This window comes from Bacillus sp. GS3m_15504, from assembly GCF_055825275.1.
In genome coordinates this window covers 57,672-171,824 of record NZ_JBVVNL010000001.1, presented here as the reverse complement: position 1 = coordinate 171,824, position 114,153 = coordinate 57,672, and the positions used below count along the sequence as shown (strand labels likewise).

Here is a 114,153-nt window from a genome sequence, read left to right as displayed (position 1 = left end):
TTCAAATGGACTAATTTTATCGCCATCTTTTAAAGAGTTAATTTCAAGTTCCTCAGGATTTTTAGCGAATGTTTGTAGCAATGCAATGACTTCATCTGTTCCGCAAAGAACTGCATTTTCCTTTTGGAAAAATTGCATCGTTACAACACTTTTCGGGCGAAATTCTTCGATGATTTCTCTAGTCTTTAAAAAGTAAACGGCAGAGAACCAACCTTCTCCAACGCGTTCGTCAAATTTAAATGTTTTATTTGTTAGTCTATTTATTTCACCTTTTAATTTTAATTCAATTTCTTTCATGTCGCTTTACTCCCTACTTTACTATCCAACATTTTCTCTTAGTATACAGCAAAACCGTTTACTATACATTTGTTTCCTGCATAGCGGCAAATTCATCCTCGGAAATAAGGACATCTCTCGGTTTCGTTCCTCTACCTTCAGAAATAATTCCTTGCGATTCCATCTCTTCAATGAGACGTGCCGCGCGATTATAACCGATGCGGAATTTTCGCTGTACAGAAGATGTGGACGCTCCCCCTTGTTCTACAACAAATTGACATGCATCAAGGAACAATTCGTCTTCCGACTCGGCTTGTTCTGTTTTCGCTAATAAATCCTCTTGCTTAAATAAGTAATTTGGCTTCATTTGCTTTTTCACATGATCAACTGTCTTTTCAATCTCATCATCCGATACATATACACCTTGTACACGAACTGGCTTAGATGTACCGTTCCCTAAGAATAACATATCACCACGGCCAAGTAATTTCTCTGCGCCCCCAATATCAATAATCGTACGCGAATCAACTTGAGATGATACAGTAAACGCAATACGCGTTGGAATGTTTGACTTAATTAAACCTGTAATAACATCTACAGATGGACGCTGCGTCGCTACTAATAAATGAATACCACAAGCACGTGCTTTTTGCGCAATACGACAAATTGCTTCCTCAACATCACCAGGTGCTACCATCATTAAGTCGGCTAACTCGTCAATGACAATAACGATATAAGGTAATGTCTCTCCCGGAATTTCTCGCCCACTTACAATCGTATTGTAGCGAGTTAAATCACGAGCACCTGCGTGCGCAAACAATTCATAACGGCGCTCCATTTCTTCAACTGCCCATTTTAATGCAGCTGTCGCTGCTTTTACATCCGTAATAACAGGTGCTACAAGATGCGGAACAGAATTGTATGGTGCAAGCTCAACCATCTTCGGATCAATTAACATTAACTTCACTTCATGTGGTTTCGCTTTATATAAAATGCTTGTTAAAATGGCGTTAATACACACACTTTTACCAGAACCCGTTGCACCCGCAATAAGTCCGTGTGGCATTTTTCGAATATCCGTTACAATTGGATCGCCTGAAATATCAAGTCCAAGTGCAACTGTAAGCGGTGATTCACTCTTTGTAAACACAGGACTTCTTAAAATTTCACGAAGAAATACTGGCTTACTTTCTTTATTTGGAACTTCAATTCCAATCGCACTCTTTCCTGGAATCGGCGCTTCAATACGAATATCTTTCGCAGCTAAACTTAGCTTAATATCATCACTTAAGTTTGTAATTTTATTTACTTTTACACCTGGGTCTGGCTGTACTTCAAAACGAGTTACTGCTGGACCTTGCGATACATTAATAACATGTGCGCCAACGTGGAAATTATTAAACGTTGTATCTAATAATTCTTTCTGTTCTTCCAACCATTCCGTATTATCTAACGCTGCTTGCTGCGGAATCGATAGTAATGTTAATGATGGAATCGTATACGTCGGTGGCGTTTGCAATACATTGCGCACATCATTCTCTCTTTGATTTACAACATATGCTTTCTCTTCTACTTCCGTACTTGAAATTGGCTTTTGTACTTGCTCTGCCACTACTTGTTGTACTGGCTGCACTTCTTCCACTTGTGGCTCTACTACTTGCTGCACTGGTTTTTCTTCCACTTGCGGTTCTACCACTACTTGCTGCATTGGTTTTTCTTCCACTTGCGGTTCTACCACTACTTGCTGCATTGGTTTTTCTTCCACTTGTGGCTCCACTACTACTTGTTGCATTGGTTTTTCTTCCACTTGTGGTTCCACTACTACTTGTTGCATTGGTTTTTCTTCCACTTGTGGCTCCACTACTTGCTGCATTTGTTTCTCTTCCACTTGTGGCTCCACTACTACTTGTTGCATTGGCTTTTCTTCCACTTGTGGTTGTTCTTCTACTTGATGTACAGGCTTATTCTCTACTCTTTCACTCATAGAAGATTGCATTCCATTCGTTCTAGACGCATGTCTTTCCATTAATCGCGCTCTATCTTGTTTCAACATAACAACATTAAATGGTACGTGACGCTTTTTCTCACGTTTTGGTTCTTCTTTTTGTACAACTGGTTGTTCTTCTACCACTGGTGCTTCCTCTGCAACTGGTTGTTCTTCTACGACCGATGTTTCCTCTGCAACTGGTTGTTCTTCTGCAATCGGTGCTTCTTCTACAACTGATTGTCCTTCTACGATCGGTGCTTCTTCTACAATCGGTGCTTCCTCTACAACTGATTGTTCTTCTACGACCGGTGCTTCTTCTGCAACTGGTTGTTCTTCTACAATCGGTGCTTCTTCTACAACTGATTGTCCTTCTACGACCGGTGCTTCTTCTGCAACTGGTTGTTCTTCTACAATCGGTGTTTCTTCTACAACTGATTGTTCCTCCGCAATTAAAACATCCGCAAAGCTTTGAACATCTTTTTTCGTTTGTTCATCAGCCACAGCAACATGTATGAATTCATTCTTTTGTTCAATTGCTTCATTTAACACCATTTCTTGTTGCATTTCCTCAAGTGCTACAGGTTCCACTTCTTCTGGTGCTTCTGTTTCTGCAATTACTTCCACTTCTTCTAACTCTTCTGTTTCTGCAACTACTTCCACTTCTTCTAATTCTTCTGTTTCTGCAGTTACTTCCACTTCTTCTAACTCTTCTGTTTCTGCAACTACTTCCACTTCTTCTAACTCTTCTGTTTCCGCAATTACTTCTACTTCTTCTGACTCTTCTGTTTCCGCAATTACTTCTACTTCTTCTGGTTCTTCCGCTTCTGCAATTACTTCCACTTCTTCTGGTATTTCTACAACAATTGTTTCTTCAAGTTTTTCTTCTGCTTTGACAATCACTGATTCTTCTGGTGCTTGTTTTTCTACTTCAATAGTAGGTTGTTCTATTTCTGTACTACGTTTAATTTCTTCTGATAATATTGTATCCTCGTGCTCTACTTTAGAATCTACTAATTCCTCTTGTAGAATGTTTTTGTCCACTACATCACTTTCTTGCTTCGCACCTTCCATGCGCTCAGCAATTGTTTCATGAAGTAATTCAGCCGCTGGAACTTCCTGCGGTGCACTCATTTCTTGAACCACTTCTTTTTCTTCTACTATAGGCTCTTGGCGTTCGATTTCATAACCGTTTTTCTCTAGCCATTGATCGACAACTGACTTTTCTTCCTTTTTACTCTCTTCATATTGTCGCTCTCCTTGCTCGTTAGCAGCTCTATGACTAGAAGAAGTCGGTGCTTGTCCTTCTGAGAAATCAGATAATGTATATCCTTTTTTCTCTAACCATGCATCAACGACTGATTTGCCCTCTACAGATATTTCAAGGTCTTCTCTTTCCTTTACTTCCTCCTGCTTTTCTTCCTTTTTCTCTACTGAAGGACGATTATATCCGTAAATTGGCGAAATCATTTCTGTTGGACGAAATGGTCTACGGTTACTTTCTTGCGCTGGTGTAGATGCTTTCTTTACGACAGGTTCTCGCTCCGGTTCATATTGCATTTCCGGTTCTTCATATGTAGAAACTACCTTCTCCACATACTGTCGTCTGCTTCTTTCCACTTTGATTCCTCTTTGAATAGGCTCATTTTCATATGTTACAGCTTGAACAGGTTGTTCTTCAAAACGCCCTGTTTCTATAACATCCTCTTCATCGAACCCATTATCCGGTACTAATGGAAAACGGCATTTACCTGCATTCCTACTTGCCATTTGTGCTTCTCTTGCTTCAGTGTAGTGGTTTACACGAGGAATTTTCGGCTGACTTTCAACTTGCTTTGGTACTTCTTTATTCATCGCTGTTTGTTCTTCCTCTTTGTTAAACAGCTTTTTCATCCAATCTAACATGCTTACCACTCTTTCTACTAAATAGTAACATCCTTTATTGTATCAGCATTCGGCAAAAAGTGCAGGTAAAATTAAGCATGTCATATTTATCCATATTATTCTAATTTACGAGTGTTTTCATATAGAAAAACGCAGCCTTACACGTAAGACTGCGTTTAAGCTTTACTCTTCCAATATTCATCTACACTATCCGTTACACTTTGCACCGGTCTCAAAGTTTTTTATAATTGTTTTATAATCTCATCTATATTTCCAATATGAACGGGTTGCCACACTTCTGTACCACGCTCTGCCGTATACACTGGATACGCATCATCATCGATATTCACGAAAACTGGGTCTCCCATATCTGTTTCATATCCAATAACAATCCATTCATCTTTCCATTTTCCGTTTTCTTCACTTATTAATGAATTTTGATGTTTATCATATCGATAACCGATTTGTCCTTTTTCTAATTCATTTTGACTAAACAAATATATCTCATAAGTACCTAACTCGATATCTTGCTGTTTTGAAGTTTCAATTCGTTTCAGAAGTTCTGCGATTTTTAGTCGTTGTTTCATACGTCTATCCCCTTCTATTTTTCTAAATTTTAACTAGATTGCTTATAAAATACAATATAGATTTTGTGAAAAAAGGTGACATCCTTATAATATGAATGATTTTTTGAATATATCTGTCACAACTCGCAATATATCAACGATTTTTCAAATATATCTATCGTAACTCGCAATATATCAACGATTCGACAATGAATATCGACTTACCGACAAAAGATGACAAAATAAAAAGAGAGGCTGCCCAAAAGGACACCCTCTCTTTTCTTATATCAATTAAAATTTAAACTCTTGTCCAACTTCAAAGCTATCTTCTAATACAAGAATACCTTTTTCTTGTGGAGCATCTGGAAGCTCTAATTCACGTGCTGAACAAATCATTCCAGCAGAAGGAACTCCGCGAAGCTCAGCTGGCTTGATTAACATACCGCTTGGCATTACAGCGCCGATTTTTGCAACGACAACTTTTTGTCCTGCATCAACGTTTGGTGCGCCACATACGATTTGTAATGTTTCTGTACCGATTTCTACTTTACAGATGTTTAGCTTATCAGCATTTGGATGTTTTTCTTTTTCAGCTACATAGCCTACAACAAATTTTGGAGAAAGATCTGCTTCTACTGTTTCTTCAAAGCCGTTCTTCGCTAAAATTTCGTTAATTTTTTCTACAAGTTCTTTCGTTAACGTAAGGTTACCTGTTTCTTTTACTTCTAAGTAAGAAGATGCATTAAAGATGTTGAATCCTGCTGTTTCGTTGCTTTCACGATCGTATACGCGAGCAACATCTCCTTTGCGATCAAAAGTACGGTTCTCTAAAGTAATATCTTGTAAGGCAACAATTAGAGTGTCACCAATTCCTTCAAGGTTGTAAAAAACGTTCACTTCGTTCATCCTTTCTCTTTTCCATCTGTCTTCTTCCGATTCTTCGCTAAAATAAAGATTGGTTCAAAGTCCCCATCTTCATATACGAATGAAAGTGATGTAATCGGAACATGCCCTTCGGCAAAAAATTTCATTGTCATTTGTGCAATAATATCATAACCGATTTCGTTGACGATATCAGCAATAATTAATACATCTTGGTGAGGAACAGCAACAACCATGTCACCAGAAATCTTTTCACGCATCGATTGTAGTAACGATTCGTTTAAAATACGAGTCGCATCATATCCATCATTTGTGTTTAAAAAGTAGAATGTATTACCTGCCACTGTGTCTTGTTTAAATTCATAACCTAATGAGCGAGCGTTGAATAATGCCATTTCACGCACTTGTTGCTCTGTAAGCCCTAATTTTTGTAATAAACGCTCATCAATAAGACGATATGTTTTATTCGAATCTAGCGCATAGTAAATACGTGTTTCCGCCGTATGATCCGTCATAATGAACGGATTTCCTTCTTCTGCTTGTTTCGGGAAAGAAGTAGAGCGAATAACAGGTAAAATTTTTGCCGCGCTATTTTCTTCCTTATGCATCGCAATTAACGCTTCTTGTACGTAATAGGCAACCTCTTCGATTGCTTTTTCTTTATTCACTTCCCATTTTGCCACAACTCCTGGAAGCGATACGTTAATACCTTTTTTCGAGTCTTTCTGTTCTATACGTAGAACCTCTTTCTCGCTATCATAGTGAAAGTCCCATTCCGGACGAGATAATTTCTTCATTAACTCATCTTTCATCTTTTTACTTGTCATCTTCATCTCTTTTTCCTCCCTTCCAAAAAAATAACCTCCCCCGCGAAGGTAGAGGTTGTTTTACAATTCAATTGGCAAATTGCCTTATTTTAAACCTTCAATGAACTCTTCGATTTGTTCTTGTGTTTTACGATCTTTGTTTACATAGCGACCTGTTTCTTCACCTTTATTGTACGCTACAAAGCTCGGAATGCCAAATACGTCTAATTTTACGCATAGATCAATAAACTCGTCACGATCTACATAGTAAAATGAGAAATCACTATATTTCTCTTCTACTTCCGGCATAAATGGATCTACAAAGCGGCAGTCTGGACACCATTCTGCTGAGAACATAAAGACTACATTCTCTTCATTTTTTAATTGTTGGAATTGCTCCATGCTTTCTAATGATTTCATCTATATTTCCTCCTCTAACGAGTGCATTTTTTCATGTTATAATCTTTCTTTTATACTACCATACATCGCGCACGGTGCAAGGTTTATGCTTGCTTTTCGTCATACTTATATTGCCCAACAAGTAACTTAACAACGTGTACAAATAATTCCGTGCGATCGACATAATCATCTGTAAAAATACCGATTGCACCTTCGTGGCTACGAATATCTTTTCTCTGTACAAACTCTTCCATCACTTCACTTAACTCCTTGCCCTCTTCAAGAGGTGCTAAAAAATCATCCGGTAACGTAATACGTGCCCCGCCGGCAACAAATATTTTACCATCACTTGTTGCTAGCGCGCCCCAATTACACATAAATAAACCGTACTCCGTTTTCATCACGCCGCCTTCTAGTCCAATACCAATTTGAGCTTCTCCTTTCTCTAGCGCTCGCTTCGCTCTATTGATCGCTCCTTGCATCGTCTCTTCATCTGAAAACGGTTGTGCTGCTACTCCTGAAGGAACAGAAAGAGATGTAATTTCGGCATCACTCCAAACCTTCTCCACAGCTCCAACCTTCGTTTTATTCTTTGATCCAACTACTACTTTCATTTCGTTCACCTCTATAAAATTCATCATCTTACTTTAATCAAGTTATTCTTTATACATGGGAGCACCGCCACCATGACCAATTACTCGATTACCTCTTCACTCTAAAAAGAAGAGGTGATCGAGTAACATTGCGGACCTCTACACCAAAACAGCCTACCTCTCTCTTCATACTCGGGATCTTAATACATCGTTCGAGCATCTATTCAACCTAAAAAAAGAAGGGTTTTTCGCCCTTCCTCCTTACGCGTTATTCTTAATTGTCTCTAACGTCGTTTTATCTGTTGCTCTTACAAGCTTCGTAATTAGCTCTTTCGCTGCTGCATAATCATCAACATGTAAAATAGAAGCATGTGTATGAATGTAACGTGCGCAAACACCAATTACTGCTGATGGGACACCTGAGTTACTTGTATGTACACGTCCCGCATCTGTACCGCCTTGTGAAATAAAGTATTGGTACGGAATGTTGTGTGTTTCTGCTGTATCTAAAATGAATTCACGCATTCCTCTATGTGTTACCATCGTACGATCGTAAATACGAAGAAGAGCACCTTTTCCTAATTGACCGAACTGTGTTTTGTCACCAGATGCATCGTTTGCTGGACTTGCATCAAGCGCATAGAAAATATCTGGTTGAATCATATTTGCAGCAGTTTGTGCACCGCGAAGACCAACTTCTTCTTGTACAGTCGCACCAGAGTATAATGTGTTTGGTAATGTTTCGTCTTTTAATTCTTTTAGTAATTCGATTGCAAGACCACATCCGTAACGGTTGTCCCAAGCTTTCGCCATAATTTTCTTTTCGTTTGCCATCGGCGTAAACGGGCAGATTGGTACGATTTGTTGTCCTGGTTTTACACCAATTTCAATCGCATCTTCATAGCTATCTGCACCTATATCAATTAACATGTTTTTTATATCCATCGGTTTTGCACGTTGCGCGTCACTTAATAAATGAGGAGGGATAGAACCAACAACCCCAATAACAGGACCATTCTTCGTCATCACTTGTACGCGTTGCGCTAATAGTACTTGGCTCCACCAGCCGCCTAACGGTTGAAAACGAAGCATTCCGTTTTTCGTAATTTGCGTAATCATGAAACCTACTTCATCCATATGACCTGCTACAAGAACACGCGGGCCAGTTTCGTCCCCTTTTTTCAGACCAAATACGCTACCTAAACCGTCTTGTACAATTTCATCTGCATATTTGCTTAATTCTTGCTTCATAAAACGGCGCACATCATGTTCAAAACCTGATGCACCTTGTAATTCTGTTAACGTACGAAATAATTGTAATGTCTCTTTATTCACGAAGTCCCCTTCTTTCAAACCTTAGTAGAATACCTCTTTTATTGTAACGAAATTTTCGAAATGTTTCTAGTTTCTTCTTTTTTAGCTGTATTTGCTTTATAATTATTATCGGTACACTATTTTTATTTTATAGAATTGAGGTGAATGTATGAGCTGGAAAGGTTTAGTAGCAGGTCTTGGCGTTGGGTTCGCAGCTGGTTATTTCGTTGCAAACAAAGTACAAGAACAATCCCATATTTCTTCAGAAAAAGCATTGAAAATGGTGAAACAAGCATTAAGTCATAAAGGTGAAATTACTGGCTCTTGGGTACATATGGTTCCAGAGACATTTGAAAAATATGATGTCGCATATGAAGTTTATCGCGGCGGTCTTACAACGATGTTAAATGATATACAAGAACGATTTGAATTTTTAGTTGATGCTAAAACAGGTACTGTTTTAGAGGTTATAGCAGCATAAACAGGAGGGTTCCCATTAGGTGAACCTCTTATTTTTTAATTGTGGGTAGGGATTGAAATTATATCGGCGATTTTTCGAATATATCGGCGTATCTCGATTTATATCAGCGATTCCTCATTTATATCGGCGCAACTCCGTTTATATCGGCGATTTCCCAATTATATCGACTTACCGACAAAAGCCGACAATAAAAAAGAGGTCGCTCCAGCAAATATTCTGGAACAACCTGCTCTTTTTATGCTTCTATACTCGTTTTTCTCTCTATCTTTTCTACAATATGCCCTTCCTCATTCCACTTTACTGCACGGTAATATGCGTCATGATAAAATGTAAACCAAGCATCCTTTTCAGCTCCATACTTCATCCACTTTTGCTTATTTTCAATCGATGTCATCGGATAATCATCATAAGCCATGACCCATAATACATTTTGATGGGCGTGCGTCGGCAATAGGTCTGCTAAATGCAGCATCGTTTCCCCTTTGCTTTCTAAAGCGATCACTGCGTGTCCGTCACTATGGCCGCCTGTATGCGCCATTTTTATTTCATCCGTAATTTCTATTTCTTGCTGAAACGTAACAACTTGATCTACAATCGGCTCCCAATTTTCCTTCCAATATGTATTACGTGATCTAATATTTGGGTTCCTCATTTCATTCCACTCTGTTTCGCTTACATAAATTTTTGCATTTGGAAAAGCTGGCACAAGGTAATCACTTTCCCATTTTGTTAAACCAGATGCATGATCAAAATGAAGATGCGTCATTAAAACGTAGTGAATATCTTCAGGCTTTAATCCTAGTTTTTCTAATGATTCATAAACCGATGATTCTTCTGTTACACCTTGATTTCGCTTCATCTTCTCATTCAATTTACCGTTTCCTATTCCAGAATCAATGAGCATATTACCGTCTTTCGTTTGCAAAAGTAACGGATCTGTTCGTAAATAAATATGATTTGTATCATTATGTTTATATTTACGTGACCAAAGTACTTTCGGCACAACCCCAAACATTGCTCCTCCATCTAAATGTGTATTCCCACCTTTTAGCCACGTCACTTTTATATCTCCAATTTGTAACTGTTCCATTTTTCATCCCCCTTTCCTTACAATACTAACATAAAATTCTGATTATTTTAGACACAAAAAACCTATGCATTACTGCATAGGCTCTGTACGATATTTTGCTTCTACTCGGTAAATGCGATGACCTTTACTAGAGAATTTCTCTTCGTACTCAGTCATAATGTTACCTTCAAAGTCGCTGTTATGAAGATCTAAGCTTAAGTAAGTTAGTAACATACCATACTCAGCCATACTCATAAGAGAATATTCAAATAAACCTTGGTTATCTGTTTTGAAATGAATTTCTCCGCCTTCTACTAACACTTCTTCATAATTGCGTAAAAACGTTTTATACGTTAAACGACGCTTCGTATGACGTTTCTTTGGCCATGGATCTGAGAAGTTTAAATACACGCGATCAATCTCACCTTTTGCAAAGAACACTGTTAAATCTTCAGCATCTTTATTAATTAATTTCAAGTTCGGTAATTCTTCTTCAATTAATTTATCAAGTGCATCTACAACAACACTTGTGAATTTTTCAATTCCAATATAATTAATATGAGGATTTGCTTTTGCCATATCATACATAAAACGGCCACGACCTGTACCTACTTCAATGTGAATTGGCTGTTCATTTCCAAATACTTCTTTCCAGTTACCAGCGCGCTCCTCTGGGTTTCCGATTACGATATGTGAATACTCATTAATTCGATCCATTGCATATGGTTTATGTCTTAAACGCATAGATGTTTCCCTCTCTTTACATAGCTATTTTAAAGGAATAATTCCTTCTTTCTGTTTTAATCAATCTACCAAACAAAAAACCAAGTACGTACGAGCACTCGGTCCGTTTCTTTCAAGTATAAGATGTACCATTTTGATAAAAACTACATACAGCATTAAACATTCCATGACGAAACAGCTTTTTCTCTTACTTTTCTAAGAAGAGAAAAACAATCGAAAGGATGATCCGTTCATGCCAATTAATCAACAACATCAATTAGAAGTGCTGAAAGATATTTTAGTCAATCACCAAAGTGATTGTTGCGGGACAGTTTCTGAATGCGAGCAATTAGAGCGTCTCATTCAATCGTTACTCGCAAACGATAATATAAGTAGTGACGCTAAAGCAATGCTAAACGATGTATATTCTTATAGTCAATCGGGTAAATCTTCCTCTAATTTGGACAACCACATTTCCAATAATCAAGAACAACTTACTCAGTGGATTGCTGGAATGGACAATTTTTCTTAAGTATTACTCTGAAGCAAGTAGTTGCTGTAAATATTGATGCCAATATTCAGCTTCTGCTTGCTGCTTTTTTGTTGTATGCCATTGAATAGATAAAATCGTTTGCGCTATCACATACCATCTCATACGTTTAAGCAGTGATTCATCCATTTCAATATCATAATAACCGAGCCACTCACTCCATTCTTGGCGCGGAATGTACCAATATAATAACATACCGAGGTCTAAAGCTGGGTCAGCAATTACAGCTCCATCCCAATCAATTAAAAACAACTCATCTTCATCCGACAATAGCCAATTGTTATGGTTTACATCACAATGGCATACAACGAATTCGTTGTATTCAATATCTTTTAATGAATCCATTAAATATTGAAGACCTTGCTGAATTGTTTCCTCATCCCTTATATCTCCTCTTAAAACAAGTTGCAGTTGTTGTAATAACTCTTGTGCGTGAAGCGGCTGCTTCCCAAGTCTCTGAATCATCTGCACAAGTGCTTTAGAGGAGTGTATTTTCTTCAAAAGTTTCGCAACACGTTCTAGTTTCATATCCTCTGGCTCTAACTTCTGTCCCGGAAGCCATTTTTGAGCAGAAATTACATCACCGTTCGTTACCCTTCTTGTCCAAAGTAATTTTGGAACAATTCCTTCTGCTGACAATACCGCTAAAAAGGGCGATGTATTCCGCTTTAAAAATAACTTCTGTTGTCCGTTTTGCGCAATATATGCATCGCCCGTTACTCCACCAGCCGGTACAAGACTCCACTCTTTTCCTAATAATTGTTCCAACCATTCCATATTCATTACCCGTTAACAAATCCTTATCTTTTATAGTTATGAAAAGAAAAACCGCAACATTTCTACACATGTTGTGGATTCATATATATTTTACTGTAAATGAAAAGAAAATTTGGCATAAGCCAAAAACTCTCTATTTTATTTTACAAAACCAGCCATAGAATGACAACTTATCAAAATCGTCACCTTTGTCAATTCTACATTTATTACATTCTCACCGTCAAGTAGCGATTTGTCACATTATCGTCAATATATACGTGCTAATTGGAGAGAGCCTAAGTTCCTTTCCTCTAAATGAAGAAATTGGCTCTATTTTCGCTTGCTTTTCGTTTACTAACACATGCCACGTTTCTTCTTTCGGAAGTTGCACCGTTTTCGCTTCTAAACTGCTATTAAATAAAACGACAATCTCTTTCCACGGTCCAAACAATTCTACGTACTCTAAGTGGTATGCAAGTACTTCTGGAGATGTTTGCAAAAAAGTCATGTGCTTTTTTATTAAGTCTGCGTTTTGTAATCGGAATGCTCCGTGCTCTTTACGAATCGCAATTAAACCTTTTATATAGTTAACGGTCTCTATTTCTTTCTCTTTTCGATCCCAATCTAATTGATTAATTTCATCATTTGCATTATAACTATTTTCATTCCCTTGCTTCGTACGATAAAACTCTTGCCCAGCATGTAAGAAAGGGATGCCTTGCGACAGAATCACCATTGCAGTTGCTAGCACGTGACGTTTTTTCAAAATCTCTTCCGACTCTTCATTACTGCGCATTAGTTTATCCCACATCGTCATATTGTCATGACATTCTACATAGTTAATGCTTTGCACAGGCTCTAGAAACAAACCTGTTTCTTTCATACTCAAAAGGCTTCCTGATGCTATATACCGCAAATGATTACGGTCTACATGCCCACCAAATGCAAAACCACGTTTATTTATATGAAAGGTACTCCCTTTTATCCCATCACGAAATTGATCATTAAATTGCGCAATATGCGTCATTTTGTTTGCATTATTTAACGTTGCTTTTTCCTCTAGAGGAAGTGGTGTTTGCAGATCCCACCCTTCTCCTAATAGCAATGCATCTCGCTTTATGTTTCGCACTTCTTTTTCTATTATATTGATTGTATCGACATCTAAAATCCCCATTAAGTCGAACCGGAATCCATCAACATTGTATTCCGTAAGCCAATATAAAATAGACTCTACAATGAATTTCCTCATCATTTTCCGTTCAGATGCTATATCATTTCCGACTCCCGTCCCATTAGAAGGCATACCATTTTCACCATGACGAAAATAATATCCTGGGACAAGCTTTTCAAATGATGATAGCTCTCTTTCATACACATGATTATATACAACATCTATAATCACCCTAATGCCGTGTTCATGAAATGTTTCAATCAGTTGCTTACACTCTAAGATCCTGTTATACGGGTCAGATGGGTTTGTAGCATAAAACCCCGTTGGCGCGTTGTAATATAATGGATTGTAACCCCAATTATATGCAGAAGAAGGATTCGCCTCATCTACACCACCGAAACAATATAAAGGCAATAATTCAACATGTGTAACACCTAAATCTTTTATATGAGACAAACCTGTTAACGTCCCATTTCGCCCTGTTGTTCCTTCTTCCATTAGCCCTTTATACGTTCCTTTTTTACTCACTCCACTGCCCTCATGAATAGTAGCATCACGAATATGCAGTTCATACAATATAGCATCTGTCATTGCTTGTAATGGTGGTAATTGCTCTTGCTTTGTTACATTTGTTTTTTCCAAATCGATAACAACGCCGTACTTCCCATTTACAGTCACTGATTTTGCATAAGGATCCACAGCTTCATTCCATATTAAATTAATACAAACAAGAAATGTATACTTTTCCCCGGCTAAATCGCCTTGTAATGTATGAGCCCATACCCCATTTTCTTCTCTGTGCATTTCGTGATCGGTATATTCTTTATCACTTTTATAAATTCTTACTTTCGCAAGCCTCGCAGTTGGAGCCCATACTTTAAATGTAGTTGCTTCTTTTTGATATACAGCCCCTAAATCTGTACCTTCGTAATAATACTTTTCATCGAAAATCTCTGTTCTTATGACAGCACCTATTTGTAAATCTGTTTCTTCATTCCGTTCATCTCGTACTGTATAATACTTCCCCACATCTAGCGGCTCTTCTATAAAGCACTCATACTTCGTTGCATCCGGAAGCGCAATTGTATGAGCAATCGGTAAATCTTTCACGTTACTTCCTTCTTGCAAACGAAATGTCCGACTTGTTCCATACGCATGTGGGAGCAAAATTGTAATTTTATTCATTTCATCTAAATAGGCATCAAATGGACGTTTTACTTTCAACATAAAAAATCACCATCATTCTTAAAGTTAAAATGAAACGAGCTGCAAATGATAAGGCTTTTCTTATCAGCGAAGCCCTATACAGTAACACATTGTTCTTTATAGTATATTCACCTGTATAAAAAACGTTTTCATACATTCTATTTTTGTAATTTTATTTCAGCAATCGCTTTATACTTCGGCGCTTCTTTCACGTGAGATTCGTATAAAGTAATCGTATCCGCTTGAAATGATATTTCAGGCACTTCCTTTATATGTTCTAAAACAAACCTTTTTTCTCCTACCCATTTACGAGCAACAGTAATATGCGGATGATACGGGCGCGTTTCTAAAGAAAATCCATTCCCTTCACAAATAGCGTGTACTTGCTTTTGTAATGGAAACAAATCTTGATTCTCGCTTACCTTTGCCCAAAAAATACGCGGTCTGTCTTCCATACCAAACGTTGAAAACCCTTGTAATGTGAACGATAGTTCTTTCGTTTCTATAAGTGTTTGTAATCCATTCTGTATTCCTTCTAATTGTTCCTCTGTCGCACTACCTAAAAATGAAAGGGTAATATGATAGTCTTCTTTATGTACCCACGAACGAAATGGTAATTCCTCCTGCATTTCCTCTCTATAGTTAGACAGCACTTCTTTTATATGATTTGGTAACGTAATCGCGACAAAATAATGTGGCTCCATGTACATCTTCTCCTTCTTTCTATTGTTGCTTTTCTTTCTTATCTCATTCAGGTAAAAAGAAGCCGCCCTCCAAAATAGAGAGCGGTCATTATTTATATATCCATTATTTCGCTAATTCATGAATTGCTTGCGCATAAATTGCTGTTGCTTTTAATAAGTCCTCAATTTCAATATACTCGTCTTTTTGATGTGCAAGTTCTTCTTTTCCAGGGAACAATGGGCCAAATGCAACACCAGCTTTTAATGAACGAGCGTAAGTACCGCCGCCGATTGCTAATAGTTCTGCTTTTTCACCTGTTTGCTCTTCGTATACACTCTGCAACGTACGAATTAATACGTGATCTTTATCAACGTGATGCGGGCGAGAGTTCGAATAATCCGCTACTGCAAATCCATGAGTACCTACATATTCTTTTAACTTTGCAATCATTTCTTCAAAGTTAGTCGTAACTGGATAACGTACGTTTAATCCTAAATTACCACCATTCTCTTTCGTATAAGAAAGGCGACCAACATTCACTGTCAATGGACCGCTAACTTCATCTTTATAAGCAATCGTAGCCTTTTCTCCAAAAATATCACCAGTAAATGTTTCTGTTGCAAACGTTGCAAATGCATTTGCTTTCCCATCAAGAGCAACTGTCGTTAAGAAGTTTGCCAGTAATAAACCTGCATTTTCTCCTTTTTCAGGAGTAGATCCGTGAGCTGAAATCCCTTTAATTTGCAATGTCACCGTATTACCTTCTACAATTGCTTCACCTATTTTTTTAGCAGTTTGTAAATACTCTTCATATGCTACTGTAAGTGCATTTACATCTTCTCCTGTAACAACCGCTTCTGCAAAATCAGGAACCATATTTAAACGGCGACCTGACTCAAATGAAACAAGTTCATATGCACCTTTCTTCTCTTCACTACCATTTTGCACAACTTGTATATCAGAAATTCCTTTTTCTGCATTAATAATTGGGAAGTCCGCGTCTGGTGCAAAACCGATTGTTGGCATTTCTTCATTTTTAAAGTAGTGATCTACACATTTCCAATTGCTTTCCTCATCTGTTCCTAAAATCATACGAACGCGTTTTGAAAGAGGTAAACCTAATTCTTTCACAATTTTCATCGCATAATAAGCTGCCATCGTTGGGCCTTTATCGTCAATTGCACCACGTGCAAAAATCTTTCCATCGCGAATATCTGCACTATATGCAGGAGTCGTCCAACCATCTCCTTCTGGTACAACGTCAACGTGACAAAGAATACCTACTAATTCTTCTCCTTGTCCCATTTCAAGATGACCTGCATACCCTTCTAAATTTTTAGAAGTAAAACCTTCCGTTTCTCCTTTATGTAACATGAAAGATAGAGCTTTTTCTACACCTTCACCGAACGGTGCGCCCTCTTTTGCCGACTCTTCTTCCCATACACTTTTAATTTGTAAAAATTGTTGTGTATCACGAATTAAATCATCTTTTCGTTTTGCAACTTCTTCTGTCCAATTAATTGCTGACATCACGCATCCATCCTTTACTATATTGTTTCTTTCATCATAACAAACCGAAATCTCTTATGCCATACACGAAAACCAAATACCGAACAATTGTAATATTTCAGATATTTCTCATTAGTTTTTCTTTTATTTTTTCAAAAAAATTTGCAGGAATTTGGCGTTTTACGTAGAATTTTATGTGTTAGTTGACTGACCATATATAAAATGTCAACTACCAATATTTTTCTATATGAATATTTGTTAAATTTCTGTAAAATTTAAGTAGATTAAAGCATGAATTTTATCATGTAGAGTACAATGGTAGTAACGACCTTCTTTCCTGAATGGGGTCAAAAAAACTAGTAGAGGAGTGGTTTTCTCTTGAAACCTACAACTACTCGTATGCTAACACGCATTAAATCAATTTATATGTACATCAATGAAAACGGAACGGTAACGACGAAAGACCTTGTAGATGAGTTCGGGATCACACCGCGAACGATACAACGTGATCTAAATGTGTTGCAGTTTAATGAACTCGTGTATAGCCCTTGCCGCGGTAAGTGGACAACAACAGGAAAGAAAGTGAGAATGACCTCATAACGAAAAATAATTGTATGTAAATAAATACATACCCCTTTCTAACTCATTAGAAAGGGGTCTTTTCTGCGCCTAAAAATAGCACTATTTCTCATTGTCTACTTGATATGTTTTTAACATCTCTACTTCTTCATCTGTTAACTCTCGGTATTGTCCAAGTTCAAGCTCTTCATCTAACACTAACGGTCCCATCTCTGTTCTCTTTAAGTAGACTACTTTTTTCCCTACCGCTTCAAACATACGCTTCACTTGATGGAACTTACCTTCTGTAATGACAAGCTCGATTTCAGAAATATCATCGCTTTTTAATATTGTAAGAGCACCTGGCTTTGTCTCATAGCCATCATCTAAAATAACACCTTTAGCAAACTCTTTTACATCCTCTTCCGTTACTACTCCTGCAACGTGTGCATAATATTTTTTCGGCACATGCTTTTTCGGAGATAACAATTGATGTGATAACTTCCCGTCATTTGTTATTAATAAGAAACCTTCTGTATCAATATCAAGTCTTCCAACTGGGAACGGATTAAAAATTGCATCCTCTAACTCTAATAAATCTATTACCGTTTCATGATTATCATCTTCTGTCGCTGAAATAACGCCTTGTGGTTTATGCATCATTAAGTAAACAAACTCTTTATATTCCACAACTTCACCGTGAATCATAACTTCTTGTTCTTCTACATTTACATGAACCTTTGCATCTTTCACCGATATTCCATCAATTTTCACAACGCCGTCTTTCAATAATTTCTTTACTTCTTTTCTACTACCATATCCCATATTTGCTAATAATTTATCTAATCTCACGTTTTTCACCTTCTTTATTTATCATAGAAAAGGGGACGTAATTACGCCCCTTTTGATTTCAACTTTATTTTGAATCTATTGCCAAGTTTACGTTGGATCTTCTCTAACGCTTCCCCGCCAAATACTCTTTCAAGTACTCCTGTGCGAATCGCTAACAATCCGTAAACAAGGCCGCCAAGACCTGCACAAATCGCAACTGTAATAAGAGCACCAATTCGGCTATCAGGCGAAATCATGAAGGACAGAATCCATTGTGATAATTTCACCGTAACGACCATTACAAGTGTTAATACTGCAATTTGGAATGTTCTCTTATATACAACACCGAATGAATAGTGTGCGTATTTTTTAATTTGTTGATTTGTGTACCAAACAGAAGCTAAGAAACCAACAGCTGTCGCTAGAATTGCCCCTACTGTACCGAAGTAACGAATAAAGACTACGTTACATACAAATTTCAAAATAACACCCATTATAAGTGCGATAATCGCATGCTTTTGTTGGTTAATACCTTGCAAGATTGCCGCTGTTACTGTAAATAAAGCAAATAACAACGCAACCGGTGCATACCACATTAATACTTGTCCACCTAATGGATCTGAATCGTAAAACGCAGTATAAATCGGATATGCAAGTGATGAAATACCGACAACTGCTGGCAATGTTAAGAACATATTTGCCTGGAATGTTTGTGTAATTTGTAACTTTAAATAACGGTATTGCTTTTCAGTAAATGATTTTGTAATCGCTGGTACGAGCGTCAAACTAAACGCTGTCGCAAGTGATACAGGAATCATAATTAATTTATGCGTCCACATTGTGAAAATACCGAGCGCTCGCTCTGCAATATCACCTTGGCCAATCGCTTGCATAATTGAGTTAAATGTCAATGTATCAATTTGTTGATATAAAGGAATTGTTAACCCAATTACAACGTAAGGAATCGCATATGCAAATAATTCTTTAAATAATTGAACAGTACTCACTGTCGATTCTGGTACAGTTTGTTCAATTAAATATTGATCCAAATGTTTTTTACGTTTTAGCCAGTACCAAATGAGTACACCGAGCGCTCCAACTGCTGAAACGAATGCAGCAAATGTCGCTACCCCAACTGCCGTTGCAACTGTACCGCCAAGTACTTTAATAACGATAAAACTACCCGCTAATAAAAAGACGATACGAATGATTTGTTCAATAATTTGCGAAACAGTAGTTGGTCCCATCGATTGGTGACCTTGGAAATAACCACGAATTAAACTTGCTGCCGGCACAACAATAAGTGCAAAACTCACAAGACGAATAATCGTCGTAACTTCTCCTATATTACTGTGTACACTTTGTTTACCAAGCATTGCTTCTGCAAACAACGGCGCCGTCATGTACAGTACTAGGAATGAAAGAACTCCTGTTACTATCATCATAACCATTCCCGAGCGGAACATTCTCCGGCTCGTTTTATAATCGCCAAGCGCATTATATTTGGAAACGAATTTTGAAACAGCAAGCGGCACCCCTGCCGTTGCAATACTTAAAAAGATCGTATATGGAATGTATCCATATGTATAGAGCGTTCCGCCTTCTGTCCCTACTAATGCATGAAACGGAAAGACGTAAATCATGCCTAAGAACTTCACTAAAAATGTCCCTAACGTAACGATGAGCGTTCCGCGCAGAAATTTCGAATCGGACATACAAAAATCCTCCTACATCTACATAAAGTGAAACTATAATTAATTTACTATTCGAGCATTCGAGAACTATTAGACTTCCCTTAAATCTTAAGGTTTTAGTCCTATGGTCCACAAATAGCAGGATAGTGCTGAACTCTAACTTTTGTATTGTACCACAATTCTCTCCTTAAGCAGTACTTCACTCTATTTTTCTTTTAAGGGAAAACATGCTATTCTTTTAGGCAGGAAATGTAGAAAATGAGGTCGATATATTATGCATTATGATGTTATTGTCATCGGCGGCGGGCCTTCTGGGCTAATGGCTACAATCGGTGCTGCAGAAGAAGGCGCAAGCGTCTTACTTCTTGATAAAGGAAATAAACTAGGGCGTAAACTTGCGATTTCAGGTGGTGGCCGTTGTAACGTAACGAACCGTCTACCACTTGATGAAATCGTTAAACATATACCAGGAAATGGCCGCTTCTTATACAGCGCTTTTTCTATTTTTAATAATGAAGATATTATTACATTCTTCGAAAATCTTGGTGTAAAACTGAAAGAAGAGGATCATGGCCGCATGTTCCCTGTTTCAAATAAAGCGCAATCGGTAGTAGACGCACTTTTAACACGATTAAAAGATTTAGGTGTAAAGATCCGCACGAATACACCTGTTGAAACGATTGAATATGAAAATGGTCAAACGAAAGCAGTCGTACTAAAGACTGGCGAAGTGCTAGAAACAAATCACGTCGTTATCGCTGTTGGCGGAAAATCTGTTCCTCAAACTGGTTCTACTGGCGACGGATATGCTTGGGCTAAAAAAGCTGGACATACAATTACAGAATTATTCCCAACAGAAGTACCAATCCTTTCAAACGAACCATTTATTCAAGATCGTTCATTACAAGGACTTGCTTTGCGAGACGTAAACTTAAGTGTATTAAACCCGAAAGGAAAGGCAATCATTTCTCACAAAATGGACATGCTCTTCACTCACTTCGGTTTATCTGGTCCTGCTGCCCTTCGCTGTAGTCAATTCGTTGTAAAAGCACTGAAGAAGTTCAAAACGAATACAGTGAAAATGAGCATCGATGCATTGCCAGAAGAAAATAGTGAACAACTATTCCAGCGCATGCTGAAACAAATGAAAGAAGATCCGAAAAAAGGAATTAAAAACGTGTTAAAAGGTTATGTACCTGAACGTTACTTCCTATTCTTATTAGAAAAAAATGAAATTGACGGTAGCGAACAAGCTGGACAAGTTTCTCACGAAAAAATTCGTGCACTTGTGAAAGACTTTAAAGAATTTACTGTAAACGTAAATGGTACGCAGTCAATTGAAAAAGCATTCGTTACTGGCGGCGGTGTATCTGTTAAAGAGATTAACCCAAAAGAAATGTCTTCTAAATTCACGAACGGCTTATATTTCTGCGGGGAAGTTCTTGATATTCACGGTTATACTGGTGGCTATAACATTACATCTGCTCTCGTTACTGGTAGAATCGCCGGAACAACAGCTGGAGAAAATGCAAAAATGCAATATTAAACTGAGAAACAGGGATTCCTGTTTCTTTTTTTATAGGTACATGAAATTATTATCGACGATTACGCAGATATATCAGCGATTCTGTAATTTTATCGGCGATTTTCCAAATTTATCAGCGATTCTACAACTTATATCGGCGATTTCTCAAATATATCGACTTACCGACAAGAAGCAACAAATATCCGCTCCATGTAACTTCCCATTGCTTTTTTGTTGCTTTATATACCTTAGTACCTTTATATTTTATATTGTTGAATATTTGAAAAAGGGTAAGGGGAAAACATATGAGAAAAAAAGTCATGATGTCTTTAATGCTAATGACGTTTCTTTCTGCAGTAGAAGGAACGATTGTTAGTACAGCAATCCCTCGTATAACGAGTGATTTGTCAGGCGTTGAACTTGTTAGCTGGGTTTACGCAATTTACATGCTTGCCACAGCGGTTTCAACTCCAATATACGGAAAGCTAGCTGATTTATTTGGCCGTAAAAAAGTTTTACTTATTGGAGCTACAATCTTTTTAGTCGGTTCTGCACTTTGCGGTGTCGTTACATCAATGGAACAATTAATCTTCTTCCGCGCACTTCAGGGTATCGGTGCTGGTGCTGTTATGCCGATCACAATGACGATTATTGGAGACTTATATAGCGAAGCGAAAGACCGCGCGAAAGCACAAGGCTGGATGAGTGCTGTTTGGGGCGTCTCAGGTGTTATCGGACCATTAGTCGGCGGATTTTTAGTTGATTCTCTTTCTTGGCGTTATATTTTCTTCTTAAACGTTCCATTTGGAATTATCGCTTGCTTAATGATTGCAATTTATTACAAAGAATCTATTAAGCCTGCTAAGCACCATATCGACTATCTTGGTGCAACAGTATTCTCACTAAGTACGATTGCTCTACTATACGCATTATTAACAGGTAGCAGTAAGCAAAACTGGGGAGATGTAACAATTATCGGCCTATTAATCTTCGCCGTCGTTTCATTCATTATTTTCTTATTCATCGAGAAAAAATCTCCGGAACCATTAATTCCGCTAGCACTTTTCTCTAACCGTACATTATCTACGATAAATATATTAACGCTTATCGCTGGCGCAATGATTATTAGTATTACAATGTACCTTCCAATTTGGAGCCAAGGTGTATTAGGAAAAAATGCGACAGAAGCCGGACTTATTTTAATGCCAATCCCTGTTATGTGGACATTTGGCGCTATTTTCTCCGGTAACTTAGTCGGCAAATTAAAAACGAAACAAATCATTTTACTTGGAGCTAGCATTTTATCAGTCGCTACGTTCTTATTATTTACATTATCAACAAATTCACCATCGTTCCTTATTTATGTAGCAGTCGGATTATTTGGCTTAGGAATGGGGCTTGTAACACCTATTTACATGGTAACAATTCAAGCAGCCGTACCAGCTCATACACGCGGAACAGCCGTTGGTTTAAACACATTTATTAATACATTTAGCCAAACATTAGGTGCGGCAGTATTCGGTACAATCTTTAATACGATGATTCACGCACGTGGCATTAAAAACCTTGATCTTGTATCTGGCGGACACGGCGGAGCTACAGCAAACGTAGTAACTGAATCACAATCTGCATTAGCATCAAGTGTACACGTTATTTATATGAGCACTTTCGTATTAGCAGTATGTACATTAATTATCGCTTGGCTTTTATTAAAGCCCGCTACACAAACAAGTGAGCAATAAGAAAGAGGATGACCATTTCGGTCATCCTCTTTTACTCTTCATTCTCCACAATATGTTTCAGCATGGACAATTTATTATCCCAAAAACGTTCATAATATGAGAGCCACTGTTGTAATTCCTCTAATGGTTCTGGATGCAAGCGATATATCTTCTCTCTTCCGCTCTTTCTTCCGCTTACTAAATTCGCTTCCGAAAGAATATGAAGGTGCTTTACAACCGCGGTACGACTCATCGGAAAATGATCCGTTATTTTGGAAATCGGTAACTCTTTATCACTTAATAACCGTATTACTTCTCGGCGGGTTGGATCAGCAATTGCTTGAAATACATCATATTTCGCTGCTGATGAGGACACTTAGCCTTCGACAACCTTTTTCAGTTTTTCATTTACAATTGCTACCCAGCCTCCGCTCATTCTGTCGCGAATAATAGAGCTCTTCGCATTCGCTTTCGGAAGAATTTCATCAGGATGTTTCCAGCCGCCGTGAATTAACGTAAATTCTGTTTCATTATCCCCTAAGTCCTTCAAATGAAATGAAACAATCCAGCCATCTGTATCCCATGAGAAAGATAGATAGTTTGGCTCATCGATTTCTAACACTTTACATGGTGATGGTCCAAACGGTGATTGCACATGAAATTCATGTCCTACCTCTAATACAAAATCATTTGGCATAAACCATGAGGCAATCCCTTCTGCAGTGGATACTACATTCCACACCTTTTGAATAGACGCGTTAAAAACGATCGTTTGTTTAATATCAGTTAATGTATGTTGTTGTTCCATTTTCATTCTCCTTTATTCGGCCTCAAATATAACACCTTTTGGTTTCATTTAGATAATATAACACCTTTTAGTTTCATGTCAACGCTAACTCTTTTTTACTGTTGAGAAATTCTCAACATTTTTTCAACAGGACAAACACCCTCTGCACATTTCCTCATAATATACTCACAAAGGCAACAAAAAATAAAAACTTCTCTCAACATGAAACTCCATCATTCATCTTGAAAGAAGCGCCTTACGTATATCATGCGTATTTCGTCTCTCCTCCTTCCCTCAGGGACACTACGCGAGATATAAAAAATCAGAAGGAATATGCCCACCATTTGAGTCGGTAGTTATTTCTCTTCTCCTCAACATTTCCTTAGGAGCGAAATGACTGCCGACTCACTTTTTTCAAACAAAAATAAAAAGGGGATGAAAGCTATGTTCTATTGCATTAACTGCTCTGATATTCACCATGAAAAACATCCGAATGATAAAGTATTTAAAAACGGTTTTTATATTGATCCATTTTTAGGTGATCGTTATCACCTTGGTATGTGTAAAGATGCCCAAAATCATGAGACAGGGGAGCCTCTTTTAACGACAAAGAAATTAGGCGCAACCCAATCTATTATGAACGTATTACCGACACATGTTGTCCCAACATAAAGCATAAAAAAGAGCTGGCTCATCCAGCTCTTTTTTATGCTTTATAAACGATCATTGCTGAAAAACAATAAATTTGATTTTCGTCATCGTTAATAGAAACACCGACTTGGTACTTAATGTCTACAAAGTTACTATCATCAATCTTTTTCAAAAAAACATTTACAGCGTCTTCTAAGTCTTTTTCGTGACTTTCATCAAATACTTTTACACGAATCATGTTAACACCATCCTAGATCGCAGCCCTCCGCCGCTTGATTATTGCCACGGTGCGTATCTATGATGCGATAAAACTTTCCGTCTTCATATATATATCCGTCTTCTAACACATATTGTTTACCTTCAGTATAGACATAAAACTTACCTATCATAAATTTACTCGTATACAATTCCAAATAATCTGGTCTAAATTTAGCTACCACTTTATTTGTAATATCAATTTTTATTGTGCGCCCCACCTTCTCTCCCTCCTTTGCAAAGAACGGATTTAGGTATATTGTATTAGCGATTTTACATTTTATGCTTAAAAATAAGTGGATATGCCTCCTTTCTCCACCTGTACTATTTTTCTAAAAAAATCATCCATAAATAAAAGCAAAAAAATATATATATAAAAAGAGCTTTTACTTATTGACTCAAATATAATTATTATGGTATTATATAAAATTTGACATTTTAATTAACTTATGCTATCATTAAAGATGGTTACCACATATGGAGGTGGATGATTTGTTTCAAATTGGTGATAAAATCGTTTATCCAATGAACGGCGCAGGAGTCATCGAAGCCATTGAAGAGAAAGAAATATTAGGAACAATACGTCAATATTGTGTAATACGTATCATTAGTAAAGATATGCAAGTAATGCTTCCGATGGATCAATTACAAAAATCAGGTATTCGTTATATCGTAGATAAAGGTACGTTAGATGATATACTTCTTGAATTTCAAAACGGGGAATCAGATACATCACTTTCCTGGAAACAAAGATATACAATGAATATGGAAAAAATGAAAAACGGCAATCTGCAAGATAGTGCAGAAGTTGTTCGAGATTTACTTCGCCGCAATAAAGAGAGAGCTTTAAATGCGAGCGAAAAACAAATGCTAGATAACGCCCGAAAAATGATGATTAGTGAAGTTGCACTCGTACAAAATGTTTCTGAACATCAAGCAACAGAATATCTTCAAGATACAATGAATCACTAAATTTAAAATAGCTGGCCGCTATTTTTTTTTGTAAAAAAAGGACGAAGAGTTTTATCTCTTCGTCCTTTTCTATTACCCACGTCCAGCTTGAAACGATGGATATAACGTCATTCCGCCATCTGCAAATAGCGTAATTCCAGTTACATAACTCGCCTCTGACGAAGCGAGCCAAGTTGCTACTGCTGCAATTTCTTCTGGTTTTCCAATGTAGCCCATCGGTATCATACTTTCTACGTCAGCACGTTTTTTAGGATCAGCAAACTTTTCTGCATTGATCGGCGTATTAATTGCACCTGGTCCAATATTATTTACTCGAATACCTTTTGGTGCATATTCCATCGCTAACGTTTCTGTCATTAATTTAATACCGCCCTTACTGGCTGCATAATGCACGAATAGCGGCCACGGAATTTTCTCATGAACACTCGACATGTTAATGATAGATCCTTTAATATCGTGTTCTACAAAATATTTAATCGCTTCACGGCTTCCTAAAAAAGCGCCTGTTAAATTTGTATTAATTACTTTATTCCAATCTTCAAGCGGCATTTCATGCGACGGTACCGCATTTTCTATCCCTGCATTATTAATCATAACGTCAAGCGTACCAAACTCTTTCACAGCAGATTGAATGAGGTTCACAACATCAGATTCAACCGTCACATCACCTTTTACAGCAATCGCCTCTCCGCCTACTTTTTTAATTTCTTCTAATACATCATGCGCTTCTGACTCCCGTGAGCGATAGTTAATAACCACTTTCGCTTTCTCCTTGGCAAACCTTATTCCCATCGCTCTCCCAAGACCAGTTGCTGATCCTGTAATAACGACAACCTTTCCTGCTAAATCGCTATACATTTCCATACCTCCTTTAACTTTTTGCTATACCTAACATAATTCCGGCGGCAATAATAAAAACGATACCGACAACGATACCCGTTAATTGGCGTTTCGTTTTTCTTTCACCTAATATAAGAATCCCGCCAAGTGTCGAAATAATAATTCCCATTTGCGATAGCGAGAAACTTGTTGCCACTCCAACACGCGGCTGTGAAATGAATAAAAACATATTTCCAGCTGCCCAAATTAATCCTGGAATAATATTTCGTATTGCATATTTATTAAATGGATGATGTTTAAAAGTAAGCAAAATCCCTCCTAACACCATACCAACTGCTTGTGGTAACAAAGCTGACCAACCATCTACGTTAAATAGTCTAATCACTACTACATAAACTAAATAACCGACTGTTGAAATTAATAAAATGATAATGCCCCTTTTAAAATTCCCCGCTTGCTCTGCATTCTTTTCTTCTTCACTTTGAAGCGATGTTAAAATAACACCGATAATAATACACACAAGCGCCAATACACCAAGGACGACTGATATTGTTGTGGACCACTCATGAAATACGATGACTCCAAATAAAGTCGTCGAAACTAATTGAAGTCCCGTTGAAATCGGCATCGTTCTCGAAACGCCCATTAAATCAATACTTTTTAATTGATTCGCCTGACCAAGCGCCCAAAATAAGCCTGACACAATTCCAACTCCGATAACAGTTGGGGTCAACACTGGTTTCATAAAAATATAAACAACAATCGAGAAAATAAGTGCGCCAAACGTTGTACCGAGCGTTTGACTATAAGGCCCCCCGCCCAGTTTTACGTTAAATAGCACAATACTTCCCCAAAATATAGCTGGTAAAATCGCTAAAAATATATCCATCGCTCATTACCTTTCTTTACTAAATGTCATAGGTTATCACTCTGAATCAGTAGAGTGAGCTTTTATTTTTTCTTTTTCCCTTTCACAAATCTTTTCTGCAATAGCACCAGAAACATTCTTTTCTCGCTCCACTTTCTTTATCCTTACGTGATCTAAATAATCTTCCAAAGTAAGCGTAACTTTATCATTCGGTGGATTATGCGCTCCTTGAAATGTAAGAAATTGTAGCGTCACTTCATATCTAGGAACGAACTCACCATTCTTGCCGAGACGCTTTATATTGATAACTGAAGCACATTCATATTGGTCTTCCGTCACTTGTCTTATCACAGAATAATATCGATTTAATAGCGCACTTTCTAAAAGTTGTTCATTCGATTCTTTTGCCAAAGAATAACTTGGAAAAAAGGAAAAGATAGAGCATATCATTGTTAGCATTACACATAATTTTTTCATAACGCCCTCCTTGTTCTATACGTTAGTGTTCTCAAAAACGCCATAAAAAAACGACTTTCCCTACTTAGGAAAGTCGTTTTAATGAATCCAATATTAACCACCGCTCACTGGCGGGATTAGTGCAACAACATCACCAGATTGAATCGTATCTTCTTCATTTGCATATTCTTCATTAATCGCAACCATAATTGGTTCTGTGACTGGTACATTATATTCTTTTGCAACAACATCTTTTAACTCTGCAACCGTAATACTTTCTTTCTCTATTTGTAATTCACTTCTTCCTGCTTCTTCTTGTAAGTTAGCAAATAACAATACTCGAATCATACTTATAGCTCCTTCCCAGGCTCTCCCGCCGGATATGGCGTTTTTTCTAATTGATCGCCAATCCAAGAGTCTCCATCTTCCCAAAACTCCTTTTTCCAAATCGGAACAATTTGTTTTATGCGTTCCATAATATATTCATTTGCTTCATAGGCCGCTTTACGATGCGGCGTTGAAACAGCTACAACAACCGCGACATCAGAAATTTGCAGTGTACCGATGCGATGTGTAATCGCAACGTGTGTACCTGGCCATTTTCCCTTCACTTCTGATCCGATTTTCTCTAGCATCTTTTCTGCCATCGTTTTATAAGCGACATATTCTAAGTATAATGTACGGCGCCCTTTCGTAAACTCTCTAACCGTTCCAATAAATGTTGTAACAGCACCGCATTCGCGGCGAATTACTCTCTTTGCTACCTCTTCAATTGAGATTTCTGTATCAATTACTTCATAATACGTATTTGTCATTTCGCACTCCTTACCGTTTGTAAAAACCAGTCTATGTACAATTCGTCTTCTGTTATATGAAATACTTTATATTCTTCTCGTAAGTTTGTAGGAGCATCATACCACGTAATAACTGCTACTATATTCTCTACTTTATGTAAAAGCTCAACGTCTTCCGCAGAACGAAGTAACACTACTTTCGGATAGCTCTCTTGTTTATAACCCTCAATTAAAATTGTATCTACTTCAAAAAACTCATATAAGCGAATAATTTCTTGCAAAGACCATTCCTCTCTTAATGAAGAAAGGGAAAGTAATCCAGCACCTTCTACACTACTTACGATAGCACCGGCCTTTCGGTGCCTTTCACTATCTTTTTGCGCTACTTCTGGAAAACCTCCGTGTCCGTGATGTTTAATGGTAGCAACTTTCATTTCGCTTTCAGTTAATACATGTACAATTTTCTCAACAAGTGTTGTTTTCCCGCTATTTTGATACCCTACTATTTGTAAGATTGAAGGGGCTTTGCCCACGGCCAATCACATCCCTCAGCGTGCTCTAACAATAATACAGACACTTTCATCCCTGCCTCAAAACCTCTCGTTCCTCCAGGCAACACAATAAAAGCATTCGCATCTGCAAGTGAAGATACCGCACTCGATTTATCTAAACCGACCGGCATCGCGTGTAATGCCCCGTCCACGATTGTCACCTTCGCTCTTACAAAACGAGTAAACGGATTTGGTTTTGGAAAATCTTTTTGTAAAATAGCATCTGCTCTATATACGTGTGGTTCCTTCGCATACAAATAAGTTTTTATAACCGGATGCACAAATAACTCAAATCCCACATAACAAGCTGACGGATTCCCTGATAAACCGAAAAGTAACTTTCCATCCACTTCAGCTACTGTCGTTACACTGCCCGGTCTCATCGCTATTTTATTAAAGAGTACATTCGCCTGTAACCTTTCATAAATAGCCGGTAAGTAGTCATAATCTCCTACCGACACACCGCCTGTCGTAATTAAAATATCCACCTCTTCTATCGCCGATTGAACGGCTGTAAAACATGCATCTAACTCGTCGGCAAGTTGACCATAATAACGGACTTTACCCCCAGCTTTCATAATTTGGGCGGCAATCATATAAGAGTTACTATTTCTAATTTTCCCCGGCTGTAATGACTCATGTACTTCTAACAATTCACTTCCTGTCGTCACAATACCAACAACTGGCTGTTTTACAACCTTCACATTACTGTATCCAAACGTCGCTAATAAGGCCGCAACACCTGGATTGATTACAGCACCTTTCTTAACGAGAACTTGATTTTGTTTTATATCTTCTCCTTTAAATGACACATTGTCGCCACTATGAAAAGGACGCTTTAACTTCATATATGTTTTTCCGTTCTTCTCAAAACCTTCCGTCAATTCTAGCATTACGACTGCATTACAATCTGCTGGAATAGCTGCTCCTGTCATAATACGAACCGCCTGAAAAGATCCTACTTCTTCTGTAAAAACAGATCCAGCCCCGATTTCCCCTATTACTTCAAACTCAATTGCATTCTCTTGATTTGCTTCTTTCGTATCTTCTGCTCGAATTGCGAAACCATCGTAAGGAGAACGATCAAAATGAGGAACGTCATGATCAGAGACAACATCCTCCCCAAGAATTCTCCCGTAACTTTCCGTAATAGAAACCTCTTCTACTTCACCAATTTTCGCATATTCCATTACTCTCTCTACTGCCTCAGCAACTTGAATCGGAATTCGTTTTTCTACCATCGTTTCTCACCCCATATTTGCAATTTTTTTTATCTCGATTAAACTTTATATATTGAATAGAAATTACTTCAAGGAGGAATTCCATGTCTTCATTCACACACTTTAATGACCAAGGACGCGCGAAGATGGTTGATATAAGCGACAAAAAAGCAACCGTTCGAACAGCAATTGCGTGCTCTAGCATTGTCGTTACGAAAGAAATTTACGATAAAATCTCTCATAATGAAATCGGGAAAGGTGACGTATTAGCAGTTGCACAAATCGCTGGTATTATGGCTGCGAAACGCACTTCTGATATTATCCCAATGTGTCATCCTTTATTATTAAAAGGTGTTGACGTTTCTTTCGATTGGAAACAATCCGATGAACAATATCGATTACTTATTGAAGTAAAAGTTAAAACAGAAGGTAGCACCGGTGTTGAAATGGAAGCTTTAACAGCTGCTTCCGCTACTGCCCTTACTGTGTATGATATGTGTAAAGCTGTTGATAAAGGTATGATTATTGGCGAAACGTACTTACTTGAAAAAACAGGTGGAAAAAGTGGAGATTATACGAGAAAGTCTTGATCCTCTCTCTGTTGAACCTAAAGGGTTTCTCTTTAGGTTCAACCTATGTATCTTGTATATAAACGTTTTGCTACATTTATATCATTCGTCCCATGAATAAACGCCCTACCATCTGTAAATAAAACAAAACGAAATTCCTCTACCAGAAACGATACTAAATATGGAGTAGCTTTTACATCCACACTTCTTTGTAAGCGCTTTTTAATTTCTTCTAAATTAAATTCATTTCGCACACCTGGACGGATTTGTACTGTATTCCGGCCACATAACACTTCTGTTTTTGTTTGTGCTTCAAAAGTTAAACTCGGATATGTACGTAACCTTCCGCAAGATAAACACGTGTCTTTTTTCTGTCTATTCACTTTAAATGCCATCTGTTGATTATTCCAAAGATCAAACGATAACATCGTTTCACGAAGTGCCTCAAAGTCTTCTACTAATATTTTCAACGCTTCTGTTATTTGATGCGCAACTACTAATTGCACCGCCGGCTGTATAATACCAGCTGTATCACATGTTGCTCCGCTTGCTGGATGCTCCATTAAACAGCGGAAACACGGTGTTTTCCCTGGTACAATTGTATACGTTACTCCGTAGCTTCCGACACAACCACCATATATCCACGGAATATTATACTTTTGTGAAATATCATTAATAAGAAGACGCGTTTCAAAATTATCTGTCGCATCTAATATTAAATCTACATCCTTCACTAACTCTTCCATTTCCTGCACTGTTACATCAGTCACAACCGGATTTATTTCCACCTCAGAATTAATCGCTTTTAAATGCTCTGCCGCTGCTACCGCCTTCGGTTTATACTGCTTTGCGTCTTCTTCTGTATATAATTGTTGCCTTTGTAAATTACTCCACTCTACATAATCACGATCCGCAATTGTTATTTTTCCAACACCTGCTCTAACAATCACTTCTGCATTTGCTGCACCAAGAGCTCCAGCACCAATAATAAGCACATGCTTCTCTCTAATTTTTCTCTGTCCTTCTTCTCCAACACCAGAAAATAATATTTGCCTTGAATATCGCTCCTGCATACGATAGCCTCCCTTCTTATCCTCCTATATAAGACATTTCAATTTTCGGACGATTTTTCGCACTTTCTTCTGTCCGTTCATCCGAATACCTATCTTTTCTATTCATCCATACATCTTGTATAACGCTTAATAGCTCATCATCTGAAAGCTTTGCTCTAAGAAGTTCCCTTATGTCGACACCTTCTGTCGCAAACAAACAAGTATAAAACTTTCCATCTGCCGAAATTCTCGCTCTCGTACAAGAAGAACAAAAGGACTCAGAAACAGAAGTAATAAAACCGACTTCAATATTTGTTCCAACGTAACGATATCGCTTCGCAACTTCACCAAAATAATGCGCTTCAGCTGGCTCAAGCGGATACACGCGATGAATCATCTCAATTAACTCTCGCTTCGTAACGACCTGATCAAAGTTCCATCCATTTGTACTACCAACATCCATAAACTCAATGAACCTAAGCGGGATTCCTTGCTCTTTAAAATACGTAGCCATCGGAAGTACTTGATGATCGTTCATCCCTTTTTTCACAACCATGTTTACCTTTACATCAAGTCCTGCTTCTTTTGCAGCCATAATCCCCTTTATAACAGGTTTCGTATTAATATTCCGGCCATTAATAGCCTTAAATACATCATCATCTATTGCATCCAAGCTAACATTTACTCTATGTAATCCAGCTTCTTTTAATACTTTCGCTTGCTTTGTTAAATGAATTGCATTGGTCGTTAACCCTATATCTAATAGCCCGTCAATTTTCACGAGACGTGCAATAAGTTTTGCTAAATCTTTACGAAGTAGTGGCTCGCCACCAGTAAGTCTAATTTTTCGTACACCGATGCTAACAAATAGTTTTGCTACACGCTCAATTTCATCAAACGTCAGTAAAAACTCATCTTTCAAAAAAGCATAATCTGGCCCAAACACTTCCGCTGGCATACAATATGTACATCTAAAATTGCAACGATCAATGACAGATATGCGTAAATCTTGAAGTGGGCGTTCAAAAAAATCTGTAACCATCTCCTGCATCGCCACCCTCCCTTTCTGCCAAATTTCTCTCTTTTCATTCTATTATAATATATTTTTGAACTGCGATGTTTTTACTCATGTGAATAAAGTAAAACTTTCCTAATCAATGAGACTACATGCAAATAAGGAGATAAAAAACCTTGAAGCATAAAAGCCCCAAGGTTTTCTTCTTATTAACTCAATCTAATAATCGTTAAAGTAGCTCCTGGCGTTGCCGTAGATAATGTAGCCAACGCAACTACTCCAAATAGTTGTAAGCTAACGGCAGCTCCAGCAGGCAAGCTAGCAATTATTGTTGCACTAAATGAACCAGTAGCCACTGTCGGGGAGTTTATCGTTCCCGCAAGCGGACTGCCATTTACAGTTATACGAGAACTTACAAGTAAACCTGCTGTTAAATTAATTGTATAGGCTATATAATAATTCCCTGCATTCGCAACTGTAAATACAGTATTCCCACCACTAACAGTTATTCCCGGTCCAATATTTTGATTGTTTGGTAACGGAATATTCGTGCCACCTAACAAAACAGAAATAACACTTCCTGATGTATTATTCGCAAACGCGTACGTTGCAGTTGTGCTAACCCCGGTCGCTCCTGTTGGACCGGTATCTCCTGTTACTCCCGTATTTCCTGTTGTTCCGGTGCTTCCGGTCGGACCTGTACTTCCCGTTACTCCCGTTGCTCCGGTGCTTCCTGTTGGACCTGTGCTTCCTGTTGCTCCCGTTGCTCCGATGCTTCCTGTTGCCCCTGTACTTCCTGTCACTCCCGTACTTCCCGTTGGACCGGTGCTTCCTGTTGCTCCTGTTGCTCCCGTGTTTCCTGTTACCCCGGTGCTTCCGGTTGCTCCCGTATTTCCTGTTACTCCCGTACTTCCCGTTGGACCTGTTTCTCCGGTTGGACCCGTGTTTCCCGTTGCTCCGGTGCTTCCGGTCGGACCTGTGCTTCCCGTCGCTCCCGTATTTCCTGTTGCTCCCGTACTTCCTGTTGCTCCTGTATTTCCCGTTGCTCCCGTACTTCCTGTTACCCCAGTACTTCCTGTTGCTCCCGTACTTCCTGTTACCCCAGTACTTCCTGTTGCTCCCGTTTCTCCTGTTGGACCCGTGTTTCCCGTTGCTCCGGTGCTTCCTGTTGGACCCGTATTTCCTGTTACCCCGGTGCTTCCTGTTACTCCCGTTTCTCCTGTTGGACCCGTATTTCCTGTCGCTCCCGTTTCTCCTGTTGGACCCGTATTTCCCGTCGCTCCCGTATTTCCTGTTGGACCCGTACTTCCTGTTGCTCCTGTATTTCCCGTTGCTCCCGTACTTCCTGTTACCCCAGTACTTCCTGTTGCTCCCGTACTTCCTGTTACCCCAGTACTTCCTGTTGCTCCCGTTTCTCCTGTTGGACCCGTGTTTCCCGTTGCTCCGGTGCTTCCTGTTGGACCCGTATTTCCTGTTACCCCGGTGCTTCCTGTTACTCCCGTTTCTCCTGTTGGACCCGTATTTCCTGTCACTCCCGTTTCTCCCGTTGGACCCGTACTTCCCGTTGGACCTGTTTCTCCGGTTGCTCCCGTATTTCCGGTTACCCCGGTGCTTCCTGTTGGACCCGTACTTCCTGTCACTCCCGTTTCTCCGGTTGCTCCCGTACTTCCCGTTGGACCTGTTTCTCCGGTTGCTCCCGTATTTCCGGTTACCCCGGTGCTTCCTGTTGGACCCGTGTTTCCCGTTGCTCCCGTTTCTCCTGTCGGACCCGTACTTCCTGTTGCTCCCGTGTTTCCGGTTGGACCCGTACTTCCTGTCACTCCCGTTTCTCCTGTTGGACCCGTGTTTCCGGTTGAACCCGTACTTCCTGTCACTCCCGTTTCTCCCGTTGAACCCGTACTTCCTGTCACTCCCGTTTCTCCTATCGGACCGGTATTTCCCGTCGCTCCCGTATTTCCTGTTGGACCCGTACTTCCTGTCACTCCCGTTTCTCCTGTTGGACCGGTATTTCCCGTCGCCCCCGTACTTCCCGTTGGACCTGTTGCTCCGGTTGGACCCGTGTTTCCTGTTACCCCGGTGCTTCCTGTTACTCCTGTTGCTCCCGTGTTTCCTGTCGGACCGGTATTTCCCGTCGCTCCCGTATTTCCTGTTGGACCCGTACTTCCTGTTGCTCCTGTATTTCCCGTTGCTCCCGTGTTTCCTGTCGCTCCCGTTTCTCCCGTTGGACCCGTACTTCCCGTTTCTCCTGTTGGACCCGTACTTCCCGTTGGACCTATTGCTCCGGTTGCTCCCGTATTTCCGGTTACCCCGGTGCTTCCTGTTGGACCCGTGTTTCCCGTTGGACCTGTTGCTCCGGTTGAACCCGTGTTTCCTGTTACCCCAGTACTTCCTGTTGCTCCCGTTTCTCCCGTTGGACCCGTACTTCCTGTCACTCCCGTTTCTCCTGTTGGACCTGTGTTTCCGATTGCTCCCGTACTTCCCGTTGGACCTGTTTCTCCTGTTGGACCCGTGTTTCCTGTTACCCCAGTACTTCCTGTTGCTCCCGTTTCTCCTGTCGGACCGGTATTTCCCGTCGCTCCCGTATTTCCTGTTGGACCCGTACTTCCGGTTGCTCCCGTTTCTCCTGTTGGACCCGTGTTTCCTGTTACCCCAGTACTTCCTGTTGCTCCCGTTTCTCCCGTTGGACCCGTGTTTCCGGTCGATCCCGTTTCTCCGGTTGCTCCCGTACTTCCCGTTGGACCTGTTTCTCCGGTTGCTCCTATTGGACCTGTACTTCCTGTTGCTCCCGTTTCTCCTGTCGGACCCGTACTTCCTGTTCCTCCCGTTTCTCCTGTCGGACCCGTACTTCCTGTTACCCCAGTACTTCCTGTTGCTCCCGCTTCTCCCGTTGGACCTGTGCTTCCTGTTGCTCCCGTTGGACCCGTGTTTCCGGTCGATCCCGTTGTTCCCGTGTTTCCGGTCGATCCCGTTGTTCCCGTGTTTCCGGTTACTCCCGTACTTCCTGTTGGACCGGTGCTTCCTGTCACTCCCGTTTCTCCTGTCGGACCGGTATTTCCCGTCGCTCCCGTATTTCCTGTTGGACCCGTACTTCCTGTCACTCCCGTTTCTCCTGTTGGACCCGTACTTCCCGTTGGACCTATTGCTCCGGTTGCTCCCGTATTTCCGGTTACCCCGGTGCTTCCTGTTGGACCCGTGTTTCCCGTTGCTCCCGTTGCTCCCGTACTTCCCGTTGGACCTGTTGCTCCGGTTGAACCCGTGTTTCCTGTTACCCCAGTACTTCCTGTTGCTCCCGTGTTTCCGGTTGGACCCGTACTTCCTGTCACTCCCGTTTCTCCCGTGCTTCCTGTTGGACCTGTGTTTCCGATTGCTCCCGTACTTCCGGTTGCTCCCGTTTCTCCTGTTGGACCCGTGTTTCCTGTTACCCCAGTACTTCCTGTTGCTCCCGTTTCTCCCGTTGGACCCGTGTTTCCGGTCGATCCCGTTTCTCCTGTTGCTCCCGTTGGACCCGTGTTTCCCATTGCTCCGATGCTTCCCGTTGGCCCCGTTGCTCCCGTTTCTCCTATTGGACCTGTACTTCCTGTTGCTCCCGTTTCTCCTGTCGGACCCGTACTTCCGGTTGCTCCCGTTTCTCCTGTTGGACCCGTACTTCCTGTTACCCCAGTACTTCCTGTTGCTCCCGTACTTCCCGTTGGACCTGTTTCTCCGGTTGCTCCCGTGGTTCCCATTGCTCCGATGCTTCCCGTTGGCCCCGTCGCTCCCGTTTCTCCGGTTGCTCCCGTGTTTCCCGTTGCTCCCGTACTTCCTGTCGATCCCGTTTCTCCTGTCGGACCCGTACTTCCTGTTGGACCTGTGCTTCCTGTTGCTCCCGTGGTTCCCATTGCTCCCGTACTTCCCGTTGGACCTGTTTCTCCGGTTGCTCCCGTACTTCCCGTTGGACCTGTTTCTCCGGTTGCTCCCGTGGTTCCCGTTGGACCTGTTTCTCCGGTTGCTCCCGTGGTTCCCGTTGGACCTGTTTCTCCGGTTGCTCCCGTGGTTCCCGTTGCTCCCGTACTTCCCGTTGGACCTGTTTCTCCGGTTGCTCCCGTGGTTCCCGTCGCTCCCGTACTTCCCGTTATCCCTGTCATTCCAGTTGGAACTGGAGGAAAAGTAGGGCCAACTAGGTCTGACAATATCTTGAAATTGGAATTTAATGGACTTTTTATTTTGGATTTACCACCATTTCCTTCCATTACTTTCACCACCTTGAAAGGTAAAGTACAACTATAAAATATATTTCATATAAAAACGCACCTTCTACTTAAATTGTATTTTCTAACAACGTCACCAATACTACTTTTAAAACAATTACTCCTGTTTTTATGTAACATAAGCTCTTTTTCCAAATAAAGACTCCCCTAATTTCTTAAGGGAGTCCCGCAGTTGAATCCATATTATCTGTATTCGGGACAGCTTGTGCTATACCCGATGTATTTACACTTTGCCCCATATTTGTTCCTGTTACAGTACCAGCAGGAGTGCCTCTTGTATATGTTGTCGTCACCGAATCTCCAGGCTGTAAACAAAGTTTTGTCTCCGTCCCTATTACTGTAACAACGTCGATCCAAGTGCATCCCATCGAACCACTATACGATTTCGTAGCAGTAAATGAAGTATCACTCAAATTATCACCGGTAAATATATTCCCAGTGTTATTCACAATAACAAACTCTTTTATATGAGCAGGCATAATCACACTCTACCTTTCCTCTATGAACCTAATGTACGTGTACTCGTTGCTAATGGTGGAAGAAATACTGATGTTCTAATCACCGCTTCTGGCTGTCTTTTTCCATTTAAAAAGATAGCCGCACTCGATCCCCCAGCACCTGCATATACTTTTGCTACAGCTAAAGGTGAGATATCATAACAATCGCCGACATTAACAGCCCCTATATTATTTATAATTTTTACTTTCCGCAAGTTAATCCCCATTTACCTATCCCCCTTTTGTACACTGTATGCAAAAGAAAAAAACTTGAAACAAACACGTTTCAAGTTTTTTAAACTACTTATTTAATTTCTCCTTCATATTGAAGCATACCGCCAAGCATGTTCACTGTTTTAAAGCCTTGCTCATTTAAATAATGGCATACATTTTCACTGCGCATTCCCGAGCGACAAATAAAGATATATTCATTCTCTTTATCAAAGAAATCTACTTTATTTGGGATATCGCCCATTTTAATATGTACAGCTTCTGGAATTTTCCCTGTTGCTACTTCTTCATCTTCTCTTACGTCTACTAAAAATAACGTTTCTCCGTTTTCTAAACGCTCTTGCACTTCTTCTGTAGTAATTGTTTTCACTTCTGTCATATTCCGTTCCTCCTTATATACAATAAAAACCTTTAGTTTCTTCCTTGAATAATCATTCCTCATCAATTTTAGCATGCGAAAGAAAGAACGCAAAGAACGGAGAATTTATTTCTCAATTTTCTCGCAAAACTTATTCTTTACAAACATAACTCGTGCATTGTATCCTCAATATACTTGTTTTATGAAGGGAGTCGATTAAAATGACACTTTTTCTTTTCATTATGAGCATTGTGTTCTTACTCGCTGCAATTATTGCACTTAGTATGAAAAATAATAAAAAGATAAAATCACCACAAGAAATGTCATTCTTATTTCTATTACTTAGTATTGCATTCTTCGGTATAGCAATTGCCACATATATTTTCCGTCTACAAATCATGTAAAAAAAGGTGCCTACTACATACATTGCACCTTTTTCACATCATTTATTTTCTACACAAAACTAGATACTTTCCGATTTAAAAACTCATACACTTTCTTTTCAAATAAATGAATATCAAATACTCCCGCCATATGCCCATTTATACTTTCTATCTCATATACTTCCGCATACTTCCCTTGTTTTTGCAATAGGTCTACCATTTTATAATTATAACGTGACGGCTGAAGCAAATCTTGTTTACACGGAATCATAAGTACATTTGCTTCTACATTAGACAGCGCCTCTTCTAAAGACGAAAATCCATGCGCAATGTCATGTAATAAAACTGCTTTCGCAGTGTACATCCACGAATTTGCATCTACTAACTCTATACTTCTATATATCAATTTATTTATCTCTTTCTCAAATGATGTTAATGAAGAAACCTTTTCATACGGTTCTACTTCTATACTATTACGAGGGAAGGTTGTTTCATAAAAATGCTCATCAAACGCATTCATAAACATCATTCTATTTGCTAACTGAAGCCCCTTCATTGGCTGCTCTTCTCCATATTTCCCGCTCTTCCAACTTGGATCCAGGCGGATAGCCTCAATTGCATTTTGCGCTACATTTACCGACGTAATAATTGGATTTTGTGGGTTCGTAATAACACCAATCATCCGCTCTACCATATGAGGGTAATGAACAGCCCATTGCTGTGCAATCATCCCGCCAGCTGATGGTCCCATTACAGCGTATAACCTTGGGATTCCCATATCTTTTATTAACTCATATTGCATACGAGCTACATCAAGAAATGTAAAAACCGGAAAGTCCATCGCATATTCATCTCCAGTTTTCGGATTAATCGATTTCGGTCCCGTTGTAATTACATAAGTGTTCTTCACCTGCACATTACAAAGATTATCAGCGCATATAACAAAGTATTTATTTGTATCAATTGCTTTGCCCGGTCCAATTAAACCATCCCACCAGCCAGACTCTTCATCATGCGCTGTATATTTTCCTGCCGCGTGACTAGTTGCACTAAAATAATGACAAACCAAAATCGCATTTGACCTTTCTCTATTTAAAGTACCATACGTCTCATACCCCATTTGAACAGGAATTTCCCTACCATTTTCAAATGTAAACTCTTTTAAAATAAAATTCTCCTTTTTTACAATTTGCACAGACTCGCCCTCTTCTCGTTATAGTATGAACTGCTTACTAAAGGATTTTTTCTATGCAAACCAATCTCCTCCTTCTTTTCATAAATGAATGAATAATATACAAAATTAGCCACAAAATAGCACTATATTACACAATCAAAGAGGGCATACATATGATTTGGAATTGGCTACGTAAGAAAAAAAAATCAAATACAACAGAGAAAAACGAAACAGATAATTCGGAGCAAAAACCTAACAATCAAGAGGATGACAACAAAGAACAGACTAGAAGTACGAAACATAATAAAGGTAACAATAGCGAGCAAAAAAAAGAGGAACACAAGGACTCTTCTCAAGATAAGCAGCAAAATCAATCGAATCAAAATCAGCAACAAAGTGCTAAACAAGATGAATCTTCTCAAGAGCAACAGAATCATTCTAAGCAGAACGACTCCGATCAGGGGCAACAGCAACACTCTAAGCAAGACGACTCGAATCAAGGGCAACAGAATCATTCTAAGCAAGGCGATTCGAATCAAGGGCAACAGAATCATTCTAAGCAGAACGACTCCGATCAGGGGCAACAGCAACACTCTAAACAAGACAACTCAGATCAGGATAAGCAACAAAATTCTAAAGGTAATAGTATTTATGATTTTTCGAAACCAGAAAAAGATCGTATTCATTCTTTACAAGATTTAATAGAGAAACTGAAAAAGTCTAGTGATTTTGTGAATTATCATACATCTGACGATGAAACGATGCCTTATTGGATTTCTTACTATCGTCCTTCACTTGATGGTGAGAAATTGCAAAAGTATTTAATGCCTACTCTTTTAGAACGACCTAACGCATCACTAGAAGAGCTGAAGGAGCATATTCCAATGAGCGGCATTACAATTACAAACGATTTACAAAAAATTGAGGACATGGTTTTAAAGGGACATGCGATTGTTCAAGTAAATCAACAAGATCAAAAATGTATGCTCGCAAATATTGCAATTGATAATTATCGTGCACCAACTCCACCTTTAAATGAATCGACTGTTATTGGTCCGCAAGAAGGTTTTGTAGAGGACATTGACACAAATATTAATTTAGTTCGAAAACGTCTTCCTGTTTTAGATTTACAAACAAAAGAAATGATTGTCGGTGAGTTTTCCAAAACAAAAGTTGTCATGATGTATTTAGACAATCTCGCTGAAAAAGATAATGTAGATTTTCTCGAGGAATCATTACGTGCTCTTGAATATGATCAAATTAATGATAGTGCTTATATACAAGAATTGATGGGAGAAAAGTCGATTTTTCCTCTTTATATCAATACAGAACGCACTGATAGAGTTACAAAAGCATTAATCGATGGAAAAATCGCTATTTTTGTGGACGGTTCTCCAAGTGTTTTATTAACACCTGTATCCTATTTCGATTTTTTCATTTCACCAGAAGACTACAACGTCTCTTGGCTATACGCTACATTTTCAAGGATTTTACGCCTTATCGCCGTTCTATTCTCGATATGCGCTACACCGTTATACGTTGCAGTTTTAAATTATCATTATGAACTCATTCCAAGTGATTTACTTGAAACTTTAATTTTATCAAGGGCACAAGTACCATTCCCACCTTTAATTGAAGCTCTCTTTTTAGAACTCGCAATCGACTTATTGAGAGAAGCTGGGGCGAGGTTACCGATGAAAGTTGGTCAAACGCTCGGTATTGTAGGCGGTATCGTAATCGGACAAGCATCTGTACAAGCTGGTTTAACGAGTAATATTTTATTAATTATCGTCGCCTTATCAGCACTCGCTTCCTTTATTACACCTATTTATAAAATGGGGAATGCGGTTCGATTACTACGCTTCCCGTTTCTCATATTTGCAGAAATAGGAGGACTTTTCGGGATTTCTCTTGGGTTTATCTTTTTATTTACTCATCTATTTAGACTTACTTCCTTACGTAAACCATACGCTTTGTTTTATCCAACAAGACAACAATCTGTTAAAGATTCTTGGATTCGTTTTCCTTTAACAATGATTGATACAAGAGATGTACAAGCAAGGCCACAGCATGTAAAAAAATCAGCAAAAGGAATTTCAACAAAACATAGATCGGACTTTGATGATTAAGAAATGAGGTGCATTCGATGAGTAAAGTTCAAGAAAAATATCAAATATCTCCTATCTTCGTTTTCTTCTTAATTCACGGTGCACAGTTTGGAGCTGGCGTTCTCGGCTTCGCTAGAATCATCGCAAAGGCCGCTGGATACGACGGATGGATGGGCGTTCTAATCACAGGACTCTGTATCCATCTCCTTATATGGATGATGTATTTTTTATTAAAAGAAACAAATGGAAATTTAATTGATTTACAAAGGCAAACGTTTGGAAAGTGGATAGGGAATGTCTTTAATATCATTTTTGCAGCTTATTTTTTAATCGTTAGTATTTCCGTTATTCGAACGTATGTCGAAATTATTCAAGTATGGATGTTTCCTACCGCTTCCACCTTTATGTTAACACTCTTTTTGTGCTTAGTTAGCTATTACATTATCTCTTCTGGATTTCGTGTCATTACTGGCATTTGTGTCATCTCTGTCGGTGGTACAATTGGGTATTTGTTTCTGAGCCTATTTGTTTTGAAATACTCACATTGGGACAACTTACTCCCTATATTTACACATTCTTTTTCAGACATTTTAAAATCCGCTCAACTGTCAATCTACAGTATGACCGGTTTTGAGATTTACCTCATGGTGTATCCATTTGTTAAAAAGCCTATGCAATCTCATAAATACGCTCAGCTTGGAGCACTATTTTCAAATCTTCTATATCTATTTAGCACCCTTTTAGCCTTTGCATTTTTTAGTGAAAAACAATTGTTAAAAACGATATGGGCCCAACTTTCTATGACCCAAGTCATTCAATTACCATTTATAGAAAGACTCGAATATATCGCAATTTCAGGCTATGCACTCGTTATTATTTCAAGTTTTATCCTCCCTTTATGGGCGTCAATGAGAGCAACGCATGAAATATTCCGTGTAAAACAAAGAGGTATTTTAATCGCTTTTATCATTATCACTCTCATTGTTTCGCAACTTTTAACAAACAGACAAGATATTAATAACTTTATTAGTAATGCATCGAAGGTTAGTTTTTGGCTCATTTACGTATACATCCCAATCCTATTTATTATTGTGTGGGTGAAAAGAAAATGGAAAAAATCAAAAGCAAATTAGTACTTATTTCTTGTATAGCTCTTTTTAGTTTAACTGGATGTTTACAAAAAAATATTATCGATGATGTACAACTGATTCAAGGAACCGTTTTTGATACAGCAAAGGATAATAAAGTAAAAGTAACATTCGTTTGTCCCATTCAGAAAAAAGGAAATAAAGTTCAAGTTTTTGAAGGAACTGCAAATGCGGTAAAACAAGTAAAAGCAGACACATCGTTAGAATCTTCTCAACCTTTTGCTAGTGGGCAAATGCGTGTCGCTCTATATACGATAAAACTTGCAAAAAAAGGAATGTCTACTTCATTCGATACATTACTTCGAGATGTGAATATAGGGAACGCTTTATATGCAGCTTTATTAGATGGGAATGGTACTGAACTTTTAAAAGGCAAATATTCGACTTCATACAACGTTGCAATTTATATAAAAAAATTGCTAGAACATAATATGGAGACCGGACCTTTACCAGCGGATAATCTACATATAGGAGCATTTCGCTATTATCAAGAGGGGCAAGACTACTATATTCCAATTTTAAAAAAACATGGGGATAAAATAAAAATTACCGGTATTGGTCTTTTTAAAAAGGACAAATATATCGGTAAAATTGCGGAAAAAGATATGTTCATCTTTAAAGGACTATTAGAGAAACATAAATTAGATTCACATGAATTTAAAACAGATTCTGCGTACGTAATGATTAATAATATTCGTTCTGTTCCAACTTACGATATAAAAATTAAAAACGGGAAGCCTTCCTTTTTCATTCACGTCCGTCTTGATGCACGTATTCAAGAACTATCAAAACAAATTAACTTAGAAAATAACAAGAACACAAAAAACATTGAAAAAGATGTCCAAAAACAATTAGATAAACAAGCTGCTAAGTTAATTAAGCACCTTAAATCTTTAGGCGTCGATCCTCTTGGGCTAGGAGCTAAATATAAACAACATTATCGCCCATTCAAATTAGAAGAATGGAGACAAATGTACAAAGATGTTCCAGTTACTATAAAATACACCGTAAATATTACAAATTCTGGTGTGATTGAATGAGAAATGATTGAACTCCTCTCCCCGGCATGATACAACGGAAAGAGGAGTTTTTATTTTAGATAGAGAGAGAAGATATTTATGGGGGAGCTTATGTCTAAAAAATTAGTAAAGCCTATTTTAAATGGTATTTTATTTCTCGGCGTCTTTTTATTTGCTCATACATATTTAAAAAATGTTTCCTTCACACGTTATTTACTTGTCGTTATACCAATGTTGCTCGTTGGTATGTTTGGCATCGATCTTATTTTATCTATTTTAATAAAAAAAGAAGAATAGCGAACAGGGCTGTCCCAAAAGTATTCCGGGATGGCTTTCTTTTATTAATGGATTATGTTTTGTCGTTTAGTCGATATAATATTTCCCTATCTTAACTAAAAGATGAAACTTTTAAACAGTCCCTTTTCATTTCATAATCAGCTTATGTTACAATGAGATTCGGCACTAAGCGAGAAAGGATGAAACAACATGACAAACGAAAAAGGTTTAGATAAAGGGTACGAACTTGTTGCAAAAATGCATGAAGTATTCGGACATCCTGTGACAAATACTCCAACAAAATTAACAGAAGAACGTGCAAAAATCCGTGCGAGTTTTATGCAAGAAGAGCTAGAAGAATTTCTAGAAGCAACGACTGTTGAAGATCAATACGATGCACTAATTGATCTTATTTACTTTGCATTCGGCACGTTTGCCGAAATGGGCGTACGTCCTGATAAAGGATTCGAAATTGTAAATAATGCAAACATGGCAAAACTATTCCCAGACGGGAAACCTCGATTCCGCGAAGGTGACGGGAAAATTCTAAAACCTGAAGGCTGGCAAGCACCAGAACCACAACTTCGTGCTGAAATCGAACGTCAACGCCAAGAAGCTGAAAAAAACTGCTAGGAACTCCTAGCAGTTTTTTATTATGTCTTTTTTCCTGTGGTGTATTAATGACCCACGTGTCCAGCGTGCCCTGCTGCTCCACTAATACTAGCCGCTCCTGCCGCTGCCCCCGCTGCCCCTGCTCCAATTCCACCTGCCCAAGGTGAAGATTGTTGTTGATATTGTTGATATTGTTGGTGCTGTTGGTGCTGTTGGTGCTGTTGGTGCTGTTGACTGTGTTGGCCGTGGTGACCATGTTGACCGTGGTGGCCTTGATGACCGTGGTGACCGTGATGATCATGGTGGCCTTGGTGGCCTTGGTGACCTTGATGAGTTTGATAAAGAATAGCCTGTGGATGTATATGATGATGGCCGTGGTGATGTACTTGTTGTTGATGATGCCCATGATGACCGTGGTGACCTTGGTGATGATGGTGGCCTTGATGACCGTGGTGACCTTGGTGATGATGGTGGCCTTGATGACCGTGGTGACCTTGGTGATGATGGTGGCCATGATGACCATGGTGACCTTGGTGATGATGGTGGCCTTGATGACCGTGGTGACCTTGATGATGATGGTGGCCTTGATGACCGTGGTGACCTTGATGGTGGTGATGTCCATGATGACCATGAATAACTTGCGGAAAACCACCTATTCCTCCAGCTACAACACCTACTCCTGTTACCGGAAATCCTGTCTGTACGCCAGCTACTGATGTTGGAAAGCCTCCTGTTACTGTAGGCATTCCAGCCCCTGATGTCGAAAAGCCCCCCATTGATGTAGGCATTCCTGTTTGTACGCCAGCTACTGATGTTGAAAACCCTCCAGGTGATCCACCCATCCAGCTCGGAATTCCGCCATATCCTTGTTGACCAGCTCCACCCATTAACATCATTTGTTCATAACTATCCGATCCACCTCCGAAAAAACCGTGTGGTGCATTATTGTCCATCCCTTTCATTCCTTTCACCTCTTCTACTCAATTTAGCCTACCTTTTTTATCATATTTCATATAAAAAAATAGGTGTTTGTCTGTATTGGAATTCCGCTTCTTTTCTTCAACGAATGAAAGTATGCAGAAAGTATTTAACGCGAACGGTTTTATACGTAGTGGAATAGTTGAAAATTTAGATGAAGCTGATCCAGAAATTATTTTCTACACAAAAAAGCTCAGAGCATAAATACTCTGAGCTTTTATTTAGAATGAATTAGTTTGCAACAACGTTAACAAGTTTTCCAGGAACTACAATTACTTTACGAACTGTTTTTCCTTCGATTTGGTCTTGAATTGCTTCAAGTGCAAGTTTTTCCATTTCGTCTTTTGATGCGTCTTTACTCATTGTTAGTTTTGCGCGAACTTTACCCATAACTTGAACAACGATTTCAACTTCATCTTCTACAAGTTTAGACTCATCGAATGTTGGCCAGCTTGCATATGTGATTGTTTCATTGTATCCAAGTTTGCTCCATAGCTCTTCCCCGATGTGAGGTGCAACTGGTGCAATCATTTTTACGAAACCTTCTACATATTCTTTCGGAAGTGTTTCAGCTTTGTATGCATCGTTGATGAACACCATCATTTGAGAAATCGCTGTGTTGAAGCGAAGCTCTGCATAGTCTTCTGTTACTTTCTTGACTGTTTGGTGGTAAGCTTTTTCAAGATCTTTATTTGGTGCATCAGTAATTTTCTCACTTAATTCACCGTTATCTTGAACGAATAGGCGCCATACGCGATCTAGGAAACGACGTGCTCCATCAAGACCATTTTCAGACCAAGCGATTGAAGCATCTAATGGTCCCATGAACATTTCGTATAGACGAAGTGTATCTGCACCGTGGCTTGCTACGATATCATCAGGGTTTACAACGTTACCTTTTGATTTACTCATTTTCTCGTTGTTTTCACCTAGAATCATACCTTGGTTGAATAATTGTTGGAACGGCTCTTTCGTTGGAACTACACCGATATCGTATAATACTTTATGCCAGAAACGAGCATATAGTAAGTGAAGTACAGCGTGTTCTGCACCACCGATATAAATATCAACTGGAAGCCATTGTTTTACTTTTTCAGGATCTACAAGTGCTTCGCTGTTGTTTGGATCGATGTAACGTAGGTAATACCAGCAGCTACCAGCCCATTGCGGCATTGTATTTGTTTCACGACGACCTTTTTTACCAGTCTCAGGATCAACAACATTTACCCACTCGTCAATGTTAGCAAGTGGTGATTCACCTGTACCTGAAGGACGGATGTTTTCTGTTTTCGGAAGAACTAATGGTAATTCTTCTTCTTTCACAGCTGTCATTGTGCCATCTTCCCAGTGAATTACTGGAATTGGCTCACCCCAGTAACGTTGACGGCTGAATAACCAGTCACGTAGACGGTATGTTACTTTTTGATTTCCTGCGCTCGTTACTTCAAGCCATTCAATCATTTTTGCGATTGCTTCTTCTTTATTTAAACCATCAAGGAATGCTGAGTTTACGTGAGCACCATCACCTGTGTATGCTTCTTTCGTAATATCTCCACCTTTTACAACTTCCTTCATTGGAAGATTGAACGTTGATGCAAATTCATAGTCACGCTCATCGTGAGCTGGAACCGCCATTACAGCACCTGTTCCGTAAGTTGCAAGAACGTAATCAGCGATCCAGATTGGTAATTTCTCACCATTTACTGGGTTAACTGCATAAGCACCAGTGAATACACCAGTTTTCTCTTTCGCAAGTTCTGTACGCTCTAGATCACTCTTCATTTTTACAGAATTAATGTAAGCTTCTACAGCTTCTTTTTGATCAGCAGTTGTAATGTCAGCAACAAGCGCATGTTCCGGAGCAAGTACACAGTAGCTTGCACCAAATAGTGTATCAGGGCGCGTTGTGAAAACTGTGAACTTCTCATCTGTACCGTCGATGTTGAAGTGTACTTCTGCACCTTCAGAACGACCGATCCAGTTACGTTGCATATCTTTTAAGCTTTCTGGCCAATCAAGCTCGTCTAGATCTTCTAATAGACGATCTCCGTAAGCTGTAATTTTTAACATCCACTGTCTCATCGGACGACGCTCAACTGGATGTCCACCGCGCTCACTCTTACCGTCAATGATTTCTTCGTTTGCAAGTACTGTACCAAGTGCTGGGCACCAGTTTACAGGTACTTCATCAACGTAAGCTAAGCCTTTTTCAAATAGTTTTAGGAAGATCCATTGTGTCCACTTGTAGTAGTTTGGATCTGTTGTATTTACTTCACGGTCCCAATCGTAAGAGAAACCTAATGATTTAATTTGGTTACGGAACGTATTAATATTATGCTCTGTAAATTCAGCCGGGCTGTTTCCAGTATCAAGTGCATATTGCTCTGCTGGAAGACCGAATGCATCCCATCCCATTGGATGAAGAACGTTATACCCTTGCATACGCTTCATACGAGATAAAATATCCGTTGCTGTATAACCTTCTGGATGTCCTACGTGTAGGCCTGCACCTGATGGATATGGGAACATATCTAGTGCATAAAATTTTGGTTTTTCTGTCTCATCTGGCGTACGGAATGTTTTATTCTCTTCCCAGTACCCTTGCCACTTCTTCTCAATTTCTTGATGATTAAAGCTCATGAGATACCCTCCTTAAAATTCTATTTATTTTCACCGCCCAAAATACAAAAAACCTCTCATCCCTAGAAAGGGACGAGAGGTTATAGATTCCCGCGGTACCACCCTAAATTAATGTACAAAAAATATACATTCGCTTAGATCCGTAACGTGGATTAACGGCAATTGCTACTATTAGTTTCACAACTGCAACTCAAAGGCGAGTTCATAACGAAACGTGGATTGACTTGCACCGACCGTCAACTCTCTAAACCAGCTTCTATTACTACTACTCCTTCTCACTGTTATTACAAATATGAGTTAAGTGAACTACCTCCGCCTCGTATCTCATAAGAGCTTACTTAAAGCAGGGCTTCTCGGTTAATCGTTACTCTTATTAACTAACGAATTCGTCTTAAGACACCCGAGCTATCTCCCTTGTTCCAAAGGTTGTTTTATTTAAATATATTCTAAAACATGTTAACATGTTCCGTCAAACTAAACTGCAATTTTTTCTTCAACTGTTTCTTCTACTTTTACTCGTTTATCATAAATGCTCGTTGCGATAAGCGCTACTACAAGCATTACCATGATTGCTATAAACAATACTTCCATATTATATAAATCAACAATTGCTCCGCCAACGACCGGCCCGAACATTTTTCCTACAGTCGCCGCACTATTTACAACACCTTGATAAAACCCTAACTTATCTTTTGGCGCAAGTATATTTGCAATCGTTGGAACTGCCGGCCATACAAATAATTCACCAATTGTTAATGTTACCATCGCAACGAGGAACATCGTAAATTGCTGCGCTTGACTTAATACAATGAATGACACTGCAAAAATAAGAATACCAATCATAATTTGTTGTTTTAACGAACGCTTCATCCAGCGAATTAACATACTAACTAGCGGCTGGGCACAAACAATCATCGCTCCGTTTATCGTCCATAATAAACTATAGTGACGAAGACTAATATTTAACTCTTGCATATGTGTTGCAATCGCCCCTTGCCACTGTACGTATGTAACCCAGCATAAAGCATATGCTACACATACAATAAGAAGTGCTTTGAATCCAGGTGTAAGCGACCAACCTTTTTTCGCTTCAACTTCTTTTTGCACTCCTGGCTCTTTCTTGTCTTCCATACCACGGAATCCAATAAAAGCAATTAAGAAGAATACAAAGTATAAAATAAAGTTTGCTAAGAAAATATAATCAAAACGATACGATGCAACTAATCCACCACACGCTGTTCCAATCGCAATACCAACGTTTTGTCCAACATACATCGCATTAAATGCTCGTCTTCCGCCCTCTGGCCAAACCGTACCTACCATCGCATACATCGATGGGAAGACCATTCCAGAACCAAAGCCGATTAACGCTAGCCAAACAACATATAACGGCCAACCGTGGAAGAACACAAGACCTAAAATCGATACAAGTGTAATCACAATCCCTACTAAAGTTGATTTATAACCGCCCCATTTATCAAATAAAACACCACCGAGCAAGTTTCCGATTACACCAGTAAGCGAGTTGATCATTAATACCATTCCGGCCACAGATAAAGATTTTCCTAGGTGATCATGCAAATAAATTGTATTAAAAGGCCATAAAAAAGAAGCACCCGTGACATTAATAATCATCCCAGCTACTAATAGCCATACTTTCCTTGGCATAGTCTCCCCTCCTATTCTATTTTTTCGTTCATCTATAACAGTAAAATTGTAGTCGTTTTTAAATAGGAAGGCAACTGATTAATAGTTGATGAAATTCAGATAATGGCTTTGCGGTAAATGAAATTATATTGATTGCCACTTGAAAATATATCAGCGATTTTGGAAATATATCGGCGCAACTCGAAATATATCAGCGATTATCAAATTATATCGGCGCAACTTGCAATATATCAGCGATTATTAGAATATATCGACTTACCGACAAAAAACGACAACAATAACAATATATAAAGAGGCTGCATGAACTTCATGCAGCCTCTTTATATATTACCCAACTTCTTTTTCTCGCTTTGCACGTTCTTTAGCACTCCATTTAAACAACTTATCTAGTAGAGAGTATATTCTCCCAGACTCTTTCGTTAATAACGGTCCTAACGATGCTAATATTAAAACGTACAGTGCAGAGAACGGTTTAATCGCTGCCATTAAGCCACCCGCAATCCCGATATTTGCTACAATAATGGAGAACTCTCCGCGTGATACGAGTGTTAAGCCTATATTCGTAGAAGCCTTATGGGATAACCCGGCTTTACGCCCCGCAATCATTCCAGCAGTAAAATTACCGATGAGAGTAATGAAAACTGCTCCTAATGCCAACCATACTGCGCCTCCAAGCGAAAATGGATCTATACTTAAACCGAAGCTGAAAAAGAATATGGCTCCAAAGAAATCACGGAATGGGACGACGAGCTTTTCAATTCGATCGCTATGCTCCGTTTCAGAAAAGACGAGTCCTAATAATAAAGCTCCAATCGCTTCCGCAACATGAATTGTTTCGGAAAATCCTGCTACGAAGAATAAAATAGCAAATATTACGATTATGAAAATTTCGTTAGACGAAATATCTAATACTTTATTTAAAAACGGCGTAGCTTTTCTAGCGATTACAAAAAATAGGAGCATATACCCTACTGCAATTAACACCGACGTAAGAGCACCTGCAAATGACGTTGCCCCTCCGAGTACTAATCCTGAAACGACTGATAAATATACCGCTAAAAAGATATCATCAAACATAATGATTCCTAAAATCAACTCCGTCTCTTTATTACCAGATCTTCTTAAATCAACAATGACTTTTGCAACAATTGCACTTGATGAAATTGTAATGATTCCAGCAATAATTAACGTCTCTAATAAGGGGAAGCCCATCACATATCCATAAAGCAAACCTAATAGGAAATTAAGTGATATGTGGACAGTCCCCCCAAAAGCAATTGATTTTCCTGATTTAATTAATTTTTTTATTGAGAATTCTAAACCTAAGTAGAATAGGAGGAATATGACGCCAACGCGGCCGAGGAAGGAAATAACTTCTCCGCTTTCAATAAACCTTAAATCGATAAGTCCTAAATCAGGGGCATGCGGCCCCACTAACATACCAAGAATAATGAGAAACGGAATAATCGAAAACTTTAACTTCGCAGCGAGGATAGCTGCAAAAGCTACTAATACTAACGCAGTTCCAACTTCAAAGATTAAAGTATCCATCGATTATGAATCACCTCCTGCTGAAAGCAATTCATTAATAATTCTTTTCACTTCATGTCTCGCGCCCGATAACACAAGCATATCGCCAGCTTCAATAATAGAGTCTGGTCCTGGATTAAAGAATTTCTTCATATTCTTTTTTAAAATAGCAATAATCGTTACGTTATATGTTTTTCTGACATGTAAGCTACCAATTGTTTTTTGTACGACTGGTGCATGATTTTCCACCTTAAACCATTCAATTGATAATCCTTCAAAAGCCATTTCAATCGTATCTAATGCTTGTGGTCTATATACCATTCCGCCCAATATAGCTGCAATTTGTCTCGCTTCCGAATCACGAAGAGAAATACTTGAAATACTTTCATCATGATCTGCATCAAAATGATACATTTCTCTTCGGCCATCATCGTGAATAACAATAACCAGCTTTTCATTGCCTTTTGTAATTACTTCAAATTTACATCCAATGCCCGGTAATTCACTCTCTCGAATATTCATATTCCCGCCTCCTAAAGTTTTTTAGTTACGGCTTTTACAAATCAACATCAATCTCTGTTTTAAATTCTTCATCTTTTGAGATTCCTAAATACTTGAGCGTCTCTGATGGCGTTGCGTGATGAAAATGCTTTTGCAATAGTGCAATTGCTATCCCTCTTTTGTATGCATGAAATCCAAACGTTTTTCTCATTGAGTTTGTTCCGATTTTACCAACAATCCCAACCGCTTCAGCAGCATTATGAATTACACGATACGCTTGTTGACGCGTAATTGAATTTGTCGTTTTATTAGATTGAAATACGTAGTTTTCTCTTTTCACATCAATAGATTGTACATACTCTAAAAGTGCTTCTTTTACTTTTGTATTTAAATAAATATCTTGTTTAAACTTTTCATCCTTCACAGGAAGAGAATAAAACTCTTTAACAGTTCCATCTTCATGTAATACATCTTCAAATTTCATACTAAGTAGCTCAGTAATTTTTAATCCTGTGTTAATTCCAATAACAAATAAAAGATAATCTCGCTGCGAGTGCTCTTTTAAATACTTTTTCATCGCCTCAATTTGGCTTATATCTTTTAATGCCTCTACAACTTCCATACATGTATTCTCCTCATCTTATGAACGGTAATTTTCTCATCATGTTGTCCATTTTACCTTATCACGCTATGAGATTTCCATGTATTATCCATTATTTTTACAATATACTTTTGTGGTTTCAGCAATTTTTAATGTGGAAACTTACGATTGTACAAATGCGGTGTGGTTAGAAAAAATGTGGGGATAAAGGTTCAGTCTCTTTTTACTGATCGGATTCCTCCTTTCATTTTCCAGCTGCTTCTACTTTTATATTATGTTACTTATTTATACTATATTATATATTTCAGTAACATTAAAGTGTTTTTTCTGAAAATAACAAAAACCGAGCAGTTTCGCTCGGTTTTTTATCAATCTTCTTTCGGAAGAACAATTCCTTTATATAATTGAACGGTAATGAAGTAATAAATCGTGTAAATAACTACGAAAATTACAATTGGTACCCAAATACGGAAGTACGGATCGATTAAAATAAATCCAAAAATATTCATACCAACTAATACGTGAGCAATACCTACAATTGCTGGGAATAAGAATACTAAGAATAACTCTTTATAAATGGATTTCGTTAATAATTCACGGCGCACACCGATTTTACGAAGCATTTGATAACGCGTAATATCTTTTGATGCACCAGAAAGAATTTTAAACATGAGACAGCTTGCCATCATTGCTAAGAAAGCAATTCCAAGGAAGAATCCCATAAACACTGTTCCGCTTGCAACGCCGTATAACATGTCGTAAGTTTGATATTTACTATCTAATCTTTCAGCTTTTACATTTTTATATTTATCTAGCTGCAACTCGTCAAGTTTTTTCCATTCTTTTGTATATGCTAAGAAATCATCTGCTTTTCCGATAAATGCTATACCTTCTTTACCATTTACAGTATCGTATAATTTTTGATCTACAATTTTAATTGCATGATCTTCATGTACGTAGAATGGCTGGATTGTTCTAAAAGCCTCGTTCCATTCTTCTGGCATTTCTTTAGCGTTCGCATCTTTTTCATTCATTTCTCTAGAAACTGCGCCTACTGGTAGTTCTTGTGAAACCTTCTTTGTATTCACTAAATCCTTCATCGACTTCATATTTGTCATATCTTTTACGAAAGGACGATTTTTTTCTAGATCTTCTTTTACATAATAAACGTATTTATCATCAACTTTGTAGCGATATTCATTTTTTTCTTTAAATGTAATACCGTCTAAAATTTTCTTTTCTTCAGCTGTAGGATTATGAACAACTGAATCATAGATTACTAAACCATCAGACAGTTTGATAGCGTTATTTTTAAACGCCATACCACCTGAAATTGCACCTGCTCCAAGCGCAACTAACATTGCTACCGTTGCAAGCACTTTCGTTAAACTATTAATACGGAAGTTTAATTGTGCAAATGTAAAAGCGTTAAGTCCTTTTTCACTACGCTTTTTATTACCTTTTAACTTTTTAATAATAACGGGAAGAAGTGATCCAAATAGCATGTAAGTACCAGCTGTTGTTGTAATTAATGCAATAAGGATTCCCATTTCTCTTAGTTTTGCCATGTAAATCATTGATGCATAGCCAATGCCTAATAAAATAACCGCAAGGAATGCTATTAAACCTGTCATTTTTCCTTTTACCGCAACACGTTCTGTTTGTGCGTCTGCATGTACAAGTTGCAGTACAGAAATACGTGATAATTTAATACTGTTCATAATTGCTGATAATACAAATAGTGCAAAGAAGAAGATGCACGTAACAGTCATAGATGGCAGGTAAAATGCTTTATAGCCTTTACCAGCAAATTCTAATTGTTTCATTAATAGCTGTCCGATACCTTCTGCAAGTCCTACACCAACTATAATACCGATCGCAAGAGACGCAGCGCCTAATACGATTGTTTCAATAAACATAAGTAATGTAACTTTATGTTTTTTCGCTCCTAACATCATATACATACCAAACTCTTTTTGACGAAGAGATAGTAAGAAAGAGTTCGCATATAGAATATAGAAGAACGTTATAATAGCCAGTAAAAATGAACCTGCTTGGAATACAAATCCAATTTGGCCAATCGTAGAATTTTCCTTAAGGAAGGCTTCGTTTAACGCTAACGTTTGGAACATATAAAAAATTGAAATCGACATGACAAGACCAACAAGTAAGACGATATAATCTTTCAGCTTACTTTTTAGCCCTGACATGGAAAGTTTAAATAACATGCCTTAGAACCTCCTTTCTTACGCTTTTTGTGTGCCTAAGTCTGCTAGCACATCTAAAATTTCTTTATAAAACTCTTCACGTGTACCACCTCGGTGAATTTCTTTATATAGCTCACCATCTTGAATGAATAAAATACGCTGACAGTAACTTGCACTAAACGGATCGTGAGTAACCATCATAATAGATACGCCTTGCTCTTGATTTAAGTTTGTCATCGCATCAAGTAAACTCGTCGCATTTTTAGAATCAAGCGCTCCTGTTGGCTCGTCCCCTAAAATAATAGCTGGCTCATGTACTAAAGCGCGCGCTGCTGCTGAACGTTGCTTTTGTCCACCAGATACTTCAGATGGATACTTTTGAAGAATTGCTGAAATGCCTAACATATCTGCTACTTTTTCTACTTTCGGCCCAATATTACGTGATGGAACACCTTGAAGTGAAAGTGGCAATGCGATGTTTTCGTAAATAGATAAGTTCTCTAATAAGTTAAAGTCTTGGAAGATGAATCCTAATTTTTGCGAGCGGAAATCAGAAAGCTCACCTTGTTTCATTTTCGTAATGTCCGTACCCGCAATTTCAACAACGCCGCCTGTTGCTTTATCAAGCGTTGAAATTACATTTAATAATGTCGTTTTACCAGAACCAGATGGTCCCATAATGCCAACAAACTCACCCTCTTGAATTGAGAATGATACACCTTTTAATGCGTGTGATTGGTTCTCACCTTTTTTACCGTACACTTTTTGAACGTTTTTCACGTCTACAACTGGTTTCGTCATATATATCCTCCTACGCTTGTTTTTCCATTACCTATTTTGCGCCTTTTGGAGCTGAACTGCTATTTGTTAACATTACAATTACCTTACACTTTTGTAAGATAAAAAAGGTGTGTTTGTAAGCTTGGGTTTTACTACTAGTGACATAGTAAATCGGTAAATGAAATTATATTAGCGATTTTCAAAATATATCGACTTATCGACAAAAGCTGACAATACAAATAGGCTGTTCCACAAAAGGAACAGCCCACTTCTCTCTTTATTTCTTTAAAGGTGTTACCGTCCAGTACGTAATAACACGCCAAATCCATTCTAATGGACCCATTTTAAAGATTTTCATCCAAATTACACTAAACACAATTTGAATTGCATAAATTGCAATACACACATATAACGTCTGCATGTAAGTTAAATTTCCTGCAAAGTTACATACACTGCCTGCAATTAAAATTATTGCAGTTTGTCCGATATAATTTGTTAATGCCATACGGCCATAATATTTCAGTGGTGCTAACAATGTTTGAACTAGTTTTAATTGTAGTAATAAAATTAATGCTCCAACATAGAAAGCTGAAATAATAGGTCCCACTGTAACACCAATTTTTAAAAATTGGCTTGCAGCATCCATTGTTCCGTCTTCATTCATTAGTATCATATTTACAAATGGATCAGCAGGCACGTGTCCGTATTGATACCATACAGCTACGACACTTAAAACAAACATAATACCTGTAAAAATAGCGACTTTCTTTATGTTCTGCGTGAGATTTTCAAATACACGATATTGCCCTGCAGCAAGCCCTAATAAAATTAAGCCAAGTGGTAATAGTTCTTTAGCACCCATTACGCTAAAAGCAATTGTTAAAATAAGACCAATAACTAAGTTCACTTCTTTTTTCGCTTTATAAAACGGTAAAACGATTAATCCGCAAATTGCATATAACGTTAATGCTTCTCCAGGCTGAAACATTTGATGAATCAAGCCGAAAATAAATAGTGCAACTAAACGGCGTAGAAATAGAACGTATCCATTCTTCCCTTTTGCAATTGCTCTAGAAATAAAGATATAGAATCCTACTCCAAATAAGAATGAGAAAATTGAGAAGAAACGACCCTCTACAAATAAGTATAGAAACCTTTGATAGCTGGCATCTACTGTATTAGGATCTGGAATTTTAATGTTAAGTAGTGCAAGAATATTTACTAAAATAATCCCCAGTAATGCGAAGCCACGAATGTAATCTAACTCATCAATTCGTTTATTTGTAATATTGTTCCCCATAAAGCAACTCCTTGTCTAAAATATAATCCTCCCTTACTCTACTGGAAATGTGATTTTACAACTATCGGTAAACCTTACAGCAATCTTACATTATTGTCATATAGCAAAATAAAACCAGGTCATATTGCGACCTGGTTTACTCTGATTGTTTCGATTTTTGCGGTTGTCCTTTTTTACTATTACGCTGTTTTACTTGAACAATTGGATCAAATTCATTTGAAAACTCTGCGTTATGTCCATTTTGCGTTTTTTGCTCTGGGTTATTTTGATCTGAACGTTTCGCCATTACATTCACTCCTTATTAGCGCGGTGTAATAATCATTTGATGTTGCAGTTGGCGAATTGCCATGCGTGCTCTATTTAATTGCTCACGTTGCTCATCATTCGCATGTTGTTGCATCGTTTGTAAATCGTTATACGCTTGTTCTAATTGTAACTGCGCATCCGAATACTCCATCGTATTGTAATGCTCTTGTCTCATGCCTTGGTCTAATTGTTCTTTCGCATATTCCACCGCTTGTTCCGCTTGTGTAATATACGATTCAAGTGATTGACGCTCTGCCATAATTGTCCCTCCTTGCTTCAATTCCCCTTTAGTGTGTCCCTTCCATATGAACCTTATGAGTATGTTATAATGGATTTTGTTTCATTTTGACTCGGCTTAGGAGGGAAAGTAATGAAGGTTCAAAACCCTTTTCCATATACGAACGACAATAAACGTTATCATACATGGAATTACCATTTACGAAATGAATTTGGTGAAAAAATCTTTAAAGTTTCATTAGATGCTGGCTTCGACTGCCCGAACCGTGACGGTACAGTTGCTTATGGCGGTTGTACATTTTGCAGTGCTGCTGGATCTGGTGACTTCGCTGGCGATCGCCGCGATGATGTTATAACGCAATATCATGAAATGAAAGAAAAAATGCGCTCAAAGTGGAAAGACGGAAAATGTATCGCTTATTTCCAGGCGTACACAAATACACATGCACCACTTGAAGTGTTAAAAGAAAAATTCGAACCGCTTCTAGCTGAAAAAGACGTTGTTGGTCTTTCTATCGCAACTCGCCCAGATTGTTTACCGGACGATGTCGTTGCATATTTAGCGGACTTAAATAAACGCACATACCTTTGGGTTGAACTCGGACTACAAACTGTTCATGAACGTACTGCAAACCTTATTAACCGCGCTCACGATTATCCGTCTTATATGGAAGGTGTAAATAAATTACGCAAACATGGCATTCGAGTTTGCTCTCATATTATTAACGGTCTTCCCCTTGAAAATTACGACATGATGATGGAAACAGCTCGCGAAGTAGCGAAGCTTGACATACAAGGAATTAAAATTCATTTACTTCATTTATTAAAAGGAACGCCAATGGTGAAACAATATGAAAAAGGACAACTCGAGTTCCTTTCTCTTGAGGATTACGTAAGTCTTGTTGTTGACCAACTTGAAATTATTCCAGAAGACGTAATTGTGCACCGCATCACAGGTGACGGTCCACCTGATTTAATGATTGGTCCAATGTGGAGCTTAAATAAATGGGAAGTATTAAATTCCATCGATGCAGAATTTGTGCGCCGCGGAAGCTGGCAAGGAAAATATGCAAATGAGGAGAAACAAAAATGAAATTAGAACGTGTATTACCGTTTGCTCGCTCGCTTCTGCAAACGGCTGTTAAAGAAGGCGATTACGCTGTAGATGCAACTTTAGGAAACGGTCATGACACTTGCTTCCTAGCTGAAATCGTTGGAGATAGCGGAAAAGTATTTGGATTTGATATTCAAAAAGAAGCAATTGAAAGCTCAACGACCCGTTTAAAAGAAAAAGAACTTTTCGAACGTACTGTTTTAGTTCACGATAGTCACGATACACTGCTATCCGTATTACCAGAAGATGCAAAGGGAAAAGTAACAGGCGCAATCTTCAACTTAGGTTACCTTCCAGGCGGAGACAAGCATATCGTTACAAAACCGAACTCAACAATTTCGGCAATTGAACAATTATTAGAAGTAATGGCACCTGAAGGTATCATCGTCCTTGTCATTTACCACGGACACCCAGAAGGACAAGTAGAACGCGACGCTGTTCTCAAATTTGCCGAAGAACTAGACCAAAAACAAGCACACGTACTGCGATACGGCTTCATTAACCAGCAAAATAACCCGCCATTTATTGTGGCGATTGAGAAACGATAATATATCAACGATTTCTTAATTATATCTATCGTAACTCGGGATATATCAACGATTTTTTCGATATATCGACTTATCGACAAAAGATAACAAAAAAAGACGTGCGCTCATTGCACGTCTTTTTGTTATTCTCCTATATAATGGATATATATACTATTTAAAGAAAGAAGGATAGAACTTTGCTAGTAGAACTAAGGGGAATTCAAAAGAAATATGGCAAATCACTTATACTAGACAACATTGATTTATCCATTCCAGAAGGAGAAGCGCTCGCTATTATTGGCGGGAACGGGACTGGAAAAAGTACTCTACTCAAAATAATTGCAGGCTTTATTTCACCTACGGCAGGGACAATTCAAAGAAAAGAACATATACAAATCGGTTATGTACCTGAACATTTTCCTGAAGGGATTCGTTTTACATTAGAAGATTATCTATATCATCTGGGCCACATTCACGGTTTATCAACAAAATATGTAAAAGATAAAATTCCGATGCTTCTGGAATCTTTTCATTTACATCATGCAAGACATTCTGTTGTACGAAACTTTTCAAAGGGCATGAAACAAAAAACAGGTATTATGCAAGCATTACTTACGGACGTACATTTATTAATTTTGGACGAACCCCTTTCTGGACTCGATCCTAACTCTCAGCAAGAATTAGAACATATTTTACTCTCATTAAAACAACAAGGTATATCTATACTCTTCACATGTCACGAAAAACAGCTACTAGAAAACTTCGCCGATAGAATTGTGACGTTAGCAAATTATACAATTGCAGAAAATATCTCTGCGCAAAAAGGAGCAGAACAAGTCTATATTGAGGCAATCGTTCACGACACATTTTCAGCGATAGAACTACGAAAGCAATTAGGATTTATACACGTTGCACACAATTCAAATCAAAACCTTATTCAATTGCACACCGAAAAAGAATATACCAATGACATACTTCAGTTTTTATTACATAAAAAAGCATCTATCACACTGCTACAACCTAACTTTTAAATCGAAAGAAGGTTTATTATGTTTGCTCTTATTCGTTATCACTTTCTCGACTATACAAAATCGTATAAGTACGTCCCTCCTATTGCGATGTACTTTATGAGCTTACTTTTTGTATATGCATATAAACCGACTCCTATTGTACCGACATATTTAGAAACAGCTCTCGCGCTTTATTTGTTATCTGCCTGGATTACAGTCACAATTTTTCATACGGAAGACCCTGTACAAGAGCAAATCACTATTTCACATACAAATAACATTTCCGCATTATACGTTGGTAAATATATTACGGCTCTTCTCATTTGTACTGTATTATCTTTTATATCCGTAATCTACCCAATTATTTTGCAAATGTTTAATGAGAAAATGACAGCTTCTTTATTTCTAGTCGGATTTCTCGCTCACATGTCTTTCTCTATACTAGGAATTTCAATCGCGACATTATTTACTAGAAATACGATTCAAAAAGCAGGCACTGCCTGGCTTAGCCTTACATTTATATTGCTTATAACGATTGCATCTATCCGGTTTAAAAAAGAGTTCTTATGGTTTTTACCACCTGTCGAAAGCTTTCTAATGCTTGGACAATACAAATATAATATACTGACTCACACGCTATGGCTCACAGCATGGGCTATCGTATATTCATTTTTATTATTTACCTTATTTCTTTTTATCGTTCGCAAAAAACGTTTTTAATTACATATTAAAGGAGACGAAACAATGATTGGAATACTAGCAGGAATGGGGCCAAAATCAACTGGACCATTCGTCGATACAGTTGTAGCAGAGTGCCAAACAATATACGGAGCAAAGCATGACATGGACTTTCCTCATATGATGATCTATTCGTGCCCAACACCGTTTTACATGGATCGCCCTATGATCATGAAGCGATGAAAAAAGCGATTATTGAAGGAGCACAAAAACTCGAGAGTACTGGCGCAAGCTTTATCGCTATGCCGTGCAATACAGCGCATCTTTATTTTGAAGAATTACAGCAATCTCTTTCTATTCCTATTTTGAATATAGTTGATGAAACGTTAAAAGCAATTCCTGAAACTGCCAAAAGAGTCGCTCTTCTTGCAACGGAAGCAACTGTTCAAGCTGGTATTTACCAAGATGGGATTGCAAAGCGTAATATAGAGTACATTCATTACGAACAATGGCAGGAAAGCATTAATCAAATTATTACTTATATTAAATCTGGAGAGGTTGAAGAAGCTCGCGAATTGTGGAGTGCCCTCGTTTTACAATTGAAAGATGAAGTTGATACTGCAATTATCGCATGTACTGATTTGAATGTAGTGGCGAGTGAGGATTTTGTTGATTCTGCTCAATGTCTTGCGAAAGCAGTTGTTAGGATGTATGTAGAAAATATAAGGGGGTCCCAATGAATATACCTTTTGAAATGGGATATACGTTTGATAAAAACCTTAGAGAAAAACCTTTATCCCTTGTTGAAATGAAGCAAGGGATTGTACTTTTGAAAGAGCATTTACATGAAGGACCGTTATATGGGAAAAACTGCGGATTAATCGGTGTTTATGAACGAATCACTGGCAACCTTTCTGACAGTAAGTATTACTTACAGAAGGCCATTGAATATTACACACAAACAGACAACATCCAAGGGCTCTTTATTAACAAACTTCGCCTCGCACATACATACCATTGGGAAAGAAATTTTTCTGCTGCAAATACAATCTTTGCCGAACTTCTACAAACACTGCCAGACTTACCCGCTTATGAAGATTTTTTCTACCAACATTACGGAAAAAGTAAATTAGATGAAGGTGACTTCCACACCGCCCTTACTTGTTTTCAAAAAGCGCTTCAAATCAGGCTACAAAAAGGAGATGAAGAGCTAATTCATTCAACTACACTTTGCATAGAACATTGTATGTCTCGGCAATTGAACATGGATGTATAATTATAATAAAATTGATTAAATTTAAAACTATAAATAAGCATAGTACCGTTCTTACGGATGGTATTATGCTTACTTAATTTCCAAATCCACATAAGAATTCATAACTTTTAGAAACAATAGCGTCTTTCAAAATACAATTAACTTAAAAAACATTAGACCCCTTTATTATTTCTTCTGTACTTAACAATGTAGCTTCTCGGATTGTAACATTATTATTTTTCATAAAAGACTGCACAATGTGATACCCTACAGCATAACCCGCACCGGTTGATAAGCCTACTGGTTGATAACCTTCTTTTTTGGCGAAATCATCTCCAAACATATAGCTACTTACCTCCGCAAACCCTTTCACATTAAGCCCTTCTTTTATTACGTAAATAGAGTATTCAAGGTCTTCATTGTCAATTGAAGTAACCCATGGCCCTAAAAATTCTTTACCATACAATGCGGTAGCAAAAGAATCGGCGAGTCCCTCAATAATTATATAATCAGCTACGGTTACATCTCCATGATTCCATTCAAAATAAGAGAATCGTAAATTATGATGAAATTCATGTGCAATGAGTGCCGGAAATCTTGGAACATTGTAGCTATTCGGGCGAATTATTGCTATAACATAACCAGGAATACCACCAAAACCAGTATAACTGTTTTGATTTTTTAATTTTTTTGGGTCTGCAATATACATACCAAATCTCAGTTCCTCTGCACTTACTCTTAAATCATGCTCAGAAGAGAAATCTATACATTCTTTTAAAGTTTTTTCAGCAATTTTTAATGCATTCATCTTCTTCAAATCATTTAATGCTTCTTCTGCTAATTTTGTCTCGTTTATATCTAAATACCCTAGCATTCGTGTTGCCATCATAACGTCATAACCTTTTGGATCCTTAGATTTCATCGGTACATTAATTGCATTCCACATTCCTTCAAATGGTTTCATCATTGTATGCCTAAAAAAATTCTCCCTTTCTTCAGGTGATAGTGAAAGTAATATATCATATTGACTTATAGTATCTTCTATAAAAATTTTCATAAATATCCCCGTTTCATCATGTACTTATCATTAACTACGTGAGCAAGTTTAAGAGCATTTAATATACTATCTTCATCGTTGCTATTCTCTAGATGGTTTAAAGATATAAGTACACACTCTAAATCATTGTACATTTCATCAAGCTGAAGACTTGTATCTTTAATACTCAGTTCATTTAAATTTAGACTGCCGATAAATTTAAAATTTTTTCCTACTATCTTTAGATTCAGGATTTTAATTAAGTCTAATAAATCCTTTCTTGATAAATGAATTTGTCCTATATTATTTCTTTTTGGCGTAATTAAGTTCAATTCACTATAATATCGTATTGTCCTTTCTGTTAAACCTGTAACTTTCTTTACATCCCCCGTAGTAATCAGATTAATCCACCTCCTAAGAACAACTTAATCTATGACGCTACGTTATAGTCAAGCTAGTATTTAATCATGGTATATAAAAAAACATCTTCAAAATTGAAGATGTCTACTTTTGAACTATCTTAAAACGTTTTAAAAATTTTATTGTCATAATAGATTATCGCTTTACTAACAAAATTCCCAGCCAGCTCTCCAAAACTTTTAACTTTCTTCACAATTCTTTCAAAGTAATCACACTTAATCTCGCTATATTAAATAAGTAGTTATTCATATAGGGAAGGTTAGGGGAACTGAAAGTATGAAAGTAAATCGTTCGCTTCATTACATTTTTTGGCGTTGGCATTTTTATGCTGGGCTTTTTATTACGCCGCTTCTTATTACGTTGTCACTGAGCGGAATTGGGTATTTATTTCGGGAGGAAGTTGAAGATTTCATCTATAAAGATTTATATTTTGGGAAGAGTGCTCAAACAGAATCTATTTCGATGTCTGATTCTATTTCCTTAACAGAGAAAAAATATCCACATTATAGCGTGGCGAAAATTAGTGAGTTTAATGGGGATTATAATACGAGACTTACCATTGCAAATGATTATACTGGGCAACAAAAATATGTGTATTTAGACAGCAATAATCAAATTGTTGGGGATCAAAATGCAAGTGAAACGTTTGCCAATATAATGAGGGAATTACATAGTTCTCTTTTAGTTGGTGGCACTGTCGTAAACTATACTGTAGAACTCGCGGCATGTTGGACAATCTTCTTAATTGTAACTGGGTTGTACATGAGTATACGCCAATTCAAAAACACACCGGCATCCAATAAGCGAGAAAAAGCAAAACGACGTCATTCTATTATCGGTATTATATTTACACTTCCTCTCGTTCTGCTAGTTGCATCTGGATTGCCGTGGTCAGGTTTTATGGGTAACCAAATTTATAAAATTGCATCGTCAAATGAATCGCTCGGGTATCCGAAATTGTATATGGCACCGCCTGAATCGAAGGTAAAAGAATTGCCGTGGGCAACTAGAAAAGAAGCTCCTCCTGAATCGAATTCAAATGAACCGAAAGCAATTTCAGTTGATACATTACAAAAAGGGATTGAAATAAAGAAACCGTATGTTATTTCACTACCAGCTGATCCGAAAGGTGTGTTCACTGTTTCGAAATCAAGCGGTTCCGGTATTACAGGTATGCATGTTGCACCAAATGAAGAAATAACAGCTTATTTTGATCAATATAGCGGCGAACTCATTTCCAAAACGGACTATCGTGATTATGGATTACTTGCACAATGGTTCACTTACGGTATCCCGCTTCATGAAGGTCATTTATTCGGATGGCCCAATAAAATATTATGCTTACTAACGACATTATCTTTATTGCTCCTTATTTATTACGGAGTAAAAATGTGGCTAGCAAGAAAGCCGAAAGGAAAATTAGCAGCACCTCCTAAGCAAAGAGATAAGAAAAGCATAATCGTTTTCTTTATCATGATGGTTATACTAGGCGCTGTCATGCCTTTATTTGGACTGTCTGTTTTAGTTATTTTTGCAATTGAACTTCTTATATATGTACGTTCAAAAATACGATCATAATGAAAAAGCATTTGTACTCCCATGTACAAATGCTTTTTATTTACTATTTTCTTTTTTTCTACTACTTATTAAAAAGACAATATCTACTATAATAATCAATGCTATGATAACTTGAGCTACATAATCCATTGTTGTAGGACCGCCGGCTTTATTCATCATCATATACATTCCAGTTACAAATGAAATGGTAAGTAGCACGAGTAACGTTACTTCAATATTGTCATATAACTTTTGAAACAATCTCTTCATTTTCGCCACCACCTTTACCATATTATAACAAAAAAACCACTCTACATGAGTGGTTTTCTTCATCACTGCGCCGTTTTCTTTCGGTACATCTTCCCGTTCCAATAGAAGAATCGTGAAGTGAGACCACCGTATTTTACAATGCGCCGTGCCATTTTGTGCATATTCTTTTGTGCTGATACTTTTTGGTCTGATAAATAAATACCAAGTAATCCTCGGCTTATGAGACGATGAAACTTCGCATGAGGCAAATCACCAATGCTTTTCTCTGCTTCTTCTACAAAATGTTTCATACGATCTAATATAGCTTGCTCGTTTTCATAATAACTACAGAAATTCAAATCCCCGCCGATGCGGTCTTCTTCTTGATCAATAAAATAATCAAGTAAGATATGAAGTCCTTGTACGTAAGGAAAATATCCTTGTCTAATTTTCGCAATATCTTCATCATGTAATTCATCATGAAAGGCATATGCGACAAGACAGAAGATTCCAAGAGTAGAACCGGCACATGCTGAAAATTCAAACCAACTCATCTCAGGTAAGTTTTCTTTATGTGCTTCAAACCATGTTTGTAATCGTGGTTCTCTTTCTTCTAATTTCACATGTTTATGAATTTGCAAATCACAATAATAACAAGCAAGTTCATGAAGAATAGGAGCAATTTTGTCATAGTGCTTCGTTTTCTTTAAAACATCTTGGCATGTTTCAACAAGTTCATCTAAATAACCACCATCATCTTGATCATCACGATAGCGATAATAATTACCGCCACCTTCTACTTCAGGTGATAATGCCATTAACATAGATTCATGCAGTGCGGCAAAATCATTCGGATCAAGTGATGTACTGCGATCACATAAATTATCTAAATAGTCGCTGATCGTTTGATACGCTACGATAAAACGAATACATTCCTCTCGGTGCTCATTTGCTAATAGTGCTAAAATGCCACCGCCTTCGCAATGAAACGTTTTATGCTCAATACTTGCGATTGCCTGACTATGAAGCTCATCATTCGGAATATGGTAGGCACGCTCTTTCCACATCGCTAGCTCATGGTGTACAACCGGAAACACATCACGGTATACTTTCGCCATGAGCGTTATGGGATTACTCGGTACGTTCACTTCTTCCTTCATCTCCTCTATTCAATGTACAAATAATTTACTTATTTGTTTCTATTATGTTATTGATGCGTATTTCAGTAAATGACTGAATATAATTCAAAATTTCATCACGCTCATACTCATTTAATAACTCATGATAACAATTCGGCCATTCTTTAAAAGCCTTATCACTTATTTTAACATTATTAAACCAAGTGCGGACACGTGTTTTATCTACAAGTTTATCCTCACATGCTTGCATTAGCAAGAGCGGAACATCTGGAAAATCATCTATTTTTTTATGAGCGATTTCAATAGACTTAATCAATTCACTATACCAACGTACTGATACTTTGCGCAAGAACAATGAATCGTTCTCCATCGCATCTCTCACTTCATGATTACGCGTTGACATTTCCACTGTAAGATTCGTTGCAAATTGTAACTTCGGAGCGATAATATTTAATATTTTTGAGGCAGCTTGAAGCGGTGCTGAAGGTCCAGCTAATGCGCCTAAACATGGCGAACTTAAAATAATGCCGTCTACATCTTCTCTCTTCGTTTCTTGCATCATACGAATGACGATAAGACCACCCATACTATGACCAAATAAAAAGATAGGTAATCTATACTTCCTTGCTTCTTTTACCCATAATTTAACTTCCTCTATATATTCATCAAACGAATCAATATGTCCTCTATTTCTTGAAGTCGTTCCATGTGACGGAAGGTCCCCCATCACGACGTGGTAGCCGATATGATTCCACATTTCCGCAACGGCTTCATAGCGTCCGTGATATTCCATTGCGCCGTGCACGATAACGATTACAGCCTTTGCTTCTTCAGCTTCATAATTCCACATACGGCTCTCCTCCATTTCACTCTTTTTCATAATTTGGTACACTGAAACTAGTCTCTAGGAAAGGAAGGCTTTACATGATATATCCTTACAAAGAAAAAAATCCGAAAATTGCGAGTAGTGCTTTTATCGCTGACTATGTTACCATTACAGGCGATGTCTCAATTGGCGAGGAATCAAGTATTTGGTTTAATACAGTCATCCGCGGTGATGTGTCACCAACAATTATTGGAGACCGCGTAAATGTACAAGATCAATGTACACTCCACCAAAGCCCACAGTATCCTCTTATTTTAGAAGATGACGTAACAATTGGGCATCAAGTCATTTTACATAGCTGCCATATTAAGAAAGATGCTTTAATTGGAATGGGATCTATTATATTAGATGGTGCTGAAATTGGTGAAGGAGCCTTTATCGGTGCTGGAAGCCTCGTTTCACAAGGAAAGAAAATTCCGCCGAACACATTAGCTTTCGGTCGTCCAGCGAAAGTCGTTCGTGAGTTAACAGAAGAAGACCGTAAAGACATGGAGCGAATTCGCACGCAATACGTTGAAAAAGGCCAATATTATAAATCACTACAAAAATGATCTTACTGCTGCCATAATACTGGCAGCTTTTTTTATATAAAATCTAACTTTTTCTTTACAAAACATTATTACTCCCTCAACAAAATCTTATTAAAATAAAAGCTAATATCTCCATATATATGTAGATGAGGGAGGAGAATTTTCATGAAGGTCAGTGGATTATATAAAATAGAATGTTACATTTTCAGAGGAATTAACCGCTACTTTGATCAAAAAACGTTAAATCTCTTTTTCAGCAATATTACTCATATCGGTGGCGCGACTTTCTCTATCGCACTCACACTGTTCTTTTTAATTTTCGCAAGTGGAACTTTGCATCAAGCTGCAATTGCAACTGCTATTTCGCTAGCAATTAGCCATATTCCTGTGCAAATATTAAAAAGATGGTATCCACGAAAACGTCCTTATTTAACAATTCAGGATGCAAAATATCCAGTCCATCCATTACAAGACCACTCTTTCCCGTCTGGTCATACAACAGCCGTTTTCTCTGTCTTTATTCCATTTATTTGCTATAATCCAAACTTACTTATTTTCCTATTACCGTTAGCATTATGCGTCGGTATTTCGCGCATTTATTTAGGGCTTCACTATCCGTCTGATGTATTCGTCGGTATGTGCCTAGGCACTTGCTCTGGCATCATCTCTTTTTATCAATTCATCCCACTTTTCACATAAAGGAGTGATATGATGAGAGTCGCCATTTTTACCGATACTTTTACGCCACAAGTGAACGGGGTTGCGAAAACGTTAGAGCGGTTAACACGATATTTTCAGAAAGAAAAAATCGCCTATTCTGTTTTCGCCCCTCAGCATACAGCTGAAGATAATTTCGTAGCGAATGTGAACAAGATGAGAAGTATCCCATTAACAATATTATATCCAGAATGTCGCTTTTCTTTTCCTACTCCGCGCATTAGACGAGAACTTCTCTCCTTTAAACCTGACATGATTCACATTGCTACACCTTTCAACATGGGACTTTGTGGATTGTATTATGCAAAAAAGTTAAACATCCCAGTTGTCGGTTCTTATCATACTGATTTCGATGCCTATTTACGTTATTACAAAATCGAATTCCTCTCTAATATGCTTTGGAATTATTTAAAGTGGTTTCATAGTCATATGCAAAAAAATTTTGTCCCCTCTCCTGAAACATTACATCAATTAAAAAATAAAGGCTTTCAGGCTCTCTCTATTTGGGGACGGGGTGTAGATTGCAATCTTTTTCATCCCGCTTACAATACAGAAATATTCCGGAAAAAATATAATATTACAGCGAAGTATGTCCTTTCCTATGTTGGGCGGATTGCCCCTGAAAAAGATATTGATACGCTGCAAAATCTTATCGTTAAATCAGCGCATACTCGAAACGATATTCATTGGCTTATAGCAGGGGACGGTCCTCTAGCAACAAGTCTTCGTGAAGCTGTTCCGAAAACAAATGTCACGTTTACTGGCTATTTACAAGGCGTGGATTTAGCTGAAGCATATGCTTGTTCTAACATGATGGTATTTCCATCAGCTACTGAAACATTTGGAAATGTTGTACTTGAATCGCTTGCATGCGGTACACCTGTCATCGGTGCAAATAGTGGCGGGGTTAAAAATATTATTACAGATGGAAAAACGGGAGTTCTTTGTCCGCCCAAAAATGAGGACGTATTTCTATCATCCATTTATTCTTTATTACAAAATGAAGAAAAACTGGAGCAGATGGGAATAGCAGCTTCATCTTATGCGAAATCAAAAAGCTGGGATGAGATCTTTCGTGGCTTGCTTAGCCACTATGAAGAAGTCCTTCAGCATAACGCATCAGAGTTGCTTGCTTAAATAGAAAAACTCCCTTCAAAAAACGAAGGGAGTTTATTACACATTTATAAAATTCACTTAAATAATTAATACACAAGGTTAAATATCGATTTATTCCTATATTCATTATAACAAAAATAAACATAACTAAACAGACTTGTAATAAAAACCCATAAAAATTAATATATGGTTATACAGTATTTTTACTCTGTATAGTGATTTTAAGAATTCCCCTTAAAATCAACTTACTCACATACCTTTATACAGTAATTGTTCCCCAATTTCTGTATACCAAAAAACCTTTCATTTATTTGAAAGGTCTTTTTGAGCCTGCACATATTCTTCTTTCGTATTTACATTGATAAACCAATCCGCATTTGCTTGTACATCTTCACCAGAGACATACTTCACATTACATTGTGATAAAAGCTGACCCATACTTCTTTTTTCATCCTGTAGCAAAGCATAAATCTTTTCTTTCACGCGGTTATGGTACGCTGCAAGTAACGGCTGTTTTCTTCCATTAATAATAGGTACAACTGCATCATATTCATTACTCGTTTGCCCTAATAAAATGGTGAACCACTCATGCGAAACATTTGGCGCATCACATGGTATAATAGCGTACCAATCTGCTTCTATATATTCCATACCTGATACAATTCCAGCAAGTGGCCCGTTCCCTTTATAGTGCGGAATATCTTCTATAACAGGAACTTGTACGAGTTTCTCTACTCGCTCTTTTATATCAGAATGACTAATGACTACAACTTCTTGGAGCGTACTTGTCATCACTTTCAAAATATGCTCAATAAACGTACTACCTTGCCAGCTCGCTAACGCTTTCGGCTCACCGAATCGACTCGACATACCTCCTGCCAATACAATTCCAGCATACTTACTCATTGGCGATGCAGCTCAAATGTAATATGACCTAATTCCGGTAAAATCAATTTATTCATTGCAAGACGAACTGCGCCGCTAGATCCTGGCATCGAGAAGACAACTTTGCGCCCAATTGTACCACCAATCGCTCTACTTAGCATTGCGCTGCTTCCGATATCTTCTAAATAACTAATCATGCGGAACAACTCACCAAATCCAACAATTTCTTTATGTAATAACGCTGATACTGCTTCAATTGTGACATCACGCTTCGTAATACCAGTTCCGCCATTTGTTAATACAACATCGACATCTTCCCTATGATAACCAGCTAACACTGCTTGCTGAATACTTTCTTTATCATCTTTCACAATTTCATAAGAGGTCACTGTATGGCCTGCTTCTTTTAACAATTCATGTAATAGTTGTCCACTCTTATCCGTCTCTTCTGTACGTGTATCGGAAATTGTTACGATCTTGCAGCGCACTTCTTTTGGCGCTTGTTTTTTATGTTCGGTTACGCTCATTTTTTTATCTTTCCTTTCCTAAAGGCTTTTCTTCATTTTATCATACATACCTTTACACAATTATGTATGAAGCCGATAATACGCCATGATACAATATAAGTATACTAACCCACAAAAAGGAAAATGTATTTTCTTCTACTCCTAGACTACACATCTTTAGCTACCCTTTATATTTTCTTTCTAATGGAATTCAACTTTAAAACTTGTACTAAAAATAAATCGGAGGTCTACCTATTATGGAACTATACAAAAAATTAACAACAACATTCATCCTCTTATTTGTTGCTTCCATCACTGTCGGCTTTTCTCTAAAAGGAGCAATTCCATACGCTACATTAGTAAGTATTATATTCGCAACGCTTTTTTTACTAAGCAGTGCATTTTGCGCGGGTAAAGCACGTCAAATGAAAGGATAATCATCTATGTTCCGTAAGAAACCCACCCTTTGTAAATCATGTGAAAAAGAAATACAAACGTATGAAAAGGCTTGGATTCATATGCCACTTCCGGCAAATGGCATGACGAATATAAAAAAGTATATTGAACTAGAAGGCGAAGTGTATTGCAGTTCATGCATTCAAATTGTAAGTAAAACGAAATAAAAAAAGCTTTGCGCTCACTGCGCAAAGCTTTTTTTCATATATTATAGACCAGCTTGCTCTTTTAAAGCTGCAGCTTTGTCTGTACGTTCCCATGATAGATCTACATCAGTACGTCCGAAGTGACCGTAAGCTGCTGTTTGTTTGTAAATTGGGCGACGTAAGTCTAGCATTTTAATAATACCAGCTGGGCGAAGATCGAAGTTGTTACGAACTAGTTCTACTAATACGTCTTCAGATACTTTACCAGTGCCGAATGTATCAACTGAAATTGATACTGGTTGTGCTACACCGATTGCGTATGCAAGTTGTACTTCTGCTTTTTCAGCAAGACCAGCTGCTACGATGTTTTTCGCAACATAACGAGCTGCATATGCTGCAGAACGGTCAACTTTCGTTGCATCTTTACCAGAGAATGCACCGCCACCGTGGCGAGCGTATCCACCGTAAGTATCAACGATGATTTTACGTCCTGTTAAACCAGCATCACCTTGTGGTCCACCAATTACGAAGCGGCCAGTTGGGTTAATGAAGAATTTCGTTTCTCCATCGATTAATTCTGCTGGTACTACAGCTTTAATTACGTGCTCTTTTAAGTCGCGATCGATTTCTTCCCATGTAACATCTGGGTGATGTTGTGTAGAAATTACGATAGTATCAACACGTACTGGTTTACCATTTTCATCATACTCAACTGTAACTTGCGTTTTTCCATCCGGACGTAGGTATGATAATGTATCATTTTTACGTACTTCAGTTAAACGGCGAGCTAATTTGTGAGCAAGCGAGATTGGAAGTGGCATTAACTCTTGTGTTTCATTACATGCGAAACCAAACATTAAACCTTGGTCTCCTGCACCAATTGCCTCAATCTCAGCGTCAGTCATTTGACCTTCGCGTGCTTCTAGCGCTTGGTCAACACCCATAGCGATGTCAGCAGATTGCTCATCGATAGATGTTAAAACTGCACAAGTTTCTGCATCGAATCCGTATTTTGCGCGTGTGTAACCAATGCCTTGAATTGTTTCACGAACGATTTTTGGAATATCTACGTAAGTAGAAGTCGTAATTTCCCCCGCTACCAATACTAAACCAGTTGTTACAGTTGTTTCACAAGCTACACGTGCATTTGCGTCTTTTGATAAGATCGCATCTAAAATTGAATCAGAAATTTGGTCACAAATTTTATCTGGATGTCCTTCAGTTACAGACTCAGATGTGAACAGATGACGTTTTTTTGTCATGTGGTAAACCTCCCTACAGTAATTGTATATATTGTACGGAACTCATCCTTAATTTGCCACAGATTGCGACATACATTTATTCTCCCACACAAGCATACAGAAAAACCTTTCCTACTTTATATAGAGGAAAGGTTTAATTTGCTACTTGCATACTGCTTTTTGCCCTTCGCTCTTATCGTTCGAGACCTGTAGCCTCGCACAGGTTTTAGCACCTATTCACCTGTATTTACCACTACAAGTGAGGTTGCTGGGCTTCATCGGGCCTGTCCCTCCGCCAGCTCGGGATAAGAGAGTATCCGTCCCAACCTATACTAAAGAAATGATATTCATTTGTCAATTAATATTCACATTTTCGTGAAAGTTTTTCTCAATGCGCCTAAAATGAAATATTAATAAGGAAATAATGTATTCACACAAACAAAAAGAAATAAATAGTATACATTATTTATATAATTGTGTTATACTCTTGTTGGGGATTACGAGAAATATTTCATTAAATGAAAAGGATGGTATATAAATATGAGTACTGTGAATGTCCAAATTGGTTTACACGAATTATTGAACGGAAGCAATGCACAGATTCAACTAAGTGTTCCGCAATTAGTGGAAAAAGTATTAATGCGAAATGAAGGGAAATTAACTTCGACTGGTGCCGTTTCTGCTTCAACTGGAAAATATACAGGACGTTCTCCTAAAGATAAATTTATTGTGAAAGAAGCATCGGTTGCTGACAAAATTGCTTGGGGAGCTGTGAATCAACCGATTTCTGAAGAACATTTTAATAAATTATATACTAAAGTTTTAGAATACTTAAAAGAAAAAGAAGAGTTATTCGTCTTCAAAGGATTTGCAGGCGCGGACCGCAATTACCGTCTACCAATCCAAGTTATTAATGAATATGCATGGCACAATTTATTTGTACATCAATTATTCATTCGTCCAACTGAAGAAGAATTAACGACTCATGAATCAGAATTCACAATTGTTTCTGCACCAAATTTCAAAGCTGATCCAGCTGTTGACGGTACAAACTCTGAAGCATTCATTATGGTTTCATTCGAAAAACGTATCGTACTAATTGGTGGTACAGAATACGCTGGAGAAATGAAAAAATCAATCTTCTCTATTATGAACTTCTTACTACCTGAACAAGATATTCTTTCTATGCATTGCTCTGCAAACGTAGGTGAAGAAGGCGACGTAGCACTATTCTTCGGTTTATCTGGAACAGGTAAAACAACATTATCTGCTGATCCAAACCGTAAATTAATCGGTGATGATGAGCATGGTTGGTCTGATAACGGTGTATTCAATATTGAAGGCGGTTGCTACGCAAAATGTGTAAACCTTTCTCACGAGAAAGAACCACAAATTTTCGATGCAATCACATTTGGATCTGTTTTAGAAAACGTTATCATTAATGACCAAACGCGTATCGCAGACTATAACGATACTACTTTAACAGAAAATACTCGTGCTGCATACCCTATGCATGCGATCGACAATATCGTATTGCCAAGTGTTGCTGGACACCCAAATACAATTATTTTCTTAACTGCTGATGCATCTGGCGTATTGCCTCCAATCAGCAAGTTATCAAAAGAACAAGCTATGTACCATTTCTTAAGTGGTTACACTAGTAAACTAGCAGGAACAGAGCGCGGCGTTACATCACCGCAAGCAACATTCTCAACTTGCTTCGGTTCACCATTCTTACCACTTGATGCATCTCGCTATGCTGAAATGCTTGGTGAAAAAATCGAGAAACACGATGCAAAAGTATTCTTAGTAAACACTGGCTGGACTGGTGGCGAATACGGCGTTGGTAAACGTATGAACTTAGGTTACACTCGTGCAATGATTCAAGCAGCATTAAACGGTGAACTTGCGAAAACTGAAACAGCTAAACATGACATCTTCGGTCTTGAAGTTCCACTTCACGTACCAGGTGTACCTGACGAAGTGTTAATGCCTGAACAAACTTGGGCTGATAAAGCTGCTTACAAAGCAAAAGCAATCGAACTTGCAAATGAATTCAAAGCGAACTTCAAAAAGTTCGACAGCGTTTCTGAAGATATTATTAACTTAGGCGGTCCAATCGCTTAAGTGCAAACTTTCTGTTGGAATAACCCTTTACTCATATGAATAAGTGTCGTGTAACCGTAAAGTTCCGCGTACTCACCGACAAAACCCAATGCGGCTTAACGGTTACACACACTTACATAAAAAAGAAGCTTACGTTTTTTACGTAAGCTTCTTTCTATATCTTATATAAAGTGAAACGTTAATCTCTTCATCTGTGACTTCGTTTGTTAACTTACAGAAATTTCACTTTATAGTTATTTATTTTTAGTTTCCTATGATATAATTTACATATATAGGAAGGAGTGGAACCTATGAAAAACTTTTCTCATACAGGAAAAATTTTATTCAGTTATGGAGCAATCCAAATGTTTTGGGGACTTGTAATGCTTAACGTTAGTTTATTTGAGCATACAAGTGAAACGATAAAATATATTATTCTAATTACTGGAATAGTTTTTTGTATTATATCCAACTTTTTTAAAGAACCTAAAAGTCATACTAATACGTAATTTCATGTTAACTTATTGGAAGCAAAAACCTTTATTTTATGCAACGTTTCGCTTCCTGTTGTACTATCATCCCTTACTAGGCTAAATCCATTTTCACACATACAACTTACGGATACATCCCTCTAGTTTCACAACGTATGGAGCTAAAAAAAGATTTGGCGGCTTCTATTCCTCTCTGGAGCCTCTATTCCATCTAAAAAGAGGCTTTTTAGCTCTTCGTTAATTCTTTCTCATCTTTCATACTATAGTATCCTAAATTCACAACAATTAAGAAATAACCGCCCATAATCCCTACTGCAAATGCCCACATTACCATATGGTGCTCAATTTCGTACATAATAATGGCGCCTAAAATAGCAGCCGCAAAACGATTAAACATACCGAGCGTCGGCGCTTTCGTTTTCTTTACGATACTATCTCCAAGCTTCTCAATTCGTCTCCCTAAAAGCCAAACGCAATACATACTTACGATAAGTCCGATTCCTGCACCTAAAAAATGTGCTGAAAACGGTGTTAACATCCAGCCTAGTAAAAGAATACCTAGTATATAATACGATTGAATTTTAAACGACCTTAATGACATACTAATCATGCTGTTCTCCTCTTCAGTAATTTTTATCTATCCAACAAGAAATTTTTTTCAAGTTTATACTGCTTACATTCATTTCACTCAAATTAAAAACAACATAAACGGTATGTTTATGTTGTTTAAATATTTTTAGAAAATAATATTATACAAGATTTCAAAGATCATATCCTCATAATTTGTGACGTTTTTTCAAACATTTTTCGTCCATTTATGAAAAAAATGATATCAATCTATGAACATACGGATATGATGTAATAAGCACACAAATAAAGGGGGCGTCTAATGATTTATTTTTTAATGGCTCTCATTCACCTCATTATCCCTGCACTTATTGGGCTTTCATTGTATTGGTACACGAAGAACCATAGTATTTTCTACGCTGTCCTCGGTGTCCTTCTTCCGGGTATTATTCTGATCACTCTCTTCCGTATTCCATTTTTAAACTTAATTCCACTTATTACTGCGATCTTATTTCTCGTCTTCTTACCAAAAATAAAAAAATAGGAAAGCAGATCATAGGTGATCTGTTTTCCTATTTTGATATAGGTTCTCCTGCAGTAGAATGAATGTTTACTTTCTCCGATTTCACAAACCATAGACCGAAGAAAATAATAATTCCACCGATTATTTGTTGAAACGATACATATTCATCTGCCCATACAGCTGCAAATAAAACGGCAACAAGCGGCGTTATATACATATATACCATCGTATGTGACGCCCCAATTTTTTGAACGCCTACATACCACATCACTAAACCAAATACTGTTACAAAGAAAATAGAATATAGTAAAGCAAATAGGGTCATTCCATGTGTAATGTGAAATGGCATTGTAAATACATGTGGTCCACTTAATAATAAGAGCGGAATCGCGCCAACTAATGCTGACCATGCGGTAACACGTAATGCTGAATATTTTTTAATTAATGGACCAGCTAAAACAGGATAAAGCCCCCAGCATATTGATGTAATGAGTCCAATCCCATTCCCGTAAAAAGAACTAGCCAGTGAATGCCCTGCTACTAAAACTAAAGCTACCCCACCAAAAGCAATGATAGAACCGATGAGCTTTCGAGAAGAAAACTTTTCTTGTTTTAAGAAAATCGCAAATACAGTTGTAAAAATAGGTGAAATAGAAATGAGTAAAGAGGCATTTGTAGCGGATGTATATTTGACAGTTTCCATAAATAACGTTTGATACAGTACAATACCTACAACGCTAACGATAATTAATCTAGGTATATCTTTTCTCTCCATATAAACCGACTTTTCAATAAGAAATGTAAGGAGTAACATAAGCGGTGCCGCTGATATCATCCGAAGTGCAGTAAACTCAATTGCTGTAAATTCTAAAAGTCCATATTTCGCAATCGTAAAATTAATCCCCCAAATGATAACGACTGCTAAAATTAATAACTCAATTCCCCATTTTCTCATGCGTATCCCCTCCGCAAATAAGATTATACAGAAAATTCAATCACATGTACATTTCATTATGTGAAAAAATCTTTGTATTGTATGAAACGTTTTGGGGCATGAAATTATATCAGCGATTTTCTGAATATATCAGCGCAACTCTGATTATATCGGCGATTTTCAAAATATATCGGCGCAACTCGAATTATATCAGCGATTTTTTAAATATATCGACTTATCAACAAAAAACGACAATAATAGCGACTTATACAATAAAAAAGGTGGCTCCAAAATACGTTTTGGAACCACCTTTTCTTTACTACACTCGAACGTGTAACTTCATATTTGGATTATAAAATTGGCTCGGGCTCTTCAACTGAAAAGTCCCTCCACCTTCATGCCAATCAACTGTTAATTTATCATCCATAAATACAAGCTTTGTGCGATCTGCGATAAAATTCATTGCGCTAGATTCGATATCCACATCGCGCTCATCTTTTTCTGCTACAGCTACTAAATCGATAATGCCGCTCATTACACAACCGCAACCTTCATTATCGTAAAATAACTTTATATATTTCGCCTCATTTGGAATCGTATCCATAATTTTTTTATATGCTGCTTCTGTTACAGTAACGTACATATTCTAAACTTCATCCTCTCTTCTCGTATCCTTCATATATTGTACCACCATTTTTCTTTAAAAATATATACAGAAAATTACGAACAATATACAATGTATGTAGTAAAGGAGGTTGTATCACTCATGCTCAAATTACTGCGATACCCTATCTTCTTAAGTCTACTCGGTAGCTTTTCTATTTCTAGCGGAATGCTATTACAATATATACTTCCTTATTCTCCTTCTATTGGTTGGATTTTAGGTTTTATTTGTTTCCTAACCGCTTCTTATTTTGCTATGAAAAACAACTAATAGAAAAAGAATCAGGTCAAGGAGGATAATGCAACATGCCAGCTTTAAAAGAAATAGAACAATCACTCAATCACTTGTTCCAAATTGAAAAATATGGAAAAGATAGTGCCTTTAGTCGATTTATCCCATCTGTATATGATCCTATCCACTTTCCGTGGCAACAATTTTTCGAAATCAATTTTGTAGAGCTATTTAACGGTCTTATGATACGAGGAGCTGAAACTGTAAATAAAGTATTTTTAGCCGTTTTTCCTACAAATGACGTTCTTGAAACATTCATTTCACAGTCCACACCTGGTGATTTACTTTTTATGCACCACCCACTTGTAATGGAATGCGGTGATCCGCTTGGAAAATCAGGTCGTGGTTTTATTCCAATACCTGAAAAATATTTGCAAGCGATAAAAGAAAAACAACTTTCTATATATACATGTCACGGACCAATGGATGTTCATCAAACGCATGGAACGAGCATTTCAATTGCAAAATCTTTACATGCTCATGTAATTGACGGCTTTGCATATGAAGGCCCAGAACAAGAGCCAGTTGGCCTTATTTGTGAAATAGATGAAACATCAACAGAAGCACTCCAAAAGCGTCTCAAAAATCTCTTCCATATTCCTTACACAGACTTCGAAGGTAAACAACATGATTCTATCAAAAAAATTGCAATTATTGCGGGATGTGGTGATGTCGTTTCTCTTATGAAAGAAGCAGAAGCAAAAGGTGCTGAAGCATATATTACTGGGGAAATCCATTGCCATATCGACAATAACTACGGCAAACATAAATACTCGCTCATTATGGATTACGTAAACGAAACGGATATGTCACTCATCGGTGTATCACACTCTGCCTCTGAATATTTAGTGAAAGAGACATTGATGTATGAGTGGTTTAAAGAGAATTTTGAAGTGGATGTTACTTTGGTTCCACAGGAAAAATGGTGGTTATAGTATATAAAAGATATATCCATTTCAATTCTAAAAAAATCAATAACAGACAAACTCACTATATATTACCACCATAAAAATACCCATATTTTAGATTCAAAATTATATATAATACACCAATAGTGTACACACTTCCGGATTTTTATTCACAAAAAAGGGAGATCACTCTCAACTAAATGATTTCCCTTTTTAAAATATATTTTTTATTGTATCGGCAACATAACCTTCACCGTCGTTCCAACCCCAACTTCACTTTCAAAACTCATTTTACCGTTGTGATCTTTAATAATTTTTTCTGTAACTACTAAACCTAAACCTGTTCCCGTTTCTTTCGTTGTGTAAAAGGCTTCGTTTAACTTAGGAATTTTTTCTTTTGGAATGCCGCAACCCTCATCCTTCACTTGAATAATGATTGCATCTTCTACAGTCACTTTAATTGTAATCGTTCCGCCAACTGACATTGCTTCAATCGCATTTTTAATTAAATTAAAAAATACTTGTTTTAATCGTTTTTCATCGCATGTAATCGATGGTATGTCTTTACTATAAATACCTTGTATGTGCACGCCTTGATTTAATGCAGGCTTCCCCATAACTCGAATAACATAAGCGATAATTTCTTCTATATTATGAACTTCTGATTCTATTGATTTAGATTTCTCAAATCCACTAAGTTCTGTAGCTATTATATGAATTCGTTCTACTTCTTGTTTCATAATATCACTATATATTTTGTCCTCTGGATATTTAATCGCTTGCTTATTAACAAATTTATCTAAATTAGCTAAAGGTCTTTTAATTTTGTAACCAATAACTGTAGCCATTTTCCCAACAGTTGCTAGCTTTTCTGTTTGTTGTATTTCTTTATCCATCATCTCAAGCGTGCGAACGTAAGAGTGAAATCTTAAAAACATAATCCAACATATGATAGTAAATACGCTATATAATGCCATCGGGATTAAAACGAGTGACGAGTGAATGATGATTCCTGTAAGAGCGTATTTTCCAATAAGTATGCTCGGAACTAACCAAAAATATCTTTTATTCACAAAGAGTGGGGCAAATAAAATAAAAAATCCTTCTACTATATTCCCACCATCAAACTCAGCATCACTACCATAGTAAATCATAAAATTATGGATAAAATCTAATAGATTATATCCAATTAGTATAATATATTTCACTACAAATGGATTCTTCCATTTCATAAAGTATATTCCAGTGCAAAATAGGACCACCATCAGAAAATAAAGCCATAAACCTAAACCATCTTCAAATTGTCCTACTCCTTCTTGCTCTCCTCCTATTAAAGGTACAATAAATTCGTAGGCAAGATCGTATACAAAAAATATAATGAAAAATAAACTTAAAAATATTTTTAGCGCCTTCATTTCTTCATTTTTAAATATACCGTCTTTATTCATATGGTAACTCCTAGCTTTTCTCCCACTTGGATTTCACTATTTCCACGTTGTTTCGGGAGAATGATATCTATTCTAGTTCCAATATCTCTTTCACTTGAAATATGTAATTTACCAAGATGCTGCTCCGTAACAAGCCGATTCGCTACCGTAAGTCCCAAACCAATCTTATCTTGTTTCGTTGTATAAAAGGCTTCTGTAACACGAGCCAAATTTTCTTTCTTAATACCGTAACCATTATCGATTACACTTAGCATTACATAACCTTGTCCTTTATTTTCTAACCGTAACTCTAATGTGCCACCTTGCTCCATTGCCTCCAGAGCATTTTTTATGACATATAGAAAAACTCCTCGCATTTTCCGCTCATCACATTCAACTTCTATTATGCTTTCTTCAACATTAGAAATAAGCTGGACACTACATTCATTCATTTTTTCGTGAAGAATTGCTACTGCTTGTAATACAATTTCACCTATATTATGTTTCTTATAAATAGAGGGTTTACATGTAGCAACTTCCATCAATTCACTTATCATATTATTCATATTTTCTATTTCAAAAATCATCTGTTTGTAAATAGGGTCCTCCCCATGCTTCTCTCGTTGTAATTGCGTAAACCCTTTTAATGAAGCAAGTGGATTTTTAATTTCGTGTCCCACTGTCGCTGCCATTTTTCCGATTACTGCTAATTTTTGTGATTCACTAGCAACCTTAATGCTTTCCTTTACTGCTGAAAGGTATTGTATAAATCGATTTAAAATGATGTATGCTGCTATTAATACGAGTGTATACATAATGAGGAACATAAATCCTTTTACTTCTTTTAATACAAATAAATAAATCACATATTTCACTACAATAGTTGACAGTACAAACACAAAATATTTTTTATTTAAAAATATAGGTACAAAGAAGATGAGAATAATTTCTATTATATTTCCCCCATCAAATGCCGCCTCATTATAAAGCATATACGAAAGTATATTAGCAATTTCTATTCCTAAGTATGCAAATACACATGCATATTTAACAAGATTCGCTTTCTCTTTTTTTATTAAATATACATTCACACCGAGTATTGCAGTTCCGCAAATAACTTGCCATAGTACACTATATCCCTTATCTGTTAGTGATTTATTCTCTAATACAATTGCATAGAAAATTTGGTATGAAACAACAATGACATATAGCACCCACAAAAGGATTTTTGCATTCCTTTCTTCTTCTTTATATGATAGAAAACTGTCTTTCACTTCAACACCCCTTCAAAAAAAAATCTCGAAGTAATACCATTTATTATAATAAATGATTTTCTTAGACAAACAAAGAGAAATCGAACATTTGAGGTAAATCATTCCAACGGCACAATGTTTTCAAGCTATATGCAATCATAAAAATGATAAACAATAATACGTATATTATGTGGGAGAGATTTTATATAAGCGGCAAAGAATGAAGGAAATCCTGTTGTCTTAATAGAACAAAACCCTACGCTCCGGGTGAATAAATGTATGAAAGCTATGACGAAACAAAGCTTTTTGGAAAGAGCGTATGAATAGGAGGATCATTCATGTTTGTTACCGTCGAGAAAGATGTGCATATTTTTGTGCAAGATATTAATCCCGGCCCCAGTAGTAAAACTGTGTTCTTCGTCCATGGCTGGCCTTTAAATCATCAAATGTACCAGTATCAACTTAATGTATTACCACAGCACGGTTTCCGCTGTATTGCTATGGATATACGCGGAAACGGGCAATCTGATAAACCTTGGACTGGTTACACATATGATCGTTTAGCAGACGATATAGCCATCGTTTTAGAAGCACTTCAAGTCGAAAATGCTACATTAGTTGGTTTCTCAGTAGGTGGTGCTCTTTCTATTCGGTACATGTCTCGCTATAATGGTCATCGCATTTCTAAACTTGTATTAGTCGATGCCGTTTCCCCTTCTTTCGTTAAAAATCCAGAATCTCCCTATGGTGTCCCAAAAGAACAAGCAGATACTCTCATTAATCAAATGTATGCCAATATGCCTAAATTTTTAAATGATGTATCTTTATCATTTTTTAATAGAAACTTAGGATCTGCTACGTTAGAATGGTTTTCTTATCTCGGCATGCAGTCTGCTTCCTATGCTCTCATCAAAATATTGCAAGCAGCCGCAAATGAAGATGTAACGAAAGATTTAAGTAAAATTAACGTACCAACAAAAATATTCCACGGTATTCACGATCAACTTATCCCATACAAAAGCGCTGAACTTACGCAAAAACGAATTAAAAATTCTCAGTTACATCCTCTTACAAATAGTGGTCACGGCTCCCCAATCGATCAAGCGGATGAATTAAACGAAGAACTTATAAAGTTTTTGCATTCATAAAAGACGTACTACAAGTTTTTACAAAGATAAAATTCACATATTTCTCACAAATCAATTAATAAAACGATTACATTTTCATTTATACTAAATGTACAGGTAATACTCCCTAAACCCAGCTTGTCTGGTTACCCCGTTAAATACTATAAAAAAGAACTTGTATCGTTATACAAGTTCTTTTTGTTTTTCTATTTAAAAAGTATCTCTTTACTATACTGCTTTCCAGCAAGTAAATCATATTGAAGCATTTTATATTGCTCTAACATTTCTTTTTGTTCTTTCGTTAAATCTGTTATCTCTTCCCCATCTTTATTAACCTTTAACTCATCTCTAAGAACGGGTATTTCTTTATGCATTTTTGATAAAAATTGATAAAATGGTGATTGGTTTAATCCTGCATAATCAAAAACAAGACTAGAGAAATAAATTGGGCTTACTAAACCTAAATTGTCATTTGGCAAATCGAAATTCGCATACATTAGCAATGGTGTTTCTGACATAATTAATCTTTCTCTTACCGTCTCTTCATTTTCTATATATCCTGCTTCTTTATAAATAGATTTATTAGTTCCTAACATAGGTAAATGATCTCCAAAGAAGACTAATAAAGTAGGCCTGTCTAACTCATCAAGCTGCTCTACTAAATATTGGAGAGCTTCATCAGACAACCTTACACCTTCTGTATATGCTTCTAATTCTGCCTTCGATTCCTCTTCTGTTAATCCACTAATTTCTATTTTGTTTTCCCCAAACATATTTGGTTTATATGGAAAATGATTTTGCATCGTCACCGCATGAATAAATGTAGGTTGTTTTCTCTTTTTTAATTCATCTATTATTTCTTTACTCATAGATAAATCACCGATATTATCTCCAACTACTTCTTTGTTTTTCATCGTATCTTCTGCATTAAAATTATCGAATCCTAATGTTTTATATACATCTTCCCGTTTATAAAACGATCGGTTAAAAGCATGGATTGCACTTGCATAATATCCTTGTTTCTTTAATTCACTTGCAACTGATGGGATTTCTTTCTGACTTGGAATAGCTTGCTGATACGGTATAGAACCTGGCATTAAAAGACTCATTGAGTAACTCGTTAATGCTTCAAATTCTGTGTTTGCTGTATTCCCTCCAAATGTAGGAGCTATCGTTTGTCCCCCTGGGAAATTCTCTGTATAACGATGTAAATTCGGCACTGGATCTTCGCTAAATGAAAGATTCGTTAGTTTTGTCGGATCCCAAAAAGCTTCACTCATAATAAATATAATATTTGGCTTCTCTACTTTTGTTTGTGCCTTTACTTTACCGCTATATTGTTTTTCTATATCCTTTGCAATTTGCTGCATATTTTCTTTTGAATATCCCTCTGGCTCTTTAATAACTGTCGTATCTAAGTTACTTAAAAATCCAATAATAAAACCATTCGCTTTATAATTTGCAGCTTGATTCCATGCACGAATATCTACTCCACCTTTTATAAATAAATCATTCATAAAGGTAGTAGGATAGTTACTATATCCATACAACATAAACCCAGATCCACATATTAAAATAATCCTCATAATAATATGTGATTTTATAACTGGAATATACTTTCGTATATACGTAACTACAAGCACAATCAAAACAATGCCAACGATTGTCAGGAACATATTCCAAAAACTGAAATAATCCATAACCATCGGTATAACGGAATCCATATGACCAACCTGTGTGAAATCAGACGGATAGAATGGTTCTCCTCTAAAAATAAGCTTAAAATGGTTCACCATCATAAAAATAATTAAAACTAAGCTAGTTATCGTTGTACTTAAGAAAACTCTTCCAAACAAATTATATGCAAAAACGTATACCATATAAATAAATAACAGACTTAATATATACTGCCCATATTGTAAATACACCCATGTATTTACTACTATAAGATTCATATCCTCCTGCACGATGATATACATCCAATTCATTGTATGAGCGATTAAAAATAATACGACATACACTCGAATAGCCGGCCTAAGCTTATGGCTGATACCTTTATTCAAATGAATGATGTATAGTAGTGCACTCCACAAAACAATAATGAGTATACTTAGCGGTATTTTCTCATTAAAAAAATCTTTCGTTTTCTCAAATTCGAAAGACCTTAATATAACAAAGAATAGCGTTTCTAAACAGATCGCCCACATTCCACTAAGAATGATAGAAATTAATAGATTCTTTCTCGGTTGCTGAGTAGAGAAACTAAAATGAAATTCATCTCTTCTTCGTTGCTGTGTAAAAACATTAAAACGCAATTTATTCCCTCTTTCCTTTACCCCTTCGTCTCGCATCAACAAACATATTGTCATATACAAAATAACATATTTGTATACAGTTAGTCTCCCTATGTGTTTGTATTATACACATATCCCCTTAATTTTCCCTTAAAAAATACAACTTCTTCATCTCTTCTATATTCTAGTAGCATAATAAATGAACTATTCTTCATAAAAATATTACCATAAGAAAAGAACCTACCAACAATGACAGGTTCTCCTTCATTTTAACAGACATGGACATATTTATCATATAAGAGAATACATCCATGCTTTCCATATAATACATACAAGTACGATAAATACAAAATCAAAAAAATCTAATCTCGGACCCTTTTTCATATTCATCTCGAGCCACATATGAATCCATTTTATTTTTGTATATTTTTGAATGTTTTTCTTTGCAAATCGGTAAACGAGTACTTGCATAATAAAAAATCCGACTACAAAAATGAACAAGAAAATGAGAAAATCGACCACAAAATTCCTCCCTATTTTTGCAGTGATTTTTCTACTATATGATTTCTCAAAACCCACTCTTCAAATTGGGCACTTCCAAATTCCCAGCTAAGATCATGAGCATGTACAGAAAAAACGTAATGGCCAGCATATTCGTCCATAAATCTACCCGTCTCAATTTCATCTTTCTGAACACCATATGCTCCAAAATTAAAATACACATCCCAAACGTCTTCATTCTTCCTTTTATAAGCAATCGATTCCATATCACATTCTGTTCCGAAATAATCAAGATGTAAATGTACGCTATCATCATATTCGTACTCCATTTTATCACCCCTTATATTTGTACTTCTTTATCCCCCAAAAAATTCCTGCTATCTACACTCACATATGGGCACTTACCTACATATCATGCTTGTAGAGTGACTTCTAGGAGGTGTTATACAGTGAAAAAAGTAATAGCTGTTTTTTGCATCATGTTATTAGCTGTTTTTACATTTGCTGCTTGCAGTAGTAAAAAAGAAGGTACGAAAGAACAAACTCAAAACATTCGCATCGGCGAAGTTACCCACTCTCTCTTCTATGCCCCGTTATATGTCGGGATTGAAAAAGGATTTTTTAAAGATGAAGGATTAAATGTTGACCTACAAACAACAGCTGGCGGAGATAAAACGATGACGGCCCTATTATCTGGCGGTATTGATATCGCCCTCGTCGGTTCTGAAACGTCCATTTACGTTCATCAACAAGGAGCAAAAGATCCTATCATTAACTTCGCACAACTTACACAAACAGATGGAACATTTTTAGTTTCGCGTAAAAAATTAGATTCTTTTAATTGGAATGACGTAAAAGGTGTTACGTTTTTAGGACAGCGTAAAGGCGGTATGCCGCAAATGGTTGGAGAATACGTTTTAAAGAAAAATGGCATTGATCCTCACAAAGATACAAACTTAATTCAAAACATTGAATTTGCTAACATTGCAAATGCCTACGCATCTGGTACGGGAGAATTTGTCCAGCTCTTTGAACCGACTGCAAGTATATTCGAAAAAGAAGGAAAAGGTTATATCGTCGCTTCGTTCGGAAATGAATCTGGTACCGTTCCTTATACCTCTTTCATGGCAAAAGAAAGTTTTCTGAAAAAGGATAAAGCTGCTGCTGAAAAATTCACACGAGCACTCTATAAAGCACAACAATGGGTTGATACTCACAGTCCAGAAGAGATTGCTGATGCCGTTTCTCCGTTATTTAAAGACACTTCAAAAGACATTACAGTAAAAGTAATTGAACGGTATAAAAAGCAACATTCTTATGCGACAAATCCGCTATTAGATGCTGAAGAATGGAAACAGCTCCAAACGATTATGAAAGAAGCTGGCGAATTACAAAAAGAAGTTCCACATGAAGCGCTCGTCAATACAAAAATTGCCGAGAGCGTTATTAAGAAATAGAGGCGAAGTGTATGAGCTTTTTACAAATACGTAACGTTTCTCACTGCTTTTTCGCAAAAGAGAATGCCAAGCTGATTCTCGAAAATATGAGTTTACAAGTGGAAGAAGGCGAATTCATTTCTATACTTGGTCCAAGTGGTTGCGGCAAAACGACACTCCTCTCCATTATTGCCGGGCTGCTTGATCCAATTGAAGGTATCGTCTTTTTAGATGGTGAGCCCATTACAACGAAAACTTCATCTATGGGGTATATGTTGCAGCAAGACTACTTGTTTCCTTGGAAGACAATTGAAGAAAATATTATGCTCGGACTTCATATCCGAAAAATTTACGATGAACAGACGAAAGAACATACTTTACAGCTTTTAAAGCAAGTCGGTCTACATGATGTAGAGCAGCAATACCCTCGTGAATTATCCGGTGGTATGCGTCAACGTGCCGCCCTCGTTCGAACGTTAGCGACCGACCCAAAAATTTTATTGCTAGATGAACCATTCTCGGCGCTCGATTATCAAACGAAATTGAAACTAGAAGATCTCGTTTTCAGCTTACTACGCAAATATAAGAAAACTTCACTACTCGTAACACATGATATTGAAGAAGCAATTGCGATGAGTGATCGTATTTATTTACTACAAGCGAACCCTGGGAAAATTGCCAAAACATTTATCGTCCCAGAAAGCATTCGTTCCTTATCACCGTTAGAATCACGCCACCATCATGACTTCCCATCCCTCTTCCAAAATATATGGAAGGAGCTGGAGCGCCTTGGATAATATAAAGCAACTACATGAACAGTTTCGGAAAAAAGAACGCAGGCGCGCATGGTTAGCACGCTCTTTGCAGCTTTTACTGCTCATTCTTTTCTTTGCACTATGGGAAATAGCTAGCAAAAAAGAATGGATTGATCCTTTACTCTTTAGCTCTCCTTCAAGCATTTGGGATCTCTTCCTTAATAAATGGATGGACGGTTCGCTTTGGATCCACATATGGACGACATTACTTGAAACGGGAGTAGGCTTCATTCTTGGAACAGTGCTCGGAGCTATTATTGCTACTTTCCTTTGGTGGATACCACTTCTCGCCCGCGTACTTGATCCATATCTCGTCGTCCTAAACGCCATGCCAAAAGTGGCACTTGGGCCGATTATCATTGTAATCTTCGGTCCAAATATTTCTTCGTCAATTGCAATGGGAGTAATCATTTCCATCATCATTACCATTCTCGTTATTTACAGCGCATTCCAAGAAGTTGATTCTAACTATATAAAAGTGATGGACACATTTGGCGCAAATAAATGGCAATGTTATAAGCAAGTAGTTCTCCCTGCATCTTTCCCAGCCATTATTTCAACGTTAAAAGTGAACGTTGGATTATCGTGGGTCGGTGTTATATTCGGCGAACTTCTCGTCTCTAAACAAGGTCTTGGCTACTTAATTAGCTACGGGTTCCAAGTATTTAATTTTACTCTCGTCTTACTGAGCGTACTACTCACCTGTGTCCTCGCAACACTTATGTATGTGTTTGTTGAGGCATTTGAAAAACTTCTAATTGGTAAACGAAAAAAAAGCTGACTTAGGGCGATAGACTATAGTCAGCTTCTTTCTTTTACTTTTTATCACACATCTTTGTTTCGTTTTTAACGTTTCCATCCGCAACCGTAACTGTATGGAAACAATCTTTCACACGTACTGTAACGACATTATCTTTTCGATCTATTACATGATAATCATCATACTTTTTATTTAATGCACTACGAATTTGCTCCCCTTCAAAAATCGGAAAACCGTGAGACATTACCCAAATGAGACCAGCAACAGCAAGAATCGTTTTCATACGTTTCATTACCTCCTCTAGAGTAAACTTATAGCCCCTATAACACGCGCATTATAATTGTGTCTAAATTGTGACATTTTTATACTAATTCTATTTTATAGTGATAGTTCCTTCTTCTTTTTGATAAAAAGACAGAATTTTCAATTTTATCAACATAAAAAACGCAAAGAACTAAAATTCTTTACGTTTTCTTAACTAACATATATAACTCACATTAGTTTCCACTTTGTTGTTCTACCGTTTTCGAAATATCATATAATCCCGACAACACTTCCGCTCTCATTTTTACAAGCTCAGGGAATTGATAGAAAAAGGCGATTTTTTTATACTTTAACTCCGATCCTTCTTTCACCTTTTTTGAGTCTTGTAAAATAAACGCTGTAAACGTATCTGCAATATCTTCCGCTACATTTGTCGTTCCATACTGTGAGACAAACTCATCATGCTTTTCTTTAAAAAATTCAATTTGCGTTTCTTCACTTTCTTCTACTTTCTTTTCTGTCCACTCCTGCTCAATAAGCTTCCAGAAAGAATTATAAAATTGATTAATATAAGAGGTTTCCTTTGCACATCCCTCTTGTAAGAAAAGATTTCCACATTTATTTCGGTACGTTGAAATATCTTTATCCTCTTCAAAATCCTTTATATAGTTTTCATCTACTGGTATTTGCTTATGTCCGAGCGTCAACACGTGAGCCGTCTCATGAATTAATGTTTTCATCACTTCATCGATATTTACCGCAGAATCAAGCGTATCTAAGCTAAGAGTCCAGTCTTTCGGATTCTCTATACTAGGCATAACGTGAGCAACAACACCGTCATAACCATCCGTTATTAAATCAAATTCTGTTATATTCCCGCGATATTTAGCTGGAATAAGCGTGCGATACATATCCCATAAATCTTCATGATACCCTCTATCTTGACGTTGTTGTAACACCTCTTCTTTCGCTTCTTTATCTTCAGCGAATACTTTATTTAAACGTTTCCGTTCTATTTTTTCAAAATAAGGATCTACAATTTCATCACCATCAATATAATAAGAAGCTAAAAAGAAATAATTTTCATCATCATCTTCTTTTTTCTGCTCTGCCTCTTTCATATCCGCACTTTCATGCTCTTCTATTTCATAATCTTCTACTGCTTCAAGCTCAGATAATCCATCTATTTTTTCATATACTTTTTGAAGTTTCTTATCTCCTATTTCCACACATTCTTCGTCTGTTTTACACACTTCTTTTTCTTTCACACTCTTCATAGAACTATCGCACCCTGCCATTAAACCCATTGCGACGATAACCCCTACTAACTTACCATACAGTCTCTTCATACAATCCTCCATTATTCCATTCTACAAAAATATCATAATCATTTTTTAACGAATATGCGATAATGAATTATAAAAAATGTAAGGAGGTTTCCTATGATTCGGGCAGTCTTATTCGACTTAGATGGAACATTATTAGACCGGCGCCAATCTTTAGAACAATTTATTCATGATCAATATAATCGCTTTGCCTCGTACTTAATGAACATAGAAAAATCCGAGTATTGTTCTCGATTTCTTACACTCGATAATAATGGCTATACGTGGAAAGATAAAGTATATGCCACTCTCCTTTCCGAATATAACATTATTACTTTAACGCAAGAACAACTGTTGCACGACTACATTACAAATTTTCAAAATCATTGTATCCCTTTCAAAAACATGCATGAATTACTTCAACGTTTAACACAACAAAATATTAAAATTGGTATTATCACAAACGGCTTTACTGACTTTCAAATGAACAATCTTCACGCACTAAACATACATAAGTATACAAATATGATTCTCGTTTCAGAAGCGGAAGGAATTAAAAAACCGCACCCTGAAATTTTCGAACGAGCTTTAAAAAAGCTAGATGTGAAAGCAGAAGAATGTCTTTACGTTGGGGATCATCCTGAAAATGATGTACTGGGTTCTGAACAAGTAGGGATTCTTGGTGTATGGAAGAGAGATTCATTTTGGGGTGATTTTGAGCATTCGCGTGTGGTGGGTGATTTGTTGGAGGTGCTTTCGTTTTTAGAGGTAGAGACAAAAACAAAAAAATGGTAAAAGGAGGCTTCGTTTCCCGAACGCCTCCGCTTCCTTTATGATTCATATACTGTAAACTGTGGTTTACTCGGATGATCTTGAACTAGCGCATCATCTGGAAACTTTGAAACTTTTTGATATAAGGCAATGTCACCCATGCAACCTGCTGTTAGTAGAATTCCTAAAAATGAGATTGATGGCATATTCGTAGCTAACCCAATTACAATTGGCAAAATTCCAGTCGGTAAAAACGGAAGCATTAACACCTTCTTCATTTGCTTTACTGTAATCGCCTGTTTAGAATGAGCATATGCAACACCTAATTTCCAATTGACGCCCCATTTTAATTCACTCCACGGAACGCCTCCGATATAACGAAACCCTATTAAATGTATCGCCTCATGAATACAAACGATAACAAGCAACGTGATAATAAAAAGAAACATAGTTAGTAATGTAATTTCAAATTGAACCCCGCCTGAAAGAAATATATGCAAATAACCAATTCCAAACGCCAAAGCAAATATTATAAGAAATGCATAGATATTTAATTTAACCATCGAAAGAGTAACAGTTGTTTCTTTTCTTTTATCCATCTTCTCCCTCCTAAAATGTAAATATACCTTTACAAAATTGTATAATATATCCAAAATCACGTAAAGATATATTTACATTTATTCTTATACAAAAAAAGAAACCGGCCACTTTACTTCGTAAAGCAGCCGATTTCTTCTATATGTTTCATCGTACGCGCCAATACATCGTCGCGCATTATAAAGCTAAATTTTCTATCCGTTTTAATGTTGTCAGGAATGTCTGTTAATAAAACAGATCCTTTCGTTTCTTCGTAATGCGTATGTTGTTCTACCGCACTAATTGTTGCAAAATAAATGTTTTTAATGATTATTTTGTCTTTTCCAGATACTTTATATTGTCCTAAGTAAGTTAAATCAGAAACTATGCCGCCGGTTTCTTCATGAACCTCTCGAACTGCCGCTTCTTCCGGTGTTTCCCCTAGTTCTACTTTTCCACCTGGAAATTCAAGACCGCGACGTAAATGATGCGTTAATAACCATTGATCCCCGTACCGGCATACAACCCAAACATGCTTTGGCTCAGGAGAAAATGGATAACGTTCAAACGATAATTGTACAGTGTTGTGGTAATAATCTTTAAATTTGTACATGCCATTACTCCCCTATTGATGGTTACAAGTTTTTCCTACCACAAATTGTAGCATATTCTCGCTTTTCTGCATAATATTATCCAATTATAATCCATTGATTATTCCCATTTGCGCGACTAATTCTTTCGTCTCATGATTTCCTAAATCGTAAATCATTTTATATGCTTTTTGTAGTTGTTCATCATATCGGTCATTATTTGAATCGTGATGATACTCAACAAATGGAACGTGGGAGCGTACAAATGAACCTAAATCCTCTACATATGCTTGATCGAAGTACTCTCTTAATTCCGTAATTTCCTCATCATTTGCGGAAATCTCAAAATTATACGTATCCGCTGTCTTCACTTGTGAAATTTGACCGTTTCCTATTGATATATAATATGTTTTTTTCTGCTCCATGTAACACCCTTCTTTCATCCTTTTAATTTCTATTGTTTTCATCAATTACAAAATTATGTAAAATAAAGAAAAGGAGGGATTTTATGCTCAAAATATTAATTATCGGTATGATCATCGTCCTAGTCATATTAGTACTCTCTGTCATGACGATTAATAAAGGGTATGCTTACAAACATTCTGTTGATAAACCAGAAGATAACCCTTACTCAAAAAATAATAAGGAGGACTCATAGTATGCTTCGTATACTTCGCATCACAATCGCACTCACTGTAATAATTGCGTCGGTAATTGGGCTCTATACAGGTCAAAATAACTTTCTACCACTTTCACAATTTCTATTAGGAACTTTAATGTTTCTCATTGCAATTGAACAAATAAAGAAAAAAGATTCAGGGACAGGATTTATTTGTATTGCTGCTGGAACTTTCAGTTGGATTGTTCTTATCATTAGCTATATAAAATAAAGGGGGGACATGCATGCTAAAAGGACTGCGGATTACTTTATCACTTATTGCTTTATCTATAGCAGCCTATAGTTTTATCAGTAGCAACAAAGAACTTATGCCTTACCTATTCATTTTATTAGGATTAATGGCTTTCACTATAGGACTAGGAGAAATAAAACAAGACAGAAAATCTAGTGGCATACTTGCTTTTCTCGCTGGATCTGGTGCTTTATTTCTTAGCTTCTCAGAACTATTCCGATAAATAGTCTATTTAAAAGGAGGTTATATAATGCTAACCGGATTACGGATTGTTTTAGGACTTCTCACGCTTCTCATAGTCTCGCTTTGCACTTATATCCAGATTACCGATCATTTCTCACTTCTCCCATACGTACAATTTATTCTCAGTTGCTTCTTTATTCTTGTCGGAATTAACGAATTTATATCCGGACGAAAATCAATGAGCATTCCGTTTTTTTTCGTCTCTATTCTTACACTCTTCGCTCTCATATCAAACTACCTTCGCTACGTATAGAATGAAATCTTGAGCAATTTCGCATTTACAAGCACGTAATAAAATAGGGATGATTTTTTGTCAACTTTTGTCGGTAAGTCGATATCCAGTGTCGAAACGTCGATATATTAAAAAAATCGTTGATATATTTCAAGTTACAGTCGATATATTCGAAAAATCGTTGATATAATTTCATTTATTATCATGCCACAAAAAAAACTGCCCTTTCACAGGCAGTCTCACTTTATCCAAATACTTTCTCAAGTTCATCTTTATCTTGGCTTAACCAGAAGTTCATTAAGCGTTTTGCTCCTTCTAAATCGTGAAGCTTCGCTTGACCACATTGTGTTTCATTTGCAGCTGGAATTTCTGTAATTTGAACCGCATCTTTTAATGTTAATTCTAATAAATCAATGATTTCTCGAACTGTCGGTGTTCCGCTTACTACAAGGTAGTATCCTGTTTGGCAGCCCATTGGTGAAATATCGATAATATCAAAATGCGGATAACGATCAATATATTTACGTAAATTAAATGCTAATAAATGTTCTAACGTATGAATAACATCTGGTTTCATTGCTTGTTTATTCGGTTGGCAAAAACGAATATCGAATTTATTTACAATACCGTCACTACCTACATTGTGAACTCCGCAATGTCTTACATAAGGTGCCTTTACAATCGTATGATCTAATTCAAAGCTTTCTACTGATGGCATACAACATCTCTCCCGCTTTTAATTTAATTCCGTTATATCCAATATGATATAACGGAAATGCACATTAGTAAAGTATTATGTACAGTCGTGCTATAATACTTTAAGAATATGCCGAAAAGGAGACCATTATGAAACAGATTTTTATTGGGATTATACGCTTTTATCAAAAGTTCATTTCTCCGATGACACCGCCAACTTGCCGTTTCTATCCGACTTGTTCTCATTACGGATTAGAGGCGTTTCAAAAGCATGGCGCATTCAAAGGCTTTTGGCTTACTTGTAAGCGTATATTAAAATGTCACCCTTTCCACCCAGGAGGATTTGATCCTGTCCCAGATAAAAAGGATGACAAAGTAAATTCTTAATTGTCGTAACCATTCACAACTAAATCTAATTTTCCCGTATCAGGATCGATAACAAGACCGTGAACAGGTACTTCTTCCGGAAGTAATGGGTGGTTGCGAAGTACTGATACGCTATGTTCTACACTCTCTTCCACACTAGAGAAACCGCGCAAGAATTGTTCTAAATCGATTCCAGAATAACGAAGCATATCTAATTTTTCTTCTGTTATACCGCGCTCTTTCATTTTCTCAATTGTACTGCTCGCTTGAATTTTTGCCATGCCACAATCGTGGTGACCAACTACACATACTTCATCAGCGCCAAGTTCATATACAGCGACTAAAATACTACGCATAATACTTCCAAACGGATGTGAAATAACAGCACCTGCTACTTTAATAATTTTCACATCGCCGTTACGCATATTCATCGCTTTCGGCAATAGTTCAACAAGTCTTGTATCCATACAAGAAATAATTACCATCTTTTTGTTTGGAAATTTCCCCGCTACAAACTCTTCATACTTTTTCTCTTCCACAAATTTCTCATTGTATTGCAAAATCTCTTCTAATGACTTCATAGTAAGGAACCCTCTTTTCTCTCGTTTACACTACATGAATAGTGTACCAAAATATGAAAAACTCAAAAAGGATATCGCTTTATAGTAAAAATAAGATATTTTCAGATAATCGACATAATTCTTTCAAAATATACACACAGCTTTGTAACAAGTCTCACATACTATAATCCTATTTTCACTATAAACTAATTGTAGATAATGTAAAAAAGGAGTGAATATTTATTATGTCCGACGTTCTGTTACTGAGTCGTTTTCAATTTGCAATTACTATTTTTTATCACTTTTTATTTGTACCTTTGACAATCGGACTTGTCATTTTAGTAGCATGTATGGAAACTCAATACGCCCGCACATTGAATCCAACATACCGCAAAATGGCAAATTTCTGGGGTAAATTATTTACAATTAACTTCGTAATGGGGATTATAACCGGGATTACGATGGAATTCCAATTTGGAACAAACTGGTCTGAGTACTCCAAATATATGGGAGATATTTTCGGATCCCCTCTCGCAATCGAAGCACTCGTTGCCTTCTTCTTAGAATCTACTTTCATGGGAATATGGTTATTCGGTAAAGACAAAATTTCACCAAAGTTCCGTGCCTTCTGTATGTGGATGGTTGCACTTGGAACAAATATTTCCGCCCTTTGGATTATTACAGCAAACGGCTTTATGCAAAACCCTGTTGGCTACGTCGTACGTAACGGCCGCGCTGAATTAAATGATTTCTGGGCACTCGTTACGAATCCATACGCTTGGAACATGTTCTTCCATACTGTAATTGGTTGTTATATTGTTGGTGCTTTCTTCGTTATGGCAATTAGTGCCTATCACTTATTACGAAAAAATGAAGTTGAATTCTTCAAAAAGTCATTTAAGTTTGGTTTAATGTTAGGCTTATTCGCCGCAACAATTACACCGTTTATAGGACATCAATCTGGTGTATCAGCAGCTAAATATCAACCAGCTAAAGGTGCTGCGATGGAAGCTGTTTGGGAAACTGGAAAAGGACAAGGCTTCTCGATTGTTCAAATTCCTGATGTAAAAAACGAAAAGAACTTTGAATTCCTTACGATTCCAAAGTTAGGAAGTTTCTTCTATACAAATTCATTTGATGGCGAAATTGTTGGTTTAAAAGATATTCCGAAAGAAGATCGTCCAAATGTTAACCTTGTGTACTATAGCTTCCGCTTAATGGTTGCACTTGGTATGTTCTTTATGGCATTAACTTGGTACGGTTTCTACTTAAACCGAAAAGGAAAACTGGAAAACTCAAAACGTTACTTAAAAATTACAATATGGTCTGTTTTACTACCATATATCGCAATTAACGCTGGTTGGATTGTTGCCGAAGTAGGTCGTCAACCATGGACAGTTTATAAACTAATGCGTACAGCAGAATCTGTATCACCTATATCTGTCCCGCAAATTTGGTTCTCTTTAATTAGTTTAATCTTGTTCTATACTTTACTTTTAATCGCAGACGTATATTTAATGCTGAAGTTCGCGAAAAAAGGACCAGCAGCATTAGAAGAACCTGCTACTAAGGGAGGCGTGGCTCATGTCTCATGATATGCTTGCAATCATCTGGTTTGGTCTATGGGGCGTGATTTGGACAGTTTACTTCATTCTTGATGGGTATGCACTTGGTAACGGAATGATTTTTCCTTTCGTTACGAAAGATCGACAAGAACGAAATCAATTACAAGAAGCAATTGGCCCGTTCTGGGGCGGTAATGAAGTGTGGTTAATTACAGCTGGTGGTGCAACATTTGCTGCCTTCCCAGTCACTTATGCAAATATGTTTAGTTATTTATATACACCGTTATTCTTAGTATTACTTGCACTATTTGCTCGGGCTGCTGGACTGGAATTCATGCATAAAGATGATTCACCAATTTGGCAAAAAACTTGTAAATGGGCATTTGCAATTGGTAGTTTCTTAATTGCTTTCCTATTCGGTGTTACATTTGCTAATCTTTATTACGGACTGCAAATCGGAAAAAATGGCTATGAAGGAAATTTACTTAGCTTACTAAATCATTACGGTATTTTAGGAGGGTTGTTCTTCACTGCTATATTCGTCGTATCCGGTGCCCTTTGGGTTATGATTAAAACGACTGGTGAAGTATCCGACCGTGCTTATAAAATCGCAAGACCATTTTCAATGGCAGCTGCTATCATTTTAGCTATTTTCTATGTAGCAACTGCAAATCGTACAAATTTATTCCAAAACTTCACAGAGTACCCGGTACTATTCATTCTTCCAGTACTTGCAATGTTAATGAGTGTACTCGCGCTTATTATGGTGTACAAACATAAAATCGGCCTTGCATTCACATTCGTTTGCTTAACAATCGCAATGTTTATGACAACTGGCTTTGCGGGTATGTTCCCAAGAATGTTACCATCTCGTATTAATGATGCTTATAGTACAACGTTATACAACGCAGCTGGTAGTCAATTAAACTTAAAAATTATGTTCTTCGTTGCAATGGTTATGGTACCAATTGTTATTGGATATCAACTTTGGAGTTACAGTATCTTTAAAAATAAAATTCATAAAGACTCTGCTAAAGGGTATCACTAAAATGAAAAAAGACACTTCGTTTGAAGTGTCTTTTTTCTACGTATGATTTTCGATAGGATGTTATATTTCTAATCTAACAACTATAATACAGAAGAATCATTAACAGCTCACAGTTAGATTGTAGCACAGGGCAAGTTCATCATTTTATGCAACTTTGCATATTTCTCTATAAAGTAAATTGTATTCCTTGGTCATTCGCATCACTATCCCCTACATCTGCTGTACTAATCCCGCTAAATGTTTGTACTTTAATCCCTGTATTCGATGATCCCGATCCATTATAAGCTTGCGTTTTTTCAATCGGCTGCACATTATATTTATCTCCTAAATTAATCGTTCCGTTACAGTTTTCAATAATAACACCTTCCACAACTGATGGCATTTTGTCACCCACTTTCATTTCCTTACTTTCATTCTATGAAAAGCGCCTAACAAAATAGCATGTTTCCATAAGAAAAAAGCACTCCAACTGAGTGCTTTTTTCTTATTTACCTTTTTTCTTTTTCTCACAAGCAATCCCATCGCCATCACGGTCTAAATGCTTACCATAATATGGACTATCTCTTGTAATATCATAATATCCCGCATCGTTTGCTTCTTTACAGTTAGCAAAACGTTTCGGATCTGGTTTTACTTCTGGTTTTACTTCTGGTTTCGGTTGTGGCTGTGGTTGTTTTGCTCCTGGTCTTTCTTCAAATGGTAACGTTGCATTATATAAGAACTGAACGTATTGCTCACGACTTACATGCATTTTAGGTGCGAATTTACCATCACCAGTTCCAGCCGTAATATAATTTGATTTAATTGCAGTAATCGCAGGATTCGCCCATCCATTTCTATCGACATCCGGGAAATTATGATCCCCTCTAATTTGCAATTGGAATCCTCTTGTCAAAATTTGTGCCATTTCTTCACGAGTTAACGAATCTTTCGGTCTAAATTTTCCTGTGTTATCTCCAACGAATACACCCATCTCTGTTAAAGCAAGAATCTCTTTTTTAAACATAGTTGAACGATCCGTAATATCTTTATATGGATTGTTATACTGTTCTTTTACTGTCGGTTTTAAATGACGGAACATAAGAGCGGCAACTTGCTCACGCGTTACATCATCCCCAAATCCAAAAAGTCCATTTCCATATCCAGCAACAACGTTTTTATTTGCTAAATCCATAATTGCTTTATAAGACCAATGATTGTTTGGAACATCTTTAAACTCTGCGCTTGCCTGCGCTGTTCCAATTGAAGTAAATGCTGTAGTTGCAACAATTGCACCTGTTACAATTAATTTTTTTAATCCCATACTTAATTCTCCTTCTCTTTACCATAATAACCATTTAACAATATAACAAATTATTTAAATGTATATTGTCATATTTTGTCGAACACAAAAAAGAATCCAAAAGGATTCTTTTTTGCTAAGCATGAATGGCAAGTCTGGAGACAGTTGACTTCTTCAAAAATTTATTAGGGGTAATATTTTGAAAAAGAAAGCCTTTCATATGTAGGTTAACACCACTGGAATATATAGTAAATTGATAATATTTATACGGAAGATTGCTAATGTTTAGTATAGATAGTTTCCACTATGCAAACAGTAAAAACTGTCTATACTAAACAATAAAAAGGCGCCTTCAGAGAAGGCGCCTTTCATAAACAAACACTATAAAACAGAATTATTTATTGTTATACGATTGTTAGATACAAAAAGTAGAGGGAAATGTTTGTATTAAATTCTGCTTTATATAGTCTGCCTACCACTTATATTTTAATCCTCTTCACTTGAAAATAAATCTAATATGCATAATTACATACAAAAAAGAAAAGACACTCTATAGAGTGCCCCCTCAACCATTTTACTTTTAATATATCGCTTTGAATATATTGTAACATACGTATCCATATATTTTATTGAGAAAATTCAAAATCCTTTTTCTTTCATTTTCAATTATAAAATCATGTAATATAAAAGGTATGTCAAATTCTTATACAAGTTGAGGTGTACTATATTTATGCTGTATTTCGGAATTATCCCTCTTATACTGTTTATTATTTTTCTTATCTCCTATTTAAAAGATCCACGAAAAATAATAAACGGCTTTTTATTTAATACCTTTATCTGTTTTTTCCTTCTTTTTTGTGTAATTATATCTGTGAATTCAAGTAGTGATATCTTACGCTATAGTATCATTTTACCTATTTTAGCACTTATCATTATGATTCCTTTTGGTATTGTTGCTTTAATGTTTGGGTTATTTCTTAATGCTAGAATTTTAATGAAGCGAGAAGGACGACGTTTTACTAACTGTTTAACGCTCCTTGCAGCTTTAGGGATTTTATTCTTTATGTTACTTCCTATTATAAGTCCAGCAAGTTTGTTCTCTTCACATTTAGAGCCTATTTTCGCTGGTATTTCTCTTATAACAGTATATTTCTTTATACACTTATCTAATTTCTTAACTGCTTATTTTCTATACCAATTCAACAGACCAAGACGTAATCAAGATTTCATCATCGTTCTTGGTAGCGGCTTAATTAATGATAAAGTACCACCTTTACTTGCAAGTCGTATTCATAAAGCAATCGACTTTTACTGGAAACAAGCAGCTGTGAATACACCACCAACAATTATATTCTCTGGTGGCCAAGGTCCAGATGAAGGGCTTCCTGAAGCAGAAGCGATGCAAAAGTATGCTGTTGAAAAAGGAATTCCGCTTGAACATACAGTACAAGAAAATCGTTCTGTCAACACATATCAAAATATGTTGTTCTCTAAAGAAATTATGGATTCTTTAAAACCTGAAGGTAAGTATAGAAGTATCTTTACAACAAACAACTTCCATCTTTTCCGCGCTGGTATATACGCAAGGCAAGCCGGTCTTAATAGCCAAGGAATTGGATCAAAAACTGCCTTTTATTACTGGCCGAACGCGATGATTCGTGAATATGTTGCGATTGTCGTAATGGGACGTAAACGTCATATGAAGTTTTGCGGAGTTATTTTAGGATTCGCTTTATTTGTATCAGTACTTAGTTTTATATTCTCTTAATAGCATCCCATCCTTTGAAAGGATGGGATTTCTTATACTTATTTCAAAAAATATTTTAAAGATAATATGGTGATAATATTCCCTGCATACATCCTTTAAAGAGAATTTTTTCAAATTAAATGTTAAAATGGAAATTAGGTGTGAATTACGTAACAAATAAGAAACTAGTTTGAAACGAGGAAATTATATGGAGAAAATTATCAAAAACAAGCCCAATAAGCTAAAAATCGCTTCAAAAGCTTTGATGATTATTATTGGGGCATTTATCACAGCGTACGGATTAGAAGCAGTATTAATTCCAAATAACGTATCAGACGGTGGTGTAACTGGTTTGAGTATCGTTAGTTCAAGATTATTTGGATTGCCATTAGGAGCTCTAATCGCAATTATTAACATTCCTTTCGTTTGGTTAGGATATAAGCAAATCGGTAAAAGCTTTGCAATTTATTCTATTATTGGGATTGCTTCATTAGCAATAGGTACCGTTGTCATGCACGGAATACCAGCTATTATTGAAGGCGATACATTATTAGTTACAGTTGTTGGTGGTATCATTATCGGTTTTGGTATGGGACTAGCATTACGTAACGGCGGGGCATTAGATGGAATCGATATGCTAGCTGTATTACTTTCTCGCAAGTTACCATTTGGAACGAGTGACCTTATTTTATTCTTAAACATGTTCGTATTTATTTTCGTATCAACAGTATTCGGTCTTCAAGGAGCTATCCTTTCGGCAATTGCTTACTTTATTGCTTCGAAAGTGATTCATATCGTTGAAGTTGGTTTAAGTGGTTCGAAAGCATTTAAAATTATTACAAAAGAACCTGAATTAATGGTAGAAACAATTCGTGATCGTTTAGGCCGAAGTGCAACATATAACGAAGTGTACGGTGGTTATTCAAGAGAGAAATTCAAAGAAATTTCTTGTGTAATTAACCGTTTAGAAGAAAGTAAAATGAAAGAACTTATTAATGAAATCGATCCACACGCCTTTATTACAGTTTATGACGTAGCAGAAGTAAAAGGCGGTAACTTTAAGAAACGTGATATTCATTAATCGTTATGAAAAACGAGGGTGTGCCAACATATTGGCACACCTTCTTCTTTTACCATTGTCAGTTTTTGTCGGTAAGTCGATATATTGCAATAATCGCTGATATATTTGGAGTTGCGGTCGATATATTCCAATAATCGCTGATATATTTTTACTCGCCCCATCTTCCCCCGCTTTTCATCCATGCTACGTATTTTTGAAAAGCTGGCACTTCTTGTTGAAAACGTAGCGGAACATATAGAAAGAGCGTACATGTACATAGTATCCATAGAATACTTACTACAAAGTGAAATTTCATCGTTGTACTAATGAACAAACTTAAGAATAATACGAGGAACATAATTACACTAAATCTTTTATACATAGTCATACTATCCCCTCCTTATAACTTAATTGTACCAGTTACAAGGAATTCATTCCCAGGATAAAAAAGACCGAAAAGCAAATTCCACTTTTCGGTCTCTACACTATCTTCTCTTCGTAATCTTTCCTGAACCACCGACCCTCGTTTTCGGGGGAGATGTATTCCTTGGCGGCGTTTTAATAGATGATTTCGGCTTCACATCTGATCCGCTTGAACCACCTGGATTTTTCGTAATTTTCCCTTTGCTTCCAGTAGAAGGCGGAGGCGTGTTGCTTCCTTTTTTCGTAATACTTCCTGTATCTCCTACAGAAGATTTCGAATCTACATTATCGCCTCGCTTAATGATAGATCCTTTCCCTTCCTTCGTAATTGGAGGCGGGGTTTTCTTTTCTTCTTTCGTAGGTGGTCTCTCTGGAATAACCGGTTTATGACTTTGTCTGTCATTATATCCGCGATAATCACCGTACGATGATTTTCGTGAACCGAATATATCGTTTAAAATACTTCCCATAATATATCCTTGCAGGAAGGACGGTTGATAATTTTGACGGACAAACTCTTTATTACTTATTTCAATTAACGTATCAGATGGCTTCTCTTTATCCTTTTGCAAGTTATAAATCTTATCAGAATAAACGAGGAACATTTGATTTTCGTCTTCTTTAGATGCTTGCTTCGGTTCTCTTTCATTAATGAGTTCCTTCGCTACTTCAGGAACTGACCGATTGGCGGCCCTATACACGTAAGATTCTTGTTTACCTTCTTTTGCGACAGATTCAAGTGGATAACGGTCTTGAATCGACTTTGTCTGTCCGCCTTGGCAACCTGATAAGGCATATCCAGCAACAACAAGTAATATAACGATAGCAAGTATAGGGATCACGAACGATTTAATCATGGTAAACAATCGGTTTGACATGATTACGCCCCCTTACGTTGCTCTTATAATTTGTACATCAGCAGGAATAATTGCTTCTCCCTCATACATCATTGTGCGACCATTTTGCCATTCAATACGCAATAATTTTCGGTTATCTGATTGAAATTCCCATACATACTGTTCTTCTGAAGCAGAGAATGGTGTTTTCCCCATCACAACAACACGTCCGTTATATTGCTCTTCCATATGATACTCTGTATCATCCATTTCAATTGTCGTCGGAATTTCATCAATTGAATCTAGACGACCATCGATTGGTGTATATAATTTGTAATACGTATTCTCACGGTCTTCAATTTTTAAATAACGAATATCTTTCCCGTCTTGCAGTGTTAAAACAATTTCTTTACGAGAATGCATACTCGTTTTTCCAGTTAATTCGTACATGACTAATGAAACTTCAACCATATCGCCAGGAGCTAACGTTAATAAACTTTTCTCTGGTTTCGGTGGTTCTGGGCTTTTCATTATATTTTTAATTCGTTTAAATAAACTCATGATCTACCCCTCCTTATCTCTTTATAAACAAGCACCTAAAATAAGTGCACCAACAATATGTAATGATCCGGCCAACATCGCGTGTGCAACACTGCCTTCTTTTGTACCTTCTTCTAAATCTAAGCCAGCCATTTTCTTTAATACAAATTCGATAAACATTTCTACCACTAATAAAATAACGAAAGAAACTGCTGAAGCAAGTAGCGCTTGCCATAAGTCATTTGCTTTCGTAATCGATTGAGATAAAATGTACCCTTGCGCAAATAATTTCATAACGAAACGAGTTGTTACAGCTGTATTCCCATTCTTTATTTCTTTTAAATCATTGTATTTCGTAAAAATTGAATCAACCCACATAATTGCAAATAAAAGTACTGCACTCGCTCCAGTCCATACAAGCATGGCAACTACATTCATCCATGTCATTGCAAAACCTCCTCTAAAAAGTAATAGAAAACCGACATGAATTTGTTTAGACATGTCGGTTCATTTGTCTCTATTTTATATTATTTCTCATACTGCTTCATAATACGAGCTAATTCATCATCAACAGCAGAATTTTTGTTTAAGCTTGCGAATTCATCATCTAATGACTTTTCTTTTTTGTACACTTCACCGCTTGCTTCTGCTTCAGCCTCTAATTGAAGAGCTTTCTCTTCCATACGGCTTAAACCAGCTTTCGCTGAGTTTGAATCAAATCCAGACATCGCCTGATTAATATTCTTTTGTGCTTTCGCCGCATTTACACGTGCTACAAGTGTCTCACGTTTATTTTTCAGCTCAGTTAATTGCTTACGCATTTCTTCTAGCTTCAGGCGAAGATTATCAGCAGCAGCTTTGTTTTGCTCATAGCTTGCTTTATACTCATTCATCTTTTGCTCTGCATTTTGCTTTTCTTCAAGAGCACGACGCGCAAGGTCAAGATTGCTTGCTTGAACAGCCATATGAGCTTGCTCTTCACGTTTTTTCACAAGTGCTTCTTGCTCTTCAAATAAGATTTTGAATTTCTTCTCAAGTGCAATTTGAGCCGCTACACTTTTCTCTGCTTCTTGTACATCCGCTTGCATATCGCGTAAATATTGATCCGTCATCTTAACTGGATCTTCCGCTTTTTCAATTAATGAATACACATTCGACATTGTTAAATCTCGTAATCGTTTAAATACAGACATCTAAATTCCTCCTATGATATACCTCATATTTTAAATTCACTACTTGGAAAAATAAAAATCTTCCTTAACAGTAAAGAATAGTCATTTTTACAGCTATGTGTTTATTATAACAAAATGAAGATGTACTTACATGTTATTTCCAAAATACATCCATTATAATATGACATTCTAGATGCAATATTGTATTTCTAATATATTCTCATTATCTCCCTTTAAAATTAACTTACTTTTTTGCGATTTCACTAAATTACATAAGTGTAATATTACTGTAAGCTAACTCGATAGTTACGTTTCCATATTTCTTATACACTAATACTAGAAGCAACGAACAAGCTTCTCATCATTTCAGAACTAATACAAAAATGTATTTACTATAAAACAGATAAAAGGAGAAATCATCATGAAAAAATTAGTAGGAATCGGATTAGCAGCAGCAATTTCATTCGGAGCATTATCAGGTTGTTCTTTATTAGGAGAGAAAGCAAACGGTTTTGTACTGTACGGAACAGAAGAGCAAGTAACACAAATTGCAGATAAAAATAAAAAAGAAGTGAAAGAAAAAGACTTCTATAAAATGAAAATGACAACATTAGACGGTAAAAAAGTTCTTGTCATGGATAAGAAAACTGGTGAAGAACTTGTGAAGAAAGAGTTACTTAGCAAAGTGGATGCAAAAGACGACACGAAGCCACTTGATAAATTACCAGCTGTAACAACAGAACAAGGTGTATTATTCGCAAAAGAGAAAGTAGAAAATGCTACACTTGATGGGGCAAAATTAAAATACGAAGGCAATACAATTATCGGAAGTGGCCGTACATATACAGATATGTATGCCATTGTTGATGACGCAACTTACAGCAATGTAAAAGGTGATGAAAAATCTGTTGGGGTATTAAAATTTGATAAAGACCCAAGTAAAGAATTTCCTGGAAAGAATGATGTAGAATCATCACAACTTGTAAAAATTAAGAAGTAAAACAAAAAAGCTTCGCGAATGAAGTGCACCCCAATTGTTAGACACATAATTAACAATTGGAGGTGCATTTTTCCCTAAGGATTGGAATAGAGTCCAGGTAGTTGATTCTATTAAAGAAGCATATACCAATCGTGTTCAAATCGCTCCAAATAAATACGTAGGGCAAACTTCTTCTGGATTTAAGGTTGAGATGATTATTGAAAATGGAGAAATTACCACTGCTTATTCAAAATATACGAGAAGATAGTGAGGTTGTATTAATGAATTATTCACATGAATTTTGGCGTGACCCATTTGGTGGACTAAGAATTCGTTTACCAAAAGAAATTGCTATTGTATCTGACTTTATAGAAAATCTAGATGAAGATGAAGCGGATGAATACATAGAAGTTTTAGACCATGTCGTAGAGGGAAAGTACCCTAGTTATGAACTAGAATACAATGCTACTGCTGTATTTATTGAACCTAAATATACAAGCGCGATTAATTATTACATTAGCCCACCAAATAATCAATGTAAATTAGAAACTTCAGAATTTAGGAGATTACTTTTGCTTTGGAGAAATAAAGTGATGACAGAAGGACGAGATATTAAAGTAAATTAAAAAGACTGCCTGTAATGAAGTGCACTCCAATTGTTAGACACATAATTAACAATTGGAGGTGCATTTTTTATGGTTAAATTTTCTTCAAAAGATAAAATACAAGCAGTAAAACGATATCTAGAAGGTACTAAAGGTGGAAAAAACATTGCTAATTCTATAGGAGTTCAATCCTTAGTTAGTAGTTGCTTAATATATTTTTCTAACTTTTTGGGTTCAATTCAAATTCGCAAAGCTTTCTTCTATTTATGAGCAATTTTCTCCATATCCGGACTACAAGTATTCGACTGGCATGATTTATTTAAAGAACATGCCGCGCATTTTCCTTTTTTACTTTTCTTTACAAAGTTAACTAACGTGTATGCTGCATAACCAAAAATGATAGCTCCAATTATAATATTGACCATCACCCTAATACATCTCCTTTTAGACTCCGAGTAAAGATCCAACTTGGTATATAATAAACGTTAATACATAAGCAACTACGAGCGGATAAACGACTGAGAAAATCGTCCATTTCGCTGAACCCGTTTCACGTTTAATAACGGCTACTGTCGCTAAACATGGAACATATAATAAAATAAAGAACATAAATGCATAAGCTGATAATGCTGTATAATGTGCTCCCATTACATTGCCAAGCACATCTTCTTTCACCGCATAAATAATTGCCATTGTAGAAACGACAACTTCCTTCGCTAAAAATCCTGTTAAAAGGGATGCTGCAGCTTGCCACGTTCCAAAACCGAGCGGTGCAAATAGTGGTGCGATAAATCCACCAATCATCGCTAAGTAACTGTCTCCCATATCAACACCAAATCCTGATGGACCTGCATAGTTTAATAACCAAATGACAACCGAACCACCGAAGATAAATGTACCTGCTTTACGAACAAATCCTTTTCCTTTCTCCCACGTACTTAACCATAACGTTTTCGCTTGTGGTACGCGGTAAGGAGGTAGCTCAATAACGAAAATAGATTTTTCCGCTTTTAAAATGGTAAGAGACATAATTTTTGTAACTAATAACGCAAGAACAATCCCTGCAACGTATAAAGAAAACACAACCGTTGCCTGACTATGAGGGAAGAATACGCCCGCAAATAACGCATATACAGGTAAACGTGCCGAACAAGACATAAATGGTGTTACAAGAACTGTAAGTAAACGTTCTTTTTCTTGTTCAATCGTTCTCGCTGCCATAATACCTGGAACATTACATCCAAAACCGATAATCATCGGAATAAACGCTTTTCCGTTTAAACCGAAGAACTCCATAATTCTATCCATAACAACTGCAATTCGCGCCATATATCCTGAGTCTTCTAATAATGAAATGAAAAAGAATAGTGCAAAGATTTGTGGAACGAATACTAATACAGCACCAACACCAGCAATAATACCTTCTGTAATGAGTGCTTGAATAAAATCAGAAACCCCAACACTTGTAAGTCCAGCTGTCACCCAATCCGTAAGCTGCCCAGCAAAAAACTCATCTAACATATCTGACAGTGGTGTCCCAATCCACGTAAACGTAACCTGAAAAATAAAAAACATAACTGCTAAAAAGATTGGAAGTCCTAAAATTTTATGTGTAATTAATCTATCCATTTTTTCTGAAAAAGGAATTTTTCCTTCTTTCTCATGCTTCATAACATTTGTTTTTAACTTTTCAATATACGCTTCACGAGTTTTATAAATATGCTCTTCCAACGTACAATCAAGTTTTCCCTCTAAGCGAGATCGAATGGCTTTGAGTTCCTTATAGATTGGTAATACCTTCATTTCTTTTTCTACTACTTCGTTATTACTTAAAAATTGAAGCGCTAACCATCTCGGATGCTCATAATTCGCTTTCTCTAAAAGAGAAATTACTTCTCCAATTCCTTCATCCATTTGTATACCATATGAAATAATGAATGGCTGTTTCTCTTTTTTGTCATTTTCTTTAAGAGTTGCAAGTAATTCTTCACAACCTTTTCCGCTTCTTGCAACGACAGGAACGACTGTTACACCTAATAGTTCCGATAATCGTTTAACATCAATTACAATGCCTCTTTGCTTCGCCACATCAATCATATTTAAACCAATTGAAACTGGCTTACCAAATTCAAGTAATTGCAACGTTAAATGCATATTTCGTTCAAACTGCGAGGAATCCACAATATTTAACATATGCTGAAATTCTTCTGTTAATAGAAAGTTTGTTACAACACCTTCATCACGCGAAACTGGATTTAAATCATACACACCTGGTAAATCAATTAATGTCCCTTGCTTATCTTTTAATTTACCAACCTTCTTTTCTACTGTTACACCGCTCCAGTTTCCTACGTATTCATAAGAACCAGTAAGTGCATTAAATAATGATGTTTTCCCTGTATTCGGATTCCCTAGCAAAGCTACCTTATTCACGCTAATTCCACCTTTATCATTTTCGCGTCACAATGACGAATACTAATTAACTGTCCACGACACTCCAATGTACAAGGACCTTTGAACATCGCTTTCTGCTTCATACGAAGTTCGCTTCCTTCAGAAAGACCAAAAGCAGCTAGCCTTCTCTTTAATAAATAATCTAAAGACCGCATACTTTTTACTAACACTTTCTCACCGATTTTAATATCTACTAAGCTCATAACCTTCCCCCTCCGAAGAGAATGATAATTATTTTCAAAAGAATTATAGCACACTCTATTTCTCTTGTACTATACCCTTTTGCTTCATATTTATTAACATTTCGCTACAATTCTATTTCAATCATTGTCATACTGTATTCGTTTGCCATTCTCATCCATTTCGCTTACAATAAACAATAACAAATAAAGAATTTCGTTATCACAGGGGGAGCTATGCCGCTGAGAGGGAACACTTCGTTCCGACCCTTCGAACCTGTTAGTTAATGCTAACGCAGGGATTGTGCAAACGTCCGAAATACATACCTCTTTTTATTTACGTATTTCGTATCCTCCTATGATATCTATTCTTTTTTGTACAACTTGGATTTAGGGGGAAACAACATGCGTAACACCAATTTACAAGCGATGATCGAATCTGCTATTCTTGCAGCCTTCGCCATGGTCATCGACATTTTACCATTATCAATTAAACTTCCAACAGGCGGTTCCATCTCATTTGCTATGATTCCTATTTTTATTATCGCATACCGCTGGGGCTTTAAATCAGCTTTCTTAGGTGGTTTAGTTTGGGGACTATTACAAATTGTCGTGGGAGATGCTTACATTTTAACACCTATTCAAGCATTCATTGAGTACTTCATTGCCTTTGCTTTTATCGGATTTGCTGGCTTATTCTATCGTCCAATTCAAAAAGCACTTTTAACGTCCAATGAAAATAACTTAGAACAATCAAATTTAGGTAGCCGTAAAGACAAACCTTCTTCAAAACAAAACGAAGGTAAGAAAGTTCTTGGTTATATTATCCTTGCTACATTTATCGGTAGCTTTGCTCGCTATTTCTGTCACTTTATTGCTGGTATCATTTTCTGGGGACAATATGCACCGAAAGGTCAATCAGCTGTGCTATATTCATTAATCGTAAATGGTAGTACAATGATTGGTTCCTATATTCTATGTACCGTTTTACTTATATTTTTATTCCTTACTTCACCACGCTTATTCAAGAGCATCAATGCTTATCAAATAAATGCAAACAAAAAGGGCGCTTAATAAGCGCTCTTTTTTTCATATCGTAATATCAATTAAAAATACAATAAATACGCAAAAGAAAATAAATACCATTATACTTAGCCAATTGCTATGCACGGTTCATCGACTCCTTACATAACCTCATTTTCTAAACAAATTATACTGATTAAAAATAAAGATTAGGTAAAGATAATATGAAAATAAATAAAAAAAGCGTAGATCATATTGTCTACGCTTTTTTCGGTAAATAGAAATAAAATAACACACCATCTTCTGTATTTTCTGCCCCATATTCAGCATCATGTAGTTCTAAAATATTCTTTGAAATGGCAAGTCCAAGACCTGTTCCTCCTTGCGAACGCTGGCGAGCTGCATCCACGCGATAAAAACGATCCCAAATTTTATCTAATTGCTCTTCTTCAATGTGAGTACCTTTATTTTCAATACATACTTTTATACGACCTTTCTCATCTATTGTAGAAATAATAATATCTTCTTTATTTGGTGTATAACGTATCGCATTCGTAATGAAATTTACGATGACTTGTTCAATCCGGCCTTGATTTGCCATCACTTCAAATGGACCTATATTTTTATGAACACGAAGTTCTTTTTTCTCTATTTCTACAGACAGATGTTCACATATATCTTCAATTACTGTATCAATATAAAATAAATCCATTTTCATTTTATATGTGCCTGACTCAAATTTAGCTAACTCCAGCATATCCAAAATTAAAGTATCCATTTTGTCTACTTCCCGTTCCATCGCTTGAAAATAGTACTCTTTTTTATGCTCAGCTACTCCATCTTTTAAAATAGAAATACAGCTTTTCATAATACTCAGCGGTGTTTTTAGTTCATGCGAAACACCAGAAATGAATTCTTTCCGCGTCTTTTCTAACTTTCTTTCCTTTTCAATATCTTGTTCTAGCTGTCCAATATGGGAATTTAATTTGTTAGAGAGTGTATTAATATTTTTCGATAAATCACCAATTTCATCTTTTGAAGTAATCGGTATTTGTTCTGTGAAATCTAAATGCGCTATTTTCTTCGTCGTATCATTTATTTTTAATAACGGTTTTGCAATTTGTTTTGAATAATAAAACGAAGCTAAAAAAATAAGAACGACTACAAATGCAATGATGTAAATGTAGTAATCTTGCACCATTTGTACAGCTTCATCTACAGGTTGTAAAGAAGCCATCGCATATATATAAGTTACTGATCCATCTTTTTCTTTTATTGGCTTGATTAATAATTTATATTTAATATCATTTTTTTCATAGTCCATTGTTTGTGTTGCATATTGTATGTGCTTGCTCTCTTTCAATAATAAATCCGTTTGAAATTCTTTTATGTTATCTAAAAAGATACTATTTTTATAAATTGGATTTATAGGACCTGTTACATCCGGAAGCTGAACTTTCGTAACACGCCCTCTTATGTGAATATCTGGTTCTTGGGCAGCTTGCTCCTGAACTGCCGGCTTCTTTTCCTTACCGAATTGTTCCTCAGCTGCTTTCTTTTTTTCCTGATCTAATTTACTCATTTTCTCATTAAATGCTTTTTCTAACGGTTTATTAGATCCATTCAAATTTTGCTTACCTAACGAAAAAGAGAATGGAATAAAACTTTCTTCTTTTTTCACTCCAGAAAAATAAATTTCTTGCCCTAAAAACGGATTGGATGATTTATTATCAATCTCTTCTATATTGATGAGATTGTATAAAGGAATGTTGAATATTTGTTGTCCAAAATTCTTCTGTTGCTTACGATCTATCGTAACCTCAAAATAAAAATCATCCGCATGCTTTAAATTCCCGTTCTGATCTAATGTCGTAATCCACGTATTATTTTCTCTTAAAAAGTCTTGCTCCAGTCGCTTAATTTCTTCTGTATTTCCTGCATAGTTTAAATAATTCTTCTCAAAGGAATTTAAATTCACTTTAATATCTTCTACTTTTCGATTCGCATAATATTGTTTAAAAAATAGCGTTTGTCCAATAAAAATCGTCGCTAAAATTAACATACATAGCGCTGTTGTGAGGGTAAATAATTTTAGTACAATCCCTTTTCTCATACATTCCCCTCAAATTTATAACCTGTTCGTACTACAGTTGTAATGTACTTTGCTTTCTCTCCTAATTTGTTTCTTAAATTACGAATATGGCTATTAACCGTTCGATCATCACCAGCAAATTCATATCCCCAAATTCTTGATATAAGTTGCTCTCTTGTTAAAACAATCCCTTGATTTCTCATAAAATACGCTAATATTTCAAATTCTGTATGTGTTAAATTAATGTCTGTTTTATTTACCGTAACAGTACGCGATGGAAAATGGACATGGATACCATGGATTGATAATGTATCATCTTCATTCTCTAAAAGTTGCTTTGTCACTTTTCTACTCTCTAACAACCGTTTCGCTCTTGCTAATAAAATTGGTGGGCTATATGGCTTCGTCACATAGTCATCCGCCCCAAGTTCAAATCCAAGTAACGTATCATCTTCATCTACACGTGCCGTCAACATAATAATAGGAACTTCGGATGTTTTACGGATTCTTCGGCAAACAGACCATCCATCGAGTTCCGGCAACATAATATCAAGAATAACTAAATCAACCTCTTCTTCTTCAAATACAACTAAAGCCTCTTTCCCATCCCTCGCTTCAAACACTACATATTGCTCACTTAAAAAATAGTCTTTTAATATTTCACGTAATATATCTTCATCTTCCACAATTAAAATGTTTTTTGCCATAACTTATGTATCCCCCTCCCGCTTTTCGAAACTACAATTTCATTTTGAATAACTACCAGTTAACTTCGCCTCGATAATATATCTATCTGGCGCATCCCCTATATAATCAAATGGGTAACAAGTCGTCAGTGTTAGTATCGGTTCTTCTTTTTTTATAATAACAGTACGATCATCCGCATGGGTAATCCATATTTTTTGAATTTCATATGTGTACGTTTTATTATCATACTCTAAAACAAGAGTGTCTTTTTCTTTCAACTGTCCTAAATCTGTAAAGACAGTATCCCTATGCCCACTTAGTACAGTATGTCCTCCTCCAGATGGCGTTG

128 protein-coding genes, 2 pseudogenes, 2 riboswitches and 1 other annotated feature (2 of these 133 running past the window's edge) are annotated in these 114,153 nt (G+C 37.0%); of the genes and pseudogenes, 49 read left to right on the top strand and 81 right to left on the bottom strand.

All coding sequences use genetic code 11. The features are described from left to right. From AC0L0O_RS00995 to AC0L0O_RS00960, 8 genes are all read right to left on the bottom strand, one after another. Window positions 1-297, bottom strand: partial view of a nicotinate phosphoribosyltransferase gene (locus tag AC0L0O_RS00995; protein ID WP_000658369.1) — the 5' portion only. 822 nt of this gene lie to the left of the window's left edge; 297 of the gene's 1,119 nt are visible here — the first part of the coding sequence; it begins with the start codon at window positions 295-297; its stop codon lies beyond the left edge, outside the window. 61 nt (window positions 298-358) lie between these two features. Beyond that, a complete protein-coding gene (locus AC0L0O_RS00990; protein ID WP_428890036.1) occupies window positions 359-4,165 on the bottom strand; it encodes a DNA translocase FtsK in 3,807 nt (1,268 codons plus the stop codon). A 221-nt stretch (window positions 4,166-4,386) separates the two neighbouring features. Beyond that, window positions 4,387-4,731, bottom strand: a complete 345-nt coding sequence (locus tag AC0L0O_RS00985; RefSeq protein WP_274451351.1) for a thiamine transporter — start codon at window positions 4,729-4,731, stop codon at window positions 4,387-4,389. 270 nt (window positions 4,732-5,001) lie between these two features. Then, window positions 5,002-5,616: a YtpR family tRNA-binding protein gene (gene ytpR, locus AC0L0O_RS00980; protein WP_001006759.1), complete on the bottom strand. Its 615-nt coding sequence runs from the start codon at window positions 5,614-5,616 to the stop codon at window positions 5,002-5,004. After that, window positions 5,613-6,425 (bottom strand): DUF1444 domain-containing protein, encoded by an 813-nt coding sequence (locus AC0L0O_RS00975; protein ID WP_000784592.1) that lies wholly within the window; start codon window positions 6,423-6,425, stop codon window positions 5,613-5,615. Before AC0L0O_RS00975 ends, ytpR begins: the two co-directional genes overlap by 4 nt. A 78-nt stretch (window positions 6,426-6,503) precedes the next feature. Further along, complete coding sequence (locus AC0L0O_RS00970; protein WP_000838193.1) at window positions 6,504-6,818, bottom strand: thioredoxin family protein; 315 nt, start codon at window positions 6,816-6,818, stop codon at window positions 6,504-6,506. Window positions 6,819-6,901: 83 nt separating this feature from the next. Next, a complete protein-coding gene (locus AC0L0O_RS00965; RefSeq protein ID WP_000869966.1) occupies window positions 6,902-7,411 on the bottom strand; it encodes a DUF84 family protein in 510 nt (169 codons plus the stop codon). A 240-nt stretch (window positions 7,412-7,651) separates the two neighbouring features. Continuing rightward, on the bottom strand, window positions 7,652-8,725 hold the full coding sequence (locus tag AC0L0O_RS00960) for a M42 family metallopeptidase (RefSeq protein WP_001031502.1): 1,074 nt from the start codon (window positions 8,723-8,725) through the stop codon (window positions 7,652-7,654). Between the two features lie 148 nt (window positions 8,726-8,873). Between AC0L0O_RS00960 and AC0L0O_RS00955 the strand changes: the two genes are divergently transcribed. Further along, window positions 8,874-9,185 carry a PepSY domain-containing protein gene (locus AC0L0O_RS00955; protein WP_000118540.1) on the top strand — a complete coding sequence of 104 codons (312 nt, stop codon included), beginning with the start codon at window positions 8,874-8,876 and terminating at the stop codon, window positions 9,183-9,185. A gap of 235 nt (window positions 9,186-9,420) precedes the next feature. Here AC0L0O_RS00955 and AC0L0O_RS00950 read toward each other — a convergent pair whose 3' ends face one another. After that, a complete protein-coding gene (locus AC0L0O_RS00950) occupies window positions 9,421-10,275 on the bottom strand; it encodes a YtnP family quorum-quenching lactonase (protein WP_000436869.1) in 855 nt (284 codons plus the stop codon). A gap of 69 nt (window positions 10,276-10,344) precedes the next feature. Beyond that, a complete protein-coding gene (gene trmB, locus AC0L0O_RS00945) occupies window positions 10,345-10,998 on the bottom strand; it encodes a tRNA (guanosine(46)-N7)-methyltransferase TrmB (RefSeq protein WP_001239380.1) in 654 nt (217 codons plus the stop codon). 232 nt (window positions 10,999-11,230) lie between these two features. Here trmB and AC0L0O_RS00940 point away from each other — a divergent pair, with 232 nt between their 5' ends. Beyond that, the gene (locus AC0L0O_RS00940) at window positions 11,231-11,509 is read left to right on the top strand and encodes a YtzH-like family protein (RefSeq protein ID WP_001122234.1); all 279 of its coding nucleotides are present in this window, start codon (window positions 11,231-11,233) and stop codon (window positions 11,507-11,509) included. Between the two features lie 3 nt (window positions 11,510-11,512). Here AC0L0O_RS00940 and AC0L0O_RS00935 read toward each other — a convergent pair whose 3' ends face one another. From AC0L0O_RS00935 to pepV, 4 genes are all read right to left on the bottom strand, one after another. Continuing rightward, a complete protein-coding gene (locus AC0L0O_RS00935) occupies window positions 11,513-12,310 on the bottom strand; it encodes a phosphotransferase family protein (protein WP_001055736.1) in 798 nt (265 codons plus the stop codon). 229 nt (window positions 12,311-12,539) lie between these two features. Next, window positions 12,540-14,681, bottom strand: a complete 2,142-nt coding sequence (pulA, locus tag AC0L0O_RS00930; RefSeq protein ID WP_000921731.1) for a type I pullulanase — start codon at window positions 14,679-14,681, stop codon at window positions 12,540-12,542. Between the two features lie 137 nt (window positions 14,682-14,818). Continuing rightward, complete coding sequence (thpR, locus tag AC0L0O_RS00925; RefSeq protein WP_000433238.1) at window positions 14,819-15,364, bottom strand: RNA 2',3'-cyclic phosphodiesterase; 546 nt, start codon at window positions 15,362-15,364, stop codon at window positions 14,819-14,821. A 103-nt stretch (window positions 15,365-15,467) separates the two neighbouring features. Beyond that, a complete protein-coding gene (gene pepV / locus AC0L0O_RS00920; RefSeq protein WP_375361486.1) occupies window positions 15,468-16,874 on the bottom strand; it encodes a dipeptidase PepV in 1,407 nt (468 codons plus the stop codon). 357 nt (window positions 16,875-17,231) lie between these two features. On the opposite strand from pepV, the gene AC0L0O_RS00915 reads away from it, so the two are divergent. Next, on the top strand, window positions 17,232-17,453 hold the full coding sequence (locus AC0L0O_RS00915; protein WP_000805512.1) for a DeoR family transcriptional regulator: 222 nt from the start codon (window positions 17,232-17,234) through the stop codon (window positions 17,451-17,453). Window positions 17,454-17,534: 81 nt separating this feature from the next. Here AC0L0O_RS00915 and AC0L0O_RS00910 read toward each other — a convergent pair whose 3' ends face one another. Then, entirely contained in the window at window positions 17,535-18,263 is a 729-nt protein-coding gene (locus AC0L0O_RS00910) for a pseudouridine synthase (RefSeq protein WP_001234934.1), read from the bottom strand. 41 nt (window positions 18,264-18,304) lie between these two features. Continuing rightward, window positions 18,305-19,957 carry a putative polysaccharide biosynthesis protein gene (locus AC0L0O_RS00905; RefSeq protein WP_001284051.1) on the bottom strand — a complete coding sequence of 551 codons (1,653 nt, stop codon included), beginning with the start codon at window positions 19,955-19,957 and terminating at the stop codon, window positions 18,305-18,307. Between the two features lie 253 nt (window positions 19,958-20,210). Between AC0L0O_RS00905 and AC0L0O_RS00900 the strand changes: the two genes are divergently transcribed. Further along, complete coding sequence (locus AC0L0O_RS00900; RefSeq protein WP_473785613.1) at window positions 20,211-21,482, top strand: BaiN/RdsA family NAD(P)/FAD-dependent oxidoreductase; 1,272 nt, start codon at window positions 20,211-20,213, stop codon at window positions 21,480-21,482. A gap of 284 nt (window positions 21,483-21,766) precedes the next feature. Beyond that, entirely contained in the window at window positions 21,767-23,203 is a 1,437-nt protein-coding gene (locus AC0L0O_RS00895) for an MDR family MFS transporter (protein ID WP_001228027.1), read from the top strand. Window positions 23,204-23,234: 31 nt separating this feature from the next. On the opposite strand, the gene AC0L0O_RS00890 is transcribed toward AC0L0O_RS00895, so the two are convergent. Then, window positions 23,235-23,558 carry an ArsR/SmtB family transcription factor gene (locus AC0L0O_RS00890; RefSeq protein WP_000098837.1) on the bottom strand — a complete coding sequence of 108 codons (324 nt, stop codon included), beginning with the start codon at window positions 23,556-23,558 and terminating at the stop codon, window positions 23,235-23,237. After that, window positions 23,559-23,990, bottom strand: coding sequence for an SRPBCC family protein (locus AC0L0O_RS00885; protein ID WP_473785612.1), 432 nt, complete (start codon window positions 23,988-23,990; stop codon window positions 23,559-23,561). Between the two features lie 423 nt (window positions 23,991-24,413). Here AC0L0O_RS00885 and AC0L0O_RS00880 point away from each other — a divergent pair, with 423 nt between their 5' ends. After that, window positions 24,414-24,641 (top strand): DUF3973 domain-containing protein, encoded by a 228-nt coding sequence (locus tag AC0L0O_RS00880; RefSeq protein WP_000498984.1) that lies wholly within the window; start codon window positions 24,414-24,416, stop codon window positions 24,639-24,641. A 34-nt stretch (window positions 24,642-24,675) separates the two neighbouring features. On the opposite strand, the gene AC0L0O_RS00875 is transcribed toward AC0L0O_RS00880, so the two are convergent. Together AC0L0O_RS00875 and AC0L0O_RS00870 are read right to left on the bottom strand one after the other, a co-directional pair. Further along, on the bottom strand, window positions 24,676-24,858 hold the full coding sequence (locus AC0L0O_RS00875) for a sporulation protein Cse60 (protein ID WP_000621751.1): 183 nt from the start codon (window positions 24,856-24,858) through the stop codon (window positions 24,676-24,678). A gap of 1 nt (window position 24,859) precedes the next feature. Then, complete coding sequence (locus AC0L0O_RS00870) at window positions 24,860-25,096, bottom strand: DUF2553 family protein (protein WP_000533800.1); 237 nt, start codon at window positions 25,094-25,096, stop codon at window positions 24,860-24,862. A 256-nt stretch (window positions 25,097-25,352) separates the two neighbouring features. On the opposite strand from AC0L0O_RS00870, the gene AC0L0O_RS00865 reads away from it, so the two are divergent. Then, window positions 25,353-25,847, top strand: a complete 495-nt coding sequence (locus AC0L0O_RS00865) for a CarD family transcriptional regulator (protein ID WP_001982618.1) — start codon at window positions 25,353-25,355, stop codon at window positions 25,845-25,847. A gap of 72 nt (window positions 25,848-25,919) precedes the next feature. Here AC0L0O_RS00865 and AC0L0O_RS00860 read toward each other — a convergent pair whose 3' ends face one another. The 7 genes from AC0L0O_RS00860 to moeA form a co-directional block, all read right to left on the bottom strand. After that, on the bottom strand, window positions 25,920-26,705 hold the full coding sequence (locus AC0L0O_RS00860) for a glucose 1-dehydrogenase (protein WP_473785611.1): 786 nt from the start codon (window positions 26,703-26,705) through the stop codon (window positions 25,920-25,922). A 13-nt stretch (window positions 26,706-26,718) separates the two neighbouring features. Then, window positions 26,719-27,576 (bottom strand): glucose uptake protein GlcU, encoded by an 858-nt coding sequence (gene glcU, locus AC0L0O_RS00855; RefSeq protein ID WP_000350858.1) that lies wholly within the window; start codon window positions 27,574-27,576, stop codon window positions 26,719-26,721. Between the two features lie 36 nt (window positions 27,577-27,612). Continuing rightward, window positions 27,613-28,032 (bottom strand): DUF3888 domain-containing protein, encoded by a 420-nt coding sequence (locus AC0L0O_RS00850; RefSeq protein WP_000732106.1) that lies wholly within the window; start codon window positions 28,030-28,032, stop codon window positions 27,613-27,615. A 93-nt stretch (window positions 28,033-28,125) separates the two neighbouring features. Then, entirely contained in the window at window positions 28,126-28,359 is a 234-nt protein-coding gene (gene moaD / locus AC0L0O_RS00845; protein ID WP_000621794.1) for a molybdopterin converting factor subunit 1, read from the bottom strand. 2 nt (window positions 28,360-28,361) lie between these two features. Next, complete coding sequence (gene moaE / locus AC0L0O_RS00840; protein ID WP_473785610.1) at window positions 28,362-28,826, bottom strand: molybdopterin synthase catalytic subunit MoaE; 465 nt, start codon at window positions 28,824-28,826, stop codon at window positions 28,362-28,364. After that, window positions 28,823-29,344, bottom strand: a complete 522-nt coding sequence (gene mobB / locus AC0L0O_RS00835; protein WP_473785609.1) for a molybdopterin-guanine dinucleotide biosynthesis protein B — start codon at window positions 29,342-29,344, stop codon at window positions 28,823-28,825. Before mobB ends, moaE begins: the two co-directional genes overlap by 4 nt. Further along, window positions 29,308-30,597 carry a molybdopterin molybdotransferase MoeA gene (gene moeA / locus AC0L0O_RS00830; RefSeq protein WP_072191511.1) on the bottom strand — a complete coding sequence of 430 codons (1,290 nt, stop codon included), beginning with the start codon at window positions 30,595-30,597 and terminating at the stop codon, window positions 29,308-29,310. Before moeA ends, mobB begins: the two co-directional genes overlap by 37 nt. Window positions 30,598-30,680: 83 nt before the next feature. Between moeA and moaC the strand changes: the two genes are divergently transcribed. Further along, window positions 30,681-31,166, top strand: a complete 486-nt coding sequence (moaC, locus tag AC0L0O_RS00825) for a cyclic pyranopterin monophosphate synthase MoaC (RefSeq protein ID WP_000094141.1) — start codon at window positions 30,681-30,683, stop codon at window positions 31,164-31,166. A 38-nt stretch (window positions 31,167-31,204) separates the two neighbouring features. Here moaC and AC0L0O_RS00820 read toward each other — a convergent pair whose 3' ends face one another. The 6 genes from AC0L0O_RS00820 to AC0L0O_RS00795 all read right to left on the bottom strand — a co-directional run bounded on the left by AC0L0O_RS00820 (window position 31,205) and on the right by AC0L0O_RS00795 (window position 38,566). Next, window positions 31,205-32,218, bottom strand: coding sequence for a molybdopterin-synthase adenylyltransferase MoeB (locus AC0L0O_RS00820; RefSeq protein ID WP_473785608.1), 1,014 nt, complete (start codon window positions 32,216-32,218; stop codon window positions 31,205-31,207). A gap of 16 nt (window positions 32,219-32,234) precedes the next feature. After that, on the bottom strand, window positions 32,235-33,248 hold the full coding sequence (gene moaA / locus AC0L0O_RS00815; RefSeq protein WP_001157133.1) for a GTP 3',8-cyclase MoaA: 1,014 nt from the start codon (window positions 33,246-33,248) through the stop codon (window positions 32,235-32,237). Between the two features lie 173 nt (window positions 33,249-33,421). Further along, the gene (locus AC0L0O_RS00810; protein ID WP_473785607.1) at window positions 33,422-37,441 is read right to left on the bottom strand and encodes a beta strand repeat-containing protein; all 4,020 of its coding nucleotides are present in this window, start codon (window positions 37,439-37,441) and stop codon (window positions 33,422-33,424) included. A 173-nt stretch (window positions 37,442-37,614) separates the two neighbouring features. After that, complete coding sequence (locus AC0L0O_RS00805; RefSeq protein ID WP_001110865.1) at window positions 37,615-37,938, bottom strand: hypothetical protein; 324 nt, start codon at window positions 37,936-37,938, stop codon at window positions 37,615-37,617. Between the two features lie 20 nt (window positions 37,939-37,958). After that, window positions 37,959-38,183, bottom strand: a complete 225-nt coding sequence (locus AC0L0O_RS00800; protein ID WP_000512460.1) for a spore germination protein — start codon at window positions 38,181-38,183, stop codon at window positions 37,959-37,961. A gap of 77 nt (window positions 38,184-38,260) precedes the next feature. Then, window positions 38,261-38,566, bottom strand: a complete 306-nt coding sequence (locus AC0L0O_RS00795) for a rhodanese-like domain-containing protein (RefSeq protein ID WP_473785606.1) — start codon at window positions 38,564-38,566, stop codon at window positions 38,261-38,263. A 200-nt stretch (window positions 38,567-38,766) separates the two neighbouring features. Between AC0L0O_RS00795 and AC0L0O_RS00790 the strand changes: the two genes are divergently transcribed. After that, window positions 38,767-38,949 carry a hypothetical protein gene (locus AC0L0O_RS00790; RefSeq protein WP_000171893.1) on the top strand — a complete coding sequence of 61 codons (183 nt, stop codon included), beginning with the start codon at window positions 38,767-38,769 and terminating at the stop codon, window positions 38,947-38,949. A 49-nt stretch (window positions 38,950-38,998) separates the two neighbouring features. On the opposite strand, the gene AC0L0O_RS00785 is transcribed toward AC0L0O_RS00790, so the two are convergent. Then, entirely contained in the window at window positions 38,999-40,123 is a 1,125-nt protein-coding gene (locus AC0L0O_RS00785) for a homoserine O-acetyltransferase family protein (protein ID WP_001167649.1), read from the bottom strand. Between the two features lie 152 nt (window positions 40,124-40,275). Here AC0L0O_RS00785 and AC0L0O_RS00780 point away from each other — a divergent pair, with 152 nt between their 5' ends. From AC0L0O_RS00780 to AC0L0O_RS00760, 5 genes are all read left to right on the top strand, one after another. Next, on the top strand, window positions 40,276-42,231 hold the full coding sequence (locus AC0L0O_RS00780) for a spore germination protein (protein WP_473785605.1): 1,956 nt from the start codon (window positions 40,276-40,278) through the stop codon (window positions 42,229-42,231). A gap of 17 nt (window positions 42,232-42,248) precedes the next feature. Further along, entirely contained in the window at window positions 42,249-43,343 is a 1,095-nt protein-coding gene (locus AC0L0O_RS00775) for a spore germination protein (RefSeq protein ID WP_000049060.1), read from the top strand. Beyond that, window positions 43,319-44,398: a spore germination protein GerHC gene (gene gerHC / locus AC0L0O_RS00770; RefSeq protein ID WP_429656290.1), complete on the top strand. Its 1,080-nt coding sequence runs from the start codon at window positions 43,319-43,321 to the stop codon at window positions 44,396-44,398. The genes AC0L0O_RS00775 and gerHC overlap by 25 nt, the downstream gene beginning before the upstream one ends. A gap of 90 nt (window positions 44,399-44,488) precedes the next feature. After that, window positions 44,489-44,674, top strand: a complete 186-nt coding sequence (locus AC0L0O_RS00765) for a hypothetical protein (RefSeq protein ID WP_000038783.1) — start codon at window positions 44,489-44,491, stop codon at window positions 44,672-44,674. 189 nt (window positions 44,675-44,863) lie between these two features. Next, window positions 44,864-45,286, top strand: coding sequence for a pyrophosphohydrolase domain-containing protein (locus AC0L0O_RS00760; protein WP_000180554.1), 423 nt, complete (start codon window positions 44,864-44,866; stop codon window positions 45,284-45,286). Between the two features lie 44 nt (window positions 45,287-45,330). Here AC0L0O_RS00760 and AC0L0O_RS00755 read toward each other — a convergent pair whose 3' ends face one another. The 11 genes from AC0L0O_RS00755 to AC0L0O_RS00705 all read right to left on the bottom strand — a co-directional run bounded on the left by AC0L0O_RS00755 (window position 45,331) and on the right by AC0L0O_RS00705 (window position 58,035). Continuing rightward, window positions 45,331-46,227 (bottom strand): hypothetical protein, encoded by an 897-nt coding sequence (locus AC0L0O_RS00755; RefSeq protein WP_473785604.1) that lies wholly within the window; start codon window positions 46,225-46,227, stop codon window positions 45,331-45,333. 247 nt (window positions 46,228-46,474) lie between these two features. Further along, window positions 46,475-48,883, bottom strand: coding sequence for a leucine--tRNA ligase (gene leuS, locus AC0L0O_RS00750; RefSeq protein ID WP_000009448.1), 2,409 nt, complete (start codon window positions 48,881-48,883; stop codon window positions 46,475-46,477). Window positions 48,884-48,948: 65 nt separating this feature from the next. After that, window positions 48,949-49,171: a binding site (T-box leader), on the bottom strand. Window positions 49,172-49,357: 186 nt separating this feature from the next. Then, entirely contained in the window at window positions 49,358-50,551 is a 1,194-nt protein-coding gene (locus AC0L0O_RS00745; RefSeq protein ID WP_042510808.1) for an MDR family MFS transporter, read from the bottom strand. 327 nt (window positions 50,552-50,878) lie between these two features. Further along, window positions 50,879-52,102, bottom strand: a complete 1,224-nt coding sequence (locus AC0L0O_RS00740; RefSeq protein ID WP_000380194.1) for a cation:proton antiporter — start codon at window positions 52,100-52,102, stop codon at window positions 50,879-50,881. Window positions 52,103-52,105: 3 nt separating this feature from the next. Further along, a complete protein-coding gene (locus AC0L0O_RS00735; RefSeq protein WP_001026038.1) occupies window positions 52,106-52,603 on the bottom strand; it encodes a cation:proton antiporter regulatory subunit in 498 nt (165 codons plus the stop codon). Window positions 52,604-52,637: 34 nt separating this feature from the next. Beyond that, window positions 52,638-53,204, bottom strand: coding sequence for a tyrosine-type recombinase/integrase (locus tag AC0L0O_RS00730; RefSeq protein ID WP_000454202.1), 567 nt, complete (start codon window positions 53,202-53,204; stop codon window positions 52,638-52,640). 347 nt (window positions 53,205-53,551) lie between these two features. Beyond that, a complete protein-coding gene (locus tag AC0L0O_RS00725) occupies window positions 53,552-55,411 on the bottom strand; it encodes an FtsX-like permease family protein (protein WP_000897750.1) in 1,860 nt (619 codons plus the stop codon). Between the two features lie 18 nt (window positions 55,412-55,429). Then, window positions 55,430-56,191 carry an ABC transporter ATP-binding protein gene (locus AC0L0O_RS00720; RefSeq protein WP_000165840.1) on the bottom strand — a complete coding sequence of 254 codons (762 nt, stop codon included), beginning with the start codon at window positions 56,189-56,191 and terminating at the stop codon, window positions 55,430-55,432. 256 nt (window positions 56,192-56,447) lie between these two features. Then, window positions 56,448-57,470 (bottom strand): DUF418 domain-containing protein, encoded by a 1,023-nt coding sequence (locus tag AC0L0O_RS00715; protein ID WP_249711834.1) that lies wholly within the window; start codon window positions 57,468-57,470, stop codon window positions 56,448-56,450. Between the two features lie 136 nt (window positions 57,471-57,606). After that, on the bottom strand, window positions 57,607-57,756 hold the full coding sequence (locus tag AC0L0O_RS00710; RefSeq protein ID WP_001129338.1) for a hypothetical protein: 150 nt from the start codon (window positions 57,754-57,756) through the stop codon (window positions 57,607-57,609). A 15-nt stretch (window positions 57,757-57,771) separates the two neighbouring features. Beyond that, a complete protein-coding gene (locus tag AC0L0O_RS00705) occupies window positions 57,772-58,035 on the bottom strand; it encodes a YtzC family protein (RefSeq protein ID WP_000840870.1) in 264 nt (87 codons plus the stop codon). Between the two features lie 111 nt (window positions 58,036-58,146). On the opposite strand from AC0L0O_RS00705, the gene mnmL reads away from it, so the two are divergent. The 6 genes and pseudogenes from mnmL to AC0L0O_RS00675 all read left to right on the top strand — a co-directional run bounded on the left by mnmL (window position 58,147) and on the right by AC0L0O_RS00675 (window position 62,618). Continuing rightward, the gene (mnmL, locus tag AC0L0O_RS00700; protein WP_473785603.1) at window positions 58,147-59,106 is read left to right on the top strand and encodes a tRNA modification radical SAM protein MnmL/YtqA; all 960 of its coding nucleotides are present in this window, start codon (window positions 58,147-58,149) and stop codon (window positions 59,104-59,106) included. After that, window positions 59,103-59,675, top strand: a complete 573-nt coding sequence (gene mnmM, locus AC0L0O_RS00695) for a tRNA 5-(aminomethyl)-2-thiouridylate-methyltransferase MnmM (protein WP_000764477.1) — start codon at window positions 59,103-59,105, stop codon at window positions 59,673-59,675. Before mnmL ends, mnmM begins: the two co-directional genes overlap by 4 nt. Before the next feature lie 176 nt (window positions 59,676-59,851). Then, window positions 59,852-60,685: an ABC transporter ATP-binding protein gene (locus AC0L0O_RS00690; RefSeq protein ID WP_473785602.1), complete on the top strand. Its 834-nt coding sequence runs from the start codon at window positions 59,852-59,854 to the stop codon at window positions 60,683-60,685. 18 nt (window positions 60,686-60,703) lie between these two features. Further along, window positions 60,704-61,384 carry an ABC transporter permease gene (locus AC0L0O_RS00685; protein ID WP_000457755.1) on the top strand — a complete coding sequence of 227 codons (681 nt, stop codon included), beginning with the start codon at window positions 60,704-60,706 and terminating at the stop codon, window positions 61,382-61,384. 24 nt (window positions 61,385-61,408) lie between these two features. Next, window positions 61,409-62,082: pseudogene (locus AC0L0O_RS00680) on the top strand (aspartate/glutamate racemase family protein). Further along, window positions 62,079-62,618 (top strand): hypothetical protein, encoded by a 540-nt coding sequence (locus AC0L0O_RS00675; RefSeq protein ID WP_001024997.1) that lies wholly within the window; start codon window positions 62,079-62,081, stop codon window positions 62,616-62,618. The pseudogene AC0L0O_RS00680 and the gene AC0L0O_RS00675 overlap by 4 nt, the downstream one beginning before the upstream one ends. A 142-nt stretch (window positions 62,619-62,760) precedes the next feature. On the opposite strand, the gene AC0L0O_RS00670 is transcribed toward AC0L0O_RS00675, so the two are convergent. Both AC0L0O_RS00670 and AC0L0O_RS00665 read right to left on the bottom strand, forming a co-directional pair. After that, window positions 62,761-63,654: a DUF2268 domain-containing putative Zn-dependent protease gene (locus AC0L0O_RS00670; RefSeq protein WP_000688524.1), complete on the bottom strand. Its 894-nt coding sequence runs from the start codon at window positions 63,652-63,654 to the stop codon at window positions 62,761-62,763. Then, entirely contained in the window at window positions 63,651-64,031 is a 381-nt protein-coding gene (locus tag AC0L0O_RS00665) for a MerR family transcriptional regulator (protein WP_080545632.1), read from the bottom strand. The genes AC0L0O_RS00670 and AC0L0O_RS00665 overlap by 4 nt, the downstream gene beginning before the upstream one ends. A gap of 298 nt (window positions 64,032-64,329) precedes the next feature. Between AC0L0O_RS00665 and AC0L0O_RS00660 the strand changes: the two genes are divergently transcribed. Beyond that, complete coding sequence (locus AC0L0O_RS00660; protein ID WP_000867820.1) at window positions 64,330-65,631, top strand: PepSY-associated TM helix domain-containing protein; 1,302 nt, start codon at window positions 64,330-64,332, stop codon at window positions 65,629-65,631. A 36-nt stretch (window positions 65,632-65,667) separates the two neighbouring features. Here AC0L0O_RS00660 and AC0L0O_RS00655 read toward each other — a convergent pair whose 3' ends face one another. Genes AC0L0O_RS00655 through AC0L0O_RS00645 form a run of 3 tightly spaced genes read right to left on the bottom strand, consistent with a single transcriptional unit; the run spans window position 65,668 to window position 67,848 of the window. Then, window positions 65,668-65,901: a hypothetical protein gene (locus AC0L0O_RS00655; protein ID WP_002037312.1), complete on the bottom strand. Its 234-nt coding sequence runs from the start codon at window positions 65,899-65,901 to the stop codon at window positions 65,668-65,670. Between the two features lie 41 nt (window positions 65,902-65,942). Further along, entirely contained in the window at window positions 65,943-67,007 is a 1,065-nt protein-coding gene (locus tag AC0L0O_RS00650) for a tetraprenyl-beta-curcumene synthase family protein (protein WP_001102455.1), read from the bottom strand. A 37-nt stretch (window positions 67,008-67,044) separates the two neighbouring features. Beyond that, window positions 67,045-67,848, bottom strand: a complete 804-nt coding sequence (locus AC0L0O_RS00645) for an alpha/beta hydrolase (RefSeq protein WP_075396137.1) — start codon at window positions 67,846-67,848, stop codon at window positions 67,045-67,047. Window positions 67,849-67,922: 74 nt separating this feature from the next. On the opposite strand from AC0L0O_RS00645, the gene AC0L0O_RS00640 reads away from it, so the two are divergent. The 3 genes from AC0L0O_RS00640 (at window position 67,923) to AC0L0O_RS00630 (ending at window position 70,268) form a co-directional block, all read left to right on the top strand. After that, the gene (locus AC0L0O_RS00640; protein ID WP_000640195.1) at window positions 67,923-68,435 is read left to right on the top strand and encodes a gamma carbonic anhydrase; all 513 of its coding nucleotides are present in this window, start codon (window positions 67,923-67,925) and stop codon (window positions 68,433-68,435) included. 144 nt (window positions 68,436-68,579) lie between these two features. Continuing rightward, complete coding sequence (locus AC0L0O_RS00635) at window positions 68,580-69,113, top strand: phosphatase PAP2 family protein (protein WP_000868599.1); 534 nt, start codon at window positions 68,580-68,582, stop codon at window positions 69,111-69,113. A gap of 12 nt (window positions 69,114-69,125) precedes the next feature. After that, window positions 69,126-70,268 (top strand): glycosyltransferase family 4 protein, encoded by a 1,143-nt coding sequence (locus tag AC0L0O_RS00630; protein WP_001261630.1) that lies wholly within the window; start codon window positions 69,126-69,128, stop codon window positions 70,266-70,268. A gap of 282 nt (window positions 70,269-70,550) precedes the next feature. Here AC0L0O_RS00630 and AC0L0O_RS00625 read toward each other — a convergent pair whose 3' ends face one another. Then, on the bottom strand, window positions 70,551-71,153 hold the full coding sequence (locus AC0L0O_RS00625; protein WP_473785601.1) for a molybdenum cofactor guanylyltransferase: 603 nt from the start codon (window positions 71,151-71,153) through the stop codon (window positions 70,551-70,553). Beyond that, window positions 71,150-71,659, bottom strand: coding sequence for a MogA/MoaB family molybdenum cofactor biosynthesis protein (locus AC0L0O_RS00620; RefSeq protein WP_000117134.1), 510 nt, complete (start codon window positions 71,657-71,659; stop codon window positions 71,150-71,152). Before AC0L0O_RS00620 ends, AC0L0O_RS00625 begins: the two co-directional genes overlap by 4 nt. A 236-nt stretch (window positions 71,660-71,895) precedes the next feature. On the opposite strand from AC0L0O_RS00620, the gene AC0L0O_RS00615 reads away from it, so the two are divergent. Further along, window positions 71,896-72,075, top strand: coding sequence for a hypothetical protein (locus AC0L0O_RS00615; RefSeq protein ID WP_000424805.1), 180 nt, complete (start codon window positions 71,896-71,898; stop codon window positions 72,073-72,075). 6 nt (window positions 72,076-72,081) lie between these two features. Then, a complete protein-coding gene (locus AC0L0O_RS00610; protein WP_000488706.1) occupies window positions 72,082-72,261 on the top strand; it encodes a hypothetical protein in 180 nt (59 codons plus the stop codon). A gap of 41 nt (window positions 72,262-72,302) precedes the next feature. On the opposite strand, the gene metK is transcribed toward AC0L0O_RS00610, so the two are convergent. Beyond that, window positions 72,303-73,502 (bottom strand): methionine adenosyltransferase, encoded by a 1,200-nt coding sequence (metK, locus tag AC0L0O_RS00605; RefSeq protein WP_000163125.1) that lies wholly within the window; start codon window positions 73,500-73,502, stop codon window positions 72,303-72,305. A 169-nt stretch (window positions 73,503-73,671) separates the two neighbouring features. Then, window positions 73,672-73,793, bottom strand: a riboswitch (SAM riboswitch). A gap of 228 nt (window positions 73,794-74,021) precedes the next feature. Here metK and pckA point away from each other — a divergent pair. After that, window positions 74,022-75,608, top strand: a complete 1,587-nt coding sequence (gene pckA / locus AC0L0O_RS00600; protein ID WP_000108802.1) for a phosphoenolpyruvate carboxykinase (ATP) — start codon at window positions 74,022-74,024, stop codon at window positions 75,606-75,608. A gap of 290 nt (window positions 75,609-75,898) precedes the next feature. Continuing rightward, window positions 75,899-76,096, top strand: coding sequence for a hypothetical protein (locus AC0L0O_RS00595; protein WP_000787961.1), 198 nt, complete (start codon window positions 75,899-75,901; stop codon window positions 76,094-76,096). Window positions 76,097-76,304: 208 nt separating this feature from the next. On the opposite strand, the gene AC0L0O_RS00590 is transcribed toward AC0L0O_RS00595, so the two are convergent. Continuing rightward, the gene (locus tag AC0L0O_RS00590; protein WP_000624926.1) at window positions 76,305-76,688 is read right to left on the bottom strand and encodes an ATP synthase subunit I; all 384 of its coding nucleotides are present in this window, start codon (window positions 76,686-76,688) and stop codon (window positions 76,305-76,307) included. A 279-nt stretch (window positions 76,689-76,967) separates the two neighbouring features. Here AC0L0O_RS00590 and AC0L0O_RS00585 point away from each other — a divergent pair, with 279 nt between their 5' ends. Then, window positions 76,968-77,189, top strand: coding sequence for a hypothetical protein (locus AC0L0O_RS00585; RefSeq protein ID WP_000639043.1), 222 nt, complete (start codon window positions 76,968-76,970; stop codon window positions 77,187-77,189). A 28-nt stretch (window positions 77,190-77,217) separates the two neighbouring features. On the opposite strand, the gene AC0L0O_RS00580 is transcribed toward AC0L0O_RS00585, so the two are convergent. Both AC0L0O_RS00580 and AC0L0O_RS00575 read right to left on the bottom strand, forming a co-directional pair. Beyond that, window positions 77,218-78,123, bottom strand: coding sequence for a DMT family transporter (locus tag AC0L0O_RS00580; protein WP_473785600.1), 906 nt, complete (start codon window positions 78,121-78,123; stop codon window positions 77,218-77,220). Window positions 78,124-78,421: 298 nt separating this feature from the next. Then, a complete protein-coding gene (locus AC0L0O_RS00575; protein WP_000289561.1) occupies window positions 78,422-78,745 on the bottom strand; it encodes an iron-sulfur cluster biosynthesis family protein in 324 nt (107 codons plus the stop codon). 123 nt (window positions 78,746-78,868) lie between these two features. Between AC0L0O_RS00575 and AC0L0O_RS00570 the strand changes: the two genes are divergently transcribed. Further along, window positions 78,869-79,036, top strand: coding sequence for a hypothetical protein (locus AC0L0O_RS00570; protein WP_042510800.1), 168 nt, complete (start codon window positions 78,869-78,871; stop codon window positions 79,034-79,036). 35 nt (window positions 79,037-79,071) lie between these two features. Continuing rightward, a complete protein-coding gene (locus tag AC0L0O_RS00565) occupies window positions 79,072-79,992 on the top strand; it encodes a Nif3-like dinuclear metal center hexameric protein (protein WP_001111100.1) in 921 nt (306 codons plus the stop codon). 200 nt (window positions 79,993-80,192) lie between these two features. Here the strand turns inward: AC0L0O_RS00565 and AC0L0O_RS00560 are convergent, their stop codons facing one another. Continuing rightward, the gene (locus tag AC0L0O_RS00560; RefSeq protein WP_042510798.1) at window positions 80,193-81,413 is read right to left on the bottom strand and encodes an ATP-binding protein; all 1,221 of its coding nucleotides are present in this window, start codon (window positions 81,411-81,413) and stop codon (window positions 80,193-80,195) included. Then, window positions 81,410-82,666 (bottom strand): ATP-binding protein, encoded by a 1,257-nt coding sequence (locus tag AC0L0O_RS00555; protein WP_473785599.1) that lies wholly within the window; start codon window positions 82,664-82,666, stop codon window positions 81,410-81,412. The genes AC0L0O_RS00560 and AC0L0O_RS00555 overlap by 4 nt, the downstream gene beginning before the upstream one ends. Before the next feature lie 317 nt (window positions 82,667-82,983). Between AC0L0O_RS00555 and AC0L0O_RS00550 the strand changes: the two genes are divergently transcribed. Next, window positions 82,984-83,793, top strand: a complete 810-nt coding sequence (locus AC0L0O_RS00550; RefSeq protein ID WP_000498264.1) for an alpha/beta fold hydrolase — start codon at window positions 82,984-82,986, stop codon at window positions 83,791-83,793. Between the two features lie 185 nt (window positions 83,794-83,978). Here AC0L0O_RS00550 and AC0L0O_RS00545 read toward each other — a convergent pair whose 3' ends face one another. The 3 genes from AC0L0O_RS00545 to AC0L0O_RS00535 all read right to left on the bottom strand — a co-directional run bounded on the left by AC0L0O_RS00545 (window position 83,979) and on the right by AC0L0O_RS00535 (window position 86,896). Continuing rightward, a complete protein-coding gene (locus tag AC0L0O_RS00545; protein ID WP_014300325.1) occupies window positions 83,979-86,123 on the bottom strand; it encodes an LTA synthase family protein in 2,145 nt (714 codons plus the stop codon). A 234-nt stretch (window positions 86,124-86,357) separates the two neighbouring features. Further along, window positions 86,358-86,588, bottom strand: coding sequence for a hypothetical protein (locus AC0L0O_RS00540; RefSeq protein WP_000227429.1), 231 nt, complete (start codon window positions 86,586-86,588; stop codon window positions 86,358-86,360). 11 nt (window positions 86,589-86,599) lie between these two features. Next, the gene (locus AC0L0O_RS00535) at window positions 86,600-86,896 is read right to left on the bottom strand and encodes a DUF3986 family protein (RefSeq protein WP_000455575.1); all 297 of its coding nucleotides are present in this window, start codon (window positions 86,894-86,896) and stop codon (window positions 86,600-86,602) included. Between the two features lie 120 nt (window positions 86,897-87,016). On the opposite strand from AC0L0O_RS00535, the gene AC0L0O_RS00530 reads away from it, so the two are divergent. The 3 genes from AC0L0O_RS00530 to AC0L0O_RS00520 are packed head-to-tail and all read left to right on the top strand — an operon-like array spanning window position 87,017 to window position 89,599. Then, on the top strand, window positions 87,017-88,024 hold the full coding sequence (locus AC0L0O_RS00530; RefSeq protein WP_000755566.1) for an ABC transporter substrate-binding protein: 1,008 nt from the start codon (window positions 87,017-87,019) through the stop codon (window positions 88,022-88,024). 11 nt (window positions 88,025-88,035) lie between these two features. Continuing rightward, on the top strand, window positions 88,036-88,800 hold the full coding sequence (locus AC0L0O_RS00525) for an ABC transporter ATP-binding protein (RefSeq protein WP_000009058.1): 765 nt from the start codon (window positions 88,036-88,038) through the stop codon (window positions 88,798-88,800). After that, the gene (locus AC0L0O_RS00520; RefSeq protein WP_000368781.1) at window positions 88,793-89,599 is read left to right on the top strand and encodes an ABC transporter permease; all 807 of its coding nucleotides are present in this window, start codon (window positions 88,793-88,795) and stop codon (window positions 89,597-89,599) included. Before AC0L0O_RS00525 ends, AC0L0O_RS00520 begins: the two co-directional genes overlap by 8 nt. A 34-nt stretch (window positions 89,600-89,633) precedes the next feature. On the opposite strand, the gene AC0L0O_RS00515 is transcribed toward AC0L0O_RS00520, so the two are convergent. Next, window positions 89,634-89,861, bottom strand: coding sequence for a hypothetical protein (locus AC0L0O_RS00515; protein ID WP_000849117.1), 228 nt, complete (start codon window positions 89,859-89,861; stop codon window positions 89,634-89,636). A gap of 214 nt (window positions 89,862-90,075) precedes the next feature. Beyond that, window positions 90,076-91,191, bottom strand: a complete 1,116-nt coding sequence (locus AC0L0O_RS00510; protein ID WP_000827060.1) for a hypothetical protein — start codon at window positions 91,189-91,191, stop codon at window positions 90,076-90,078. A 93-nt stretch (window positions 91,192-91,284) separates the two neighbouring features. Between AC0L0O_RS00510 and AC0L0O_RS00505 the strand changes: the two genes are divergently transcribed. After that, the gene (locus AC0L0O_RS00505; protein ID WP_000617316.1) at window positions 91,285-91,962 is read left to right on the top strand and encodes an HAD family hydrolase; all 678 of its coding nucleotides are present in this window, start codon (window positions 91,285-91,287) and stop codon (window positions 91,960-91,962) included. Between the two features lie 35 nt (window positions 91,963-91,997). Here AC0L0O_RS00505 and AC0L0O_RS00500 read toward each other — a convergent pair whose 3' ends face one another. The 3 genes from AC0L0O_RS00500 to AC0L0O_RS00490 form a co-directional block, all read right to left on the bottom strand. Next, a complete protein-coding gene (locus AC0L0O_RS00500) occupies window positions 91,998-92,537 on the bottom strand; it encodes a DUF3267 domain-containing protein (protein WP_000361275.1) in 540 nt (179 codons plus the stop codon). A 110-nt stretch (window positions 92,538-92,647) separates the two neighbouring features. Further along, window positions 92,648-93,127, bottom strand: a complete 480-nt coding sequence (gene mutTA / locus AC0L0O_RS00495; protein WP_000276389.1) for an antimutator 8-oxo-(dGTP/GTP)ase — start codon at window positions 93,125-93,127, stop codon at window positions 92,648-92,650. Between the two features lie 84 nt (window positions 93,128-93,211). Beyond that, on the bottom strand, window positions 93,212-93,529 hold the full coding sequence (locus AC0L0O_RS00490) for a hypothetical protein (protein ID WP_000435820.1): 318 nt from the start codon (window positions 93,527-93,529) through the stop codon (window positions 93,212-93,214). Between the two features lie 83 nt (window positions 93,530-93,612). Between AC0L0O_RS00490 and ytzI the strand changes: the two genes are divergently transcribed. Genes ytzI through AC0L0O_RS00475 form a run of 3 tightly spaced genes read left to right on the top strand, consistent with a single transcriptional unit; the run spans window position 93,613 to window position 94,238 of the window. Next, complete coding sequence (gene ytzI, locus AC0L0O_RS00485) at window positions 93,613-93,762, top strand: YtzI protein (protein ID WP_000912937.1); 150 nt, start codon at window positions 93,613-93,615, stop codon at window positions 93,760-93,762. A gap of 1 nt (window position 93,763) precedes the next feature. Beyond that, complete coding sequence (locus AC0L0O_RS00480; RefSeq protein WP_000944463.1) at window positions 93,764-93,994, top strand: DUF3953 domain-containing protein; 231 nt, start codon at window positions 93,764-93,766, stop codon at window positions 93,992-93,994. A gap of 13 nt (window positions 93,995-94,007) precedes the next feature. Beyond that, a complete protein-coding gene (locus AC0L0O_RS00475; protein ID WP_000911979.1) occupies window positions 94,008-94,238 on the top strand; it encodes a YczI family protein in 231 nt (76 codons plus the stop codon). Window positions 94,239-94,734: 496 nt separating this feature from the next. Here AC0L0O_RS00475 and luxS read toward each other — a convergent pair whose 3' ends face one another. Continuing rightward, a complete protein-coding gene (luxS, locus tag AC0L0O_RS00470) occupies window positions 94,735-95,208 on the bottom strand; it encodes an S-ribosylhomocysteine lyase LuxS (RefSeq protein WP_001141369.1) in 474 nt (157 codons plus the stop codon). A gap of 128 nt (window positions 95,209-95,336) precedes the next feature. Between luxS and yidD the strand changes: the two genes are divergently transcribed. After that, window positions 95,337-95,573, top strand: a complete 237-nt coding sequence (gene yidD, locus AC0L0O_RS00465) for a membrane protein insertion efficiency factor YidD (protein ID WP_000809330.1) — start codon at window positions 95,337-95,339, stop codon at window positions 95,571-95,573. Here the strand turns inward: yidD and AC0L0O_RS00460 are convergent. Continuing rightward, entirely contained in the window at window positions 95,570-96,133 is a 564-nt protein-coding gene (locus tag AC0L0O_RS00460) for a beta-class carbonic anhydrase (RefSeq protein ID WP_000838159.1), read from the bottom strand. The two genes, yidD and AC0L0O_RS00460, sit on opposite strands and share 4 nt — an antisense overlap. 224 nt (window positions 96,134-96,357) lie before the next feature. Here AC0L0O_RS00460 and cydA point away from each other — a divergent pair, with 224 nt between their 5' ends. Beyond that, a complete protein-coding gene (cydA, locus tag AC0L0O_RS00455) occupies window positions 96,358-97,707 on the top strand; it encodes a cytochrome ubiquinol oxidase subunit I (protein WP_001286162.1) in 1,350 nt (449 codons plus the stop codon). Then, on the top strand, window positions 97,697-98,725 hold the full coding sequence (gene cydB / locus AC0L0O_RS00450; RefSeq protein ID WP_000017662.1) for a cytochrome d ubiquinol oxidase subunit II: 1,029 nt from the start codon (window positions 97,697-97,699) through the stop codon (window positions 98,723-98,725). The genes cydA and cydB overlap by 11 nt, the downstream gene beginning before the upstream one ends. A gap of 166 nt (window positions 98,726-98,891) precedes the next feature. Here the strand turns inward: cydB and AC0L0O_RS00445 are convergent, their stop codons facing one another. Continuing rightward, on the bottom strand, window positions 98,892-99,125 hold the full coding sequence (locus AC0L0O_RS00445) for a spore germination protein (RefSeq protein WP_002037325.1): 234 nt from the start codon (window positions 99,123-99,125) through the stop codon (window positions 98,892-98,894). An 84-nt stretch (window positions 99,126-99,209) separates the two neighbouring features. Then, complete coding sequence (locus tag AC0L0O_RS00440) at window positions 99,210-100,028, bottom strand: S-layer homology domain-containing protein (RefSeq protein WP_000523317.1); 819 nt, start codon at window positions 100,026-100,028, stop codon at window positions 99,210-99,212. A gap of 709 nt (window positions 100,029-100,737) precedes the next feature. Between AC0L0O_RS00440 and AC0L0O_RS00435 the strand changes: the two genes are divergently transcribed. Together AC0L0O_RS00435 and AC0L0O_RS00430 are read left to right on the top strand one after the other, a co-directional pair. Then, window positions 100,738-101,775 (top strand): YdcF family protein, encoded by a 1,038-nt coding sequence (locus AC0L0O_RS00435; protein ID WP_000965224.1) that lies wholly within the window; start codon window positions 100,738-100,740, stop codon window positions 101,773-101,775. A 187-nt stretch (window positions 101,776-101,962) separates the two neighbouring features. Continuing rightward, window positions 101,963-102,835, top strand: a complete 873-nt coding sequence (locus tag AC0L0O_RS00430; protein WP_000411239.1) for a YitT family protein — start codon at window positions 101,963-101,965, stop codon at window positions 102,833-102,835. A 148-nt stretch (window positions 102,836-102,983) separates the two neighbouring features. On the opposite strand, the gene AC0L0O_RS00425 is transcribed toward AC0L0O_RS00430, so the two are convergent. The 5 genes from AC0L0O_RS00425 to AC0L0O_RS00405 all read right to left on the bottom strand — a co-directional run bounded on the left by AC0L0O_RS00425 (window position 102,984) and on the right by AC0L0O_RS00405 (window position 105,806). Continuing rightward, window positions 102,984-103,202 (bottom strand): hypothetical protein, encoded by a 219-nt coding sequence (locus AC0L0O_RS00425; protein WP_000180102.1) that lies wholly within the window; start codon window positions 103,200-103,202, stop codon window positions 102,984-102,986. 97 nt (window positions 103,203-103,299) lie between these two features. After that, window positions 103,300-104,115: a DUF4247 domain-containing protein gene (locus AC0L0O_RS00420; RefSeq protein ID WP_000071195.1), complete on the bottom strand. Its 816-nt coding sequence runs from the start codon at window positions 104,113-104,115 to the stop codon at window positions 103,300-103,302. 12 nt (window positions 104,116-104,127) lie between these two features. Then, window positions 104,128-104,634: a DUF4178 domain-containing protein gene (locus tag AC0L0O_RS00415; protein ID WP_000051761.1), complete on the bottom strand. Its 507-nt coding sequence runs from the start codon at window positions 104,632-104,634 to the stop codon at window positions 104,128-104,130. A gap of 21 nt (window positions 104,635-104,655) precedes the next feature. Beyond that, on the bottom strand, window positions 104,656-105,060 hold the full coding sequence (locus tag AC0L0O_RS00410) for a DUF350 domain-containing protein (RefSeq protein ID WP_000220090.1): 405 nt from the start codon (window positions 105,058-105,060) through the stop codon (window positions 104,656-104,658). 80 nt (window positions 105,061-105,140) lie between these two features. Continuing rightward, window positions 105,141-105,806 carry a PspA/IM30 family protein gene (locus AC0L0O_RS00405; protein WP_000110287.1) on the bottom strand — a complete coding sequence of 222 codons (666 nt, stop codon included), beginning with the start codon at window positions 105,804-105,806 and terminating at the stop codon, window positions 105,141-105,143. Window positions 105,807-106,206: 400 nt separating this feature from the next. Between AC0L0O_RS00405 and AC0L0O_RS00400 the strand changes: the two genes are divergently transcribed. The 4 genes and pseudogenes from AC0L0O_RS00400 to AC0L0O_RS00385 form a co-directional block, all read left to right on the top strand. Beyond that, entirely contained in the window at window positions 106,207-106,785 is a 579-nt protein-coding gene (locus tag AC0L0O_RS00400; RefSeq protein ID WP_000737486.1) for a lipoprotein BA_5634 family protein, read from the top strand. A 55-nt stretch (window positions 106,786-106,840) separates the two neighbouring features. Next, window positions 106,841-107,032: an EndoU domain-containing protein gene (locus tag AC0L0O_RS00395; protein ID WP_429656291.1), complete on the top strand. Its 192-nt coding sequence runs from the start codon at window positions 106,841-106,843 to the stop codon at window positions 107,030-107,032. Next, window positions 106,989-107,390: a hypothetical protein gene (locus AC0L0O_RS00390; protein ID WP_473785916.1), complete on the top strand. Its 402-nt coding sequence runs from the start codon at window positions 106,989-106,991 to the stop codon at window positions 107,388-107,390. The genes AC0L0O_RS00395 and AC0L0O_RS00390 overlap by 44 nt, the downstream gene beginning before the upstream one ends. Window positions 107,391-107,459: 69 nt before the next feature. After that, a pseudogene (locus AC0L0O_RS00385) lies at window positions 107,460-107,555 on the top strand (YolD-like family protein); the annotation flags it as partial. Window positions 107,556-107,629: 74 nt separating this feature from the next. Here AC0L0O_RS00385 and AC0L0O_RS00380 read toward each other — a convergent pair. From AC0L0O_RS00380 to AC0L0O_RS00370, 3 genes are read right to left on the bottom strand one after another with little or no spacing between them, the layout of a single operon-like run. After that, the gene (locus tag AC0L0O_RS00380) at window positions 107,630-107,797 is read right to left on the bottom strand and encodes a FeoB-associated Cys-rich membrane protein (protein WP_000989589.1); all 168 of its coding nucleotides are present in this window, start codon (window positions 107,795-107,797) and stop codon (window positions 107,630-107,632) included. Window positions 107,798-107,813: 16 nt separating this feature from the next. Continuing rightward, window positions 107,814-109,802, bottom strand: a complete 1,989-nt coding sequence (feoB, locus tag AC0L0O_RS00375; protein ID WP_473785598.1) for a ferrous iron transport protein B — start codon at window positions 109,800-109,802, stop codon at window positions 107,814-107,816. After that, the gene (locus AC0L0O_RS00370) at window positions 109,799-110,026 is read right to left on the bottom strand and encodes a FeoA family protein (RefSeq protein WP_000060515.1); all 228 of its coding nucleotides are present in this window, start codon (window positions 110,024-110,026) and stop codon (window positions 109,799-109,801) included. The genes feoB and AC0L0O_RS00370 overlap by 4 nt, the downstream gene beginning before the upstream one ends. Before the next feature lie 194 nt (window positions 110,027-110,220). Next, window positions 110,221-110,322: riboswitch (TPP riboswitch) on the top strand. An 85-nt stretch (window positions 110,323-110,407) separates the two neighbouring features. Between AC0L0O_RS00370 and thiT the strand changes: the two genes are divergently transcribed. After that, window positions 110,408-111,076, top strand: coding sequence for an energy-coupled thiamine transporter ThiT (gene thiT, locus AC0L0O_RS00365; RefSeq protein ID WP_001246595.1), 669 nt, complete (start codon window positions 110,408-110,410; stop codon window positions 111,074-111,076). Between the two features lie 208 nt (window positions 111,077-111,284). On the opposite strand, the gene AC0L0O_RS00360 is transcribed toward thiT, so the two are convergent. The 3 genes in view from AC0L0O_RS00360 to AC0L0O_RS00350 are tightly spaced (at most 39 nt apart) and all read right to left on the bottom strand, a layout consistent with a single transcriptional unit that may run on beyond the window. After that, a complete protein-coding gene (locus tag AC0L0O_RS00360; RefSeq protein ID WP_134189320.1) occupies window positions 111,285-113,138 on the bottom strand; it encodes a sensor histidine kinase in 1,854 nt (617 codons plus the stop codon). Next, on the bottom strand, window positions 113,135-113,824 hold the full coding sequence (locus AC0L0O_RS00355) for a response regulator transcription factor (RefSeq protein ID WP_017561140.1): 690 nt from the start codon (window positions 113,822-113,824) through the stop codon (window positions 113,135-113,137). The genes AC0L0O_RS00360 and AC0L0O_RS00355 overlap by 4 nt, the downstream gene beginning before the upstream one ends. 39 nt (window positions 113,825-113,863) lie before the next feature. After that, window positions 113,864-114,153, bottom strand: the 3' end of a protein-coding gene (locus AC0L0O_RS00350) for a class D sortase (protein ID WP_000771606.1). It continues 331 nt past the right edge of the window; 290 of the gene's 621 nt are visible here — the last part of the coding sequence; its start codon lies beyond the right edge, outside the window; its stop codon occupies window positions 113,864-113,866.

Bases quoted from the DNA above. Each gene is read 5' to 3' on its own strand.
- AC0L0O_RS00990 (WP_428890036.1), bottom strand. From the start codon at position 4,165: ATGTTAGATTGGATGAAAAAGCTGTTTAACAAAGAGGAAGAACAAACA.
- AC0L0O_RS00985 (WP_274451351.1), bottom strand. From the start codon at position 4,731: ATGAAACAACGACTAAAAATCGCAGAACTTCTGAAACGAATTGAAACT.
- ytpR (WP_001006759.1), bottom strand. From the start codon at position 5,616: ATGAACGAAGTGAACGTTTTTTACAACCTTGAAGGAATTGGTGACACT.
- AC0L0O_RS00975 (WP_000784592.1), bottom strand. From the start codon at position 6,425: ATGAAGATGACAAGTAAAAAGATGAAAGATGAGTTAATGAAGAAATTA.
- AC0L0O_RS00970 (WP_000838193.1), bottom strand. From the start codon at position 6,818: ATGAAATCATTAGAAAGCATGGAGCAATTCCAACAATTAAAAAATGAA.
- AC0L0O_RS00965 (WP_000869966.1), bottom strand. From the start codon at position 7,411: ATGAAAGTAGTAGTTGGATCAAAGAATAAAACGAAGGTTGGAGCTGTG.
- AC0L0O_RS00955 (WP_000118540.1), top strand. From the start codon at position 8,874: ATGAGCTGGAAAGGTTTAGTAGCAGGTCTTGGCGTTGGGTTCGCAGCT.
- AC0L0O_RS00950 (WP_000436869.1), bottom strand. From the start codon at position 10,275: ATGGAACAGTTACAAATTGGAGATATAAAAGTGACGTGGCTAAAAGGT.
- trmB (WP_001239380.1), bottom strand. From the start codon at position 10,998: ATGCGTTTAAGACATAAACCATATGCAATGGATCGAATTAATGAGTAT.
- AC0L0O_RS00940 (WP_001122234.1), top strand. From the start codon at position 11,231: ATGCCAATTAATCAACAACATCAATTAGAAGTGCTGAAAGATATTTTA.
- AC0L0O_RS00935 (WP_001055736.1), bottom strand. From the start codon at position 12,310: ATGAATATGGAATGGTTGGAACAATTATTAGGAAAAGAGTGGAGTCTT.
- pulA (WP_000921731.1), bottom strand. From the start codon at position 14,681: ATGTTGAAAGTAAAACGTCCATTTGATGCCTATTTAGATGAAATGAAT.
- thpR (WP_000433238.1), bottom strand. From the start codon at position 15,364: ATGGAGCCACATTATTTTGTCGCGATTACGTTACCAAATCATATAAAA.
- pepV (WP_375361486.1), bottom strand. From the start codon at position 16,874: ATGTCAGCAATTAATTGGACAGAAGAAGTTGCAAAACGAAAAGATGAT.
- AC0L0O_RS00905 (WP_001284051.1), bottom strand. From the start codon at position 19,957: ATGTCCGATTCGAAATTTCTGCGCGGAACGCTCATCGTTACGTTAGGG.
- AC0L0O_RS00900 (WP_473785613.1), top strand. From the start codon at position 20,211: ATGCATTATGATGTTATTGTCATCGGCGGCGGGCCTTCTGGGCTAATG.
- AC0L0O_RS00895 (WP_001228027.1), top strand. From the start codon at position 21,767: ATGAGAAAAAAAGTCATGATGTCTTTAATGCTAATGACGTTTCTTTCT.
- AC0L0O_RS00885 (WP_473785612.1), bottom strand. From the start codon at position 23,990: ATGGAACAACAACATACATTAACTGATATTAAACAAACGATCGTTTTT.
- AC0L0O_RS00880 (WP_000498984.1), top strand. From the start codon at position 24,414: ATGTTCTATTGCATTAACTGCTCTGATATTCACCATGAAAAACATCCG.
- AC0L0O_RS00875 (WP_000621751.1), bottom strand. From the start codon at position 24,858: ATGATTCGTGTAAAAGTATTTGATGAAAGTCACGAAAAAGACTTAGAA.
- AC0L0O_RS00865 (WP_001982618.1), top strand. From the start codon at position 25,353: ATGGAGGTGGATGATTTGTTTCAAATTGGTGATAAAATCGTTTATCCA.
- AC0L0O_RS00860 (WP_473785611.1), bottom strand. From the start codon at position 26,705: ATGTATAGCGATTTAGCAGGAAAGGTTGTCGTTATTACAGGATCAGCA.
- glcU (WP_000350858.1), bottom strand. From the start codon at position 27,576: ATGGATATATTTTTAGCGATTTTACCAGCTATATTTTGGGGAAGTATT.
- AC0L0O_RS00850 (WP_000732106.1), bottom strand. From the start codon at position 28,032: ATGAAAAAATTATGTGTAATGCTAACAATGATATGCTCTATCTTTTCC.
- moaD (WP_000621794.1), bottom strand. From the start codon at position 28,359: ATGATTCGAGTATTGTTATTTGCTAACTTACAAGAAGAAGCAGGAAGA.
- moaE (WP_473785610.1), bottom strand. From the start codon at position 28,826: ATGACAAATACGTATTATGAAGTAATTGATACAGAAATCTCAATTGAA.
- moeA (WP_072191511.1), bottom strand. From the start codon at position 30,597: ATGGTAGAAAAACGAATTCCGATTCAAGTTGCTGAGGCAGTAGAGAGA.
- moaC (WP_000094141.1), top strand. From the start codon at position 30,681: ATGTCTTCATTCACACACTTTAATGACCAAGGACGCGCGAAGATGGTT.
- AC0L0O_RS00820 (WP_473785608.1), bottom strand. From the start codon at position 32,218: ATGCAGGAGCGATATTCAAGGCAAATATTATTTTCTGGTGTTGGAGAA.
- moaA (WP_001157133.1), bottom strand. From the start codon at position 33,248: ATGCAGGAGATGGTTACAGATTTTTTTGAACGCCCACTTCAAGATTTA.
- AC0L0O_RS00810 (WP_473785607.1), bottom strand. From the start codon at position 37,441: ATGGAAGGAAATGGTGGTAAATCCAAAATAAAAAGTCCATTAAATTCC.
- AC0L0O_RS00805 (WP_001110865.1), bottom strand. From the start codon at position 37,938: ATGCCTGCTCATATAAAAGAGTTTGTTATTGTGAATAACACTGGGAAT.
- AC0L0O_RS00800 (WP_000512460.1), bottom strand. From the start codon at position 38,183: ATGGGGATTAACTTGCGGAAAGTAAAAATTATAAATAATATAGGGGCT.
- AC0L0O_RS00795 (WP_473785606.1), bottom strand. From the start codon at position 38,566: ATGACAGAAGTGAAAACAATTACTACAGAAGAAGTGCAAGAGCGTTTA.
- AC0L0O_RS00790 (WP_000171893.1), top strand. From the start codon at position 38,767: ATGACACTTTTTCTTTTCATTATGAGCATTGTGTTCTTACTCGCTGCA.
- AC0L0O_RS00780 (WP_473785605.1), top strand. From the start codon at position 40,276: ATGATTTGGAATTGGCTACGTAAGAAAAAAAAATCAAATACAACAGAG.
- AC0L0O_RS00775 (WP_000049060.1), top strand. From the start codon at position 42,249: ATGAGTAAAGTTCAAGAAAAATATCAAATATCTCCTATCTTCGTTTTC.
- gerHC (WP_429656290.1), top strand. From the start codon at position 43,319: ATGGAAAAAATCAAAAGCAAATTAGTACTTATTTCTTGTATAGCTCTT.
- AC0L0O_RS00765 (WP_000038783.1), top strand. From the start codon at position 44,489: ATGTCTAAAAAATTAGTAAAGCCTATTTTAAATGGTATTTTATTTCTC.
- AC0L0O_RS00760 (WP_000180554.1), top strand. From the start codon at position 44,864: ATGACAAACGAAAAAGGTTTAGATAAAGGGTACGAACTTGTTGCAAAA.
- AC0L0O_RS00755 (WP_473785604.1), bottom strand. From the start codon at position 46,227: ATGAAAGGGATGGACAATAATGCACCACACGGTTTTTTCGGAGGTGGA.
- leuS (WP_000009448.1), bottom strand. From the start codon at position 48,883: ATGAGCTTTAATCATCAAGAAATTGAGAAGAAGTGGCAAGGGTACTGG.
- AC0L0O_RS00745 (WP_042510808.1), bottom strand. From the start codon at position 50,551: ATGCCAAGGAAAGTATGGCTATTAGTAGCTGGGATGATTATTAATGTC.
- AC0L0O_RS00740 (WP_000380194.1), bottom strand. From the start codon at position 52,102: ATGGATACTTTAATCTTTGAAGTTGGAACTGCGTTAGTATTAGTAGCT.
- AC0L0O_RS00735 (WP_001026038.1), bottom strand. From the start codon at position 52,603: ATGAATATTCGAGAGAGTGAATTACCGGGCATTGGATGTAAATTTGAA.
- AC0L0O_RS00730 (WP_000454202.1), bottom strand. From the start codon at position 53,204: ATGGAAGTTGTAGAGGCATTAAAAGATATAAGCCAAATTGAGGCGATG.
- AC0L0O_RS00725 (WP_000897750.1), bottom strand. From the start codon at position 55,411: ATGTTATTTAAACTTTCCATGTCAGGGCTAAAAAGTAAGCTGAAAGAT.
- AC0L0O_RS00720 (WP_000165840.1), bottom strand. From the start codon at position 56,191: ATGACGAAACCAGTTGTAGACGTGAAAAACGTTCAAAAAGTGTACGGT.
- AC0L0O_RS00715 (WP_249711834.1), bottom strand. From the start codon at position 57,470: ATGGGGAACAATATTACAAATAAACGAATTGATGAGTTAGATTACATT.
- AC0L0O_RS00710 (WP_001129338.1), bottom strand. From the start codon at position 57,756: ATGGCGAAACGTTCAGATCAAAATAACCCAGAGCAAAAAACGCAAAAT.
- AC0L0O_RS00705 (WP_000840870.1), bottom strand. From the start codon at position 58,035: ATGGCAGAGCGTCAATCACTTGAATCGTATATTACACAAGCGGAACAA.
- mnmL (WP_473785603.1), top strand. From the start codon at position 58,147: ATGAAGGTTCAAAACCCTTTTCCATATACGAACGACAATAAACGTTAT.
- mnmM (WP_000764477.1), top strand. From the start codon at position 59,103: ATGAAATTAGAACGTGTATTACCGTTTGCTCGCTCGCTTCTGCAAACG.
- AC0L0O_RS00685 (WP_000457755.1), top strand. From the start codon at position 60,704: ATGTTTGCTCTTATTCGTTATCACTTTCTCGACTATACAAAATCGTAT.
- AC0L0O_RS00675 (WP_001024997.1), top strand. From the start codon at position 62,079: ATGAATATACCTTTTGAAATGGGATATACGTTTGATAAAAACCTTAGA.
- AC0L0O_RS00670 (WP_000688524.1), bottom strand. From the start codon at position 63,654: ATGAAAATTTTTATAGAAGATACTATAAGTCAATATGATATATTACTT.
- AC0L0O_RS00660 (WP_000867820.1), top strand. From the start codon at position 64,330: ATGAAAGTAAATCGTTCGCTTCATTACATTTTTTGGCGTTGGCATTTT.
- AC0L0O_RS00655 (WP_002037312.1), bottom strand. From the start codon at position 65,901: ATGGTAAAGGTGGTGGCGAAAATGAAGAGATTGTTTCAAAAGTTATAT.
- AC0L0O_RS00645 (WP_075396137.1), bottom strand. From the start codon at position 67,848: ATGTGGAATTATGAAGCTGAAGAAGCAAAGGCTGTAATCGTTATCGTG.
- AC0L0O_RS00640 (WP_000640195.1), top strand. From the start codon at position 67,923: ATGATATATCCTTACAAAGAAAAAAATCCGAAAATTGCGAGTAGTGCT.
- AC0L0O_RS00635 (WP_000868599.1), top strand. From the start codon at position 68,580: ATGAAGGTCAGTGGATTATATAAAATAGAATGTTACATTTTCAGAGGA.
- AC0L0O_RS00630 (WP_001261630.1), top strand. From the start codon at position 69,126: ATGAGAGTCGCCATTTTTACCGATACTTTTACGCCACAAGTGAACGGG.
- AC0L0O_RS00625 (WP_473785601.1), bottom strand. From the start codon at position 71,153: ATGAGTAAGTATGCTGGAATTGTATTGGCAGGAGGTATGTCGAGTCGA.
- AC0L0O_RS00620 (WP_000117134.1), bottom strand. From the start codon at position 71,659: ATGAGCGTAACCGAACATAAAAAACAAGCGCCAAAAGAAGTGCGCTGC.
- AC0L0O_RS00615 (WP_000424805.1), top strand. From the start codon at position 71,896: ATGGAACTATACAAAAAATTAACAACAACATTCATCCTCTTATTTGTT.
- AC0L0O_RS00610 (WP_000488706.1), top strand. From the start codon at position 72,082: ATGTTCCGTAAGAAACCCACCCTTTGTAAATCATGTGAAAAAGAAATA.
- metK (WP_000163125.1), bottom strand. From the start codon at position 73,502: ATGACAAAAAAACGTCATCTGTTCACATCTGAGTCTGTAACTGAAGGA.
- pckA (WP_000108802.1), top strand. From the start codon at position 74,022: ATGAGTACTGTGAATGTCCAAATTGGTTTACACGAATTATTGAACGGA.
- AC0L0O_RS00595 (WP_000787961.1), top strand. From the start codon at position 75,899: ATGAAAAACTTTTCTCATACAGGAAAAATTTTATTCAGTTATGGAGCA.
- AC0L0O_RS00590 (WP_000624926.1), bottom strand. From the start codon at position 76,688: ATGATTAGTATGTCATTAAGGTCGTTTAAAATTCAATCGTATTATATA.
- AC0L0O_RS00585 (WP_000639043.1), top strand. From the start codon at position 76,968: ATGATTTATTTTTTAATGGCTCTCATTCACCTCATTATCCCTGCACTT.
- AC0L0O_RS00580 (WP_473785600.1), bottom strand. From the start codon at position 78,123: ATGAGAAAATGGGGAATTGAGTTATTAATTTTAGCAGTCGTTATCATT.
- AC0L0O_RS00575 (WP_000289561.1), bottom strand. From the start codon at position 78,745: ATGTACGTTACTGTAACAGAAGCAGCATATAAAAAAATTATGGATACG.
- AC0L0O_RS00570 (WP_042510800.1), top strand. From the start codon at position 78,869: ATGCTCAAATTACTGCGATACCCTATCTTCTTAAGTCTACTCGGTAGC.
- AC0L0O_RS00565 (WP_001111100.1), top strand. From the start codon at position 79,072: ATGCCAGCTTTAAAAGAAATAGAACAATCACTCAATCACTTGTTCCAA.
- AC0L0O_RS00560 (WP_042510798.1), bottom strand. From the start codon at position 81,413: ATGAATAAAGACGGTATATTTAAAAATGAAGAAATGAAGGCGCTAAAA.
- AC0L0O_RS00550 (WP_000498264.1), top strand. From the start codon at position 82,984: ATGTTTGTTACCGTCGAGAAAGATGTGCATATTTTTGTGCAAGATATT.
- AC0L0O_RS00545 (WP_014300325.1), bottom strand. From the start codon at position 86,123: ATGCGAGACGAAGGGGTAAAGGAAAGAGGGAATAAATTGCGTTTTAAT.
- AC0L0O_RS00535 (WP_000455575.1), bottom strand. From the start codon at position 86,896: ATGGAGTACGAATATGATGATAGCGTACATTTACATCTTGATTATTTC.
- AC0L0O_RS00525 (WP_000009058.1), top strand. From the start codon at position 88,036: ATGAGCTTTTTACAAATACGTAACGTTTCTCACTGCTTTTTCGCAAAA.
- AC0L0O_RS00515 (WP_000849117.1), bottom strand. From the start codon at position 89,861: ATGAAAACGATTCTTGCTGTTGCTGGTCTCATTTGGGTAATGTCTCAC.
- AC0L0O_RS00510 (WP_000827060.1), bottom strand. From the start codon at position 91,191: ATGAAGAGACTGTATGGTAAGTTAGTAGGGGTTATCGTCGCAATGGGT.
- AC0L0O_RS00505 (WP_000617316.1), top strand. From the start codon at position 91,285: ATGATTCGGGCAGTCTTATTCGACTTAGATGGAACATTATTAGACCGG.
- AC0L0O_RS00500 (WP_000361275.1), bottom strand. From the start codon at position 92,537: ATGGATAAAAGAAAAGAAACAACTGTTACTCTTTCGATGGTTAAATTA.
- mutTA (WP_000276389.1), bottom strand. From the start codon at position 93,127: ATGTACAAATTTAAAGATTATTACCACAACACTGTACAATTATCGTTT.
- AC0L0O_RS00490 (WP_000435820.1), bottom strand. From the start codon at position 93,529: ATGGAGCAGAAAAAAACATATTATATATCAATAGGAAACGGTCAAATT.
- ytzI (WP_000912937.1), top strand. From the start codon at position 93,613: ATGCTCAAAATATTAATTATCGGTATGATCATCGTCCTAGTCATATTA.
- AC0L0O_RS00480 (WP_000944463.1), top strand. From the start codon at position 93,764: ATGCTTCGTATACTTCGCATCACAATCGCACTCACTGTAATAATTGCG.
- AC0L0O_RS00475 (WP_000911979.1), top strand. From the start codon at position 94,008: ATGCTAAAAGGACTGCGGATTACTTTATCACTTATTGCTTTATCTATA.
- luxS (WP_001141369.1), bottom strand. From the start codon at position 95,208: ATGCCATCAGTAGAAAGCTTTGAATTAGATCATACGATTGTAAAGGCA.
- yidD (WP_000809330.1), top strand. From the start codon at position 95,337: ATGAAACAGATTTTTATTGGGATTATACGCTTTTATCAAAAGTTCATT.
- AC0L0O_RS00460 (WP_000838159.1), bottom strand. From the start codon at position 96,133: ATGAAGTCATTAGAAGAGATTTTGCAATACAATGAGAAATTTGTGGAA.
- cydA (WP_001286162.1), top strand. From the start codon at position 96,358: ATGTCCGACGTTCTGTTACTGAGTCGTTTTCAATTTGCAATTACTATT.
- cydB (WP_000017662.1), top strand. From the start codon at position 97,697: ATGTCTCATGATATGCTTGCAATCATCTGGTTTGGTCTATGGGGCGTG.
- AC0L0O_RS00445 (WP_002037325.1), bottom strand. From the start codon at position 99,125: ATGAAAGTGGGTGACAAAATGCCATCAGTTGTGGAAGGTGTTATTATT.
- AC0L0O_RS00440 (WP_000523317.1), bottom strand. From the start codon at position 100,028: ATGGGATTAAAAAAATTAATTGTAACAGGTGCAATTGTTGCAACTACA.
- AC0L0O_RS00435 (WP_000965224.1), top strand. From the start codon at position 100,738: ATGCTGTATTTCGGAATTATCCCTCTTATACTGTTTATTATTTTTCTT.
- AC0L0O_RS00430 (WP_000411239.1), top strand. From the start codon at position 101,963: ATGGAGAAAATTATCAAAAACAAGCCCAATAAGCTAAAAATCGCTTCA.
- AC0L0O_RS00425 (WP_000180102.1), bottom strand. From the start codon at position 103,202: ATGACTATGTATAAAAGATTTAGTGTAATTATGTTCCTCGTATTATTC.
- AC0L0O_RS00420 (WP_000071195.1), bottom strand. From the start codon at position 104,115: ATGTCAAACCGATTGTTTACCATGATTAAATCGTTCGTGATCCCTATA.
- AC0L0O_RS00415 (WP_000051761.1), bottom strand. From the start codon at position 104,634: ATGAGTTTATTTAAACGAATTAAAAATATAATGAAAAGCCCAGAACCA.
- AC0L0O_RS00410 (WP_000220090.1), bottom strand. From the start codon at position 105,060: ATGACATGGATGAATGTAGTTGCCATGCTTGTATGGACTGGAGCGAGT.
- AC0L0O_RS00405 (WP_000110287.1), bottom strand. From the start codon at position 105,806: ATGTCTGTATTTAAACGATTACGAGATTTAACAATGTCGAATGTGTAT.
- AC0L0O_RS00400 (WP_000737486.1), top strand. From the start codon at position 106,207: ATGAAAAAATTAGTAGGAATCGGATTAGCAGCAGCAATTTCATTCGGA.
- AC0L0O_RS00390 (WP_473785916.1), top strand. From the start codon at position 106,989: ATGGAGAAATTACCACTGCTTATTCAAAATATACGAGAAGATAGTGAG.
- AC0L0O_RS00370 (WP_000060515.1), bottom strand. From the start codon at position 110,026: ATGAGCTTAGTAGATATTAAAATCGGTGAGAAAGTGTTAGTAAAAAGT.
- thiT (WP_001246595.1), top strand. From the start codon at position 110,408: ATGCGTAACACCAATTTACAAGCGATGATCGAATCTGCTATTCTTGCA.
- AC0L0O_RS00360 (WP_134189320.1), bottom strand. From the start codon at position 113,138: ATGAGAAAAGGGATTGTACTAAAATTATTTACCCTCACAACAGCGCTA.
- AC0L0O_RS00355 (WP_017561140.1), bottom strand. From the start codon at position 113,824: ATGGCAAAAAACATTTTAATTGTGGAAGATGAAGATATATTACGTGAA.